The organism is Nocardia sp. JCM 34519.1 (assembly GCF_020361265.1).
In the GTDB taxonomy this organism is placed as follows: Bacteria; Actinomycetota; Actinomycetes; order Mycobacteriales; family Mycobacteriaceae; genus Nocardia; species Nocardia arthritidis_A.
The window spans coordinates 1-112,648 of sequence record NZ_JAIRBR010000018.1; the positions used below are offsets into that span (position 1 = coordinate 1).

Genomic DNA, 112,648 nt, shown 5'->3' on the forward strand with positions numbered 1-112,648 from the left:
CGAATCCCGATCTCGCCCTACACAAACCTCAGCAAACTAACAGACCAACTGGTCTCATCCGAGTCTGGCAGAGAGGGCCGGTGGCCGGACTGTATCCGTCTCTGTATCTGAACTTGAGTGAGTGCTATCGCAAGTTGGGCGATCTCACTCGTGCTCGTGAGTATCTGCAACGTGCGCGGGAAACAATCGACGCGCTCGGCGATGACGAATACGGGCGGCTGATCAGAGACGGCTTGAAGCAGGTGGCCGAACGACTGGGCTGACGAGATACTCGGTGCGACAAGTGACCCGTCCAATCGGTGAAAGTCCTTGGGGCCGAGGTGGATTGCTATCGAGCCAGTTCGAGTAGGTCAGAACGGATCGGGCGCTTCGTGATCTGCTGTAGGAGTGGCGAATAGATCAGTGAGGTAATGAGTTCCACGGTGATCATGGCTATGTAGAACCAGTGCGGCCATCCGACGTAGGCCACGGTCAGCAGGCGGATCAGGCCGCCGATGAAGAACAGCAGCATGAGCAGATGGATGAGGCCCGCGTTGCGGTTCAGGTCTCGTGCCGCCCATACGCAGGCCGCGCCGTAGGCGGCGAACAGCACCATGCTGAAACGGAGGTCGCCGTCGAGTGTGGCGTTCGGTGTGTTCGCCCCGATGATCGTCTTCGGCCCGACGAATATGTGCGCCAGCGCGATCAAGACACAGGCGACGCCGAAAATGATGAGATACCAACGCAATACGGTTTGCACAACCGCCCCCTTCGCCGGAGCATAGTGTACGCGTGTCAACTAGCTGGGTCGCAGCGTAATCGCATTAGTAGACACGCGTCAACTATCGTGATCCTTGATGTCGATCGCGGCCAACACCGTTACTCGCTCCGATACCTCGAGCCAGTCCGCCCCGTAAGGAAGACCCACCACACCCGCGATGTCATCGAATACCACCGTCACGCGATCAACTGTGTCACCCCGGACCGACGCCTAGCGGGTGAGGCCGATACATTCGTCAGAGCCCTGACTCGTCGACATCCTCGACCGGAAACAGGATGGGGCTGAGTAGGTATCGCCCGCGGCCGGGGGTGGGTTCGTTGGTCATGCGCGGCACGATCACCCGCCGCAGCTCCAGGATGAACTGTTCCAACTCCGCGCGGTCCAGCCATAGCGCATGTTGCCGATAGCCGACGAGATCCTTTGCGGGATCGGCATTCTCGCGATCGAGATAGGAGCCGAACTCCGAGATCAGCACGGCCATCGCCGTGACGAATGTCCGCCGGTGGTCCTCGATCGTTGCCGCCGCCACCTCCTCGGGTCCGATCGCCGCCCGATCCGCGCGCAGCCGATAGTGCCGTTCGACGGCGCCGCGCACCCGCCGCTCCTGCGTCACCTCCAGGATTCCGGCCGTGGCCAGCGCCTCGACATGCCGGTACACCATCGCCTTCGAGACCCCGGACAGTCGGGTCGACAGCTCGGCCGTGGTGAGGCTGCGACCGCCGCGCAGTGCGTGCACGATTCGCATCCGGGCCGGGTGTGCCACCAGTTCCACAGCATCCACTTCTCAATGTTCTCATATCCTGCTACCGTTCTCACTAAACGAGAAAGGTTGAGTCATGACAACACAGATCGACCCGGCGTCCGCGGCGATGACGGTGGTGACGATGCTGCGCGAGGGGCGCTTCGACGAACTGGAGAAGCGGTTCGCGCCCGCGCTGGCGGCGGCGGTGTCCGCCGACACGGTCCGGACCGGATGGACCTCGGAGACCGCGAAGACCGGCGAGGTCCGTGCCATCGGCGAGGTGATCACCACCCGGCTCGATGACCGGCTCACCCGAGCGGTCGTGCCGGTGCACTGCGCGAACGGTGGGTTGCAGGTGCGGCTCGCGGTCGACGCGACGGGCGCGCTGCACGGCCTGCGACTCGGGCCGCCATCCGAATCCGATTGGACGCCACCGCATTACGCGACACCGCGCCGGTTCACCGAACACGAGATCACCCTGGAGTGCGGACCGCTCACCGTCCCGGGCACGCTGACGCTGCCGCGGGACGGCCGCGGCCTGCCGGGTGTGGTGCTCATTTCGTCCGGGGTCAACGATCGCGATGTGACCTTCGGGCCGAACAAGCCGTTCAAGGATCTCGCGTGGGGCCTGGCCAGCCGAGGTATCGCGACGCTTCGGTTCGACAAGGTGATTCACGTGCACACCCGCATGCTGCACGAGCCCGGATTCACGATGGTCGAGGAGTATCTGCCGAATGTGCTTGCGGCCGTGCGGTTGCTGCAACGGCACCCGAAAATCGATCCCGCCCGGATCTTCGTCGCGGGCCACAGCGGCGGCGGTAAGGCCGGGGTCCGGGCCGCCGCCGCCGAATCCGCGATCGCGGGCGTGGTGATGCTGGCCGCGGATACGGTCCCGCTGCCGCGCGCCGCGGTGCGCGTCTTCGACCACATCGCGGATCTGGACCCGGGCGCGCAGACGGCTCTGGCGCCCGAAACGATTGCCCGGACCGAGAATCCGGCCCTGTCACCCGAAACCCCCAGCGCGGAACTGCTTTTCGGTTGGCCTGCCACCTACTGGCTGGATCTGCGCGAATTCGACCAGGTGGCCACCGCCGCGGCGCTGAATCGGCCGATCCTGGTGTTGCAGGGCGGTCGCGACTACCAGGTCACCGAGGCCGACGACCTGGCCGGATGGCGGGCGGGGCTGGAGGGAAAGCCCGGCGTCACCATCCGGGTCTTCCCGGCCGACGACCACATGTTCTTCCCGGGCAGCGGACCCTCGGGCCCCGCGGACCTGCAAGCGCCGCAACATGTCGACCCGGCGGTGGTGACCGCCATCGCGGAGTGGATCGCACCCCGTGGTCCGATGTCCCGGCTGCTGGGCCGCCTCAGTAGGTGACCGCGATGACGAAATTACGTTGCGCGAAGGCGCATTTGGACTGGATCGTCGCCGTATCCCGAAATGCGGTGCCGGACACCGAAATCCGTGAGCATCTCGCACCTCGGCTGCTGGATTCCGGCGGCGCGAAGGGCTTTGCCGCGACCCTGGCCGCACTCGGTCCGCTCGCCGTCGACGAGATCCGCATCGACGAACCCGAGCGCATCCAAGCCGTGATACGAGGCTCCGCCGAACTGCTGCTGACATTGCATGTGAACCCGGCTGGACTCGTCGACGATATGGACCTGGCGGTCCCGCCGCCGCCGCCCGCTTCCTGGGACGAATGCGATGCGCGGCTATCGGTCCTCGGTCCGCGAATCTCGTTCGCGGCCATGGAAATCGGACCCGGGGGAGAGTGCCGACCGGTACATGGTCTCGCGCCGCAGACGCGGCGCCCTACCGGATCGGCCTTCAAACTGTACGTCCTCGGCGCGCTCGGCCGGGCGGTCGCCGAAGGCAGCGCGCGCTGGGACGAACCGCTGGCGATCCGCGACGACCGCAAGAGCCTGCCCTCGGGCACCATGCAGAACCTCCCACAGGGTCACACCGCACCCCTGTCCGAATATGCGGAGCTGATGATCAGCCTCAGCGACAACACCGCCACCGACCATCTGATCCACCGGCTCGGCCGCGACGCGGTGCAGCGTCAGCTGGGGTTGTTCGGCCACGGCGCACCCGAGGTGAATATCCCCTTCCTCACCACTCGGGCGTTCTTCCGGCTCAAGGCAGCCGAGCCCGTTCTCGCGCAACGGTATTCGGACCTATCGATACGCGAACGCACGGAGATGTTGGAATCCATTGAACGGCAACCACTTCCGGACCTACCGGATATTTGGCCCGCACCGCGCGACATCGATCGGATCGAATGGTTCGCCTCGCCGATCGAAATCTGCCGAGCCCTCGCCGGTCTGCTGCGGCTCGGCCAGCCCGAGATCGGACACGCACTGTCGCGCACCGATGCCGGGCTCGCCCTGGACCGCTCGCGATTCCCCACCGTCTGGTACAAGGGCGGCAGCGAACCGGGCGTCGTCACCCTGCACTACCTGGCCCGCACCGCCGCCGGCCGCACCATGGCCGCCAGCCTCTTGGTGTCCGACCCACGGCAGCCACTGCCGACCGCGGCCACGGTGGTGGCGGCCCAGTCCGCCCTGCGCGGTGCGTTCGCACTCATGGCCGCACCCGCGCCAGCACGCCCGTGATCCGGGGCGCGACCGTATCGGCCAGCAGCTCGTCCAGAACGACCCGGACTGCGGGGTGTCGGGTGCCGCTGCGCCGGGTCACCGCGAAAATCCGGCGGGTCACGGGCACGGCCAACGGGTGGAGCGCCACGCCGGGAGGAATGTGGCGCACCGCCATCCGGGCAGCAGGGATACGCCGATTCCGGCGGCGACCATGGCGAGCATAGCCGGGAAGTCTCCGGATTCGGCGACGATTCGCGGGACGAATCCCGCGTTGCCACAAGCTATTTGGGATATCGGATAAATCCCGCATTGCCGCAAGCTCTTTGGAGCATCTCGAAGCAGGTCGTGCTGCGTGGGGCACTGATCCAGGCGCGGTCGGTGAGGTCGGCTGGTCCTGCGGCCTCCTCGCCCGGAAACAGGATGGGGCTCAGCGGATATCGGCTGCAGCCGGGGGTGATAACGGCGTCTGATGGGTCTCGGTCACGTTACTGTCCGCACCGAGGCCCATCGAGGGCCCGCGGCGAAGGAGGCAGGGCTGTGGCGATTCAGCGGATGGACAACGTTCTCATTGTTGTGGAAGACATCGACAGGGTGATCGAGTTCTTCGTCGAACTCGGTATGGAGCTGGAGGGTAAGGGGCCGGTCGAGGGGCGTTGGGTGGAACGCATCATCGGAATCGACGATGTCCGGCAGGACGTCGCGATGCTGCGGACACCGGACGGCCACGGCAAGGTCGAGTTGGCGAGTTTCCATGCCCCGAAGGCGATACGCGCCGAGCCCGAGAACGCGCCGGCGAATACACTGGGGATCCGTCGGATCATGTTCGCCGTCGACGATATCGACGACACCATTGCCCGGTTGCGCACCCACGGCGCCGAACTCGTCGGCACGGTGGAACAGTACGAGCAGATGTTCCGGCTCTGCTACATCCGCGGCCCCGAGGGCATCATCGTCGGGTTGTCCGAGGAAATCGGCTGAAAGATAGTGTGCCGAGCACACATCGCCATTACCGGTCCGGTACCCGGTACGAAAACGCCGTCGCCGCACCGGATTACGGTGCGGCGACGGCGGATGACGCTGCTCAGTGCACGAACGTCGCCGCTTTGTCGGCGAGGTCGAGCAATGGTTGCGGGAAGATGCCGAGGACCAGGGTGGCCGCGGCTGTCAGCGCTACCAAGGTGGTGGTCAGGAAGGGGGACACCACGATCGGGGCGTCGGACGGCGGGTCGGTGAAGAACATCAGCACGATGACGCGGATGTAGAAGAACGCGGCGACGGCGCTGGCGATCACGCCGATGATCACCAGATATGCGGCCCCACCGGAGGACGCCGCCGCGAACACCGCGAATTTGCTGACGAACCCGCTGGTCAGTGGCAGACCCGCGAAGGAGAGCAGGAACAGCGCGAAAACCGTTGCCAGCCAGGGGGAACGGCGGCCGAGCCCGGCCCACTGGGACAGCGACGTCGCCTCGTCGCCGGTGCCGTCGCGCACCAGGCTCACCACGCCGAACGCGCCGAGGGTGCCGAGACCGTAGGCGAGCAGGTAGAACAGGATCGCTCCGACACCCTTGGTGTTGGCCGCGACCAATCCGGTGAACAGGAATCCGGCGTGTGCGATGGAGGAGTAGGCGAGCATCCGCTTCACATCGGTCTGGGTGATCGCCATGACCGCACCGACCACCATGGTGGCGATGGCGACCGCGGCGAGCACCGGCCGCCAGTCGCCGCGCAGTCCGGGCGTCGCCACCTGGATGACCCGCAGCATCGCACCGACCGCGGCAATCTTGGTGGCCGCGGCCATGAATCCGGTGACCGCCGTCGGCGCACCCTGATATACGTCGGGCACCCAGGACTGGAATGGCACGGCGCCGATCTTGAACAGCAGTCCCACGGCCAGCATGCCGAGGCCGAGCAGCGCCAAAGTGGTGTTCTCCGGATGCCTTTCGATGGCCTCGGCGATTCCGCCGAGACGCACCGTCGCCGCCTGCCCGTAGAGCAGCGCTACCCCGTAGAGGAAGAACGCCGACGAAAACGCCCCGAGCAGAAAGTATTTCAGCGCCGCCTCCTGGGAGAGCAGCCGCTTGCGCCGCGCCAGCCCGCACAGCAGATACAGCGGCAGCGACAGCACCTCGAGCGCGACGAACATGGTGAGCAGATCGTTCGACGCCGGGAACAGCAGCAGGCCGCCGACCGCGAGCAGCAGCAGCGGAAACACCTCGGTGGTCGCGATACCCGCACGGACAGCGGCCATTTCGTCGGCGCTGCCCGGCACCGACGCCGCCTGCGGGGTGAACGCGTCCACCCCGCGACCCCGCGCCGCCGCCAAACTCCAGGTGCCGGGACCTGATTTGACCGGCAGCACCGGTTCGGCGCCGCGTTCGGCGAAGAAGAGCACGCCGAGCACGGCCACCACCAGGATGATGCCCTGCAGGAACAGCGTGACCCCGTCGACGGCCACCGATCCGGCCATCGCGGTCGCCGATGTCCCCGACAGCAGGATCACCGCGACCAGCGCCGCCACCAAACCCACGATGCTCAACGTCACTTGGATCCCGTACCGCAGCCGCCGCGGCGCGAACGCCTCGACCAGCACCGCGACAACGCCCGCACCGAAAACGATCAGCATCGGTGAGAGCAGCCGGTATTCGACGTCGGGCGCGGGCACGGCCGCGGCGAGAAGCACTGTGCTACCGCTCATTTGCTGGTACCTCCTGCGTCGGCCGTGGCCGGGGTGTTCGGCGCCGGGTCGTGCACTCCGATGGTGGTGAGGGTGTTGGCGACGGCCGGGTTGATGAAGTCCAGCACCGGTTTCGGGTAGACGCCGAGGAACAGCAGCGCGGCGATGAGCGGCACCACCACGGCCAGTTCCCGTGGCACCAGGTCGTAGAGGCGCTCATTACCCTTTTTGACCGGTCCGGTCATCATCCGCTGGTACATCCACAGCACGTACAGCGCGGCGAGCACCAGCGCGCCGGTCGCGATGACCGCCGCCGCCTGGTACCGGGTGAATGCGCCGAGCAGCACCAGGAATTCGCTGATGAACGGCGCGAGCCCGGGCAGCGAGAGGGTGGCCAGGCCCGCGATCATGAAGGTTCCGGCCAGCACCGGGGCCACCTTCTGCACGCCGCCGAATTCGGCGATGAGCCGGGTTCCCCTGCGCGACACCAGGAATCCGGCCACCAGAAACAGCGCCGCGGTGGAGATGCCGTGGTTGACCATGTACAGCGTCGCACCGGCCTGGCCCTGGCTGGTCATGGCGAAGATGCCGAGGATGATGAAGCCGAAGTGGGAGATCGAGGTGTACGCGATGAGCCGCATCACGTCGGTCTGCCCGATGGCCAGCAGCGCGCCGTAGATGATGCCGATCACCGAGAGCGTGATCACCAGCGGCGCATAGGTTTTCGAGGCGTCCGGGAACAGCTGCAGGCAGTAGCGCAGCATGCCGAAGGTGCCGACCTTGTCGACCACCGCCATCATCAGCACCGCGCTGGACGGGGTCGCCGCGACCGCCGCGTCGGGCAGCCAGGTATGCAGCGGCCACAGCGGCGCCTTCACCGCGAACGCGAACATGAAGCCGAGGAACAGCGCGTTCAGCACGCCGGGTGTCGCACCGAGATGCCCGGAGTTGGCCGCCGCCACCACATCCCGGAAATCGAAGGTGCCGCTGCCGTCGCGCGCGGTGACCACGTACAGCCCGATCACCGCGGCCAGCATGATCAACCCGCCGAACAGGTTGTACAGCAGGAATTTCACCGCAGCGCGCGAACGTTGTTGCCGCAGTGCCTGATCCACTGTCCGCGGCCCGAAACCGCCGATGAGGAAGTACATCGGGACCAGCATGGCCTCGAAGAACACGTAGAACAGCAGGATGTCCAGCGAGACGAAGGAGATCAGCACCATCGCCTCGACCATCAGGGTCAGGGCGACATAGGTGTGCGCGACGCGGGTGCCGCTGCCGACGGCGCGCTCGTCGTGCCAGCCCGCCAGCATCAGCAGCGGGACGAGCGCGGTGGTGAGCAGCACCAGCACCAGCGCGATACCGTCCAGCCCGAGCGTGTACCCCGCACCGAAAGCCGGTATCCAGGAGTGGGATTCGACGAATTGGTACTGTGCGCCGCCGGGCTCGAAGCGCACCGCGAGCACCACCGCGAACACCAGCATGGCGAGCGCGATGGTGAAGCCGAGGCCGCGGGCGAAGGTGCGCTGCTTGGCCGGTACCGCGAGCACCAGGGCCGCGCCGATGGCCGGCGCCAGCCACAGCGTGGTCAACCAGGGATAGTTCGTCACCAGATCCTCACCGCCAGCAGGGCAGCGGCCAGCAGGGCCGCGCCGGTGAACATGGACAGGGCATAGGTACGCACGAAGCCGGACTGCACCCGCCGGACCCGCGCGGACAGGCCGCCGATGAATGCGGCTGTGCCGTTGACGATTCCGTCGATGCCGCGGTTGTCGAGGAATACCAGCGACCGGGTGAGGTGCTGCCCGGGCCGCATGAACGCGGCCTCGTTGAGTGCGTCGCCGTAGAGGTCCTGGCGGGCCGCGACGGTGAGCGCGGAGACGGCTTCCGGTGCGGTTTGCGGGATTTCGCGCTGCGCGTACTGGAAGTAGGCGGCCGCGATACCGACCGCGACCACCATCAGCGCCAGCGCGGTGACAACGCCCGCGGGCACGCCGCCCTCACCGTGATGCGCGCCGACGACCGGCTCCAGCCAGTTCTGCAGCGACGACCCCCACACGAAAACTCCGCCCGCCGCAACGGATCCGACGGCCAGCAGGATCATCGGACCGGTCATCACCGCGGGCGCCTCGTGCGGATGGGTGCCTTCCTTCCAGCGGCGTTCGCCGAAGAACGTCAGCAGCATCACCCGGGTCATATAGAACGCGGTGAGCCCCGCGCCGGTGAGCGCGGCGACGCCGAGCAAGATCCCGTTGAATCCGCCCTCGTCGAAGGCGGCCTCGATGATCTTGTCCTTGGAGAAGAAGCCGGCGAACGGCGGCACCCCGATGATCGCCAGATAGCCGAGCCCGAAGGTGATGTAGGTGATGGGCAGCAGTTTCCGCAGGCCACCGTAGCGGCGCATATCGGTTTCGTCGTCCATCGCGTGCATCACCGAACCCGCGCCGAGGAACAGCCCGGCCTTGAAGAAGCCGTGGGTGAGCAGATGCATGATGGCCACCGCGTATCCTGCCGGGCCGAGTCCGGCGGCCAGCACCATATAGCCGATCTGGCTCATGGTGGATGCGGCGAGCGCCTTCTTGATGTCGTCCTTGGCGCAGCCGACGATCGCGCCGAACAGCAGCGTCACCGCGCCCACCAGCAGCACCCCGAGCCGCGCCCCGGGCGCGAGGTCGAAGATCGGCCCGGAGCGCGCGATCAGGTAGACGCCCGCGGTGACCATGGTGGCGGCGTGGATGAGCGCCGACACCGGGGTCGGGCCCTCCATCGCGTCACCGAGCCAGGATTGCAGCGGCACCTGCGCCGATTTACCGCATGCGGCCAGCAGGAGCAGCAAACCGATTGCGGTGAGCGCACTTTCGCTGGCCCGCGGCGCGGCCCCGAATACGCCGTGGAAGTCGATCGAGCCGAAGGTGGCGAACATGACGAACATGGCGATGGCCAGCCCCATATCGCCGACCCGGTTGACCACGAACGCCTTCTTGGCCGCGGTGGCCGCGCTCGGCTTGTGGAACCAGAACCCGATCAGCAGGTAGGACGCCAAACCGACGCCCTCCCAACCCAGATAGAGCACCAGGTAGTTGTTCGCCAGCACCAGCAGCAGCATGGCCGCCAGGAACAGGTTGAGGTAGGCGAAGAACCGCCGCCGCGCCGGATCGTGGCTCATGTAGCCGATCGAATAGATGTGGATCAGCGAACCGACGCCGGTGATCAGCAGCGCGAAACACATTGACAGCTGGTCCAATTGGAGGCTGAAGTCCACGTGCAGCCCGGCCACCGGCACCCAGCTGAACAGATTCTTGCTGATCGCGCGGGCGCTGCCCGTGCGGTCGAGCATGTCGAGGAACGCGACGGCGGCGATCGCGAACGAGCCGAGCGCGGCGACGGTGCCGAGGAAATGGCCCCACTTATCGCCGAAACGCCCGACCAGCAGCAGGATTACGGCGCCGGCCAGCGGCACGGCGGGCAGCAGCCACAGCGATGCGGTAACCACGTCAGAACTTCAGCAGGTTGGCGTCGTCGACCGAGGTCGAGCGGCGGGCGCGGAAGATGGTCATGATGATGGCCAGTCCGACGACGACCTCGGCCGCCGCGACCACCATGGTGAAGAACGCGTACACCTGCCCGTCGAGGTTGGCGTGCAGGCGGGCGAAGGTGACGAACGCCAGGTTCACCGCGTTGAGCATCAGCTCGATGCACATGAATACGACGATGGCGTTGCGGCGCAACAGGACTCCGGCCGCGCCTATGGTGAACAGCAGGGCGGACAGGAACAGATAGTTCTGGGGATTCACCGGGTGCCTTCCTCGTCGCTGTCAGGGCTGTGTTCAATTCCTGATTGTTCGATGCCCCGTTGTTCGGATCCCACCGAGATCACCGCGGCCTCGGTGAGCGCCCTGGTGCGGCGGTGCCGCAGGATGGTGCTGACGGACAGTTCCTCGAACGATCCGTCCGGCAGCCTGGCCGGAACGTCGACGGCGTTATGCCTGGCGTACACGCCGGGGGTGGGCAGCGGGGTGGCGCGGTGTGTGCCGTCGCGGAACCGCCGCCGCGACATCTCCCGCTGATCCAGCCGCCTGCCGAAGTTCTCCCGGTGCGCGAGCACCATCGCGCCGATGGTGGCGGTGATGAGCAGCGCGCCGGTGAGCTCGAATGCCCACACGTAGCGCACGAAGATCAGCTCGGCGAGTCCGGCGATGACGTCCCGGTACGGGAAACCAGTTGCCGGATAGGTGATTCCGGAGTGCCGGATGCCGTTGGCGATACCGCTGATGAGCAGCAGCCCGAAGCCGAGCCCGACCGCGCCCGCGGCGATTCGCTGGCCGCGCAGCGTCTCGCGCAGCGATTCGGCCGAATCGACGCCGACGAGCATCAGCACGAACAGGAACAGCATCATCACCGCGCCGGTGTAGACCACGATCTGCACGACGCCGAGGAACAGCGCGTCCTGCGCCATGTAGAACAGGGCGAGGGTGATCATGGACGCCGCCAGGCACAGCGCCGAATGCACGGCCTTGCTGGTGAAGATCATGCCGAGCGCGCCGAGTACGGCCACGGGGGCCAGTATCCAGAATTGGACGGTCTCCCCGGTGGACGTGCTGGTGAGCGGTTCGGCGGCCAGTAGAGCGTTCATCGTGCGCCTCCCTGTGCGGCGGCGATCGCGGGTTGTTCGGCCGCGCCGTCGCCATTGCCGTTGCCGCGCAACACCTTCTGATCGGAGGTGACCTGCCCGAGGTAGTAGTCGGCCTCGGTGCTGCCCGGCGCCATCGCGTGCGGTGGCGCTTGCACGCCCGGCTCGAGCGGTGCGAGCAGCCGGTCCTTCTCGTAGATCAGGTCGGCGCGGTTGTCGTCGGTGAGTTCGTAGTCGTTGGTCATGGTGAGCGCGCGGGTGGGGCAGGCCTCGATGCACAGGCCGCAGCCGATGCAGCGCAGATAGTTGATCTGGTAGACCCGCCCGTAGCGCTCGCCGGGTGAGAACCGTTCGGCCTCGGTGTTATCCGCGCCCTCGACATAGATGGCGTCGGCGGGGCAGGCCCACGCGCACAGCTCGCAGCCGATGCATTTCTCCAGCCCGTCCGGGTGCCGGTTGAGTTGGTGACGGCCGTGGTAGCGGGGCGCGGTCGGCACCTTCTGTTCCGGATAGAACTCGGTATTGGGCCGCCGGAACATGGTGGCCGCGGTGACCGCGAACCCGGCGAGCGGTTCCAACAGGCCCGGCTGCGATACGTCGTGTGTCGGCCGCTCGGGCAGCGGCGGCGTCGGAAAACCAAGGAACACAGCCGAATCCGCGACCGGCTCGGCGGCCGGCGGCGGCGCGCCCTTCCTGCGCCCCGCCCGGATGAACATGCCGACCATTCCGCCGGTGATCAGCAACCCGCCGATGACCAGCGCGGGCGTCTCGATATGGTGGTAGCCCTCGGCGTCGATCACCCGGGCGGCGGCCACCAGCATCACCCACAGCAGCGAGGTCGGGATGAGCAGCTTCCAGCCCAGGCTCATGAACTGGTCGTAGCGCATCCGGGGCAGCGTGCCGCGCAGCCAGATGAAGACGAACAGGAACGTCCATACCTTGGCGGTGAACCACAGCACCGGCCACCAGCCGGAATTCGCGCCCGCCCACAGGCTGATCGGGAACGGCGCGTGCCAACCGCCGAGGAACAGCGTGGTGGCGAGCGCGGAAACCGTTGCCATATTCACGTATTCGGCGAGCATGAACATGGCGAACTTCAGCGAGGAGTACTCGGTGTGGAAGCCGCCGACCAGCTCGCCCTCGGCCTCGGGCAGATCGAACGGCGCCCGGTTGGTCTCACCGACCATGGAGACGCAGTAGATCAGGAACGAGGGCAGCAGCAGGAAGACGAACCAGACGCCGTACTGCGCCGAGACGATTCCGGAGGTGGCCATGGTGCCCGCGTGCAGGAACACCGCCGCGAAGCACAGCGCCATCGCGATCTCGTACGAGATCACCTGCGCCGTCGAACGCAGGCCGCCGAGCAGCGGATAGGTGGATCCGGATGCCCAACCTGCCAGCACGATGCCGTATACGCCGATGGAGGTGATGGCCAGGATGTACAGCACCGCCACCGGCAGATCGGTGAGCTGCAGCGCGGTGCGATGCCCGAGCACCGACACCTCGGGCCCGAACGGGATGACGGCGAATGCCATGAATGCCGGGATCACCGAAATGATCGGCGCCAGAATGTAGATCGGCTTGTCGACGATGGCCGGGACGATGTCCTCCTTGAGCGCCATCTTCACGCCGTCGGCGATGCTCTGCAGCGATCCGAACGGGCCGACCCGGTTCGGGCCGATGCGCATCTGCATGCGCGCCACGATTTTTCGCTCGGCGACCACCGCGATCATCGGGGTGAGCAGCAGGAAAACGAAGATCACCAACGATTTCGCGATGACGAGCCAGAGTGGATCGTGACCGAATACATCACTCATGGCGGTGCTCCTTCATCCTCTCGTCGGCGCGGTGCAGGTGCACGATCGCGCCGGGCTGGGCGGCGAGGGTTTCGTACACCGGGCTGCCCGGCGAGTTCAGCGGCAACCAGACCACCCGGTCGGGCAGGTCGGTGATCAGCAGCGGCAGCGTGATCATGCCGCGATCGGTGGCGACGGTGACCGGATCGCCGTGGGCCGCACCGATTTCCGCGGCGGTGTTGCGGGACAGCCGGACCACCGACGGCCTGCCGATACCGGCCAGGTTGGGTTCGCCGTCCTGCATGCGGCCCAGGTCGAGCAGCATGCGCCAGCCGGCCAGCACCGCGGTGCCCGGTCCCGGTGCCGCGGCGGGGGCGGCGGGCTGGGTCGGCGCGGCGAGCGGCGGTCCGTCCCAGGCGCCGAGCTCGTCGAGTTCGGCGCGGGCCGCGGCGGTATCGGGCAGGCGCAGTTGGACTTTCATCTCGTCGGCGATGGCCTGCAGCACCCGCTGATCCGACAGCGGCGCGGCGGTGCGGCGCACCGTGCTGTCGGCGAGCGCGGCATCGAACGGGCGCGGCCTGCCCTCCCAGGTGCGGAAGGTGCCCGCCTTCTCCATCGCGGTGGCCACGGGGAACACCACGTCGGCGCGGTCGGTGACGGCGCTGTGCCGCTGTTCCAGGCTGACCACGAAGCGGGCCGCGTCGACGGCGGCGAGCGCGGCCGCCGGATCGGGCAGGTCGGCGGGGTCGACGCCGCCGATCACCAGCGCGCCCAGATTCCCGGCGGCGGCGAGGATGGCGGCGGTGTCGCGGCCCGCGCTCACCGGCAGGTCCGGCACATTCCAGACCGCTCGAACCTGTTGGCGCGCACGGGGATCGGCGACGGGGCGACCACCGGGCAGCAGCGTGGGCAGCGCACCGGCCTCGACCGCGCCACGCTCACCGGCCCGCCGCGGCACCCAGGCCAGCGCGGCGCCGGTCTCCTCGGCCAGCCGCACGACGGCCGACAGCGCACCGGGGATACCCGCCATTCGCTCGCCGACCAGCACCACCGCACCGGGTTCGCGCAGCATCCTGGCCGTGGGCGACTGGCCGCCGCGCAGCGCGTCGAGCAGCTGCGGCTCCTCGCCCGGTGCGCAGCGCAGCAGCGTGCCGGACATGCGTTCCAGGCCGCGAGATGCGAAGGGCGCCAACGAATACACCGGCAGTCCGCGTTTGCGGACCGCCTTGCGCAGCCGCAGGTAGATGATCGGGGATTCCTCTTCGGGCTCGAAGCCGACCAGCAGCACGCCGGGCGCGGCCTCCATGCTCTCGTAGGTGACCGTCATCGGCTGCCCGGCGACGCGGGCGGCCAGGAATTCGGCCTCCTCGGCCGAGTGAACCCGGCTGCGGAAGTCGATATCGTTGGTGCCCAAGGCGATTCGCGCGAACTTGGCGTACGCGTAGGCGTCCTCCTCGGTGGCGCGCCCGCCGACGAGCACACCGGCGTTGCCGAATGCCGCCGCCAGCCCCTCCGCGGCCCGGGCGAGCGCCTCCGACCAGGAGGCGGGGGCCAGGGTGCCGTCCCAGCCGCGGACCAGCGGCGTGGTGAGCCGGTCGCGTTCGGTGGCGTAGGCGAAGGCCCAGCGGCCCTTGTCGCAGTTCCACTCCTCGTTCACCTGCGGATCGTCACCGGCCAAGCGGCGCAACACTTTTCCGCGTCGATGATCGGTGCGCTGCGCGCATCCGGAGGCGCAGTGCTCGCAGACATTGGGGCTGGATACCAGGTCGAACGGGCGGGCCCGGAACCGGTAGCTGGTGCCGGTGAGCGCGCCGACCGGGCAGATCTGCACGGTGTTGCCGGAGAAGTAGGAGTCCAGCGGTTCGGCCTGCGCGGTGCCGACCTGTTGCAGCGCACCGCGTTCCAGCAGTTCGATGAACGGGTCGCCGGCCACCTGCTGGGAGAACCGGGTGCAGCGCGCGCACAGCACGCAGCGTTCGCGGTCCAGCAGTACGGCCGTGGAAAGCGGAATCGGCTTGGGGTAGGTGCGTTTTTCGCCGTCGAAGCGGGATTCGGCGCGCCCGTTGGACATGGCCTGGTTCTGCAGCGGGCATTCGCCGCCCTTGTCGCAGACCGGACAGTCCAGTGGGTGGTTGATGAGCAGCAGCTCCATCACACCCTCCTGCGCCTTGTCGGCCACGGGGGAGGTGAGTTGGGTGCGCACCACCATGCCGTCGGTGACGGTCATGGTGCAGGAGGCCACCGGCTTGCGCTGGCCCTCCACCTCGACGAGGCATTGGCGGCAGGCGCCGACCGGGTCGAGCAGCGGATGGTCGCAGAAGCGCGGCACCTGGATGCCGATGAGTTCGGCGGCGCGGATGATCAGGGTGCCCGCTGGCACGCTGATGGTGGTGTCGTCGATGGTGACGCTCACCAGATCCGCGGGCACCACCCCGCTGCTGTTGGCATTAACCGTGGCTGGCCCACCCGTCGCCCGGCCGCCACCCCTCACCGAATCGCTGCGCGATGCTGTCATTAGATGGCCTCCTCTGCCCAGGCGGTCGATCGCGCGGGATCGAATGGGCACCCGTCGAGTCGCAGGTGATCCAGGTATTCCTCGCGGAAGTACTTCAGCGAGGAGATGATCGGGCTGGCCGCGCCGTCGCCGAGTGCGCAGAACGACTTGCCGTTGAGGGTGTCGCTGATGTCGAGCAGTTTGTCCAGGTCGGCTTCGCTGCTGTGGCCCGCCTCCAGCCGCTCCAGCAGCTGCACCAGCCAGTAGGTGCCCTCGCGGCACGGCGTGCATTTGCCGCAGGATTCGTGCGCGTAGAACTCGGTCCAGCGCAGGACGGCGCGCACCACGCAGGTGGTGTCGTCGAAGATCTGTAATGCCTTGGTGCCCAACATGGATCCGGCGCCCGCGACACCCTCGTAGTCGAGCGGGACATCGAGGTGTTCGTCGGTGAACAGCGGGGTGGACGAGCCGCCCGGCGTCCAGAATTTCACCCGGTGCCCGTGGCGCACCCCGCCCGCGTAATCCAGCAGTTCGCGCAGTGTGATCCCGAGCGGCGCCTCGTACTGGCCCGGCCGATTCACATGCCCGGACAGCGAATACAGCGTGAAGCCGGGCGATTTCTCGCTGCCCATGGACCGGAACCAGGCGGTGCCGTGCAGGATGATCGGCGGCACGCTGGCAATGGATTCGACATTGTTCACCACGGTCGGGCAGGCGTACAGGCCCGCGACGGCCGGGAAGGGCGGGCGCAGCCGCGGCTGCCCCCGCCGTCCCTCCAGCGAATCCAGCAGCGCGGTCTCCTCACCGCAGATGTAGGCGCCCGCGCCGGCGTGCACGGTGAGCTCCAGGTGGTAGCCGGAGCCGAGGATGTTGTGCCCCAACAATCCCGCGGCATAGGCCTCGGCGACCGCGGCCTGCAATCGCCGCAGCACCGGAACCACCTCGCCGCGCACGTAGATGAACGCGTGCGCCGCGCGGATCGCGTACGCCGCGATGATCACGCCCTCGACGAGGGTGTGCGGTGCGGCCAGCATGAGCGGAATGTCCTTGCAGGTACCGGGTTCCGACTCGTCGGCGTTGACCACCAGGTAGTGCGGTTTGGTGATGCCGTCGGGGCCGGGGCCCTGCGGGATGAAGCTCCACTTCATTCCGGTGGGGAAGCCCGCGCCGCCGCGGCCGCGCAGGCCCGAATCCTTGATGGTCTGGATGACCTGGTCGGGTTCCATCCGCAGCGCTTTGCGCAGCGCCTCGTAGCCGTCGTGGCGGCGGTAGGCGTCGATGGTCCAGGAGCGCGGTTCATCCCAGTGCTTGGTCAGAACCGGGGTCAGTGGTGTCATGCGTCCTCCGGTGCGGGGGCGGACATGTTGTGCTCCTTGGCGATTCGCAGACCGACCACCGTCGCCTCGCCGGGTTCGCCCTCCAGCACGCCGGGCCGCTGGTCCGGGAATCCGGCCAGGATGCGGGCGGTCTCTCGGAAGGTGCACAGCGGTGCGCCGCGGGTGGGGGTGACCTGTTCGCCCGCGCGCAGCGAATCCACAAGGGCGCGAGCCGATTCCGGCGTCTGGTTATCGAAGAATTCCCAGTTGACCATCACCACCGGCGCGTAGTCGCATGCGGCATTGCATTCGATGTGCTCGAGGGTGACCTTGCCGTCGGATGTGGTCTCGCCGTGCCGCACGCCCAGATGCTCGCCCAGCGCGGCCATGATGGCGTCGCCGCCCATCACCGCGCACAGCGTGTTGGTGCATACGCCGACGTGGTAGTCGCCGGTGGGTTCGCGCCGGTACATGGAGTAGAAGGTGGCGACCGCGGTGACCTCTGCGCCGGTCAAATCCAGTTGTTCGGCACAGAATTCGATACCCGAACCGGTGACGTAACCCTCCTCGGCCTGCACCAGGTGCAGCAGCGGCAGCAGCGCCGACCGCGGATGCGGGTAGCGGGCGATGATCTCCTTGGCATCCACCTCGAGCCGTTCCCGCACGAACGGCGGATACGGTTCCGGGCGTGCAGTGAGCTTCAGCAAAATCTCGGTCATCGGTCAACTCCGCCCATCACCGGGTCGATGCTGGCGACCGATGCGATGACGTCGGCCACCATGCCGCCCTCGCACATCGCCGCCACCGCTTGCAGATTCGTGAACGAGGGGTCGCGATAGTGCACCCGATACGGGCGGGTGCCGCCATCGCTGACCATGTGCACACCGAGTTCGCCGCGCGGCGATTCCACCGCGACGTACACCTGGCCGGCCGGCACGCGAATACCTTCGGTGACCAGCTTGAAGTGGTGGATCAACCCCTCCATCGACTTGCCCATGATGCGGCCGATGTGCTTGGGGGAGTTGCCCAATCCGTCCGGGCCCAGTTGCAGGTCGGCGGGCCAGGCGATCTTCCGGTCGTCCACCATGATCGGGCCGGGCCGCAGCTTGTCCAGGCATTGCTCGACGATTTTGAGCGACTCCTTCATCTCCTCCACCCGGATGACGTAGCGGCCGTAGCAGTCGCAGCCCGTGGTGGTGGGGATGTCGAATTCGTAGTTCTCGTAACCGCAGTAGGGCTGCGACTTGCGCAGGTCGTGCGGTAATCCGGTGGCGCGCAACACCGGACCGGTGATGCCGAGCGCCATGCAGCCGGTCAGGTCCAGGTAGCCGATGTCCTGGGTACGTCCCTTCCAGATCGGGTTCTGGGTGAGCAGCAGTTCCAGCTCGCGCAGCCGTTTCGGCATGAGCGCCAACAACTCTCGCACCTTCTGCACCCCGTTGTCGGGCAGATCCTGTGCGAGGCCGCCGGGCCGGATGAAGGCGTGGTTCATCCGCAGGCCGGTGATGGTCTCGAAGACGTCGAGGATCAGTTCGCGCTCGCGGAATCCGAACAGCATCGGGGTGAGCGCGCCCAGCTCCATACCGCCGGTGGCCAGGCACACCAGATGTGAGGAGATCCGGTTGAGCTCCATCAGCAGCACCCGAATCACGGTGGCGCGCTCGGGAATCGCGTCGGTGATGTCGAGCAGCCGCTCGACGCCGAGGCAGTAGGCGGTTTCGTTGAAGAACGGGGACAGGTAGTCCATCCGGGTGACGAAGGTGACGCCCTGGGTCCAGTTGCGGAATTCCAGGTTCTTCTCGATGCCGGTGTGCAGGTAGCCGATGCCGCAGCGGGCCTCGGTGACGGTCTCGCCCTCGATCTCCAGGATCAGCCGCAGCACGCCGTGTGTCGACGGATGCTGCGGGCCCATGTTCACGACGATGCGTTCCTCGCCCGCGCCCGCGAGGGATTGGGCGACCTGCTCCCAGTCCTGTCCGGCGACGGTGACGACCGCGGGATCCGGCCCGGTGTCGTCGGCGATCTCGGGCCTAATGTCGGTGTCGTTCATTAGTTGTACGCCCTCCGCTCGTCGGGCGGCGGGATGCGCGCGCCCTTGTACTCCACCGGGATCCCGCCGAGCGGGTAGTCCTTGCGCTGGGGATGTCCGCGCCAGTCGTCCGGCATGGTGATGCGGGTCAACGACGGGTGGCCGTCGAAGACGATGCCGAAGAAGTCGTAGGTTTCCCGCTCGTGCCAATCGGTGGTCGGATAGACCTCGTACAGCGAGGGGATATGCGGATCGGCGTCCGGCGCGGCGGCCTCGACGCGGATGCGCCGATTGTGCGTGATCGACATGAGCGGATACACCGCGTGCAGTTCACGGCCCGCGTCGTCCGGGTAGTGCACGCCGCTGACGCCGAGGCACAGCTCGAAACGCAGTGCGGGATCGTCACGTAACGCGCGCGCCACCGCCACCAAACGTTCGCGGCGCACGTGCAGGGTGAGTTCGCCGCGGAAGACGACGACCTTCTCCAGTGCGTCCTCGAATCGGATTCCGTTCGCGGACAACGCGTTCCGTAGTGCGGCCACCACCTCGTCGAAGTAGCCGCCATACGGCGCGGGCGAACTGCCCGGCAAACTGACCGGTTTCACCAACCGGCCGTAGCCGGAGGTGTCACCGGTCCCACTGACGCCGAACATGCCACGGCGCACGCCGATCACCTCGGCCCCCTGCGCCGCAGTGTCCTCGGGCACCGTCGCCTCCGGGCCAGCAGTCTCCGCGCCGATCGAATCGGCGTAGGTCTCTTCGGTTTCGGTGTTGTTGTTGCTGTCGAAGGTCATCGCAGCAGACCCTCCATCCGGATGGTCGGCGTCGCCGCGAGCGCCGCCTGCTCGGCGGCACGGATGGCTTCCTGGCGGTTCACGCCGAGCGGCATCTCCTGAATCTTTGCGTGCAGTGCCAGAATCGCGTTGAGCAGCATCTCCGGCCGCGGCGGGCAGCCGGGCAGGTAGATGTCCACCGGCACGATGTGGTCGACGCCCTGCACGATGGCGTAGTTGTTGAACATGCCGCCGGAGGATGCGCAGACCCCCATGGCGAGCACCCATTTCGGCTCGGTCATCTGGTCGTAGACCTGACGCAGCACCGGGCCCATCTTCTGGCTGACCCGCCCGGCCACGATCATCAGATCGGCCTGGCGCGGGGAGGCGCGGAACGCCTCCATGCCGAAGCGGGCGATATCGAAACGTCCTGCGCCCGTTGCCATCATCTCGATGGCGCAGCAGGCCAGGCCGAAGGTGGCCGGCCACAGCGAACCCTTGCGCAGGTATCCGGCGAAATCCTCCACGGTGCTCAGCAGAAAGCCGCTGGGCAGTTTTTCCTCGAGACCCATATCCGACCGACACTCACTTCCACTGTGTTGCTACGGAATTCGGCGCTGATCCGGCTCAGTCCCAGCTGAGCCCGCCGCGCTTCCATTCGTAGGCGTAGGCCACCGAGACGTTGACGATGAACAGCGCCATCGCGGCCAGACCGAAGAGACCGAGCGCATCGAAGTGGACAGCCCACGGATAGAGGAACACGATCTCGATGTCGAAGATGATGAACAGCATCGCGGTGAGGTAGTACTTCACCGGAAAGCGTTGTCCGGTAACGTTTCCCGGCCCGCCGGCAACCGCGTGCGGCGTCGCTTCGATACCGCATTCGTACGGCTCGAGCTTGGCCCGGTTGTACCGCTTCGGGCCGACGAGGGCCGCGGCGACGATGGAGAATACGGCGAACGCGGCCGCGACCGCGCCCAGGACAAGAGTCGGCACCTCGATGTTCACGACTGCACTTCCCCTCCTTGTAAGGACGGCTGTGGGCAGCTGCGGGCGTAGGGCCACCTATGACTGTTGATTGGTCATGCAGCAGCCCGCACTCCTGTGAGCTAGGGCACAGACTACAACCGCACCCCCTGGGTGCATCCCTTTTCCGACCGGCGTTTGATCGAAGTTGCTACTTCGATTTATGACCGAAACGGGGGTAATCGAGGAGGGGACTCACGCCGCCGAACGGTTGCGCAGCAGCGCGACGACGGCGTCGGTCAGTTCGATCGGATCGATCGGATGCGAGACCGCGGCCTCGGCGCGCGACCAATTCGCCAGCCAGGCGTCGTCGGGGCGGCCGGTGAGCACGAGAATCGGTGGGCAGTGCCGGATTTCGTCCTTGAGCTGTTTGGCCAGACCCAGCCCGCCCGCGGGCACCGACTCACCGTCCAGGATGGCCAGATCGATGCCGCCCGCATCCATCCGCTCGATGACCACCGGCGCGGTGGCGACCTCGAGATACTCGATGGCGGGCAGTTCGGGATGCGGTTGTCGGCCGAGGGCCAGGGTCACCTGACTCCTGGTGTCGGCATCGTTGCTGTAGACCAGCACCCGCAGCGGGGTGGAACGCATCGCATCGGCCACGGTGGGCATGGTACGACGCCGACGCCCACGCCCGTGGCAGGTTGGCGCAGATTCGCGGTTGTCGGCGCGCCACGACGCGACGCGCGGAAGTGCTTGCGCCGGAAAGCCGATCGCAAGTTGTCTGTAAGAATATGCCGGTAAAGTCCGGAAAATGCGGGGAGACATCACGCAGGCCCTCATCGATACCGATGTGTGGACCGATGAAATGCTTGACCGATCGGGAATTCCGATCATCGATGTGCCGCTGGTGTTGATCGGCAGCGGAATCGGATCATTCGTCACCTACGACACGCTTCGAATCTACGGCGTGCCCGCGCAATCGATGGCGGTACTCGGACCGCAGAACGTGCCGTGGCAATCCTATGAGTACCTGGTGAAGTGCTCGCAGATCCCGCGGATGGAGCGGCTGCGCAGCGATTCACAGTCCCAGCCGGACAATATCTGGGGTTTCCCCTCCTACGCGCTGCGGGAGGCGTTCGCGGAGAAGTCGATCAAACCGCTGTGGAACGTTTTCACCGAGCCCATCTTCAGTAACTATTACACCCCGCGCTCGGGCCAGGCATTCCGCGGTATGGAACGGGAATTCACCAGAATCGGGTATGCGCAGTCCCTGCACAAGGGGCAGGTCCGCATGGTGCGCAAACGTGCGGGCGGCGGCTATTTCACGATACTGACTCCGCCGGACGGCACCACGCCCACCAAGCGAATCGCCTTCCGTAGCATGTATGTTCACGTGGCCGTCGGCTATCCGGGCCTGAAGCTGCTGCCCGATCTGCAGGAGTACCGGGAGAAGTACCGCGACCCGTCACGCGTCGTGAACGCCTACGAACCGCACGAACACGTCTATCAGGCCTTACAGCGCAAACCGGGCACGGTGATGATCCGCGGCAGCGGGATCGTGGCCAGCCGGGTGCTGCAGCGGCTCATCGACGATCGGGACAAACATCAGCTGAACACGCAGATCCTGCACCTGTTCCGCAACTATGTGGCAAAAGCGCACGGCCCCAACGTCTGGAGTCGCAGGCCCGGTAAAGACGGCTGGGCCTTCCAGGGTTTCAATTATCCGAAATCGGTGTGGGGCGGACAGCTCAAGGCGAAAATGCGCGGGCTGCAAGGGGAGGAACGGGCCATCGCGTACAAGGAGATGGGCGGCACGAACACCCCGATCCGGAACAATTGGCGGGCGCAGTTGAAGCGCGGACGCAAACAGGGGTGGTATCAGGTGATGGCGGGCACCGCACGCGATCTGCGCCCGGCGCCCGGCGGAGTCACCGCCACGATCGTGCCGGATCCCACCGCGCCACTGCCGTTTCCGCCGCCGACCCAACCGTTCGACAACACCGTCGACTACATCATCGACTGCACCGGGTTGGAGGCCGACATCCGCGAACACCGGCTGCTGGCCGACCTGCTCGATCACGCGGGCGCGGGCCGCAACCCGGTCGGCAGGCTCGACGTGGACACCACCTTCGAGCTGATCGGCACGCGCAGCGGCGCCGGGCGCATCTACGCCTCCGGCAGCGCGACGCTCGGCGGGCCGTTCCCGGGCGTCGACACCTTCCTCGGGTTGCAGATCGCGGCCCAGGAAATCGCGGACGACCTTGCGGCGCTCGGCTTCTGCAAGCGGATGGGTCCGCTGCGGTCGACCCGGCAATGGTGGTTGTGGGCTACGAACAAGAAGATCTGAACAATGCTGCCGACACTGAACGGGCGGATCCAGACCCGCATTCTGGCGCTGGGCGTCATCGGGCTGATCGTCCTGCTGATCATCACACCATTTCTGCCGACGGGTTCGCTGAGCCTGCTACAGGCCTACCGGATAACGGTTTCGGTACTGTTGGCGACGGTCCTGGTCGGGGTGCTGTGGGAGTTGCTCTACCATTTCCTGCAGCAGTTCCGTTGGGAGAAGGACTGGCCGACGCTGTTCGGGTTCATCACGATCGTCAACGAGGGGGCGCTGATATGGGTCCTCGTGCGCTACACCACGATCGTGCTGCCGGAGAATCTGCATCCCAACCTCACGGCGTTTCTCATTCAGTTCATCGTCACCTGGCTCGCCTTCTGGCTCGTGGTCAACGGGCCCATGCGGTTGATGTTCCACCGGTGGCGATTCCAGGGCGGCAGGTTCCTGTGATGGATCGACAGATCGAAGTTTTGCCCGGCACCCATCTCGTCGCGGGTGTCGCGGGCGCGGTCGTACTGGTGGCGCATCGCGACGGCGCGCCACCGACGGCGAATTCGCCCGCGTGGCAATCGCTTACGGCGCTCACCCAGCTGGTGCGGCAGGCGGCGGCCAAGGAGCAGCGGCGCACCGGCCGCGCCTTCGCCCGGTTGGCCACCAACTGGCTGATGAGCCTGGATTACGAGGAAGAGGTGGAATTCGGGGTGCTGTCCCCGGCCGACTCCGGGCTGGCGGTGTTCCTGCACGGCGGGATCACCGCGGTGCTGGCCGGGCCGGACCGGGTGGAGGTGCTGCGCGGGCGCGACGCCGGATTCACCGTCGACCGGGTGGTGATCCCGGCGCCGGGGATCGGGGCCGGGTTGTTCGTCGACGAGGCCGGGCAGAGTACGGAAGCGTTGCCGCCCAGGGGGATTCACGCGTTGGAGGCCGGTACCGCACCGGGCGCGGGAGCCGTGGTGTGGACGGGGGCCGTTCCGGATGTTCCTGGGGTACCGGCCGGGCCGGTGCTGGTGAAACAGGTGGATCATCCGGTCGTGCCGCCGGAACCGGTGCTGCCGGAGGCGGATTCACGGGCCGGTCGGTCGCGAGTGGACGAGTCCGCCGGGCAACAGTCGGCGGTGCCGGATTGGCTCGTCCGGCGAACGGAACCGATTGGGCGACAGTCGGATTCCGCGGCCGGTCGGCAGGATTCGGGGTCGTCCGCGGATCGGTCCATGTCGCGTCCGGAAGCGGTTGTGCCGCAGGCGGATCCTGCTGTGGCACAGTCGGAACCAGCGCTGCCGCAGCGGTCTGTCATCGGGTCGGAATCGGATTCGCCCGAGGCAGGGCAGCAGCAGGCGATGTCGCCGCAGGCCGATCGATCCGCCGCGCGACCGTCGCGAGCGGATCGGCCCGCCGAGCAGCCGGACGCCACACAGCTGGATCGGTCCGTCGTGCCGCCGGAACATGGTGTACCGCAGCAGGATCGGCCGTCATCCGGGTCCGGGCCGGGCGGACGCGCGGTGCCCAAGCCCGTATTGGGCAAGGCGGCAACCGAACCCGACGATCTGCCGGTTCCGGGTATCCGGGAAGCCGCCGAGCAGCCGACCATGGTGCACACCGAGCCCGACGAGCACACCCCGGTCGCCCCGGACGGCGAGACGGTGCTCGCCCACCCGACGGCCGCGCCCGAGGCGGCGGTGCACACCGGATCCGGCACGGTGGTCAAGGGTTTCAAATGCGCGCGCCACCACCTCAACGATCCGCGGGTGTCGTTCTGCGCCGTCTGCGGCATCCGGATGGACCAGCTGACCTGTGTGCTCACCGACGGTGTCCGCCCGCCGCTCGGCCTGCTGCTGCTCGACGACGGCAATCAGTTCGTACTCGACAACGACATCGTGATCGGCCGTGAGCCGGAACATTCGGAGGCGGTATCGCAGCGGGGCGCCCGGCCGGTGCGGCTGGAGGATCGGTCCGGCGGCATGTCGCGGGCGCATGCGGAGATCCGGTTGATCGACTGGGACGTCACGGTGGTCGACGGCGGATCCACCAACGGCACCCACATCCGGCAGCCGGGCGCGCAGGAATGGACCCGCGCCATCCCGGGGCATCCGGTGAAGTTGCAGCCCGGCGCGCAGGTCCTGCTGGGCGGCCGGGTGGCGACATTCGATTCGCAGCACGGGCAGCTCTGAGCGAAATAGCTTCGGCGGCAAGCAATTCCGGGCGACACACCGGCTACGGTCCGGCGGTTCGCCCGGTTCGTGGCGGATGATTCGGGTTGGCGAAGCGCGCACCTCGCCAGGCGCGGTCTCCTACCATGAAGGGCAGGCACGGAACTCGTGGACGAGGGTGTTGACATGGCCGATCAGCCGAACACGATAGACCAGAGCAAGCCGAGCATCGCGCGAGTTTACGACTACCTACTCGGCGGCAAGGATAATTATCTCGTCGATCAGCAGGTCGGCGACCATTTCAAGAACGAACTGCCCGGTTCGGTGGCGATCGCGCAGACGAACCGTCAGGCCCTGATCCGCGCGGTGCGCGATATGTCGGCCGCCGGGATGCGGCAATTCCTCGATTTCGGCAGCGGGTTGCCCACTGTCGACAATGTGCATCAGGTCGCCGAACGGCATGCGCCGGGCAGCCGGGTGGTCTATGTCGATATCGATCCGATCGTGCTCGCGCATGCTCGGGCGCTGCTGGCCACGAACAACAGCACCACCGTGATCCAGGCGGATCTGCGCGATCCGAAGCGGATTCAGGACGATCCGGAGGTCGCGCGGCTGATCGACTTCAGCCAACCGGTCGGGATCGTGTTCAGTGCCATCCTGCATCACCTCAACGACGAGGAGAATCCCGCCGAGGTCGTGCGCTACTGGACCGATCAGCTGGTGCCGGGCAGTCTGGTCTACATCTCGCACTTCCGGTCCGGGCACAATGCGGAAACCGAGGCGGCCGAGCGGAAACTGCACGACACCTTCGGGCGCGGCCGGTGGCGCGACGACAACGAGATCCGGGAGCTGTTCGGCGATCTGGAAATTCTCGAGCCGGGCATCACCTACTGCGTCGCCTGGCGGCCCGATGTGCGCGATGCCGCGACCGGTGAGACGGCGCGGCGGCCGACGGTGTGGGAACAGCTGATCGTTTCGGGGTTGGCGCGGAAGAACTGACCGGCGCCCGCGCGCAGCCGTCATGGGCATGGTGAGCGCGGGCCGGATGGAAACGTTCCTCGCCGTCGCCCGTCACGCCAGCATCCGGCGGGCGGCGGCGCAGTTGCACGTCACCGAGGCCGCGGTGTCGGCGGCGGTGGCGCATATCGAAAAACAGTTGGGCGCCAAGCTCATTGCCAAATCCGGTCGGGGGATCACGCTCACCGAGGCGGGCCGGGTCTACGCCGACTACTGCCGCAGCATCCTCGGTTTGATGGAGGAGGCCCAGGCCGCGGTGCGGCAGGCCGAGACCGGACGGCTGCGGATCGGGGTGGTCGCGACGGCCGGGGAGTATGTGCTGCTGCGCCCGCTGGTCTCGTTCCGCAGTCGCTATCCGGATATCGAGCTGAGCCTGTCGATTCATCCGCGCGATGTGCTGTTCCTCGAATTGCGGCATCACGAAACGGATCTCGTCATCGCGGGGCGGCCGCCGCGCGACGCGGGCCTGGTGACCAGGGCGCGCCGGGCCAGTCAACTCGTCGTGGTGGGCCCGCCACACGAGCGAGACGCGTTGCGCGCCACCTGGTTACTGCGCGGGCGCGGCTCGGGGACCAGGGAAGCCACGCTGAGCCTGTTCGAACGGCTGCAGATCAACCCGCCGACGCTGACCCTCGGCACCCACGGCGCGGTGCTGGCGGCAGCGCGAGAAGGGTTGGGTGTCACGCTGATTCACAGCGATGCCATCTCACAGGACCTGACATCCGGGGTGCTGCGGGTGCTCACGGTGCCGGGTACGCCGCTGGACCGGCCGTGGCATGCCACCACCACCCGCAGCCCGGCCCCGACGGCCCGGCTGTTCCTGTCGCACATCACCGATCCGGCGGCGGTCGGGAAAGACGCGTTCCGGGCCTGTGATCGGTGACACAACGTCGCGGCGTCACGGTCGCGGCATTCCCGGTGTCCATGAGGTATCGGCTTCGAACGAATCGGGAGGTGGTCGCGGTGACGCACGTGGTGGTGATCGGCGCCGGGTACGCGGGCGTGATGGCAGCGAATCGGATTGCGGCCAAAGGTAATTCGGATATTCACGTGACGGTCGTCAATGCGCGGCCGGAGTTCGTGGAACGGATCAGGCTGCACGAGCACGCGACCGGCGGTGCGGTGGCGTGGCGGCCGTTGAGCGAGTTGCTGCATCCCTCGGTGCGGCTGCGGGTCGCGACGGCGGAGACGATCGGTGCGCGGTCGGTGCGGCTCGACGACGGTGCGGTGATCGATTTCGATTATCTGCTCTACGCGGTGGGCAGTATGGCGGCGCTGGGGCCCGTCGGATGCGAACATGCCTGGAGCATCGCCGATTTCGACACCGCCGAGGCACTGCGCGCCAAACTGCGGCGGCTGCCCGCCGGCGCTCGGGTCGTCGTGGTCGGGGGTGGCCTCACCGGAATCGAGAGCTCCGCGGAGATCGCCTACCGGTATCCGGCGCTGACAGTCGAATTGGTCTCGGATACGGTCGCGGGATGGCTGCCGGAGGCGAGCAGGGCGACCATCGCGCGCAGGCTGGCGGATCTCGGTGTGGTGTTGCGTACTGGGTTGCGGGTCAACGGTATTCGCGCGAACGAAATCGTAACCGACGCGGGGCCGCTGTTCAGCGACTGCACGGTGTGGGCGGGTTCGTTCGCGGTGCCGGACCTGGCGCGACGCAGCGGACTACCGGTGGCCGCCGACGGACGGCTGCGCACCGATGAGACGCTGGTGTGCGTGGACCATCCGCGGATTGTCGGCATCGGTGACGCCGTTGCGCCGCCCCACGATGTCGGCGATCATTTGCGAATGAGTTGCCAGGCAGCGATACCGTTGGGAGCACACGGCGCGGACACCGTGCTCGCGCTGATCCGGGGCGCGCAACCCGCGCCGATCTCGATCGGCATGGGCGGGCAGGGGATCAGCCTCGGGCGGCGCGACGGGTTCATCCAGGTCTCGCGCGTCGACGACACCCCGGTCCGGATCGCGTTTTCCGGGCGGGCCGCGGCCGTGCTCAAGGAACGCGTCTGCCGCTACACGCTGTTCGAGCTCCGGCATCCGCGGTTGCACTGGTGGCTGCGCGGTCCGGCCGTAGCGGCCGACCCGGTCGGTGCGCCGGTATGAGCGAAGCGGATGTATTCGATCAGCTGCGGCCGCTGCTGTTCACCATCGCGTACGAGATCCTCGGCAGCGCCGCCGACGCGGAGGATGTGTTGCAGGACAGCTATCTTCGCTGGCGCGACACCGATCACGCCGAGGTCGAGCACCCGCGAGGTTATCTGGTCCAGATCGTCACCCGCCAGGCGCTGAACCAACTGCGGACGGTGCGGCGCAGGCGCGAGGACTACCTCGGCAGCTGGCTGCCCGAACCGATCCGCACCGAACACGACGCCAGCCACGATGTGCTGCTGGCCGAATCGGTGTCGATGGCGATGCTGCTGGTGCTGGAGACGCTCACACCCACCGAGCGGGCGGTGTTCGTTCTGTCCGAGGTGTTCGGGCACAGCCTCGTCGAAATCGCGGGCATGATCGGCAAATCCGATACCGCGGTGCGCCAGATCGCGCACCGCGCCCGCTCACACGTGCAGGCCCGCCGCAAACGCTTCGAACCCGACACCGACACCAGCGAGGCGGTGATCGGCCGCTTCCTGCTCGCCGCCCGCACCGGTGACGTCCAAGCCCTGATGGACGTCCTCGCCCCCGACGTCGTCCAGATCTCCGACGGCGGCGGTCGCGTCACCGCCGCCCGCCACCCCATCGTCGGCGCCGAACCGGTCGCCCGATTCCTCATCCGCCTCGCCCGAAACACCATGGCGGACATGGACATCGAATTCGGCACCTTCAACGCACTACCCGCGGTTCTGCTGCGCTCCGAAGGTCGTTTGGATTCCGTTCTGATGATCGAGGTGTCGGGGGAGCGCATCACAGGCCTCTACGCGGTCCGCAACCCTGACAAGCTGCGCACCGTGAACGTGGTGCGCACGCTGGAGCGAGGCGGGGACGACTGATCCCCTCGGCAACCGTCCATGGGCAGTCCGGTGGAGGGTACTCGAACCCGTACTGCCCCTTGCCTTTACGACGCGCCCCGGGAGACCGGCAACCTCGACATGATTGCGCCGTTCCCGTACCCGGCGTGGCCCGATGCGACACATCTGACGGTGATCAATGCGGTCGCGGCCCGTCTGGCGAACATCCAGATCGCGGCAGGGCGCGCTCTGGGCGTCGGCGGTGGACTCGTCATCTGGTGATCCAGTTTCCCGGGATTCGATCCGGCGTAACCGGTGGTCAACAGCGCCGCGGTGCCGGTGATCGCTAGAGCATTACTATAGCGAATCTCATTAGAGTGACACTCTAGTGAAGTAGCATTCGAGGCATGACAGGCAAAAACACCGGTGTGCGGGCGGCCAAGACAATGGCCAACCGAGCCAAGATGCTGGCGGCGGCACGGGAACTGTTCACCACCCGCGGCTATACGGCGACGACGATGAAGGCGATCGCCGAGCGGGCGGGGATGGCGGAGCAGACGCTCTACTTCACCTTCGCCACCAAACGCACGATCCTGTCCGAACTACTCGACATCGAGATCGCCGGCGACACCGAACCGGTCGCCACCATGGACCGTCCCTGGTTCGCGGCGGCGGTGGCGGCTGCGCCCACCGAGCAGATCCGGCTTCAAGTCGCCGCGGCGGCAACGATTTACGCCCGTGTCAGCCCGCTGCTCGAGGTGATCAGGTCGGCCGCGGCGACCGATCCCGAACTCGCCGAGCCCTGGGAAACCAATATCGCCCAGCGTCACCTGGTCCAGCTCCGCCTGGCCGAGGCCCTCGCCGCCAAGACACCGCTGTGCCGGGGTATCACTGCTGCCCGCGCTGCCGATATCGCGCTCGCCACGCTGGCCCCGGAAACCTACCGATTACTCGTCCACGAGCGCGGCTGGACCGATGCCGAGTGGACGTCCTGGGCCGCCGAGGCTCTCATCCTGCAATTGCTCCCATCAGGACGATCGAACGGAGACTCCGTGGAAACGTCCGCGCCGGAGGGGGCGCGGTGAGCGTGCTGGTACTGGGCGGGTACGGAGCCGTCGGCGCTCACCTGGTCCGGCTGCTGCGCGCGCGGAGAATCCCGGTGCTCGCGGCCGGACGCGACGCGGCACGCGCGGACCGGGTGATCGATGTAACCGCGATGGACAGTTTCACAACCGCGTTGGCCGGGGTATCGATCGTGGTGAATTGCACGGGCGCCGAAGACATCCGGCTCGCCCAGGAGTGCACCCGCCGCGGGGTCGTATTCGTCGAGATCTCAGCGACCTCCGACTATGTGCAGGCATTGGAGCACGTCGAGGGGCCGGTGGTACTCGGCGTCGGGTTGGCGCCCGGCCTGACAACCCTGCTCGCCGTCGACGCGCTCTCGGGCGACCTCGGCCCGGTCGATATCATGATCGGGCTCGGTTCCGGCGAACGCCACGGTCCCGCCGCGACGGCTTGGACCTATCGGCTGCTGGGACGGCACTTCGCCGACCACGACGGCACCAGCGTCCGCAACTTCACCAAACCCGCGCGCTTCACGGTCCCCGGACCGGCCGGCTACAAACCGTTTCCCGCGCTGCGCGCCGACTTCACCGACTCACCCGCGAATACGCGGTCCCCGTCCGCACTTATCTGAGACTGGATTCCCGGCTTGCCACCGCCGGGCTGGCGGCACTCACCTGGGCGCCGGCACTGCGGGCGCTGGCTCCACGGCGAATGCCCGGCAGCGACAGATGGGTGGTCCTCGCCCGACCCGCCGACGGACCGATTCGGTGGGCTACCGGCCGTGGACAATCCCTGGCCACAGCCGCGGTCGCCGCCACGACCGTCCAGGAGGTAACACACCACCGAATCACCGCACCGATATGGATCCACGAACTACTCGAGATCGACACACTGCGACACGATCTATCGGCAGTAGGTATCAGGCTCTGACATCCGACTCGACCAACAACCGGCGGCTCGCCGGTCGGCGTGGTTGTGCGGCAGGTCACACCGGCGCGGTGTCACGGTGTTCGTCTGGGCGGTGTCTGTGGGGTGTCGGGAACTTTGGAGGCGACATGGAGACCTTTACTGTCGAGCGCGTTATCGCGGCACCGGTTGAGCGGGTATTCGATTGGTGCTCGGTGACGTCGAACTATGAGCGCAGCGGGTGGGTGGTGCGTGATGTGCTCACCCGGCCCGGTGAGGGCGCGCCGTACGGGCTGGGCGCGATCCGGCAGCACACCTGGCTGATCGGCCGGTTCGTGGAGCGCATCACCCGGTACGACGCGCCGAAGGCGTTCGATTACGTTGTGGACCACAGCTTTCCGCCCGCCCGCCACGAGGGCGGCACCATGACGTTCGAGGCGGTGCCGGGTGGCACCAGGGTGGTGTGGAGCACCACCGTCGAGGTGCCGTTCGGCGGCGCGTTCGTGACGCGCAGAATCGCCGGGCCCGTCATCACTTACGTGTTCGGACGGATCCTGCGCGCCTGCGAAAGGGAGCTCGTCGCAGCGAGCTGAGCCGTGATCCGGCCGTTGTCGCGTACGGGAAAACGCAGGCGGCACAGGTGAATACGGCGCTGGTCCACAGTGCCGCGGTGGCTCGGCCGGTGTGATCGACGACGAGTCCGGCGAGTGCGGGGCCGAGGACCGCGCCGATATTGAGGGCGGTGGTCGCCAGCGCACCGGCGATATGTGGTGCGCTCGGCGCCGCGGTGCGCACGATCGTCGCGATGAGGGTCGAGCCGACACCGAATGCGACCGCGCCGGTCACCACGGCCAGCGCGGATACTCCGGCGAGCGTGTGGGCGGTGATCGCCGCGAGTACCCAAACCCCCACGAGCACAACGGTTCCTGTGTCGATGATCGTCCGGCCGTGGCGGTCGCCGTAACGCCCGGCGAGCGTCACACCGGCGAATGAGCCGAGCCCGAACAGGGCCAGCGCCAACGGAATCCACCGCTCGTCCGCGCCGGTCGCCGCGGTGATGGCGCCGAGGTAGGTGAACCCGGCGAACGTCGCGGCATTGACGAGCACCCCGAGCGCGACCGGGGTGCGGATTTCGCTGCGGCCCAACACTATCCACTCGCGGCGAATGGGCGATTCCGGCGGCTGAGCGTGATCGGATCCGGTCAGCGCCCACACCGGGATCAGGACCAGCGCGCTGAGGCCCGCGACGGCCCAGAACGCCGAACGCCAACCCCATATCTGTCCGAGCAGCGTGCCCGCGGGCACACCCGCGATACAGGCCACCGTCACCCCGGACACCACCACCGAGGTGGCGCGCCCGAGCCGGGCCGGGCCGATCAATCGGGGCAGCGCCGCCAGCGCGACGGCGAGGAATCCGGCATTGGACACCGCGGCGAGTACGCGTGTCGCCAGCAGTACGGTGAAATCCGTTGTGACAGCGCCGATCACGTGCGCCACACAGAACAGCGCCAGGAAGGCGGCGGTCGCGACGCGGACCGGCAATCGGCCCGCCGCCATCGCCATGATCGGCGCACCCACCACCATGCCCGCCGCGAACAGCGAGGTCAGCAGGCCTGCGGCGCCGACGGAAACGCCGATATCGGAGGCGATCGGTGCCAGCAGACCCGACACCATGAACTCGGATGTACCCTGCGCGAAGACCGCGACAGCGAAGACGAAAACCACAATGGGCAAGACAACTCCCGGAATACCTGGCGCCACAGTCACATTCGCGGCGCCGAGATGGTTGCGGAGTCGGGCGAACCCGACGGCAGAAACCAACAGCGTCCGGCGTTGTGAACGGCACGAACAGGAGCAATGGTTGGCTCACGACGACGCCTCGCGGGCGCTCGGCTCCGTCGCGGGTAAGGCAGCTGCGCCTATGGCTCGCTCACAACGCCGCCCGGCACAGCGGCCGAGCGGCTAACGTCTGGACGACTCCGGGGAGCTCATGGCCGCCACCATAACAAGCCCGTTCGATGCGGCCAAATGATTTGTGGCGTGGTCGAAATTGGCTGGCGACAGCCGGGACGGGGCGAGACGATGGCGGCATGTCCGACGACCGACCACATCGCACGCGCTGGGAGCAGTTGCCCGACGCGGTGCGCAACGCGGTCCAGCAACAGTTGCGCGACACGGTCATCGCGGTGGTCACACCGCAGGGTGGATTCACCCACGGCATGGCGGCGCTGCTCGAACTAGCTAGCGGCCGAACGGTTTTCGCCAAGGCCATCGAATGCGCCGATCCGTTGGCGGCGATGTATCGCGCCGAAAGCGCAACGGTCGCCGGGCTTCCGGTGCGGACGCCGACACCGCGGCCGCTCGGCACGCTGGAGGCGGACGGCTGGCTGGTGCTGTTGTTCGAGGCGGTCGCCGGTCGCCATCCACGGCTGGACGACCCGGCCGAACTGTCAACGGTCCTACGCACGGTCGAGGAACTGGCCGAAGTACTCACCCCGAACCCGCTGCCGGACGCGCCGACCATCGAGCACGCGTACGGTGTGGCATTCACGGGGTGGCGAGGATTCGCCGAACACGGCCCGCCCACCGACCTCGACGAATGGTCGCTGCGCAACCTGGACCGCCTCGCCGACCTAGAGGCCGGATGGTGCCCACCAGCAACTGGAAATACGTTGCTGCACACCGACCTTCGCCCCGACAACATGCTGATCCGATCCGACGGCCGAGTCCTGGTGGTCGACTGGGCCTGGCCGTGTCACGGCGCGGCCTGGGTGGATCTGGTGCTGCTGGGCCCATCCATGTTGGCGGCCGGGGTCGACCCGGAACCGATCTTCGCCGCCCATCCGCTCACGGCGGACGTCGACCCGGCCGCCATCCTCGCGATGATGTGCGCGATGTACGGCTTCTGGGCCCGCAACAGCAGACAACCCGCGCCACCCAAATCGCCGGGCCTGCGCGCCTATCAGGCTTGGCATGCCGATCTCACCCGGGACTGGCTGAAGCGACGGCTCTGATGCGAGATTCGTACACATGGACGACGATCTCCCGGCGGGCGGCCGCCGAATCGACCTGGCCGAGTGCGAGCGCCGATGGAAAGCGTGGACACCGGCTCAGGTAGCAGCGAAGCTCGCAGGCGTCTCCGTACCCTGGTGCGTCACCGCCGGATGGGCGCTGGACCTGTTCGCCGGTGAACAGACCCGCGACCACGGCGATATCGAAATCACTGTTCCCCGAGCCGCATTCGGCGAGGTGGTCGCCGCATTGCCGGAGTACGAATGGGATGTCGTCGGCGCGGGCACGGTATGGCCCTACGCCGACGCCGCCGACCACCCCGAACTCCACCAGACCTGGCTGCGAGACCCCGCCACCGGCGAATACCACCTGGACGTCTTCCGCGAACCACACGACGGCGACCGCTGGATCTGCCGCCGGGACAACACAATTACCCTGCCTTACGCGGAATTGATCGAGACCGGACCGGCGGGCATCCCGTACGTGATCCCGGAGGTGGCGCTGCTGTTCAAGGCCAGAGCCCGCCGCCCGAAGGACGACGGTGATTTCGCACGAATCCTGCCGCTGCTCAACGACTATCGCGCCGCGCGACTGTCGGAATGGCTCACCCGCCTGTACCCCGGCCACGCTTGGCTTCCCGCGCTGGCTCGCCGGACCCCGTGACCGCGTATCCGACGCGCACGCGCGAACCTGTGCCAGACTGGCGATCATGGCAGACCGGACAGTACCGACGAATGTGTCCGACACCGCCCGCTGGGTGGCCGCGTATCGGGCGCGGGAGACCGCCCGACCGGATGCGGTGTTCCGTGATCCGCTGGCCGACCGGCTGGCCGGGCCGCAGGGGTATGCGATCGCCGATGCGGCGCCGTCGCTGATGCGCAACGGGTGGCCGGTGGTGACGCGCACCAAGCTGATCGACGACCTGATCGCGAAATCCATTGCGGCGGGCTGTGATCGGGTGCTGAACCTGGCCGCCGGACTCGATACCCGCCCCTATCGGCTGGAGCTGCCGCCGGAGTTGTTGTGGATCGAGGCGGACCTGCCGGAGATGGTGGCCGAGAAGGATGCCGCGCTGGCCGGTGAAACCCCGCGCTGCGTGCTGCGGCGCCACGGCGTCGACCTGGCCGATGACGGCGCGCGCAAGGCGTTCCTGGACGAGGCGCTCGGCCCGCACGACCGGACCGGCGCGGCGGGCAACGCGCTGGTGCTCACCGAGGGGCTGCTGGTCTACCTCGACAACGCCACCGTGACGCGGCTCGCACAGGATCTCGCGCGCCCGGAAATCGCCTGGTGGATAGCCGATCTGGCGACGAGGATCACGAGGGGCCGGGCGGGCTCGGTGTTCGAGAACGCGCCGCTGCGCTTCGAACCGTCGAACGGCGCCGGATTCTTCGAGGAATTAGGTTGGCAGATAACGGATCTCGAACAGCTCATGGTGTCCGCGCGCAAACTGCGGCGGCTGCCGTTGGTGCTGCGCCCGTTCAGCTATCTGCCGCAACCGGATCCGCGTCGCCCGGGCCGCACCCCGTGGTCGGCCGTGCTGCGTTTCCGGCACCGCTAGTCCATCTCCGCCGCGTTGCGCGCGTTCACGGCGGCGATTTCCTGTAGCGCCGCCAGGTGGGCGGTGAGCCGCGCCCGGCCGGAGCGAGTGAGCGACAACCAGGTTCGGGGCCTGCGACCGATATACCCCTTGCGGATCTTGACGTGCCCCTCCGCCTCCAGCGCGGTCGCCAGTTTGCTGAGCGTCGGTTCGGAGATCCCGCAACTCTCACGGACAGCGCGGAATTCGGCCTCCGTGCAGCCGGAGAGGAAGGCGACCACCGCCAATCTGGTCGGATGGTGAAATCCCGGTTCCAGCCCGCTCATCGGTGCATCCGGGCCAACCGGAACCATCCGGATGCGCCACCGAGGACACCGGCGACGATGAAGGCCCAGCCGACGCCCGCGGTCAATCCGACCGCGACGGCAACCGCGACAACCGCCATATCGGGCGCATTGTCGATCCAGCGTTGAGCTTTCGGCCGCAGGGACGGCCGGCGCACGACGCCGCCGTGCCGGGCCATCACCACGGTGAGCGCGATCATCGCGACCCACGCGGTGGCCCACACGCCGTTGAGCAGTCCGAACCATGCCGTGTCCCGGCCGAGTAGGACCGAAGTCCCGAATGCCTCCGCGCCGATGGCCCACAGCGCCGCGAACAGCGGGGGATACCAACCGGGGGTGCGGTTTCGGGCGGCGGCCTGCTGTGCGCCCGCGGCGATTCCGAGTGCTTGGTGTGCGTCCATGTTGTTGATCCCTCCCGATGAAGCGGTCGATGCTGTGCCGTCGATCTTGGCATCTACTTTCCAAGTATGCAAGTAGATGCCAGCTGGCGTGGAGCGGCGGCACGTTGCGGCGGTCGGCGGTCGGTACCCATCGGCTGGTGAGACGAAACTCGAATTATTCGTTGGGTATTCGCAGAAACATTCAAATTGTTTGTCGCTGAGGCGGCCGTCATCCTGGAATCCACCAAGCGCCGAGGCGCCGGAAACCGGGAGGAACGATGGCCGCAGAAACCGAACGGGACCGCTGGGATCCGGGCGTCCAATCCTATGCGTCGATGGGATACTACGCGCCGGATTATCGGCCGTCCGATACCGATGTGCTGGCCGTTTTCCGGGTGACGCCGCAGCGCGGAGTGGATCCGGTCGAGGCGGCCGCCGCGGTGGCGGGTGAATCCTCCACGGCCACCTGGACAGTGGTGTGGACCGACCGGTTGACCGCGCATTCGCGGTATCAGGCGAAGTGCTACCGGCTCGACGAGGTACCGGGCCGGCCGGGCGAGTATTTCGCCTATATCGCCTATGATCTCGATCTTTTCGAGGAGGGTTCGATCACCAACCTGACCTCGTCGATCATCGGCAACGTATTCGGTTTCAAACCGCTGCTGGCGCTGCGCTTGGAGGATATGCGCATTCCGGTGGCGTATGTGAAGACGTTTCAGGGCCCGCCGCACGGAACGGTGATGGAGCGGGAATACCTGAACAAATACGGCCGCCCGCTGCTCGGTGCGACGGTGAAACCGAAACTCGGTCTGTCGGCCCGCAATTACGGCCGGGTGATCTATGAGGCGTGCAAGGGCGGCCTGGATTTCACCAAGGACGACGAGAACATCAATTCACAGCCGTTCATGCGCTGGCGCGATCGCTATCTGTTCGCGATGGAGGGTGTGAACCGGGCGATGTGCGAGACCGGTGAGATCAAGGGCCACTACCTGAATGTCACCGCGGCCAGCATGGAGGAAATGTACGAGCGCGCCGAATTTGCCAGGGAGCTCGGCAGCGTGGTGATCATGATGGATCTGACGGTCGGTTTCACCGCGATGCAGTCGATGTCGCGCTGGGCCCGGCGCAACGGGCTGCTGCTGCATCTGCACCGGGCCGGGCATTCCACCTACACCCGGCAGAAGACACACGGGGTGAGTTTCCGGGTGCTGGCCAAGTGGTGCCGGTTGATCGGGGTGGATCATCTGCACGCGGGCACCGTCGTCGGCAAGCTGGAGGGCGATCCGGCGACCACCCGCGGCTTCTATGACACGTTGCGGGAGAACCACATTCGCACCGAACCGGCGAACGGGATCTTCTTCGACCAGCATTGGGCGAGCCTGCCCGGGGTGATGCCGGTGGCGTCGGGCGGGATCCACGCCGGCCAAATGCACCAGCTGCTGGACCTTTTCGGCGACGATGTGGTGTTGCAGTTCGGCGGCGGCACCATCGGGCATCCGCTGGGCATCGCGGCGGGCGCGGAGGCGAACCGGGTGGCGCTGGAGGCGGTTGTCAAGGCACGCAACGAAGGTCGTGATCTGTTGCGGGAGGGTCCCGAGGTGCTGCGCAAGGCCGCCGAGTGGTGCCGCCCGCTCGATGTCGCGCTGGCGACCTGGGGCGATGTCACCTTCGAATACACATCCACCGACGCCCCCGATGCGGTGCCGACGGCCACTCGCTGAAATCCCTTGGAGCACAGTCATGTATCTGCGTCACGGCACCTTCTCGTATCTGCCCGAGCTGACCGACGCCGAGATCGCCGCTCAGGTGCGTTACGCACTGCTGAACGGGTGGCCGGTGTCGATCGAATACAGTGACGACCCGCATCCGCGCAACGCGTACTGGGAGATGTGGGGCCTGCCGCTGTTCGATCTCGACGAGCCCGACGGCGTGCTCGCCGAAATCGATTCCTGCCGAGCCACATTCCCCAACCACTACGTCCGTGTGCTGGCCTACGACGCCCGCTACACCCGTCAGACGACCGCGCTGAGTTTCCTGGTGCAGCGTCCCGCCGAGGAGCCGGGCTTCCTGCTCACCCGCGTCGAGGGCGCGGACCGGCGCCAGCGCTACGGTGTGCACTCCTATGCCACCGATGTGCCGCAGGGGCGCCGGTATGTCGGTTGACGGGGGATCGGCCGGTTTCCGGATGCACCGGCCGGGCGGCGACGGCCCCCGGTCGGTGCTCGCCGAAACGGCGCCGGAACCCGAGCCGCCGCTGGATGATGATGCGCTGCTGGATCTTTCGGCCGATATCGCCGGTGACCACGTGGCCGCGACGCTGGACCGGCTCGACGCCGAACTGGTCGGCCTGGCGAATGTGAAGCGCCGGGTGCGGGAGATCGCGGCGCTGCTGTTGATCGATCGGGCCCGGCAGCGGTTCGGGCTGAGCGCCTCGCGCCCGACGATGCACATGTCGTTCACCGGCGGACCCGGCACCGGCAAGACGACGGTGGCGCTGCGCATGGCCGAACTGCTGCACGCACTGGGCTACATTCGTAAACCCAAGGTGCACACCGTGACCCGCGACGATCTGGTCGGCCAGTTCATCGGCCACACCGCGCCGAAGACGAAGGAGGCGCTGGCCAAGGCGGCGGGCGGGGTGCTGTTCATCGACGAGGCCTACTACCTGTTCCGTCCGGAGAACGAGCGGGACTACGGGCAGGAGGTCATCGAAATACTGTTGCAGGAAATGGAATCCGAGCGGACCAGCCTGGTGGTCATCTTCGCCGGATACCCGGACCGGATGGAGCGGTTCTTCTCCGCGAATCCGGGATTGTCCTCGCGGGTGGCGCACCATTTGGAGTTCACCGACTACAGCCACGCCGAGCTGATGGCCATCGCGGATCTGATGGTGGCGCGGGAGAATTTCCGGTTCGACGCGGCGGGCCGGGCTGCCTTCGCCGAATACCTGACGCTGCGGATGACGCGGCCGCGGTTCTCGAATGCCCGCAGCGTGCGAAACGCCTTGGATCGCTGCCGCTTACGGCAGGCCAAGCGGCTGGTCGAGGCGCGCCGCCCGCTGTCGAAGCCGGATCTGATGACGCTGACCGACCGAGATGTGCTGGGCAGCAGTGTATTCGCCGCGACGGACAGCGAACGGGCATCCCCGTGAGGAGTTGAGCGCAGCCATGCCGGAAGGTTTGAAGACCCTCACCCGATACACCATCGAGGAGGAGCACCGGCATCCCGGATCCTCCGGTGAGTTCTCCGCCCTGGTGAATGTGGTCGCCACGGCCACGAAGATCATCGCGAACCAGGTGACCCGGGGTGCGATCGTGGGATCGCTCGGCGCGCACGAGGCCGATAACCTGCCCGCCACCGTGCATCGCAGGATGGACGCGATCGCCAACGACATCATGGTGGGCGAAACCCAGTGGACGGGCCATCTTTCGGCACTGCTGTCCGAGGAACTGCCGCAGGTGCATCCGGTGCCCGACACTCATCGCCGGGGCAAATACCTGCTGGCCTTCGATCCGTTGGACGGCTCGTCGAATATCGACGTCAACCTGCCGGTGGGCACCATCTTCAGCGTGCTCCGGGCGCCGGGCGAAACGGGTTGCGCGGCAACGGAACAGGACTTCCTGCAACCCGGCGAGCGGCAGGTGTGCGCCGGATTCACCCTCTACGGCCCGGCGACCATGCTGGTGCTCACCACCGGCAGCGGCGTCGACGGGTTCACCCTGGACCGGGAGATCGGGGCGTTCGTGCTCACCCATCCGCGGATGCGAATCCCCGACGACACTTCGGGTTTCGCGATCAATGCCGCCAACGAACGGTTCTGGGAGCGGCCGGTGCGCCGCTACGTCCACGAATGCCTCGACGGCACGGAGGGGCCGCGCGGACGCGACTTCAATATGCGCTGGGTGGCCTCCCTGGTGGCCGACACCTTCCACATCCTCACTCGCGGTGGGGTTTACCTGTATCCGCACGACACTCGCTCGCCGGGACGGGTTTCGCTGCTCTACGGCGCGAATCCGATCGCGTTCATCGTCGAGCAGGCGGGCGGTGCGGCGACGACGGGTCACGAGCGGGTGCTCGAGGTGCGACCGGATCGGGCGCATCAGCGGGTTCCGCTGATCTTCGGTTCGCGCAACGAGGTCGAGCGCATCGAGCGCTACCACCGCGAACCGGAGGAGGGGCCCAGCTTCGACAGTTCGCTGTTCGGCACCCGGTCCCTGTTCCGCCCGTTGAAGTGAGGCGCCCATGTCGGTCAAACATCCCGTTGTCGCGATCACCGGATCGTCCGGCGCCGGAACGACCAGTGTCACCAGGACATTTCAGGAGATCTTCCGGCGTGAGGGGATCAATGCGGTGATCGTGGAAGGGGATTCGTTCCACCGCTACGACCGCGGCGAGATGAAGCTGGCGATGGCCGAGGCCGAACAGCATCGCAACCACCGGTTCTCGCATTTCGGCGAGGAGGCGAATCTGCTGAAGGAGTTGGAGGCGCTGTTCCGCGACTACGGTGCGAGCGGGGTCGGCATGGTGCGCCGGTATCTGCACGACGATGCGGAGGCGAAACCCTATGGGCAGCAACCGGGTACGTTCACCCCGTGGGAGGAGTTGGCGCCCGGCAGCGATCTGCTGTTCTACGAGGGACTGCACGGGGCCGCGGTGACCGAGACGGTGGATGTGGCGCGGTATGCCGATCTGCTGGTCGGGGTGGTGCCGATCATCAACCTCGAATGGATTCAGAAGGTGATCCGGGACAAGACCGAGCGCGGGTATTCCAGTGAGGCGGTGATCGATACGATCCTGCGGCGGATGCCCGACTACGTCACCTATATCTGCCCGCAGTTCTCCCGCACCTATGTCAATTTCCAGCGGGTGCCGACCGTGGACACCTCGAATCCCTTTATCGCGCGGACGATTCCGACCGCCGACGAGAGCTTCGTGGTGATCCGGTTCGCCGATCCGAAGGTGATCGACTTCCCGTATCTGCTGTCGATGCTGCACGATTCGTTCATGTCGCGGCCGAATTCCATTGTGGTGCCGGGCGGGAAGATGGAACTGGCGATGCAGTTGATCTTCACGCCGCTGATCCTGCGGTTGATGGACAAGCGGCCCAAGCGAAGCCGGTGACCTTGCCAGTGCGGGGAAGCCGGAGTGGCCATCCGTGCCGTTAAGGTCGGGACGCCAGACGGCCGACGGCCGTGCTCGACAACCGAAGGTATTGGATGAACTTCATCGATCTGTCACTGAGTTGGATGTTCGGCCTGATCGGCCAGATCGCCGCGCCGGGAGCGACCGGATCGTTCGATCCCGGCGCGCCGGGATCGGTCGACCTGTGTCGGATCGGAAAGTCCTGCCTGCCGTAACAAGCGCCCGGATCACAACTTTCGCCAGCTCCAATTCGTCCGCATCGTCAACGGACTTTCCGGAGTGACCGGGCGGGGCAGTGTGTTGAGACCGTTGGGCGGGCCGGATTGCGGTTCGACGCAGACGGCGGCCTCCTGTTCGTCGAAGACCACGACCCACTCGGCCGGGCTGGTGACCGTCAATTCCAGTACGCCGGGCCAGCTGAGGGTGATCTCGACGCCGCCCGGCATGCCGAAGCAGTCGTCCCACGGTCCCGGCCGTGGGGCGATGCGGCGGCCGGTCGGCAGGTGATCGGCGCCGCGTTCCTCCTGCCAGGCCGGGGTGAATTCGATGCGCGCCGGTGCGCCGGCGCCGAGATCGCGGTTGAACCACGGATGCCAACCGGCCTGTGCCGGAAAGGATTCCGCGGCCGATTCCACCCGCATGGTGAGCGTGAGCGAGTCGGCGGACAGTTCGACGGTCTGGGTGACGCGCCCGCCATACGGCCAGGGGTCGGTGAGTTCGTAGGCGAAAGCGGCCGATCGGTCGTCGCGGCGCAGCACGGTCCAGGCGGTGTCGCGGCCGGTGCCGTGGATCGCGTGCGGCGGGTTGTTGATCGGCAGTTGTACGACGGTGCCGTGATTGTCGAAGCGGCCCAGTGCCGTTCGGCCGCACCACGGCACCATCGGGAAGGCGCCGTAGCGCGGGCCCTGGCGCAACAGTTCGATATCGCCGACGCGCAGGCTGCTCAGACGGCAGCCGTTGGCGGGGTCGACGGTGAGGTCGGCGTCTGCGGCGTGCAGCACTACGCGCTCGTCGATCATGGACCGACGATACGGCGGGATGGGCTCGCCTGTGCGGGCGGCCCGGCGTACAGTGAGTTAAGTTAATCGTGATTCACATCGTGATTGCCAGAACCCGCAAGGAGCGCCCATGACTTCCGCCGTCATCGTCGACGTCGTCCGCACCCCGTCCGGGAAGGGTAAACCCGGTGGGGGACTGTCGGATGTTCATCCGGCGACGCTGCTCGCCGGGGTGCTCGGGAACCTGGTGGAGCGCAACGACCTGGATCCGGCGCTGATCGACGATGTGATCGCCGGTTGCGTCACGCAGAGCGGTGAGCAGGCATTCAATATCGGCCGCACCGCGGCGCTGGCCGCGGGTTTTCCGGAGTCGGTGCCCGCCACCACGGTGGATCGGCAGTGCGGATCCAGCCAGCAGGCCGCGCATTTCGCCGCACAGGGCGTGCTCGCGGGCGCATACGACATCGTCATCGCCTGCGGCGTGGAATCGATGAGCCGGGCGCCGATGTTCTCGAACGCGCAGGGTAAGGACGCCAACCGCGCACCACTGGCCCACCGCTACCCCGACGGGCTGATCCAGCAGGGTATCGCCGCCGAAATCATCACGCAGCGTTGGAAATTGGACCGCGAGGCGCTCGACGCGTTCGCCGCGCGCTCGCATCGGCTCGCCGCGGAAACCGCCGCCGCGGGCGGCTTCGGGCGCGAACTCGTGCCCGCGGGCAGCCTGACCGCGGACGAAACCATTCGCCCGAGCACCACGGCCGACGGATTGGCCGCGCTGCGACCGGCATTCGTCGACGAGGCGATGAAACAGCGCTTCCCCGAGATCAATTGGTCGATCACCCCCGGCAACTCCTCACCGCTGACCGATGGCGCCTCGGCCGCGCTGATCATGAGCGAGACCGCGGCGAACCGGCTGGGCCTGCGCCCACGCGCCCGCTTCCACTCCTTCGCCGTCACCGGCGACGACCCGACGCTGATGCTCACCGCGGTCATCCCCGCCACCCGCAAGGTGCTCGCCAAAGCGGGCCTGTCCATCGACGATATCGACGCCTACGAAGTGAACGAGGCATTCGCACCCGTCCCGCTCGTCTGGCAACACGAACTCGCCGCCGACCCGGCCCGCCTCAATCCCCGCGGCGGCGCGATCGCCCTGGGGCACCCCTTGGGCGCCTCCGGCACCCGCCTGCTCACCACCCTCGTCAACCACCTCGACCAAACCGGCGGCCGCTACGGTCTGCAAACCATGTGCGAGGCAGGCGGACTCGCCAACGCCACCATCATCGAGCGGCTGTGATCCGTGAGGTCACGGGCAGGATGATGGATGGTGACCATGGTGGTGGTTCACCTTCTTGGCTCCCGTCGAGGTCCGCACCGACCGAACCCGATGGATAAAGTCCGGCGAGCGCGTTGTCCGAAATGCGGTGAGTCGCGGCATTTCGCGGACCTGGGTGGTTATGCCCTCGATTCAATCGGGCAGTAGCGGCACCGAAAGTCCTTCGCCACGGCCGAGCAGTGCCGCGCGAGTGACCGCGCCGGAACCGAAGCGTTCCCGCAGGCTGTCCAGGGTGGCGTCGAGGGTGTTGGTGGCGCGCGGGGTGAACGGGAGGGTGAGTTGGACGTGATCGGCGTCGTCGAGGTTGGTCAGCGCGAGGCCGATGAGGGTTATTCCGCGTTCCTGGATGAGCGGCATGGCCGCGGCGAGCAGCAGCCGGGCGGCATGCAGCAGGGCGGCGGTGTCGTCGGTGGCGGCGGGCAGGGTGCGTGAGCGGGTGGCGCGGGCGAAATCGTCGAAACGCAAGCGCAGCACCACCGTTCGGCACACGCGGTCGGCGGCGCGCAGGCGGCGGCCGAGCCGGTCGACGAGCCCGTGCAGGTAGGCCTCGATCTCGTCGGGCGGGCGGTAGCGGGTGCCGAGCGCGCGTTGGGCGCCGATGGAGCGGCGGCGCCGCCCGGTCTCCACCCGGCGCGGATCTCTGGCCCAGGACAGTGCGTGCAGATGCCGTGCCGCGGCCGGACCGAGGATGCCGCGCAGCGGCCCCTCGCCGAGTTCGGCGAGCTGACCCACTCGGGTGATGCCGTGTTCGTGCAGCGTGCGAGCGGTGACATCGCCTACGCCCCAAAGTCTTTCGACCGGCAGCGGATGCAGGAAGTCGAGTTCGCGGTCGGGTTCGACCAGGCGCAGCCCGTCGGGTTTGGCGACCGCGCTGGCCACCTTGGCGAGGAATTTGTTGCGGGCGATGCCGACCGAGATCGGCAGCCCCACCTCGCGGCGGATCCGGGCGCGCAGCCGATGCGCGATGTCCTCGGGCTCGCCCGCGATGCGACGCAGCCCGCGCACATCGAGGAAGGCCTCGTCGATCGAGATGCCCTCCACCAAAGGCGTTGTGTCCCGGAATATTTCGAATACCGCCCGGCTCGCCTCCGCATAGGCCGACATGCGCGGGCGCACCACGATCGCCTGTGGGCACAGCCGCCGCGCCTGCCCGCCGTTCATCGGCGTCCGCACCCCGAACGCCTTCGCCTCATAACTGGCCGCCAACACCACCCCGCCGCCGACGATCACCGGCTTCCCACGCAACCGCGGATCGTCCCGCTGCTCCACCGACGCATAAAACGAATCCAGATCCGCATGCAGGATCGAGGCATCCGAGCGCGCCACAATCCGCCCCCGCACCCCCGCACCACCTCCGGACACGAACATATGTTCGCATAGATCCGGATGATCCGCTCGCGGGACGGTGCCCCGCTGTGCAGCCGGTGGTCGTCACCGAAAGTGGTGCGGGCCGAGTACGCCGAGGTTGGCAAGCGACTCTACGTCAGCCGGTCAGACTGGACCGAGGATGTCCACTCGGACATCGAAGATGAAAGGTACGCAGTCTGGGCCACCCTCCAGCAACTCGGTACTGACGGTGGCGATGCCGTCCTTGACGTCCTCGATTACGCACCCGATGCTGGTCGGGCGGGGGTAGGCCGATGTGCGTCCCAGGTCACCACCGAAGTAGACGCTCTTGCCGACCAATTGGTGAGGTCGGCCGTATGCGTCGGCGAATTCGACCAGAACGATGCCCGGTTGTGGGTCGTCGGTAAGCCAAGCGAAAGCAGTGGCGGGCAATTCGCAACGATCGCCCTTGCCCAAACTCGGTTCCACGACGCCACCATACCGGTTCCAGCAACTACCGACAGTGCTCAGCGAGTCCGGCCGCCGATAGCCGATGACCACCGCGCCGTTGGGGCTCAAGCGTTTTCGCGTTCGGCTCGCTGACGCATCAGTTCTTCGACCGCGGTGGGGAGGGTGGTGTCGAAGTCGATGAGTTTGGCCCAGGTGGGGGATGAGCAGGATCTTCGGGGGATGCACCTCGGTGTCGATCGTCAACGCCACCATCGGATTACGGCGCAGCGAAGGCAGTTTCGGCGCGTTCTTCGAGGTGCACACCACGATCTGGGAACCGTTCCAGACGAAGGCGACCGGAACGTTGCGTGGCGTGCCGTCCTTGGCGACATAGGCCATTCGCAACAGGTCACGGTTCAGCAGTTCCTGGCTGATCGGCAGATTCAGGATCGTGCTGATCGCATTCGGTCCCATGATGGCTCCTTCGTATCGTCGAGGCCCGTTCGGCCGCTCGTACTCCTGGGACGGAGCCGCCCGAACGTTCTCGACATCGCCGACGTGGAATTTTTTCGGGGGCCGATCAGCTGATGCGCCGGGCGAGATACCGAGAGAAGTAGCCGCGATACTTGGCCTGCAGGTCGGGCCGCTGCCAGTCGCGGCCGTCGATCACCCGGCGGCATGTCGAATGCCCGCAGGAGCAGTCCATCGAACCGTCGTAGTCGTCGAACAGCGCGTAGTCCGTGGTCAGCTCCTCCCCCTGAACGATATCCCGCATGGCGACCAGCAGAATGTTTCCCGCGAACCCGACGTTGGGTTCGCAGGAGTGGTTGATGAAGAGCATCACGCGTTCGTATTCGTCATCGGTCTTCGCGACGAGGTGCAGATCGTCGTCGATCTGAATCTCCGAATTCTGCAGGCGTTCCGGCAGTCGGCGCAGATCGTCGGTGGTGACGATGTGACCGCCCTTGACCGCGACGGTCTCACTCGCAGCGATCGGTGCGACGGCAACGAGGCCCCGGCCGGAGATGGTGCTGTCCGCACCCTTGACCGCTTTCGGGCTGATCCAGGATTCCACCATGGCTGCATCCATTCTCAGGCGCCGCGAATCGTGCTGAAGGGGTCGGGCTCGGCGGGTGGTTCGGCGAACAGTTGACGCAGCCTGGCGTTGATCATGCGCAGCCGGGTGACCTCACCGGCTCGGACCGCGGTGTTGCCCTGTTCGATCAGATCGTCCGCCTGGCGCAGGTCGATCATCTGGTTGCGGTCTCTGGCAAGGCTTTCGAAGATGAGGATGGGCAGTTCGCCGGTGTGGTCGAGGATTTGGCGCCACAGCAGGCTCAGCTCCGCGGTGCGCTGGCGCAGCAGATCCGGCGCCCGGCTCTCGATCGCGTCGCGCACCGCGACCTCGAGGTTGTCGAACTGTCTGCGGTAGATCTCGTCGCGCACCTCGTCGACGGCGCGGCGGACGTATGCGAGCAGTTCCTTCGCCCGGACCACCAGGCTCGGCCACAGCAGCTCGTCCTCGGCCTCATCGATCGCGGCCCGCAGGTCACGCAAGCGCTGCTGGGCGGCGACGGCGGCGTCGGGATCGGCCGCGGCGGCCTCGACCAGTTGCTGGGTGTCGGTGGCGGTCTGCTCGTCGTCGATGCGGGCCAGCAGCAGCTCCGAGGTCGGGTTGCCGATATCGCGGTGCCGCTGCCGGACCGCGGCCAGCCGCGCCAACTCCTGCTCGGTCTCGCGGCGCAGGTCGGCGGCGTCCGGCAGGGTTTCGGTGTGCAGATCGATGACGTTCTCGAATTCCGCGTCCAGATACGGAATGTAGGCGCGGGCCACCATGATTCGGGACGCGTCGATCTCGAGCGTCACCTCGATCTCGCTGCCCTCCGGGATGCTGCGCTCCACCTGGTCGGCGGTGATGTCGAGCCGCCCGATCGTGCGATTGCGGTCGCCCCTGGCGTGTTCACCCTCCAGCACCGGAATCCGGATGAGGCCGGTGCGCCCGCCGCCACGGTGCACGGGGGCGGCGGTGCGCAGCCGCTTGCGTGCGCGAGCGGGCAGCGGGGTGCCGCGCTCGATCAGCCGGACGGTCGTGTTGTCCGCGAGGCCGACATTGAGTGAATGGATCAGCGGCGGTTGGGTTTCCACCGCGCCGACGGTGTAGGTCAGCGTATTCGGCGTGAGTTCGCGGCGGGTGCCGCTGGCGTCGGCGAGTTCGATCTCGAAGGTATTCGCGACCCCCGCTTGCGCCCACAGCGTGGTGCTGAACACGCCGGTCTCGGCGACGGCGACCTTGCCGCCGCGCCACGGTGGCCGCGATGTCGAGTTCACCAATTCCACTGTGAGCCCGGCCGGTACGGTGCCGTCGGCGGCGGCGATGCGGCCGATGATCAGCGGTTCGGTATCGGGGCCGACGGGGGAGTACTCCAGCTGGACGGTGAATCCGCCCGGTGCGGCCACCGGTGCCGCGCCGCCCGGAATCCGTTGTGTCCCAGCGAAGATCGCCGCGCCGCGGGCGACGACGGTGAGCGGGTCCTGGCTGAAATCCAGCGGGATGCCGAGGCCGTGCTCGGGGTGGGTGAGATGTTCCCGCAGATACGGTGACAGGGTCGGTCCACCCACCAGGATCAGTTTGGCGATATCGCCCGCCCCCAGCCGCGCCTCCTCTAACGCCTTGCGGCACAGGTTCACCGACCGGGTCAGGAACGGTTCGGCCAGCCGCTGCACATCTTCGCGGCGCAGTTCGTAGTAGAACTCGAAGCGCCGCCCGGTGCCGTCGTCGAGGTCGATCTCGATATCGGCGGACGTGCCGCGCGACAGCGCGATCTTCGCCTTCTCCGCGTGCAGCTTCAGCTTGTTCACCACCGGCCGCCAGCGCGCGGCGCCGCGGGCCAGATCGGTCAGCCCGAATTCCACACGCACCGCGGGGATCAGCAGCTCCTCGACGATGCGCCAGTCGATCTGCTTGCCGCCCAAATGATTATCGCCGCGGTGGTTGAGCACGGTGAACTCGCCGTCACGCAACTGGATGACCGCGGCGTCGAAGGTGCCGCCGCCGAGGTCGTACACCAGCCAGCGGGCGTTCTCGTCCGCGGACTGGAAGCCGTAGGCCAGCGCGGCGGCGGTCGGCTCCTGCAGCAGCGGGGCGAACCGCAGCCCGGCCGCCTCGGCCGCGACCCGCGTCGCCTCGCAGGAACTCATATCGAAGGCCGCGGGAACCGTGACGACGGCCGCCTCGATATCCTCACCGAGCCGCTGCGCGACATCGGCGCGCAGCGATTTCAGTACCTCGGCCGAGAGCTGGGGCGGGGTGAGTTCCCGGCCGCTGGCCGCGAAACGCACCTTCTCCTGGGCGGTTCCCATGCGCAGCTTGAATTCCGCGGCGGTGTTGTCCGGGTCGGATTCGGCGCGTTCCTTCGCGGCCCGGCCGACGCGCAGCTTGTCCCGCTTGTCGATCCAGACGGCGGACGGTGTGGTGTCGGCGTCCTCGTTGTTCTTGATCACCTCGGCGTCGACACCGCGCAGCACGGCGACGGCGCTGTTGGTGGTGCCGAGATCGATACCGAAGTCGACGGTCGTGCGGCTCATCACAGCGCCTCCGAATCGGTCTGCGCCGCACCGTTTTCCGGAACGGCGACGATGATCTGGCCGCGCTGGGACAGGTGACCGTCGATATACACGGTCGGCGTGATGGTCTCGGTGACCGTCTCGTAGGTCACCGCCTCCGAGGGCGCGAAGGCGACCACCTCCACCGACTGTCCGGCGTCGAATCGGTCACCGGTGTGCGTCTGCACGACGACACCGGCGTCGGCCAGCGCATCGCTGAGCGAGTTCACTTGCCGGGTAATGGATTTCAGCAGCTTGCCGGGATCATCGGCGTGCTGGTCGGCGCCGAGTTTGTCCCGCAGTCGCCAGACGCCGGTGGCCAGATCCACCAGCAGTGGGCGGAAATCCTTGTCTTGCATGCATTCTCCCCGTTACCGGCGGCCGTTACGGCCGCTCGCCTTTGCGCCAGCCCTCGGCCAGCAGTTGTTGGACGCGCGGATATTCGAAGGCGCGATTGGGCGCCTGGGTCGCGGTCTGCGACTTCGACATCGCCACACCGATGAGGATCGCCACGACGCCGATGACCGCGGCGCCGATCGCCCCCGGCGGGTGGCTGGCGCCGAGCGCGGCGATACCGCCGATGAACGCGGCGAGGAATCCGATGAAGCCGAGGAAGCCGCCGAATCCGCGCAGCCGCGCGCCCGGCGCGTGCTCGATGCGGCACTGCTCGCAGCGCGGCACGTCGATGTGCAGCGACTGCCAACGCGTCGTATTTCCGCGGCGGGTGACGTTGTTGTGCAGGCCGACACGGTATTTCGCCGGGTCGGCGCCGGGCTGTCGCCCGCAGAACCAGCAGTAGGTGCGGAGTCGTTCGGCCTGTTCCCGCTCGGCTCGGATGCGGGTGAGCACGGTGTCCTGTTCGCGCAGGTAGTCCAGTGCGTCCTTACCCCGTACCGTCGGCCGGATCCGATCCATCAGTTCCACGGTGGCGTCCAGGTCGCCGGTTCTGTTGAAATATCCCACCACGCAATGGATTACGGTGGTGGCGATCCGGTCGTGGGCCGCGTCGATTGCCTCGGTGTTCGGCTGGGGCGCCGAGCGCATGCGCGCCAGCGGTTCCTGGGTGTCGGCGAGCAGGTCGCGGGCCAGCTGGGCGCCCTTCGTGGGATCGGTGGCGGTCTTCTCCCGCGCGAGGGTGCACTGGTGTGCGACGTTCGCGCTGGAGGTGGTCGCCCATTCGGTGGCGAGCCGGTCCAGGATCGAGCGGGTGGTGGCAAGCGGAGTCAGCCGTTCTAGGATGCTCAAACTCGTAGGTACCGACCGTGTTTCGTTGAACTGGGCGATATCGCAGGAGATCGCCGTGCGCACCAGGTCGTCGTGGGCGCCGCTGCCGATCGGATCGGTGGCGGGCCGCAACCGATCGATGATCAGCAGCGGGAGCTTGGCGTTGTCGAGCAGGCGGCCGGCCACCGCGCCCGCCGCCCTGGGATCGTTCTGGGCGGCCCGGGACGCGTCGTCGGCGAGTGTTCGGGTGTGCGCGGCCAGTTTTCGGACCGCGAGATCACGCGCGCTGTCGACGGCGGCCGGGTCGAAGCTGCTCGGACGGCCCGCGATCTGCTCGGCGAACCGGGTGAGCACGTCGGTGTGCAGGTCGGCGGCCGGGCGGTCACCGGCGATGGCCGCGCGGACCATCAGGTCCGTGTGCAGACGCAGCAGCGCGGCGGGTAGGGCGGCGCGCAGTTCGGCCAGCGCGGCGGTGCCGACCCGGCTGTCGCCGATGGCTTCGGTCCTGGCGCGCAACCACTCCCACGAATCGGCGGCGCAGATGGCGGCGTCCCAGGCGGTCAGGGCATCGAGCCAGGTTTCGGCATGCCGCCCGAGCGGTGACTCCATCGCCTGAATGTGGCGCACGACGGCCAGGTTGTGGGCGGCGATACCGGCCCGCGGCAGCCGTTCCAGCCAGATCCTTTCCATACCGGCGAGATCACCCGGCCGCGGACCGTCCTCGCCCGGCCATATCCAGAACAGCTCCTGGATCAATCGCTGTGCGGGCTCACGCAATTGGTTCAGCGCAGTCTTGGCCTCGCCCGGCTCCGGTTGCGACGGCATCGGGAGCAGCGGCGCGATCGTCAGGGGCGCGCCGAGTCGTTCGGCGGCCTCGAATTCGGTGACCCGCTTGCGAATTCGGCGGCCGTCGGCGTCGGTGGGCAGGTCGGCGAGGCGGAAGGCGTTGCGCCGGTACGGCGAATCATCGATGGCCGCGTCCAGGGCGGCCGTCACACCGGTCGGCGAGCCCGCCGCGGCGAATCCGAGGGTGGCCAGCGACACCGGCGCCCGCACCACCTCGGGCGGGATACCGCGCGCGGGTGCGGATTCGTCCGGCGCCGCGACCACACCGATTTTCACGAGGTTCGACTTGGCCATTTCGAAACCGTTGGCGGCGCTGCGTTCGAACCAGGCGGTGGCGGCCGCCTCGTTGCGCCCGGACGGCCGCATCCACAGCCGATGTCCGAGGTAGTTCATCGCGGCGGCGCTGCCCGCGGCGGCGGCCCGCTCGTACAGCACGATGAACATCGGATCACCTTCTCGCTCAGCGAGTTCGGCGAGCGCGTAGTCGGCCCGGGAGTCGCCGTGGGCCGCGGCCTTCTCGTACCAGCGGCGCGCGCCGAGCGGATCGCGCGGCTCGATGCGCTTGTCGAGCAGGTTTCCCACCGTGAAATCGGCCTTGTCGTAGTTCGCCTCGGCCGCCTTCACGAACCAGGGCAGCGCGGAGGCGTAGTCCGGTGGATCCATGGCCTCGAACAGGCAGCCGATATTGAACATGGCGATGCCGTCGCCGTTTTCGGCGGCCTTCTCATACCAGTGGCGTGCGCCGGCGAAATCGCGTGGGGTGGTCCACTGGTCGAGGACGAACGCCAACCGGAAGTAGGCGTCGGCGTATCCGGCGGTCGCCGCCCGCTCGTACCAGTGGCGCGCGGACCGGTAGTCCGGCGGATCGAGCCGGTACTGGCAGATGATCCCGATATTGAACATCGCGACCTCGTCGCCGTGTTCGGAGGCTTTCTCGTACCAGCCGATCGCGGTGCGGTGATCCCGCTGATCCCGGCTGTCGTCGAGCAGATAGCCGAGCCGGAAGTACGCCGCCGTATGCCCGGCCGCCGCCGCCCGTTCGTACCACTCGCGGGCCCCGGAACGGTCGCGCGGCGTCGACGTCTCCAAGAAGTAGCCGAGGTCGTACATCGCTTTCGCGTCACCCGAGGCGGCCGCCTGCTCCAGATCGGCACGGTTCGACGGATCGTAGGTGGTGCTCACCGGATTTTCTCCCCCATATTTCCCGCCCGGGCCGCTCGGGCCCCTCCGGTTTGAACTCTACAATGGCACAGGCCATCCCGTGCACACACCTCGGGAAACTCCGCGAGGCTGCGCCGGGCGGGGAACCGGCCTGCGGCGGATCGGCCGCTACGGCAACACGATTCGCCGCCGATTCGGAATCACCGACGGCAGCGCGCTTTCCCGACAGCGGCCGATGCCCGTCGCAATCGCCAGGAGCTTGCCGGGCGACTAATTCACCGGCGCACGGCGGGACGTGCGGGCCCGGATGAACCCGAGCAGGTTGGGGCCGCCGCGCAGGCACCAGAGCGCGATCACCGGATCGCAGACCGCGCAGCCGAGCGAGGAATTGTGCGCGAAGGGGACGATCGGATGGCCTTTGAGGTGATGCAACACGTCGAGGGCGGTGTGCAGCAGCCACGCGATTCCGATGAACGTCCACGAATTCAGGCCGCGGAACGCGCAATAGGTGATGAGGGCGGTGCACAGGTACTCCCAGCCGCCCAGTCCGCCGCCACTGAGATAGGCGGCTCCGGCTCCGGCGATCATGATCGCGTTGAACGTACGTCGATGCGGTTCCCGGATCAGTGACATCAGCAGGGCATACACAGCGCCGATCAACAGCGGCGCAACAACATTGGCGATGACGGAATTCATGGGTGGGCGACTCCTCGTCGGGACGCATGGGTGAACCGGTCACGAAGGTATCCCCGCACCGAGGCCCGTCCCAGTGGCGTTTCTGCCACGTATCCACGGGAAAACGCCAACGCGAATCACCAGGGCCCGCCGCGGTTTTCGCTGGCTCGACCGGCATATTCACGGTCGTGGCGTAAATCCGGTGATGGGGTAGTTTCACGCCGTGCACACTGTCGCAGTTCTGGCCTTGGACGGCGTGATACCGTTCGACTTGTCCACTCCCATCGAGGTTTTCGACCGCACTCGGATACCGGACGGCCGCCGCGCCTATCGGGTCCGCATCTGCGCCGAGCGGCCGGAGGTGGATGCGGGCGTATTCGCCCTGCGGGCGCCATGGGGTCTGGACGCGGTGGCCGAGGCGGATACCGTGATCGTCCCCGGGGTCGCCGATCCGACCGCCCCGCTCTCGCCGAACGTACGCGACGCGCTGCGGGCCGCCGCCGCTGCGGGCACCAGGATCGCCTCCATCTGCACCGGGACGTTCCCCCTCGCGGCCACCGGACTCCTGGACGGGCTACGGGCGACCACCCACTGGATCGTGGCGGACCTGTTGGCGGCCACCTATCCCCGGGTCGAGGTCGATCCGGCGGTGCTGTATGTGGACAACGGCCAGATCCTCACCTCCGCGGGCGCCTGCGCCGGACTGGACCTGTGTCTGCATTTGATCCGTCGCGACTACGGCTCGGCCGTGGCGGCCGACGCCGCCCGGCTGTCGGTGATGCCGTTGGAACGCGAGGGCGGGCAGGCGCAGTTCATCGTCGCGCCGCACCCGCCCGCGCCGCGCGGCGCCACCCTGGAGCCGCTGCTGCTGTGGTTGCAGGACAACATGTCCGGTGATCTCACCATCGCCGATATCGCGGCCCAGGCGGGCACCAGCACGCGAACTCTGTTGCGGCAGTTCCGGACTCAGGTCGGCACCACGCCGCTGCGCTGGCTGCACGGCGCGCGTATCCGTCGCGCTCAGCATCTGCTGGAGACGACCGAGCACACGATCGAACGCATCGGCGCGCAAGTGGGTTTCGGCTCACCGACCGCGTTCCGCGACAACTTCAAGCGCACCGTCGGTGTCACCCCGAATGCGTACCGCCGCGCCTTCCGGTGAGGGTTCGCGAAAGACGTTGCGGGTCACTGCGGTGCTGTGGTTTCGCCCGCCTTGCGGGTGAGTTCGGTGAGGGCGGCGAGGTGGGCGTGGTAGGCGGCGCGGCCCTTGTAGGTGAGGGCGAGCCAGGTTTTCGGTTTGCGGCCGTCGTAGCCCTTGGTGACGGCGATGTATCCGGCGGACTCCAGCAGGGTCATCGCTTTGGAGAGGGTGGATTTGTTCAGGTCGCAGACGTCGCTGATGACCAGGAATTCGGCTTCGACGCAGCCGTCGAGGAATGCGACGAGCTTCAGCCGCGGCAGGGAGGCGAACAGCTCGTTCAGTTCTTCCATCGGGCCTTCCACGATGTGGGCCGCGGTCGGGCCTGGTCGAACCAGATCCATCCGCCCATGACGGCGCTGCTGAGGATTTGTAGCCACAGGTCCCACCGCGAACTCTCGAGGCCATGGGGCGGCATCAGCGCAATCGACAGTGCCAGCACCAGATAGAACTTCCACGACGGCTGCGGCAGCGGGACGATGCCGCGCGCCCGCCGGGTTCGGCGCAGCCATTGCAGAATTTTGTAATACACGAAGCCCGAGGCGATTCCGGGGATTCCGAAGATCAATGCGCGCACCGGATCATCGCTGTGATCGATCGCCATGCTCAGCAGAAATACGGCGAGCGCCGTCATGAATCCGGCCGCTATGGGTCCCCACGTCGGCAGGGCGGTGGCATCCTTCGCCTGCCGAGTGGTGGCGGCGGCGATGTCGAGCGCCTCCTGGGGTGTCTGTGCATCGTGCATGAGCTGACCGTATATCAACAAGTTTCCACTCGCCAACCAGTTTCCGCCGGTACTTCTAGGGGCGTAACAATTGCCGTACCCGGGCCGCCTCGCGGGTGAGGTGGTCGCGTTCGGGTACGGTGGTGGCCGCGCGAGATGCCTTGGCGTACAACGCGGCTGCTTGTTCGAGATCACCGTCGCGTTCGAGGAAGTAGGCGCGGGCCGCGACGTGGCGGGGCAGCTCCGGATCCAGTTCGGCCAGCGCGGCCAGTCCGGCCCGGGGTCCCTCGGCCTCACCGACCGCGACGGCGCGGTTCAGCCGCACCACCGGGCTGTCGGTGAGCAGCAGCAGTTCGTCGTACCACTCCACGATCTGCGGCCAGTCCGTCTCGGCGGCGCTCGGGGCGTCCGCGTGCAGGGCGGCGATCGCGGCCTGGGCCTGGTATTCGCCGAGCCGGTCGCGGGCCAGCGCGGTCCGCAGAATCGTCACGCCCTCGGCGATAAGATTTGCGTCCCAACGGGTTCGGTCCTGTTCGGCGAGCGGCACCAGGCGACCGCCCGGTCCGGTTCGCGACGCTCGGCGCGCATGATGCAGCAGCATCAGCGCGAGCAGCCCCGAGACCTCGGGCTCGTCGGTCGAGGCGGCGAGCTGGCGGGTGAGGCGGATGGCCTCGGCCGCCAGGTCGATATCCCCGCTGTAGCCCTCGTTGAAGACGAGGTAGAGCACGCGCAGCACGGTCGCGAGGTCGCCGGGCCGGTCGAGCGGCAGTCCCGCGATCCGCCGTTTGGCCCGGCTGATCCGTTGCGCCATGGTCGCTTCGGGTACGAGATAGGCCGTCGCTATCTGCCGGGTGGTCAGGCCGCCGACCGCGCGCAGCGTCAACGCGACGGCCGAGCCAGGGGACAGGCTGGGGTGCGCGCACAGAACGGTCCATCGGCACGTCGTTGGTCGCTGCCGGCGCGCCCCGATAGTGTTTGAGCAGCAGGTATTTCGCCATGACGGTCTACTCGGTTCGTTGCGGACCATTCTGGCCGGGTTGAGCTACGGACCGAGACTAGGTGGTGTCGCGCACCAGTGCCGACAATCGATCGGCGGTGTCGGCGTCGTCGGCGGTGCGCACGAGGATGTGCCGGGTCGGATCGTCGGCGGCGAGCAGCTTCGAATGCCGCAACGCCAGCCGCCCCACCTTCGGATGGTCCAGCAGCCGCAGCGTCGGGGTGAAGCCGCCGACGTCGTGGCCGTCCCACCAGTCGGCGAACGGCTCGATCGGGCGCAGCCGGGCCACGATCTCGGCGAAGCGGTCGTCGCCGGGATACCGATCGGCCTCGGCGCGGAATTCCGCCAGAATGCAGCGAGCGTGAATTGCCCAGTCCCGCAACATGGTTCGCATCGGCTGCCAGGCGAAATAGAGTTCGAGGGTATTCGGGTACGCGTCGCCGGTGTCGAACAGCGCGGATTCGGCGCGATTGCGCGCCAGGATATCGCCGTGCCGGTCGCGCAGGCTCGCCGGTGCCGGATCAAAGGCGGCCAGCACCGCGCGCAGGTGCGTATCCGCCGTCGGCGGCTCGGATACCTGGGTGTCATCGGGAGATCCGGCCAGCCGCAAGAGATGCCGATGCTCGAGCGGATCCAGTCGCAGGGTGCGGGCCAGCGCGTCGAGCACCTGCCGCGAGACGTTGATATCGCGGCCCTGCTCGAGCCAGGTGTACCAGGACAGGCTGACACCGGACAGCTGCGCGACTTCCTCCCGGCGCAGCCCCGGTGTTCGGCGGCGCGGCGAGCCGGGCAGCAGCAGGGATCCAGGATCGAGCCGCTCGCGGCGGGACCTGACGAAGGCCCCCAGGGTGCGGCGACGGTCGTGCTCGAGAGCCATAGCGGGTTCCAACCGTAGCAACCGCCGATGTCAATAGTCGTGACCGGTGGTGGATTTACCAGGATGACCAGTGACCTGGCTGGTCGTCCAGCACCTCGCCGACAGTGGGACGGTGACGAATACCCAAGTGCGCCAGGCGCCCACCGCACCGCCGCGGACGCTGCTCGCGGCCTGCTATTTCGCGGGCGTCGACCGATTCGCGATCGCGCCGCTGCTGGTGGCCGTCGCCGCGGCGATGCGCGTCCCGCTCGCGGATGTCGCGCTGGCCGCCAGCGGATACGCCTTCGCGTACGGGTTGTCGCAACCGATGTGGGGGATGCTGTCCGACCGCCTCGGACGGATACCGGTACTGCGGATCGCGCTGGTCGCGTCCGCGCTGAGCGGGCTGGCATCGACCTTGGCTCCGACGCTGGAGGTGCTGATTCCGCTGCGCGTGCTCACCGGCGCGTGCGTCGGCGCGATCGTGCCCGCCTCGCTCACCTACGTCGGTGACACGGTGCCCGCGCGGGTGCGGCAGCAGGCGCTGGCCGATCTCATGGCGGCCACCGGCGCGGCGACCGCCACCGCGACCCTCATCGCCGGCGTCGTCGCCCAATTCGCCGGCTGGCGTGCGGTTTTCGCGATTCCCGCGATCGCGCTGGGCCTGCTGACGCCCGGCCTGCGCCGGCTGCCGGAATCGCGACAGGAATCCGGCGGCAACCGCTACCGCGAACTGCTGCGCGGTCGATGGCTGCCGCTGGTGCTGCTGCTGGGTTTCGTGGAGGGCGCGCTGCTGCTCGGTGGCGTCACCTATCTGGCGCCCGCGCTGCAGCACGACGGGATGAGTCTGGCCGCGGCCGGTGCGCTGGCATCGACCTACGGCATCGGTGTGCTGGGCGGGACGCGGATTGTGAAACCGCTGTCGGTGCGGCTACCCGCATGGGCGTTGGCGGCCACGGGCGGAACACTGCTGGTGGGCGGTTTCGCGGTGATGGCGGTGTGGCAGCAGGCGGCAGCGCTCACCTTGGCGGCGGTAATCCTCGGTGGCGCATACTCTTTCCTGCACACCACCTTGCAGGCCTGGTCGTCGTCGATCGTGCCGCAGGCGCGCGGAACCGTTGTCGCCCTGTTCACCACGGCCCTGTTCGGCGGCAGCGCCGTCGCGACCGCGGCGGCGGCACCGTTTGCCGGTGCGGGCCGCTTCGGGACGGTGTTCGCGATGGCGGCGGTCATCGGCATCGCGCTTACGCTGGCCGCTGCGTTCGGACGAGCCCGGTGGCGGGAGTGAGGGTGGGCAAGCGTGGACGCTTGCCCACCCGACCCGGTTACGTCCGGTATCGGAAGAGGATCCGGCCGCGGGTCAGGTCATACGGGCTGAGCTCCAACAAGACCCGATCGAACGGCATGATCTTGATGTAGTTCCGCCGTACCTTTCCGCTGATGTGCGCGAGCACGATGTGCTTGTTGGCGAGCTCCACCCGGAAGGTGGCGTTGCGCAGGCATTCCAGCACGGTGCCCTCGATTTCGATGCCCTTGCTCGTCTTGGTCATCGCAGCACCAGTTCCAGGTTGCTGCCGACGCGCCGGGCGCCGATCCCATCGAAGAGTGCCGTTGCGGCGGTGTTGGATTCGTTCACCTCGGCGTATGCCGGGCCGTGACCGTCCCGGTGCAATGTGCCGAGCGCATGCGCCAGCAGCGCCCGCGCCACACCGGTGCGTTGCTCCCCGACCAGGACCGCGATCAGGCCGATGCGCGGCTGCCGGATCGCCCGCACCACGCGAATCAACCCGATATAGCGGCCCGATCGCACCGCGACCGCGTATTTCGACGGGTCGACGACGGTGTCGCCGGCGCGGCGGGGCAGCACTTCGGCGGGCATGCTGTGCCAGCCGACGGTGGCTTCGACCTCGTCGCGGATCGCCCGATCCAAGGCCCGCAGCGGGCGTTCGTCGGCGGCCGCGATCGTGATCCCCCGCGGCGGTGCGGTGGCGTCGAGTCCGGTGACCGCCGGATCGGTGGGCACGGAATACTCCCACTCGCGCCGACCCGACGCGAAGCCCGCCCGCCGCCAGCCCGCGATCAGATCGGACTCGACCTCGTCCACCACGGTGTAGAGCGGCCGTGGCAGTTCGGCCCGCACGGCCGTGGCGAGTTGGTCGAATACCGTTGCGTGCCAGGCGTCGACGCTGACGAAGCGCCGCCCGTCCGGCCTGCGGGACACATCGGCGCTGCCGACCACCCGGCCGTCCACCGCGGCATGCCACTCGGTGTCGGTGACCCGCGTGATGCTGGCGGCGGGCTCGCCTGTTTCGAATGTGAAAGGTTGTGCGTACATGGTTGTCGCCTTTCGGGATTGCCTTTGTTCAGGCGCTCCCGGCGACAACTACGACGTTCGCCCAACCGTGACGACGAGGGGGAGCACCCACTTCGATGCAGTGTTCATGGGTCTCACCTCCTGGGACGATGTCACGGTCCCGGCAGGTTACCAACAGTGCCGGTTTGTGGGCCACTTCTTTTTTCGTCAGTGCACCGACTGCTGGTAGCAGGCCACGTCGTACTGCGATTGGGATGCGTAGTGCTGGCCGCCGGTGCCGCCGTCGGCGCTGTTGATCCCCGGCTCGTTGAACGCTGAGCCCGGGCTGTTCGCCGACCGACCGGGTGTATTCGGTTCGACCTGTTGACACGACTGGTTCGGTTGCCCGGTATTTCCGGTCGGATTCGCGGTCGCGGGCGCGGCGAACAACACACCCGCGCCGATGGCGATTGCCCCGAGGGCCATAACCTTGCGCATGGCTTCCTCCTAGATGAAGCGATAGGGATAACTGTCATATCGCTACCCGGGGCCAGCTATTAGCAAGCAAATCGGTCTATCCGTTCGGGGCGCCCGAATCGTCATTGCCGCGGGTGCCGCTGACGTAGCGCACATCGCCCATGCGCATATCGTCCGTCAGGGGCGGAAGATCGTTGGCGCAGAACAGGTCCCGGACGCTGATGCCGGTCAGCGCCCAGCCGCGGGCGGTCAGGTAGGGGGCCGCTTCGTTGCGGGCACCGTAATATCGCAGCCTCGCCATATCGGTGTCGAAACCCTGTGCGCGCCAACGTTCGGAGATGCGGCGCAGGCTTTCCTTCGTCTTGTCCTCCTCGCCGGGGCGCGGGTTCGGCCTGCTTTCGGTGGCCACCCGGCTGCCTGGCGCGCTGAGTTCGGTGATGGTGTCCAGCAGGCGGTCCTGCGCCTCGGGTGGCAGGTAGCCGAGCAGCCCTTCGGCGCTCCACGCGGTCGGCCGGGCCGGGTCGAATCCTTTGGCGCGCAATGCGTTCGGCCAATCGTCGCGCAGATCGACCGCGACCACCCTGTGTTCGGCGGTGGGTGCGGCGCCGAGCTCGGCCAGCGTGCGGGTCTTGAATTCGATGACCTGCGGCTGGTCGATCTCGTACACCACGGTGCCGGTCGGCCACGACAGTCGGTACGCGCGGGAATCGAGCCCCGAGGCCAGGATCACGACCTGGGTGATGCCCGCGTTCGTGGCGTCGAGGAAGAACTCGTCGTAGAACTTCGTCCGCACCTTGGCCGCGTCGATCCAGATCTGCCCGACCAACTCGTCGGGCGGTGTTTCGCCGGTCGCCAGCCGGGTGAGGAGGTCGACGCCGACCGCCCGGACGAGCGGTTCGGCGAACGGGTCGTCGATGAGCCGACGGTCCGCGCGCGTCGCTATCGCCCGGGCCGCCGCGGCCATCGTCGCGGTCGCGCCGACACTGGATGACAGATCCCAGGCGTCGCCCTCGTATCTGCTGGACTGCGTTGAACTTTCGTCGCTGGATGACGAGGTCTCGGTCATGGTCGGCAATCTACGCGCGGCCACCGACATGGATTCCGTCTCGTTCAGAACGGGATTCTGTTGGGGTTCCGGCCCATTCGGTGCAGTAGCCGATTCTGTTGTGTCGCATCGTGTTCGGGCGTGCCCTCGGGGGCGGCGAAGAATCGGTGTGTGGTGTCGGCGGCGGTGGGGGTTTCCGGCAGTCCGGCGTAGATCTCGTCGAGGTGATGGTCTATCCAGGAGATCAGGGAGGTGTCGAGGGTGTCCGTCGTGCCGATGGCGCGCGCGAGATCCCAAGTGTGGACGGTGTTGTCGGTGGTGCGGACCGCGAGCGCCTGTTCGCCGGTCACCCGGCCCAGCGGGTAGTCGAGGATCCGCCGCAGCGCGCCGGGACGGGTGAACGCCTCGGCGCACAGCCGCACGGATCGGGTGTACGCCTCCGCCGGGTCCGAGCCCAGCGCGTCGGCGTCGCGCAGCCGCAGGAACTCCGCGCTGGTGCCTCCGTCGACGAGCCCGACGTAGTTGAGGTTCCCGCGGGTCACGTGATTGACCAGCTGGCGCACATTCCACTCCGAACACGGGGTCGGCCAGCACCACTGCTCGGGCCGGATCGCGCGCAATTTCTCCCCGAACTCGTTGCCGGACAGTAAGAATCGATCGACGATTCCCTCGAAACAGTTGGTCACGCCGGATAGCGTCTCCCACACCGGCGACCGCGGCTGGCGGGAATCGGACCTCGCACTGTGCCCGGCGGCGCGGGTTCCGGTCGCGTGGAACAGCCTGGCCGGCCCCACCATCATGCGCCCGCTGGTGGTGGAACGCGCACCGATCGCGCTCACCCGTGCAGCTATCGCCGAAGCACTACGGTCAGTAGATCTTGCGTGCGGTGCCGAATTGCAGCGTGTGCGGCAGTTGGGCTGCCGGTGGGGCGGGTTCGGCGTAGGTGGACGCGTAGCTCGTCGCGGGCGGCGATGCGGGCGACGATATTTCGAGCGTCCGATGGGCCGAATGTGGCGGAAACACAATGCAATCCGGCACGGGATGGCGGTATCGGGCGATCTTCGGCGGTGGTGTGGCCATGATGTCGCCTCGGCGTCGAGGCTGGAGTCATGAAAATCGTCATCGGCCTGCCGAACCATGTCGCCGGTGTGCCCGGCCCGGTCATCGGTGAATGGGTCCGCCGCGCCGAGCGGTGCGGGTTCGCGGGTGTCGGCACCATCGATCGTCTCGTCTATCCGAGTCTGGACTCGATCGTCGCGTTGGCGATCGCCGCCGGAACCGGCGCGGACCTCGAATTGGTGACCAATATCCTGCTGGCGCCGCTGTATCAGCCGACGGTGCTTGCCAAACAACTCGCGAGCCTGGCCGACGTCGCAGGAGACCGGCTCGTCATCGGTGTCGGCGTCGGTTCGCGGGAAAACGACTATGCCGCCGCGGGAGTCGATTTCACCGCCCGCGGTCGCATCCTCGACGAACAGATCGCGATCATGCGCCGGGCCTGGCGCGGCGAACCCGTCGCCGACGCCGCGCCGTTGTGTCCCGCGGCGGTGCGGATTCCATTGCTCGTCGGTGGCAAATCGAATGCCACGGTGCGGCGGGCGATCACCGTCGGTGACGGTTGGGTCGCCGGTGCGCTGCGCGACTATCCGGCCCAGTCCGCGTTGGCCGACCGGGTGCGGGCCGGTTGGAAGGAGGCGGGCCGAACCGGTGATCCCGTGATCCACGCCTCGGTGAACTTCGCGATCGGCGACGACGGCATCGCGCAGGCGGGACGCGAACATCTGGGCCGCTACTACGGATTCCACCCCCCATACGCCCAGCTCAACGTCGACGACATGCTCACCGACGCCGCCGACGCCCGCGAAACCGTCCGCGCCTACCGCGACCTCGGCTTCGACCGACTGATCTTCCACCCCACGGTGACATCGGTCGACCAGGTCGACCGCCTCGCCGACGCGATCCTCTGACGGTCGCGAATTCGTCTGCGGCGCAGGAACAGCGAGGCAGCTCGCCGCGCCGAACTGCGACAACGAGCTGCCACCGCGTGTGGGCCGGCTGACGATTCAGTGGCGGCTCAGGTCAGACCGCAGCAGGAGGGGATTCGACCGCCGGGTGCTCTCCCTGTTCCTCTGTGCCTTCGATTACCTTGGGCACGTCGCGCAGCAGATACAGCATGCTCAGCGCGAGTACGGCGATCACGCCTGCGCTCCAGTACATGGTCACGTGGATGCCGTCGACGAATGCCTGTCTGGCACTGTCGATGACCGGGCGACCGACCTCGGGCGGAAGTTGCGCGGCGGTGCCGAGTGCGGCGCCGAGGTTGTCGCGGATCGGCCTCTCGGCCCCGGCGGGCAGATCGCTGGGCAGCGTGAGGTCGGCGCGGTAGACGACGCTGAGCAGGGTGCCGATCACGGCTATGCCGAGTGCGCCGCCCAGTTCTTGCGCGGTCGAGGCGATCCCGGAGGCCGCGCCGGCCTGCGTTTTCGGGACGGTCGCGAGCACGGTGTCCGTGCATACGACCAGTGTCATCGGCAGTCCCGTCCCGAAGACGAACATCGGCAGGAGCAGGTATGGATAGTTGACGTGCACATCGACCTGGGCATAGAGCACGAAACCGGCGGTGAGCAGGGTTAATCCGATGGCGACCGTGGTGGCGCGACCGAGTCGGGCGACGAGTGGCGCGACCAACATGGGACCCGCCACCAGGGCCGGCAATCCGGGCAGTTGGGCCAATCCGGCCTTCAGTGGTGACCAGCCGGTGACGAGCTGCAGGTACTGGGCGAGCAGGAGCGACACCGACAGGCTGGCGAACATGGTGACCACCGTCGCAACGATGGTCGCGGAGTAGGCGCGTTGCCGGAACAGGCCGGTGTCGATGAGCGGTGTGGCGAGCCTGGTCTGCCGGTAGAGGAACAACGCCAGGCCGACGATGCCCAGTACTGCGGCCGCGGTGATATCGAGGTGGTCGATCCCCTTGTCGGATACTTCGGTGATCGCGTAGACGATGCCGAGTACACCGATGATCGACAGCAGCACGCTTGCCGGATCCAGCTTGCCCGGTGCCGGATTTCGTGACTCGGGTACCACGGCGATGCCGACCGCGACGATTACTGCGACCACCGGCACGTTGATCAGAAATACCGAGCCCCACCAGAAGTTGGACAGCAGTGCACCGCCGACCAGTGGGCCGACGATGTACCCGATGAGACCGACACTGCTGTAGATGCCGATCGCGGCGGTGCGTTCCTTCGGGTCGTCGAACACGTTGCGGATCAGTGACAGTGTGGAGGGCATGAAGGTGGCGCCCGCGATGCCGAGCAGTGCTCGCGCCGCGATCAGCCATGCCGGGTTGGGGGCGAATGCGATGGCCACCGAGGCGAGGCCGAAGCCGGTCGCTCCGATCAGCAGGAGCTTTTTGCGGCCGATCCGGTCGCCGAGGTTGCCCATCGTGATGAGGAACCCGGCCAGTAGGAAGCCGTAGATGTCGACGATCCACAGGAACTGGGTCGCTGTGGGTTCGAGGGCTTCGGTCAGTTTGGGTACGGCCAGGTGGAGCACGGTCATGTCCAGCGCGATCAGCAGCATGGCCAGGCAGGCGATGGCGACCGTGCCCCATTTCCGGCCCGGGGTGATGGTCTCGGTCATACGAGGTGCTCCGTTTCATGATCAGATCGAGTGCGTTACCCGCACCGCCGTATGAGCCGCCACGTCCCGCACATGTGACAGCCTGTTTCGAAACGCCAAGCCGCCCGCCGCTGTACACCGCGCTGGTTCGCGGCGAGCGCGACGTTCTCGGTTGCTGTCACATCCGTGCGAGACGGCGGCTCATGTGGGTGAGTTGTGACGATCGGAGGGTGTGGCGGATGGACGAGACCCAGTGGCTCGCAGAGTGCTTCGAGAAGGAACGTCCCCGATTGCGTGCCGTGGCGTATCGGATGCTGGGCTCGATGGACCAAGCCGAGGACGCGGTACAGGATGCGTGGCTGCGGTTGAGCCGGACCGGCCCTGCCGAGATCGACAACCTCGGCGGGTGGTTGACCACCGTAGTTGCGCGGGAGTGCTTGCACCAGTTGCGATCTCGTCGACAGCGCCGCGAAGTTCCGTTCGATACCCAATTGCCGGAACTGCTCGTCTGCGACGCAGGGCTCGATCCTGAACAGGAGATGATGCTCGCCGACACGGTGGGAGTGGCGCTGTTGCTGGTGCTCGAGCGGCTCGCTCCGGCCGAGCGGGTGGCGTTCGTACTGCACGACATGTTCGACCTGCCTTTCGCCGATATCGCCGACATCGTCGGGCGCACTCCGGCGGCCACGCGGCAGCTCGCCAGCCGTGCGCGGCGGCGCGTCAACGGAGCCGAGGTTCGGCGACCTGATCCGGATCTGGCCCGGCAACGGAGGGTCGTCGATGCGTTCTATGCGGCCGCCCGCGATGCCGATCTCAACGCCCTGCTTCGAGTTCTCGACCCCGACATCGTGCTGCGGACCGACTACGGCGTCGGCCGTCCCGCGAGTGTTGTCACCGGTCCGACGGCTGTGGCTGAACAAGTGCGGGTTCCGCAGGGCGGCCGGTTGCGTCATCTGGTGGTCAATGGGGCGATCGGTGCTCTCAGCATCCGCGACGAGCAGCCGTTTGCGGTGATGGTGTTCACTGTCGCAGGCGACAGGATCGTCAGGATCGACGTCATCCGTGACACCGACCGTGTCCGCCGTGTCGCAGCCGAAGTCGACGGCCGACCGAACCGATCCTGATGCCCGGCGTGTGAAAAGCACGCCGGGCCCGGCCCTTTCAGAAGAGACTCACCGACGGCCGCACCGGTTCGGGACACTTGTCCGGTGAACTGCGCCAACACGTTTGTGGCGCAGTCGCATTGGATCCACCGGTCCGCTAGGAATTCGGAGGGGGCTTGTGGCGCTGGTAGTAGCGGGCGACGCGGGTTCGGTTGCCGCAGCGGTCGGGTGAGCACCATCGTCTGCGTGGGTGGTTGGGGAGGAATAGTAGGACGCAGTCGGCGGCGGCGCAGCGCTTGAGTTCGGTGATGCGGGGGTCGGTCAACAGGTCGGCGGCGGCGTCGGCGAGGACGGCGGCGAGGCGGGCGCCGGGTGATCCGTTGCGGCGGACGATGGAGACGACGGATCGGCCGTTCCATTCCAGGTGCGGGGTGGCGGGTGCGGCGGATCGGGCCTCGTCGAGCCCGCGTAAGGCGGTGGCGGGCGGGCGGCGGGCGTGCAGTAGAGCTTCGAGTGCGGTGGTGGTGTGCTCGCGCACGGCCAGCACCAACGCCAGGTCGTCCCGGGTCGGGCGGCCGGTGGCTCCGGGTATCCGCTCGGTTTGCAACCGCAGCCAATGTGCCAGTTGCGCGGGCGTTTCCAGTAGGTCGCCGGCGGCGGATCGGGTGTTGACCAGGTCCAGGGCCAGCGGCTCACCGATCAGCGGTTCGGCATCAATCACGAGCTAATGGTAACTCGATGTGTTGACGCATTAGAACAGGATGGTCTAGTACTAATGCATCATCCTCTGAAGAAAGCATGTGAAGAAATGGTCGAGCTGCCTCGGGTCCGGTACGGTCGCGTCGACGTCGACGGCGTCGACGTGTTCTACCGGGAGTCGGTGCCGGAGCGCCCGGACGCGCCGGTGTTGTTGCTGCTGCACGGTTTTCCGTCCGCCTCACACCAGTTCCGTCGGCTCATCGACGCGCTCGGCGCCGAATACCGGCTCGTCGCACCCGATTACCCGGGCTTCGGAAATACGGTCGCGCCAACGGATTTCGAGTACAGCTTCGACCGTCTCGCCGAGGTCGTCGATGGTTTCGTGCGGCGGCTCGGACTGTCCCGCTTCGCCATGTACGTCTTCGACTTCGGCGCACCGGTCGGGTTCCGGCTCGCGGCGCGCGACCCGGAACGGATCACCGGTCTGGTGGTGCAGAACGGAAATGCCTACGAGGCCGGATTATCCGATGGCGCACGCGAATTCATCGCGCTGCGCCCCGGCCGGGATGGCGCCGAGGACACCATCCGCGGGCTGCTCACCCTCGACGGCACCCGCGGTCAGTACGAGCACGGCGTCACCGAGACCGCCCTGTTGTCACCGGACGGCTGGACGCTGGATCAGCACTATCTCGACCTGCCGGGACGCGTCGATGCGCAGCTGGCGCTGGCCTTCGACTACCACTCCAACGTCACCGCCTATCCGAGCTGGCAGTCCTGGTTGCGGCAGCACACGCCGCCCACCCTGATCGTCTGGGGCGCGAACGACCCCTTCTTCCCCGCGCCCGGCGCCCACGCCTACCTCGCCGACCTGCCCGATGCCGAACTGCACCTGTTCGACACCGGACATTTCGCGCTCGAAACACATCTCGCCGAAATCGCCCCGCTCATCGCGGATTTCCTCGACCGGCACTCGGTCCGCCACTAGGTGTCACCGTGGTCGATTCGAAATCCGTTTGCGGCGTATGCGGTCGGTATCCGCCGTAATCGACGTTCGGTAGTTCCGGACGCTAGTGAGATCGGTTGGCGGCCAACGACCCACCCGAATGCTCGGCGCGGGTTCTGTGCCACAGCCGATGTCGAACGTCCGGTCGGACCGTTCGGCGTTCGGTTGTTCTAGGTGGGGGCGGCGTGGAGGGCGGGTTTGATCGCCCACCAACGCGGACCTCGCCGCGGACTCGGACGTCGTTCTGGTCGTCGAGCCGATGGCGCATCGCTTCCCGCCCGAACAGGTTCATGCCGAACTCGCGACCACGCTGACCGATACCGTCATGCGATTCGGCCCGGACGTGGCCACGATCGACGTATTCAACACGGCCGCAACCGATCCGGACGTGCTGGCGAGCTGGCCGTCGGCGTTCCGGGCGGGCCTACGCCAGGCGGACGGCCTCGCGCAGCAGTTGATCGACGCGGGCTGGTTGTCGCGGAAGCGTTGCTGCCCACCCCCGTCAGTGACGCAGTCGGGCGGCCGCGGCCAGAATCGGGGTGCCCAGGGTGGTGGCCGCGGCGCCGAATGTGGTGTCGGTGGCCAGGATCCATCGAACGGTTCGCATGGCCTGGGTGAGGACTTCGCTGCCGCGCCGACGCATACCCGCCTCGAAGTGCGCCACCGCGTCGGTGAGGGTGGTGGTGCCGTCGTCGGCGGCGCGCAGGTGTTCGAGCAGGCTGGCGGCGTCGCGGATGGCCGCGCCCGCGCCCATTCCGGCGGTGGGTGGTGTGGCGTGCACGGCGTCGCCGAGCGCGGTGATCCGGCCCGCGCGCCAGGGCGCGAGATCGTCGGCGCGGGCGGAGGCGGCGTTGAAGCGGAACGCGGCCACGCTGTGCGGGTCGGCCTTGGCGATGACCTCGAGCGTGTGCTCGGCCCAGCCCCGTGTGCGGAACCGGCCGAGCAGTGCCGCCAGCAGCTCATCGCCGCGCAGGTCACGCAGGGAATCCGTGGCCGCGGATTCGGGGAACATAGCACCCCAGATGTAGGTGGGTCCGGTGGTGACCGACATCCGCAGTTCCGGAGCGTCGAGCGCGGCGTTGCCGACCGGGTCGAGGAAGCCGATGTAGAGCGCTGCCCCGCGCGGGCCAATCGCCGTCCCCGATCGTGGCCGCAGCCGCCGCCGCTCGCCGGGACCGAGGTCGCCGAGGAGGGTGCGGCCGGAGAACCCGATGATGCCCGCCGGGCTGTTGGTCGGGCCGCCCGCCAGGTGGCGGGCCACCACCGAGTGCGCGCCGTCCGCACCCACCACGAGATCCGCCGACACCGGCGCCCGGTCGGCGAACAGTACCCGGGGTGCGCCGCGATCGTCATATCCGACGCCGGATACGCGGCGACCGAGGCGCAGGCCGTCACCCGTGGCTTCGGCCAGCAGCAGCCGCAGGGTGATCCGGTCGACGTCGACGCTGCCGCTGCCGCGCAGATCCGGCCCGTGACCGAGCAGCCGACCACGGCGGTCCCAGAACGCGTCGCGCTCGCGCAGCCGCAGCGCCGAACCAGATGCCAGCAGCCGCCGCATGATTGCCGGTTCCACCAGTTCGTTCAGCGCGGTCTGCGCCCGCTCGTCCAGGGTGATGTGGTAGCCACCCGTCGCCGCCACATCGGTGTCCCGGTCGAATACCGCGACATCGAATCCCCGGCGCCGCAATCCCGCACCCAGTGCAAGCCCGCCGATTCCGCCACCGACCACGACCACCCGCATACCGACCGCCCTTTCCGTCATTTGCTGAACGAGGCAACCTTGGCACCGGTAGTGGACATCGAGTGGCCACTACCCGGTCATGATGGGACGATGGCGAATACCGCACACCGGGCGTTGCGACTGCTGTCGCTGCTGGGATCGGGACGGTGCTGGCCGCTGCGCGAGCTGGCCACCCGGCTCGGCGCCAGCGAACGCACCGTCCGCCGCGATATCGAAACCCTGCGCCTGCTCGACTACCCGATCACCACCGTGCACGGCCCCGACGGCGGCTATCGGCTCGGCGCCGGGCGCACCCTGCCGCCGCTGCTGTTCGACAACGACCAGGCTCTCGCGGTCGCGGTGGCCCTGCAGACCGCGCCGAGCACGGTATTCGGGCTCGGGGACGACGCGGCGCGGGCGCTGGCCACGCTGCACCAGGTGATGCCGCCCGCCCTGCGGGCATCGATGGAATCCCTGCGCCTGACCCGGTTGCGGAACTACTGGGAGTTCCCCGCGCCGCCCATCGATCCGGCCGCGCTGACCGTGGTCGGCACGGCGGTGCGCCGCCGTCACCTACTCGCCGTCGAGACGTTGCGTCCCGACGGCACCCGCCCCGAACCCGGAGATCCCGACTTCCTGCCCGCACATCGGGTCGAGCCGCATCACCTGGTCGTCTGGGCCGCGCGGTGGTATCTGGTCGGCTACGACCGCACCGACGGCGAGTGGTGGGTGCGGCGCGTCGATCGATTGCACGCCCGCCCCACCACGCAGCTTTTCGGTCCTCGCCCGCTGCCCGGCGACGACCTCGCCCAGTTCGTGATGAGCACCCACAACCGCGGTGACACACCGGCTCCCTGGCCGTGCACCGGCACCGCCCGGCTCGGCCTGCCCGCTCATATCGTGGCCCGTTGGGCGCCGGGCGGCTCCGTCGTGGAATATCTGGACGCCGAGCACTGTCGGCTGACTCTCGGCGCCTGGTCCTGGGCGGGTATCGCGGGCATTCTCGGCACGTTCGACACCGAACTCACCGACCTGCACCCGCCAGAGCTGGTCGAGGCCTGCCGCCGGCTGGCGCGCCGATGGGCCATGATCGAGGACACCTGAGCGGCAGCGTGGCCGTTGTTCCGCGCACCGGCGACTCGGGGAACCATGTGCGGCGTCGAGGCGGAACGCGCGCGGAAGCCGGAAAAACGTTGCGGTGCAAGCCATTTCGCCACGCACCCGAGAAGCGGGATTTGCTGTAAGTTTGTCAGCCGATCGCAGAGCAGCGAAAAAGGGAATGCATCGCCCCTTCCACCTTCAATCTATAGCGGACCCCGGGGCTTGCGGCAAGGCCGGGGTGGTGCCGCAGAATCGCTGGCCGAGACCATAACTCGGGGTCGTCCCGCCGGGTCGGGAAGTTGAGGTTGTGATGATTGATGTGATCGTCGTCGGTGCCGGACCGACCGGGGTGATGTTGGCCGGCGAGTTGCGGTTACAGGGCGTCGACGTGCTGGTGCTGGAGCGGGACGCGGAGCCGACGAAGGTTGTCCGCGCGCTCGGCCTGCACGCGCGCAGCATCGAGATCCTGGATCAGCGCGGTCTGCTGGATCGGTTCCTCGCGCTCGGGCAGCGGTACCCGGTGGGCAGTTCCTTCGCCGGAATCGCCAAGCCCGTGCCGGAGGGGTTGGATACCGCGCATCCATACGTGCTCGGTATCCCGCAACCGGTCACCGACCGCTTGTTGACCGAGCACGCCGTCGAACTCGGGGTGGAGATCCGCCGCGGCCGTGAACTGGTCGGGCTGAGCCAGGACGAGCGCGGCGTCACCGCCGACCTGGCCGACGGCACCCGGATGCGCTCGCGCTATCTCGTCGGCTGCGACGGCGGCCGCAGCACGGTGCGCAAACTGCTGGGCGTCGGTTTTCCGGGCGAGCCGACCAGGGTGGAGACGCTGCTGGCCGAGGTGGAGCTGGACGCGGCGCCGGAAACGGTGCGCGCGGTGATGGCCGAGGTGCGCCGGACTCAGCTGCGGTTCGGTGCGGGTCCGCTCGCCGACGGCGGCTACCGCGTGGTCGTGCCCGCCGCCGGGGTTTCCGAGAATCCAAGGGTCCCACCGACTTTGGACGAACTCAAACAACAGCTGCGGGCGACCGCGGGCACCGACTTCGGCGCGCACTCGCCGCGTTGGCTGTCCCGCTTCGGCGATGCGACCCGGCAGGCCGAACGCTACCGGGTCGGGCGGGTGCTGCTGGCCGGTGACGCGGCGCATATCCATCCGCCGGTGGGCGGGCAGGGGCTCAACCTCGGGATCCAGGACGCGTTCAACCTGGGCTGGAAGCTGGCCGCCGAGGTCGGTGGCCGGGCGCCCGCCGGGCTGCTGGACACCTATCACACCGAACGCCATCCGGTGGCCGCCGACGTGCTGGACAACACCCGCGCGCAGATCGAGCTGATGTCGCTCGAACCGGGCGCGCGGGCGGTGCGCAGGCTGCTGTCGGAGCTGATGGACATCCCGGAGGTGAGCCGCCGATTGACCGAGCAGATCACCGCGATCGGGGTGCGCTACGACCTCGGCGACGACCACGACCTGGTCGGCAGGCATATGCGCGATGTGGTGTTGAAGCGGGGCCGCCTCTACGAGCTGATGCGCGACGGCCGCGGACTGCTGCTGGACCGGACCGGCCTGCTTTCGGTGGCGGGCTGGGCCGACCGGGTCGATCACGTCGTCGACAGCACCGAGGAACTGGATGTCCCCGCGGTCCTGCTGCGCCCCGACGGTCATATCGCGTGGGTCGGTGACGATCAGCCGGAGCTGTTCGAACGGCTGTCGAGGTGGTTCGGCGCGACCTGAACGCGTTCGAGATTGGTCCAGCCGGTCCAGCCGCGTTGCCGGAGCAGTTCGATGAGTCTGCGGGCCGGGGGTGCGGCGTCGAAGGCCTGTGCGTCGAGCAGTTCGGCGAACAGCGGTTCGAGGTCGGCGTCGCCGACGTAGTCGTCGCCGTGCTCGTCGGCGAGCTGGGTGAGGTAGCCGGCCATGGTGTCGGCCAACTCGACGAGGCTCGCATCGTCGACGGTTCCGTCCAGCACCCGGCCCAGGGTGCGATAGAAGTCGACGAGTCGCGGGTCCGCGATCTGTACTCGCTTGCGCGCCAACCATTCCGGGATTCGGTGGGGTGCGTGCGCGGCCAGCGGGATCCAGCCGTCGCGTTCGATGCCGACGACGCGTTCGTCGATTCCGAGCGCCCGGAGGTGGTCGAGGAATTCGACCACCTCCGGCGGCAGCGCCAGGCCGTCTCCGGCGACGAGGCGGGCGATCCGCTCGCGGTGCCGCTGCCGCTGCCGGATCTCCATTCGCAGGCGTTTGTCGATATCGGCTGCGGCAGCGGCGAATTCGTCCGCGTCGGCCTGTAGCAGCTCCCGCACCCGGGCCAGTGGGACACCGGCCGCGGCGAGGGTCCGGATCTTGATCAGCTCGAGCACGGCGGCCGCGTCGTATCGGCGATACCCGCAGTGGTCGCGTTCCGGCTCCGGCAGTAGGCCTTTCGCGTGGTAGTGCCGCACCGCACGCACCGTCACCCCGGCGTATGCGGCGAGTTCGCCGATGGTCAGTGTCGAACCGGTCGTCACGATACGGTCCGGATGATCCGGGCGATGTCGGTGGCGTGGGTGACCAGCAGGCCGTGCCCGGCGTCGAGCCAGAACGTGCGGATATCCGGCCGCTCGCGGACGAGTCGTTCGACGCCGGCCCGCCAGTTCCCGTTGCGCCACACCGTTTCTCGGTCGTCGCCTGCACCGGCCATCGAGGTGGACATGATCATGCTGATCGGCCGGTCGATGCGGCGGTATCGGTCGAGGATGCCGGAACGGACCGTATCGATCTCCAGGTTCAGGTCCACGAACTGTTCGGCGGTGAGCAGCACCTGATGCGGTGTGCCCGCGGTCGGTTCGGCGGCGCGGCACAGCTGCTGCGCCATCGCACGGAATTCCGGCAGATCGGCTGCGGTGATGAATGGTTCGGGCACCGGATTCGCCCCGTCGATGAGGACGAGTTCCGCTGCGCTCGCGGGGTTTTCGGCGGCGTAGTGCACGATGAGGTCGGCGCCCAGCGAGTGGCCGGCGAGCAGCGGCGGCGCGGGCAGGTCGCGGTTGAGCCGCGTCAGCACCGCGCCGAGATCACCGAGGAATGCCTCGAAGGTGTATCGGTCACCGGCCGAGCTGCGGCCGTGGCCGCGCAGGTCGAAGCCGATCACCTCGAAATCGCGCCGCAGCAGTTCGATCAGTTCGGCCAGGTCGGCCTGGGTCGTGAACAGTCCGGGGCACAGCACCAGCGGCCTGCCGATGCCGCCGCGTGTCACCGGGATGGTGACGCCGTCGTGGTGAATCGTGAACTGCCGCATCGTCTTGTCGCCGGGCGTTCCGGTATCGGTTTTCGTGGTCACATCGACCATGGTGGAGGATTGCCCCTGCGTCATGGTCAAGCCGGTGGGCGCGCTCGACCTGCGCCGCATCGGAACCGGCGTGGTGGTTACCCGAAAGCGTTGGGACGCTGCGGAACTCGGGGTGTATCGGTCCCGGTGGCTCGCGCCGAGCGCGTGGAACATCGGCGAGACATCCGGGATGTGTTCTGGTGTATCGGTCCGGCGGCTGGTGCCGAGCGTGTGGAGTATCGGCGAAATTTGGGATGTGTTCTGACGGAACGTCATCGCTGAAGGTCGCCGCGACACATCGGTGAATCACATTGGCGGATGCCGAAAGGTCCGGGTGCGCGGCACACTGTTTATCGGGGATAAGAAGACGCTCGACGCGCAGCACAACAACCCGCACGAATTCCCTCTATTTAAACCTATACCGCACCCGGGGGCTTGCGGCAAGACCCGGTTCGTACCGCACAATCGCTGGCCGAAGCCGAAGCGGATATGGGAGTTGGGTATGCGGGTGCCGTCGTCGACGGATGGGGCGGGATCGTCGAGCCAACAGAAGGAGGGGTACGTGTCGGTCGACGGGTACGAGGACGAATTGCGTTCCGAGCGCGACTATGTGGCCGGGCTCTACGCGCGGCTGGACGCCGAACGCGCACGGGTGAAGGGCAGGTACACCGCGGCGCTGCGGGGCACGGGCGGTACGCCGATGGAACGGGATTTCGAGGTGCGCGCGCTGGCGAAGGAGGCCAAGCGGCTGGACGTGGCCGATAACGGTCTGTGTTTCGGCCGGTTGGACACGCTTTCGGGCGACCATCTGTATATCGGCCGCATCGGCATTTTCGACGAGGACGATGAATTCGAACCGCTGCTGCTCGATTGGCGGGCGCCCGCGGCGCGGCCGTTCTATGTGGCGACCGCCGCGAACCCGGAGAACATGCGCAGGCGGCGGCAGTTTCTCACCCGGGGGCGTCGGGTGGTCGATTTCACCGATGAGGTTCTCGGCCGTCCCGGCGGCGGCGAGCGGGGAGATGCGGCGCTGCTCGCGGCGGTGAACGCGCCGCGGGGCGCCGGGATGCGCGATATCGTCGCGACGATCCAGGCCGAGCAGGACGAGATCATCCGGCTGGAGCATCCGGGTGTGGTGGTGATCGAGGGCGGTCCCGGTACGGGTAAGACCGTGGTCGCGCTGCACCGTGTCGCCTATCTGCTCTACACGCGGCGCGAGCGGATGGAACGCGGCGGCGTACTGGTTGTCGGGCCGAATCCGGCGTTCCTGAACCATATTTCGCGGGTGCTGCCGTCGCTGGGGGAGACCAACGTGGTGTTCATGACCACCGGTGATCTGCTGCCGGGCCTGCGGGTCACCGCCGAGGACGCGCCGGCGGCCGCGCGGATCAAGGGCTCGTTGCGGATCCTGGATGTGCTGGCGGCGGCGATCGCCGATCGGCAGCGGCTACCCGCGCAACCGCTGCCGATCGAGCTGGACGACGTCACGGTGCGCATCGACGCCGAGAGCGCGGAGTGGGCCAGGGCGGAGGCCCGGGCGAGCGGTTTGCCGCACAACGAGGCGCGGGCGGTGTTCACCGAGATCGTCACCTATGTGCTCGGCGAGCGGGCGGTCGCCCGGATCGGCCGGGGCTGGCTGACCAGGGACGACCGGGAGGCGTGGGCGGCGCTGCGGGTGGACGTGCTGGCCGAACTCGCCGAGAACGCCGCGTTCGCCGCCGCGCTCGACGAACTGTGGCCGATCTTGACGCCAGAAGAACTGCTGGCCGAGCTGTATGTGTCGCCCGATCGGCTGCGGGCGGCGGGTGCGGATATGGCGCTCGCCCGCACCGACGGCGCGGCCTGGACGGTATCGGATGTGCCGCTGCTCGACGAGTTGGTCGATCTGCTCGGCCGCGACAAACCGGCCGACGACTCCGCCGAGCGGGAGCGCCGGGCGGCGGCCGAGTACGCGGCCGGCGTGCTGGATCTGATGATCGGCCGCGAGGACATGATGGACGACGAGGACCATCTGATGGCCGAGGACCTGCTGTACGCCGAGGATCTGGCGGAGCGTTTCCTCGAGCGCGACACCCGTGAACTGGCCGAGCGCGCCGCCGCGGATCGGGAGTGGACCTACCGGCATGTGGTGGTGGACGAGGCGCAGGAACTGTCCGAAATGGATTGGCGGGTGCTGATGCGGCGCTGCCCGAGCCGGTCTTTCACGGTGGTCGGCGATCTGGCCCAGCGCCGGTCGGCCGCCGGCGCGACCTCGTGGGACGAGATGCTGGCGCCGTATGTGCCGGGCCGCTGGGTGTACCGGTCGCTGTCGGTGAACTACCGAACTCCGGCGGAGATCATGGCCGTCGCCGCCGCGGTGCTCGCCGAATTCGCGCCCGCGATCCGGCCGCCGGAGTCGGTGCGCGCCTGCGGTGTGCCGCCGTGGTCGAGGCGGGTCGCCGCGGACGAAATCCCCTCTGCTATCGAGGAATTCGTCCGCGACGAGGCCGGGCGCGAGGGAACCAGCGTGGTGATCGGCCCGCCGGATGTGCCGGGCGCGGTGACGGCGGCGCAGACCAAGGGCCTCGAATACGACGCCGTGCTGGTGGTGGAACCGGAACGGATCCTCGCCGACGGGCCGCGCGGCGCCGCCGAACTGTATGTCGCCCTCACCCGCGCGACACAGCGCCTCGGCGTGCTGCACCAGGGCCCGTTGCCGCGGGCGTTGCGCGGACTCGTCGAACTCGGCGCACCGACGTAGCGGTCCGCCTGCTTCGGCAATAGCTAACTTCTGCTAGGCGATATCTGAAACATAGTCTGCTGCAACGACATTCGAGGTGCTACTTTTGTGCCCACATTCCTGATCATCGACGGGGGCTGTTGTGGGCGAAATAGTTGGACTCGACTTGGCGACCTTGTACCGTCTCACCGACGAACTGTCCGGGCATGCCACGACCATTGCCGGGATCACCGTTTCGAAGAGGGTGACCATGCCGGGTTCGCCGGTGCAGTCGGCGTGTGATCAGGCCGTCGGGGCGGTGCACAAGGCATACGGCCTGATCGGCAAGAACATCGAGGCGATGGCGACGGCCGCCAAGTACGGCCTGAAAACATACGAGTTCATGGAGAAGACGAATACCGATCAGCTGCGCCGCTACTCCAGCGGCGCGGGGGTCTGACCGTCATCGATGACGAGTATCGCTGCTGGGTAACGGTTTTCGATCGCGGGTGAGGTTAATGACAACGATCAGCCATGTGCGCGGCTGCAATCCACAGTCGATGCTCGACTTCGCACAGGATCTGACGACGAAGAACGACAAGTTCACCGGCGAGGTGGGCGGGATGGCCCGCGACGTCGACGCCGCCATGGACAGCTGGCAGGGCAAGGGCGCCGCTGCGGCGGCGGAACGCGCGCTCGCGCATGAACTTTCGGCGAACCACCTGAGCGAGACCGTGGTCTCGCTGATCGATCACACCAATGCCTTCGGCACGGAACTGTTGACGCATCGCACGTCGCTGCTGGATATCGTCGACCGCGAGGTCAAGCAGGCGGGGATGACCTACGACGACAACGGTAATGTCACCGCCCCGAAATATCCGCAGGGCGGCCCGGACAGCGCCACCTTTCGGCTGCTGCAGCAGATCGTCGACGGACGGGCCGCGGGTCTACAGTCGCGGATCAAGGCGCTGCTCACCAAGTTCGGGGACGCCGAAAGGAAAGCGGCACAGGCCATCACGAGCGATATGCGGCTGCTGCGCGGCTACGAGAAGTCGCCGGACAAGGCGCCGATCGGTCCGCGAGTGCAGTCCATCCTCGACGAAAAGACGCTGTTGCCAACGGATCCGAAGCAACTGCACGACTTCTGGCAGACGCTCACCCCGGCGGAGAAGGACGCGCTGTGGCAGCACGACAAGAACATCGGCAACCTGGACGGCCTGCCGGCCGCCGATCGCGACCACTACAACCGGATGAACCTCGACTACCAATTGTCCCGAGCGCAAGCCGGTGACCCGAAATACAAGGACAAGCTCGACGATCTGACCACCCTCTCGGCGCTGCTCGCCGACAAAGACAAACAGGACCGCTATCTGCTGCTGTTCGATACCGAGTCGGGCAAGCGGACGCATGCCGCGGTGGCGGCGGGCAATCCGGACACCGCCGACCACGTCACAACCTATGTGCCGGGCACCAAGGCCACAGTGTCCAGTATGACCGGCGATATGAACGAGCGGGTGGAGGGCATGCGCGACCAGGCCCGAAAGAATGGCGCCGCCAACCCATCCGGCATCGCGTGGTTCGGGTACGATACGCCGCCAACCTACCCGGACGCCAGCCACCTGACCTATGCCGAGAATGCGGCCGACGCGCTCGACAAGTTCCAGACCGGTCTGCGGGTTTCACACGACGGCCCACCCTCGTACAACGCCGTGGTCGGGCACAGTTACGGCACAACGGTGATCGGCTACGCCGCCTCGCACGGGCACAGCCTCGACGCCGACGCGGTCGTCTTCGTCGGGAGTCCGGGGACCGCGGTCCAACACGCGAGCGATCTCAATCTGACGGGTGTTCCGCACAACCAGGTCGCGAACCACGTCTACGCGACCTCTGCCTACAACGACCCGGTCAGCCAATACGGGGGCCACGGCGTCGGCGGCATTCTCGATGAGGTGGACCGGCGACTCCGCCTGCCGGTGCCCGGTCCCTACGGCGGTACTGTCGGCCCACCCGCTGATCAGGACTTCGGCCCCGATCCCACCCAGAAGGGTTACGGCGCACAGGTTTTCCATTCCGACATCGGATCCATCGGCTTCGGCTCGCACTCCGAGTACTGGGATACGCACAACAGATCCTTGCACGGCCTCGGCAGCATAGTCGCGGGCCATGGTGTGCCCGCGGACGATTCGGCTCCCACCGCCGACGAGGACGCCCAGCGCGAGCGCCTCATCGAATCGGTGATAGCTCCAGGGCTCGGCATCCTCGGGCTCTGACCCGGGCCGCGCGAATCGCCCCGGCCCCGAGACCGATCAGTGGCCGTCGCTCATCGGGCGGCTTTGCGTCGCGGTGACCGGGCCGAGGCCAGGGTGCGCTCGAGGAGATGGTCGAGCAGGGCTCGCGCCTCGTCGGGGGTGTGCAGGTAGGTGAGCATGCCTTGGCCGAGGCCGAAGACCGCGACGGCGAGCAGTTCGCCGTCGCGGTCGGCGTCGGGGCAGCCCGCGCGGTGCAGATGTTCGGCGAGCACCCGGGCCAGCAGGCGGGCCCCGCCGACGGTGTCTTCGGCCACCACGTCCGGGCCGGTGATGGCGGCGGTGTGGAAGTTGGCCAGGACGATCGAGTTCGCGCGGCGCGCCTCGTCGAGCGGTAGCAGTTCGTGCATGATGACGCGCAGTGCGGCCCGCGGCTCGGGTTCGTCGCCGAGTGCGGCCAGATGCCGCATGAATCTGCCTGCGGCGTCGTCGAGTACGGCACGGTGGGTGGCCAGCAGCAGTTCGCGTTTGGTGCCGAAGTAATACTGCAGCAGCCGCACGGAGACACCGGCTTCGGCGGCGACCGCTTGGAAGGTGGCCGTTTCCAGGCCGCCCGCGGCGATGACGCGCCGCGCGGCGCCGGTGATCTCCCGGCGTCGTTGTTCGTGATCGGCCAACCGCGGCACACGCACCTCCCAGACGAGACGGACAGGGGTGCGATGGTACGCCCATATCACGGCCGGATATCCCGGGTTCCACCCACTCGCCGGGACAATCTACGCTTCCACTACGTAGAACGATCGGCTGGCCGTTAAGCTGGCCGGACAGTGTTCCGGCAGGATGAGGGAGCGGTACGGTGCGAGAATTCGGCGATCTGGAGGCGGTCATCATGGATCGCATCTGGGATCGGGATGCGGAGACGACTACGGTCCGGGAGATATACGACGAGCTCGCCGCCGAACGCGGTATCGCCTACACCACGGTGATGTCGACGATGGACAACCTGCATCGCAAGGGCTGGCTGGCGCGGGAACGCGCGGGCAAGGCCTACCGGTACTGGCCGACGATGACCCGCGAGGAGCACGGCGCCCGGCTGATGCTGGAGGCGCTCGGTTCGGGCGGGCGTTCGGATCTGGTGCTGAGCCACTTCGTCGACCGGATCAGCGCCGAGGAGTCGGCGGGTCTGCGCGCGGCGCTGCGCCGGTTGACCACCCGCAAAACCCCCGAGGCGCCGTGACGCTCGCGTTCGCGCTGATCTGTTACGGCAGCGCCGTCGCGGTGTTCGGGCCGCCGGTGCTGCGCAGGCTCACCCGCCGCGGCAGCGCACCCCGGCTCGGGGTGCTGGCGTGGCTGGTGGCGATCGCGGGCGCGCTCGGCGCCTGGGTCGCGGCCACGGTGGTGCTGGTGGTGGAATTCGCGGCGTTCTGGGATCACCCGGTGGACGCGCTGCGCGCCTGTCTGGCGATGCTGTCGGCGCCCGCGCACGTGCACGGCGGCACCGCGGTGCAGGTGAGCGCGTTCGCGGTGGCCGCGGTGGTGGCCGCGGGTTCGGGCGGGGTGCTGTTGCGGGCCGGACATCTGGTGCTGCGGCTGCAGCGCAGCACCCGCGCGCACGGGCGGGCGGTGCGCATCGTCGGGCGCCGGGTGCCGGGGGTGGCGGCGCTGGTGCTGGATTCGCCGGAGCGGCAAGCGTATTGCGTGGCCGGGCGCCCGGACACCATCGTGGTGACCAGCGCGGCCCTCGACGCGTTGACCGGTCCGCAGTTGAACGCGGTGCTCGCGCACGAACGCGCGCACCTGACCGGTAAGCATCCGTATCTGATGGCGGTGCTGCGCGGGCTGGCCACCGCGCTGCCGGTCGGGCTGTTCACCGAGGGCGCGGCGCAGATCGGGCGGCTGCTGGAGATGTGCGCCGATGACAGGGCGGCCCGCGAACACGGCCCGGAATCGCTGCTGGGTGGCCTGCTGGCGTTCGCGGGCGGCGCCGCGGTGCCGGTGGGTGCGCTCGGCGCGGCGGGCACCGCGGTGCTGGCCAGGGCCGAGCGGTTGGCCGATCCGGTGAGCCGGATCCGGTTGGCCACCAACCGAACCGCGCTGCTGGCGGTGATCGCGGTGACGGTGGGTGGTCTGCTCGAGGTGGCGCTCGGAATATTCTTCTGCAGCACGATATTCGGCTGACGGACATTGGGAGGGACGAAGGTGGGGGTCACCCGCGATCAGGTGTGGGCGTGGCGGTTGCGGCGGCAGTTCGTCGGGGCGCAGGCGCAGGCGGGGGCGGTGGCCGTCGTCGAGCGGCTGTGCGGGGTGCAGGCCCAGGTGAGTTCGGCGGCCGAGCTGGCGGTCGCGGTGCGGTCGGCGACGGTGACGCCGAATGCGGTGCGCGAGGCGTTGCGGTCGGGCCGGTTGATGAAGACCTGGGCGATGCGCGGCACGTTGCACGCGGTAACGCCGCGGTTCGGCGCGGCGGCGCTTTCACTGCTCGCCTCCGCGCGCACCTGGGAGAAACCGGTGTGGCAGCGCAATTTCGGGGCGAGCCCGGCGGAGGTCGCGGCGCTGACCGATGCGGTGACGCGGGTGCTGGCCGACGGCGCGGTGCTGACCAGGGAGGAGCTAGTCGGTGCGCTGGTCGCCGACGCGGCGTTCCGCAGGCTCGGTGACGAATTGCGCTCCGGGTGGGGTGCGTTGCTGAAACCCCTGGCCTGGCAGGGCGCGCTGTGTCACGGGCCCGCGCAGGGCAGCAAGGTGACCTTCGCCAGCCCGGCGCGGCTGCTGCCGGACTGGCCGGGGCTGCCGGAGCCGGAGGCGGCGGCGCCGATCGCGATCACCGGCTATCTCGCCGCGTACGGCCCGGCGACGCCGGAGGCCTTCGATGCCTGGCTGACCCGCGGCGCGCTGCGGAAAACCACGGTGCGCCGATGGTTTTCGGCGCTGGGCGACCGGTTGACCACGGTGGATGTCGAGGGCACACCCGCCTATCTGCTCAGCGAGCACGCCGACGAGCTGGCCGCCACCGCACCGGATTACTCGGTGCATCTGCTGGGCGCCTTCGACCAGTACGTGCTGGGTCCCGGCACCGCCGACGCCGATCTGCTGCCCACCCGGCACCGCGCCGAGGTGAGCCGCGCCGCGGGCTGGATCTCCCCGCTGGTGGTGGTCGGTGGCCGCATCGCGGGCACCTGGGAGCTGTCGGACGATACGGTGCTGCTCAGCATGTTCGACGGTGCGCCGCTGCCGGGCCCCGGCCTGGACGCCGCGGTGGACCGTCTCGCGAAGGCTTGTGGCAGAACGAGTTTGGCGGTCCGCGCCGGATAACCACCCATCCTCGGGTGATGCACATCACAGCGGATCGTGTCATGTTTCGGCGGTGCGCGGTGTCTCGAGGGCATGACTGAACAAGACACCCTGCACAAGGTGGTCGTCATCGGCGGCGGTTACGCCGGAACGCTGGCGGCCAACCGGCTGCGGCTGCGCACCGACGTCGGCATCACGCTGGTGAATCCGCGCCCGGAGTTCGTCGATCGGGTCCGGCTGCACCAGTTCGTCGCCGGAACCGGCGACGCGACGGTCGATTACGGCACGCTGCTCGGCGCGGGCATCCGGTTGGTGGTCGACACCGCCACGCGCATCGACACCGCCGCCCGCGTCGTGCGGCTGGCCTCGGGTGGTGCGCTGGACTACGACCACGTCATCTACGCGGTCGGTAGCACCGCGGCGATACCGGCCGTGCCCGGCGCGGCCGAATTCGCCATCCCCATCGCGGAATTCGAGTCCGCGCGGCGGGTGCGCGCCAGGCTGGACGAGTTGCCGCCCGATGCTCCGGTCACCGTCGTCGGCGGCGGCGCCAGCGGTATCGAGACGGCCGCCGAACTGGCCGAACAGGGACGCGCGGTCACGCTGGTGTGCGGCGCACGCCTGATGCCGTCACTGAGTGCGCCCGGCCGCCGCTACGTCGCCAAGTGGCTGGGCTGTCACGGTGTCCGCGTCGTGGACAACACGGTCGCCGAGGTGCGGCCCGATGCGGTCGTCCTCGCCGACGGTGCGGTGCGCCCGAGCGCACTCACCATCTGGACCACGGGTTTCGGTGTGCCGGAGTTGGCGGCCGAGAGCGGGCTGCGCACCGACCCGCTCGGCCGCCTGCGCACCGACGAGACGCTGACCAGCATCGACGACGACCGTATCGTGGCGACCGGCGATGCCGCCGCACCGTCGGATCAGCCGCTGCGGATGTGCAGCCAGGGCGCCGGTGCACTCGGTGCACAGGCCGCCGACACCGTGCTCGCGCACATCGCCGGGACCGAACCCACCGCGCTCGACCTGGCCCTCACCGGAACATGTGTCAGCCTGGGCAGGCGCGTCGGCATCCGGCAGCTGGCCCGCAAGGACGATGTGGCGGTGAACCTCTACGTCGGCGGGCGGGCCGGCGCCCGGATCAAGGAGCTGACCTGCAAGATCGGGGTGGGGAAGATCCGCCGCGAGGCCAGGAAACCGGGTTCGCTGATCTGGTTGAAGGGCGGCCCGCGTCCCGCGCGGCGCGCCGCGGCTGTGTCGGCATGAGGTCCGACGAGCATGCCGAGCGATTCACCCTGCTGCGGCCGCTGCTGTTCACGATCGCCTACGAAATCCTCGGCTCGGCAACCGAATCCGACGATGTGCTGCAGGACAGCTATCTGCGGTGGGCGGAGGTGGATTTGGCGACGGTGCGCGACAGCAAGTCGTATCTGGCGCGGCTGGTGACCCGTCAGTCGCTCAACGCGGTACGGGCGGGTACGCGTCGCCGCGAGGAGTACATCGGCCCGTGGCTGCCCGAACCGCTGCTGCTCGACGAACGCGACGCATCGGCGGATCTGGTGCTCGCCGAATCGGTGTCGATGGCGATGCTGGTGCTGCTGGAAACCCTCACCCCCGACGAGCGTGCGGTGTTCGTGCTGCGTGAGGTGTTCGGTTTCGATTACGACGAGGTCGCCGCGGCGGTGGGCAAATCCGTGATGACGGTTCGTCAGGTGGCGCACCGCGCCCGCTCGCACGTGCGGGCGCGGCGTAGACGTTTCGAGCCGGTGGACGCGGCCGGGATCGCGCGGATCACCGAGCGGTTCATGGCGGCGGCGACCACCGGCGACGCGGCCGGACTGCTCTCGCTGCTCGCCCCCGATGTCACGTTGACCGCCGACAGCGGCGGCAAGGCGACCGCGGTGCGGCGTCCGGTGGTGGGTGCGGAAAAGGTGGCCGCGGTCCTGATGAACCTGCTCTACGAGCGGCGGCGGGCCTCGGATATGCGGATCGAGGTCGTCAACTGCAACAGCACGCCCGCGATGGTCGCCTACCGCGGCGAGCGCCTGGAAGGTGTGTTCCTCATCGAGATCGCCGACGGGAAGATCACCAACTTCTACGCCGTCCGCAACCCGGACAAACTCGCTGCGGCGACGATCCCGCGCCGGATCAGCCGATAGCCGCCGCAACGGTTTTCGGATCAGCGCGGCCCGGACCGGGCGGCGCGCAGCAGGTCCCGGTTCAGTCGTCCGATGACGTCCTGCGGGATCTCCTTCGGGCAGGCGACGGTGCATTCGCCGGTGTTGGTGCAGCCGCCGAAGCCGAGTTCGTCGTGGGTGCGCAGCATGTCGGCGACGCGGGAGTACCGCTCGGGCTGTCCCTGCGGCAGCAGCCCGAGGTGGGTGACCTTGGCGGCGGTGAACAGCATCGCCGAACCGTTGGGGCAGGCGGCGACGCAGGCACCGCAGCCGATGCATTCGGCCGCTTGGAAGGCGGCGTCGGCGTCGGGTTTGGGCACCGGCACCGCGTGGGCATCGGGCGCGGTGCCGGTGGGCGCGGTGATGTAGCCGCCGGCCTGGATGATCTTGTCGAAGGCCGAGCGGTCGACGACCAGGTCCTTCACCACCGGAAACGCCTTGGCCCGCCACGGTTCTACGGTGATGGTCTGGCCGTCGGTGAATTTCCGCATATGCAGCTGGCAGGTGGTGGTCGCCCGCTCCGGGCCGTGCGGGGTGCCGTCGATGACCAGCGAGCACATGCCGCAGATGCCCTCGCGGCAGTCGTGGTCGAAGGCGATGGGCTCGCCGCCCTCGAGCACCAGGCGCTCGTTGAGGACGTCGAGCATCTCCAGAAATGAGGCGTCGGAAGAGATTTCGACCTGGTAGTCGACCAGCCCGCCCTTGTCCCGCGGACCCTGCTGCCGCCAGACGCGCAGTGTGAGCTTCACCGTTGACTCCCTACTTGTAGGACCGGGTGGTCGGGTGGACGTATTCGAAGGTCAATGCCTCGCGGTGCAGGGTGGGCGGTTCGCCGGGGCCGTTCCATTCCCATGCGGCGACGTAGGAGAAGTTGTCGTCGTCGCGGCGCGCCTCGCCGTCCTCGGTCTGGGATTCGGCGCGGAAGTGGCCGCCCGCGGATTCGGTGCGGTGCAGGGCGTCGATGACGATGAGTTCGGCCAGTTCGAGGAAGTCGGCCACCCGGCCGGCGCGTTCCAGCGACTGGTTCAGGTCGTCGCCGGAGCCGGGCACGTTGACCCGCTCCCAGAACTCCGCGCGCAGGGCGGGGATGAGGGCGAGCGCCTTGCGCAGGCCCGCCTCGGTGCGTTCCATACCGCAGTACTCCCACATGAGGTGGCCGAGTTCGCGGTGGAAGGAGTCGACCGTGCGGTCGCCCTTGATCGAGAGCAGCCGGTCGATCATCGCGGTGACCCTGCCCTCGGCCGCCGCGACCGCCGCGGCCGGCACCTCCCCGACGGGGCCGCGGGCGAGATAGTCGCCGAGGGTGGTGGGCAGCACGAAGTAGCCGTCGGCGAGGCCCTGCATCAGCGCCGACGCGCCGAGCCGGTTGGCGCCGTGATCGGAGAAGTTGGCCTCGCCGATCACGAACAGTCCGGGGATGGTGGACTGCAGGTCGTAGTCGACCCACAGGCCGCCCATCGTGTAGTGCACGGCGGGGTAGATGCGCATGGGCATCTCGTAGGGGTTCTCGCCGGTGATCCGCTCGTACATCGTGAAGAGGTTGCCGTACTTGGCTTGCACCGCGTCCAGGCCGAGGCGTGCGATCGCGTCGGCGAAGTCGAGGTAGACGCCGAGCCCGCCGGGTCCGACGCCGCGTCCCTCGTCGCAGACGTTCTTGGCCGCGCGGGAGGCGATATCGCGCGGGACCAGGTTGCCGAAGGCGGGGTAGATGCGTTCGAGGTAGTAGTCGCGTTCATGCTCGGGGATATCGCCGGGCCTGCGGTGATCGCCCGCCTTGGCGGGCACCCACACGCGTCCGTCGTTGCGCAGCGATTCCGACATCAGCGTCAGCTTCGACTGGTGTTCGCCGGAGACCGGGATGCAGGTGGGATGGATCTGGGTGAAGCACGGGTTGGCGAAGTACGCGCCGTGCTTGTGCGCACGCCATGCCGCGGTGACGTTGGAGCCCATGGCGTTGGTCGACAGGAAGTAGACGTTGCCGTATCCGCCGGAGGCCAGCACCACCGCGTCGGCGGTGTGCGAGGTGATCTCGCCGGTGATCAGGTCGCGGACCACCACACCGCGGGCCGCGCCGTCGGCGATGATCAGGTCGAGCATTTCGTGGCGGGCGTGCAGTTCGACGGTGCCCGCGTCGACCTGCCGCATCAGCGCCTGGTAGGCGCCGAGCAGCAGCTGCTGCCCGGTCTGGCCGCGAGCGTAGAAGGTGCGCGAGACCTGGGTGCCGCCGAAGGAGCGGTTGTCCAGCAGGCCGCCGTATTCGCGGGCGAACGGCACGCCCTGGGCGACGCACTGGTCGATGATCTGGGTGGAGATCTCGGCGAGGCGGTGCACATTCGATTCGCGGGACCGGTAGTCGCCGCCCTTGACGGTGTCGTAGAAGAGGCGGTGCACGCTGTCGCCGTCGTTGCGGTAGTTCTTGGCGGCGTTGATGCCGCCCTGCGCGGCGATCGAGTGGGCCCGGCGCGGGGAGTCCTGGAAACAGAACTGGATGACGTGGTAGCCCTGCTCGCCGAGGGTCGCGCCGGCCGAGCCGCCGGCCAGCCCGGTGCCGATGACGATGACCCGCTTCTTCCGCTTGTTCACCGGGTTGACCAGTTTGGCCTCGAATTTGCGGGTGGTCCAGCGTTCGGCGATCGGTCCGGCCGGGGACTTGGTGTCGGCGATCGGTGCGCCGGTGTGGAAGAGGTTGTCGCTCATGTTATTTCACCCATCCGACGGTGACGGAGATCGGGACGGCCAGGAATCCGGCGACCAGCAGCACGGAGACGGCGGCCGCGAGCAGGTCGTAGCGGTGGCCGTTGCCCAGGCCGAGTGTCTGGAAGGCGCTGCGGATGCCGTGCCGCAGATGCAGGCCGACCAGGAGCACGGCGGCGAGATAGAACAGCGTGATGTACCAGTGCGCGGGCTGGAAGTCGGCGACGACCTTCGCGTACGGGGTGGCGCCCGCACCACCGGGGTTGACCGCGCCGACGGTCAGGTCGAGCAGGTGCCAGACGATGAACAGCGCGATGACGATGCCGCCGTAGCGCATGGTGTAGACGGCGTAGCCGTTGGCGTGCGACTTCCTTTTGGCCGCGTACTTGACCGGCCGCGCGCGAATTGCGGTGCGGGCCAATGAAATCGCCGACCACATGTGCAGCAGCACGCTGGCGCCGAGCACGATCTCGACGCCGGTGAGCAACCAGCGGTGCGGGATCGCGGGTTCGCCGATGGTGCGCAACCAGTCGGCGTAGTGGTCGAAGGTCGCCGCGCCCAGGAAGATCTTCAGGTTCCCGGCCATGTGGGCGACCAGGTAGAGCACGAGGACGGTGCCGGTCACCGCCATGACGGCCTTCTTCCCGACCGTCGAGCGGTACAGCACCGGAATTGCGATAGCCACCAGCGGAAAGTACGTCCGGGCCGTTCGGCGGGTCCAAGTCCGCGGCGGACTGGTCTCGATGGCCGTGGTCTATGACGGCAGCTGTCGCGGTAATTACTACGGCCTGTAGGGAATTCGCGGAGTGAGGGCTTTCACAGGCCCGGCGTGATGGTCGTCTCGGGAATCGAGATTCCCGGCTCGATAGCCGTACGTTATCGACTGTGCAGTTGCAGCAGTTGTCGTATTTCCTGGCCGTCGCGCGGACCAGACATTTCACGCGGGCGGCCGAGGTGCTCGGTGTCGCGCAGCCCTCGCTGTCCAAGCAGATCCGGGCGTTGGAGACCGAGCTCGGTGCGGCGCTGTTCAGCCGGGCCAGGGGCAATATCACGCTGACACCGGCAGGTGAGGCGCTGTTTCCGCTGGCGAACCGGATTCTGGCCGATGTGGATACCGCGCGGCGCGAGGTGCAGGAATTGGCGGGGTTGCGGCGCGGGCGGGTCCGGGTGGGGGCGACGCCGTCGCTGTCGTCGGGTTTGCTGGCCGATGTGCTGCGACGCTTCCGCGACACCTATCCCGGAATCGAATTGCTGGTAGAGGAGAGCGGCTCGCGGGATCTGGTGCGGGAGCTGACCCGCGGCGCGCTCGACCTGGCTTTGGTGATCCTGCCGCTGGCCGACGACACGCCGCTGGTCACCGCCCCGATCCTGCGGGAGGACCTGATGGTCGCCGCGCGGGCGGGTGCGCTGCCGAATCGCCGGTATCTTCGGATCACCGATCTGCGGGATCGTCCGCTGGTGATGTTCCGGTCGGGTTACGACCTGCGCGAGGCGACGATCAAGGCGTGCCGCAGCGCCGGGTTCGAACCGCGTTTCGCGGTGGAGGGCGGGGAGATGGACGCGGTGCTGCGGTTCGTGGAGGTGGGTCTCGGGGTCGCGGTGGTGCCGAGCATGGTGCTGGCCGGACGCCCCGCATTGCGCGGCATCCCGCTGTCGATCGACGGCGGCTCACCCGGCCTGCACCGCACGGTCGCGCTGGCCCACCGCAAGGATGTCGCGCCCACCAACGCCGCCACCGCCTTCCGCGCGACCCTCGAGGGTTTCCTCATCGAGGCGGCCGCCGACACCAGCCTGCCCGCCGGTGTCGAATCGCTGGTCGTCACCGGCGGTTGAGCGCCGAATCCGCAACCAGCAGGGCGCCTTTCGGGGATGTCCTAGATCGGCGACAGCTCATTCCTGTTCGATGGCCACCGGGTGGCCCCCGCCTTTCGCATGGCCTTTACCGTCGCCGCGAACGCGGTAATGCCTGGCGATCGGGATTTCTTCCGACCACGCGATCCGCAGGGTTTTCGTGGTCGAGCATTGGTTGTGCCAGTAGACGGTCGTGGTCCAGGGGCCGGGCTTCCACGACCATGAGAAGCAGCCGGATTGGCCCCGGTGCATGGAGTCGAGTTGGGCCGGGTCGGGCTCTGCCGGGTCGGATGGATCCGCCGAATCGGTCGGCTCGGTTGGCTGGGTCGGCTCGGTCGATTCGGTCGGCCCGGTTGGCTGCGCCAGCGCTGTCGGCGCCAGGGCGATCGTTGTCGCGAGGACGGGGGCGGTCAGCAGTATCGTCATGAGCTTGCTTGTCGACGACATGGTCGGATTCCTCGTCTGTCGGGTCCGGAGGGGAAATGGCCTGAGCAGGCCGGTAATTGAGGTGGTCAGCGAGCTGACCGGAATAACGGTATCGATCGAGCGAGCGGCCGGTATTCCCAAAGCTGAGTAGCTGGCGCGCCGTTCGGGTCGGTGGCTCGGACCCCGGCTGCGCCGATTACGCTGCGCGGGTGGCACTGACCGAAACCGAGTTGATCGATACCGTGGCGTGGGTGCGGATCGAGTCCGGGCGGATCCTGTGCGCGCGGCCGCGCGGCAAGGATGTGTTCTATATTCCCGGCGGGAAACGCGAAGGGGCGGAGACGGATCTGCAGACGCTGCTGCGGGAGATCGAGGAGGAGCTGACGGTGTCGCTGCTGCCGGACACCGTCGCACACGTCGGCACCTACGAGGCCCGCCACGGCGCGCGGACATTGGTGCGGATGAGCTGCTACACCGCCGACTATCGCGGAACCATCGCCGCCAGCAGCGAAATCGAGGAGCTGGCGTGGTTCGGGTACGCCGACCGGGCGGCGGTGCCGCCGGTGGACCAGCTGCTGTTCGACGACTTGGTCGCGGCGGGCCGACTCGACTGAGACCTGCCGCCGGAACCTCGGCCACCGCGGTGCACTGTATCCGCGAGCGATTTCGGCGACAGCGCCGGGTACGGCGGAAAAGCGCTGTACACCAACTCTTTTCGCTGTCAGATCGGGAGGGCGCCGCGGCGTAGGAGGTGGCGAAGCGAGCGCGGTACGGCGAGTACTCCCGTGCCTACGACCGTGGTGTGGGGGCCGAGGGATTGGAGGTCTATCGACAATCGCTGTGCCACCGAATGTGCTCCGAAGACCAGATCCTGATCCCGATTTGTCGCGTAATCGTCATTCCGGTCGGTTCGGGCGTAGTCGGGCTCCTCGCCTTCAGGAGGTAGGCGATCGTCGCCGGCGCGCTCGTCCAGCACGGCCGCATATGCCGCTGCCCGATCCCGGTCTTCCTGCGCCGAGCAAGGCACCAGAGTGTTGGCCTCGATCCACTCGTTCAGCTCGCCGAGTGAGTCCACGGGATCGTCTTCCTCGCACCGGTAGACCCAGACGTCGTCGGAAGACACACAGTGCATGCTGATTTCGCCGTCTCGGGCGATGCACCACTGGCTCGACACGAACTCGCCATAGCTGTATTCGCCGAAGCTTTCGTACCAGTGCGCGATTCCGAACCGCTGGCTCAATTGCTCCATCCGCCGATACATCGCGTACCGGCTCTGTATCGAGGTCGAGCCAGGCGTCGCCGCGCCGAGCGCGTCATTGCAGAAGACCAGGGTCCACCCGTCCAGTGCCGGTGTGACGAACACTTCCGGGTACCGGTGGCCGCGCGGCCCGTACATGGTTGCGTCCCACGGCCACGCGAATCCCATGCGCATCGTCGCGGGAACCGGATCGGTGAGGTCGAGCGCGTCCAGGACCGCGGCCTGATCGGTGGTCCGCAACGCATACCACGCTCCGTCCGGAATCCCATCCCGCGGTTCGGGTTCCTCGATCCGTTGCTTCATCCGGATCAACCGCCGCAGGATCAGCAGATCCTCCGCGGGGATGTGCTGCCACCCGAATTCGGCGAGCACAGTCAGTGCCGCTCGCCGCATGGACGGATTCGACCGGCGCACCGACCGCAGGAGATCGACTGTGCCCAGGCCCGAACGATACAGTGCCCGCATCGCGTCCTGTCGAACCGATTCGAACGAACTACCAAGCAGCGCAACAACAACGGGCAGGTGCCTGCATTGGTGCGTGGTCTCGGCGCCGCACTTCCACGGCAAATACGGGCATTCGATGGGCGAGGCCGGCAGCTCGGGTGGGATCTCGGGCAACCGAGTCGAGGCGGGTAGGCCGAGCGTGACCAACAGTCGCGCGGCCAGCTCATCGCTCGCCGCATCCGTCAGCGCTTCGAGCAAGCGGTCGACGTCGATCGGCCTGCGCAGTACCTCGATGCATTCCGGCCAGGCATAGGCGAAACGTTCGTCGGCCAGCAACCCCAGCGCCATCGTGACGAGCGGCCGGTTGTAGCTGCGGGTGTCCACCCAGCGCACTCGGGTTCGAACCACCGGATCCGTGTCGGTCAGCAGCGTCCGGAATTGTTCGATGTCGAGATGGTTGATCACCACACCGAAAAAGCCATCCCGGGTGCTGTCGTCGACAATCAGATCCAGGGCATCCCATGTCTGTCGCCGGATCAGCGGATCGGCATCGGTGGCCAGCATTCTCACCTCGTCCAGTGACCCCGGCATTACCGACCACCAGTCCCGCGGATATTCGGCAAGCAGAAACCGCAGACTGTCCGAGTCGAGCTTTATCACCGTCGCAACATTACGGACCGTATCCGACAACAACGATGCCCAATCGGCCCCACCGCGGGTCGAGATCTCTACTGCGCCGGTGAATTTCGGGATGAAGCAGATCAGTGGGCCGGCTCCTGGCGGCTGTTGGGCTGCTCAGCTGATCGGATAGTCGATGCTCCGGCGTCGCGGTGAATTCCAGCCGGGCAACCTCGTCGGTTACGGTCGGCGGCGTGATCACTGTGGTTCGCTTGCTGAGGTTGGCAGGGTACGCGTTACTCGCGCTGCCGTTCGCGTTCGCATTGCCGATGGCGCGGTCGGAGCGCCGGATGCTCGGCGAATTCGGTGGCGCCGACGATATTTCGGCATGGCGTGCGATCGTGCATTCGGTGCTGAGCGGCATCGTCGGCCTGTTGAGCTGGTTTCTGGCGTTCCTGGCCGTGTTGGGGTTCACCCGCGGCGCACTGTATCCGCTGATCGCCGACCACGACTACCAGAATTCCTGGGGCGGGCCGACTTTGGCGGGCGCGTGGGCGGTACACGCGCTGCTCGGTGTGGGATTGTTCCCGCTCTGGGTGCTCCTGCTGGCCGGAATCGGCTGGTACCAGGTGCGTTTGCTGCGCGCGTGCCGCGGGCGCGGCGGGTGGTGGCCGATTCCGGTGGCGGTGCTGCTGGCGGTGGGCGGCGCGTTGTTCTTCGACGCGTGGCTGCATCAGCTGAACTGAGCGCCCCCGCGCTACGTGGCGACCGGGGCGCGGCCCGCGCGTTCGATGAGGTGCTCGACCAGGCTCATGAGGACGGCTTTGGCCGATTCGCGGTTGCGGGCGTCGCACAGCAGTACGGGGGTGTCTGGGTCGAGGTCGATGGCTTCGCGGACTTCGGCGACGGTGTATCGGGGTGCGCCGTCGAAGCAGTTGACGGCCACCAGGAACGGCAGGCCGCGGCGTTCGAAGAAGTCGACGGCGGCGAAGGAGTTGCCGAGCCTGCGGGTGTCGGCGAGCACGATGGCGCCGAGCGCGCCGCGGGCCAGTTCATCCCACAGGAACCAGAACCGGTCCTGGCCGGGTGTGCCGAACAGGTAGAGCACCAGGTCGCGGTCGATGGTGATGCGGCCGAAGTCGAGCGCGACCGTGGTGGTGGCCTTCTGTTCGACGCCGGACAGGTCGTCGACGCCGGTGCTGAGTTCGGTGATCAGCTCCTCGGTGCGCAGTGGCGCGACCTCGCTGAGTGAGGACACCATGGTGGTCTTGCCGACGCCGAATCCGCCGGCGATGAGGACCTTGACCGAGGCGGCCAGGTGTGGGGGGTCAAAGTTTTCGGATGCCATCCAGTACCGCTCGCAATACGTTGAGATCGCCGGGTCCGGCCTCCGGCTGCACCGGAGCGCGGAAGGTCAGGTGTCCCTCGCCGATGAGGTCGCCGACGAGGATCTTGGTCACCACCAAGGGCAGTTTGAGGGCGGCGGCCACCTCGGCCACCGTTTGGGGTTCGCGGCACAGCCGGAGGATCTGCGCGTATTCGGGTTCGGCGCGGCGCAGGGTCGGCGCCCGGTCGGCGACGACGACCACGGTGAGCATGTCCAGGTCGTGGCCTGCTCCGATGGTGCGTCCCCTGGTGACGGCGTACGGCCGGACCAGGGGGCCGGCCGCTTCGTCGAACCAGGGCTCACCCAAGCGACGCGTCATGGTGGTTCCTACAATTCGGCGAGTCCGTGCCGGGGGCTGGTGGACAGATAGGTGCCGACCCGCTGCACGGTGAGGTTCATCTCGTAGGCCACCATGCCGAGGTTGGCGGTTTCGGCGGCCTGCAGTGCCAGGCAGGCGTTATCGCCCGCGGAGGTGACGAACAGGACCGCGCGGTCGAGTTCGATGACGGCCTGGCGCACGCCGCCGCCGTCGAAGCGGCTGCCGGCGCTGCGGGCGAGTCCGTACAGGGTGGACGACATGGCGGCGAAATGTTCCGCGTCCTCACGGTTCATGGTGGAGGAGCGGCCGAGCAGCAACCCGTCGGTGGACAGCACCACCGCCTGGCGGACACCGGCGAGCCGGTCCACCAGGTCGTCGAGTAGCCAGTTGAGATCGCCTGCGCTGGAAGTGGACACTTAGCCTTCCTGTTCGTCCGGGGCCGTGCTGCCGTTGGCCGGGAATGTCGTGTCGGACAGCGGCTTCCGGCCCTGGCGGGTTCCGTTCTCGATGGCGGACATGAGGTCTCTGGCTTGTTCGGCCGAGCGCGCACGTTCGGGTCTTTCGGTGGCGGCCGGCTGTGGGTCGGCCGGGTCCGCCAGCTGTGGAGCGAGACTAGCCTGCCGGTTGCGACGCGGCAATGCCGGTCGGCCGTCGGGTGTCGTGGTGGGCGTCCCGTTTGTTCCGGAATCGTTGCCCGGCAACGGGTTCGGCGGGTCGGCGAGCAGGGTCGCGGCGGGTGTCGCGGCGACGGCGGGTTCGGCGGTGAACGGCGCGGTTCCGAGTGCGGCCTGCGGTGCGGGTTGCGGGCGGCGGCCCGGGTCGGTGAGTTCGAGTGGCGTGAAAGCCGTTGCCTCCCCGGCCAACAGCGCCGAGGGGATGAGGACGATGGCGCGGATGCCGCCGTAGTCGGAGTCGACCAGCCGCACCTGCACGCCGTGCCTGGTGGCGAGTCTGGCGACGACGAACAGGCCGAGCCGGGAGTCGGCCGACAGTGCCGCGACACCGAAATCGGGTGGGTCGCTCAGCATTTCGTTGACGCGCGCCTGTTCGGTCCCGGGCATGCCCATGCCCTGGTCGGTGATCTCGACGACGACGCCCTTGCCGACGATATTGCCCGACACCTCGACCCGTGACTGCGGCGGGGAGAAGGCGGTGGCGTTGTCGAGGAGTTCGGCGAGCAGGTGGATGAGGTCGGCGACGACACCGCCGGCGACCTGCACCTCGGGTAGGCGGGCGGCGCGGACCCGGGCGTAGTCGAGGGTTTCGCCGATGGCGCTGCGCACCAGGTCGACGAGGGGGACGGGGTTGCGCCACTGGCGGCCCGGTCGCCCGCCGCCGAGGATGATGAGGTTTTCGGCGTTGCGGCGTTCTCGGGTGGCGAGGTGGTCGAGCCGGAACAGGGTGTCCAGCAGCGCCGGATCCTCTTGGCGCCGTTCGGCTTCGTCGAGGATCTCGAGTTGCCGGTGCACCACGATCTGGCTGCGGTGGGCGATATTGAGGAAGACCGCGCGCACGCCTTCGCGGGTGCGGGCCTCGGCGACGGCGCCCGCGACGGCGGCGGCGTGCGCGTGCTGGAATGCCTTTGCCACCTGGCCGATTTCGTCGTGGCCGTAGTCCAGGCGCGGGGATTCGGCTGTGGGGTCGATGGTTTCGCCGTCGCGCAGCCGCTGCATCATCTCGGGTAGTCGTTCGTCGGCGAGCAGCAGGGTTTGGCCGCGTAGTCGCTTGAGCCGCCGGATGATCCGGTTGGCCAGCAGGACGGAGACGAGGAAGGCGGCGAGGCTGACCGCGACGACGCCCGCACCGGCGTAGAGGGAGCTTTCGATATTGTCGGCGGCCTTGTCCTCGGCCAGTTTCTGGGTGGCCTTGTTCTGGGCGATCCAGGTGTCGATGAGTTTCTTGTTGACCTCGGTGGCGGCGTTCTGCCATTCGGTGATGCTCATCGGCAGCGGCGGCAGTGGGTCGGACTGTTTGCCGCTCTTGCCGGTCGACGCCGGGTTGGCCGCGGCATTGGCGGCGGCGTTGGCCTGCACGGTGGTGCGTTGCGCGATGGCATTTTCCATGGCGGTGAGCTGCTGGAAGGCGGGGCTGGTGGTGATGGCCTTGGTGCCGTCGTGCTGCAGTTCGTCGAGTTCGGGTGCGAGGTAGGCGATTTCGGTGTGGTAGAAGCCGGCCTGGCGCAGGAATTCCTCCAGCGGCACCAGTCCCTGACCGTTGCCGTTGACCAGCGCGAGGCCCAAAGCGTTGCTGCGGGACATGGATTCGGTGACGTAGAGGATTTCCATGCCGGTATTGATCTGGTTGGTGATCTCGGCGTCGGGCGCGGTCTGTTCGGCGATGCGGGTGCCGACCTGGATGACGTCGAGCAACCGGTTGTAGAAGTTGTAGGCGTCCAGCGCCGGGAGCAGGCCCGCGTCGACCTGGGTGCGGATCGCGGTCATGCTCTGGGCCAGGGTGCTGAAGCCCGCGACGTTGTCGCCGATCTTCTCCGAATCCAGGCTTTGCAGGCCGCCCGCGGCCTGGACGAGCCCGCGCAGCGCGGCGTCGAGGCGGACGCGGGCGGCGGCGAGCGCGGGGCCGACGGTGTCGTCGCCGGCGAGTTGGGCGAGGGTGAGCTGGCGTTCCAGCTGGACCGCCTCGAGCAGTTCGCGGGTGTTGGGGACGGCTTTCTGCATTTCGGCGGCCCACTGTTTGGCGTGGTAGCCCTCGGCCACCAGATATCCCGCCGCGCCCACGCCGACCACGAGCAGCGTCAGGCTCGGGACGAGCGCGATCGCCAGTATCCGCGTGCGGACACCGAGCCTCGCTCTGAACATTCGCCGAACGTAACAGAACGGGTTCCACATACCGACCCGTCGATTACCCGTGTCCCATTGAGCGAGACCGGATTTGACTTTTCCCGAGCGGCGGTGCCGATGAGTTTCATTGTTTCAGCAACGAACCCGCCAGGCGCTCGGCGGTTTCGGCGTCCAGCGGGGTGCGGGCGACGGTCAGGCGGTACCAGAGAACGCCGTAGACCTGGTCGATCACCAGTTCGCGGTCGGTGTCGGCGGCCAGCTCGCCACGGGCCTGCGCCCGCTCCAGGATTCGATGCAGAACGCCGCGGCGATCACGCGCGAACGCGGCGAGCAATTCCGCGGTGGCGGAATCGGATTGGGCCTCGGCGAGGACGGCGCGCAGCAGGGTTGCGGCGGGTGGCGCGGCCGCCGCGGCGAAGGTGGCGGTCAGGAAGATTTTCAGGTCTTCGGCGAGTGTGCCGGTATCCGGGGCGGGGGCGCCCTCGCGTGCCCATTCGGCCATCGCCTCCAGCAGCAGCATGCCCCTGGACGGCCACCAGCGGTAGATCGTATGCCTGCTCACGCCCGCCGCGGCGGTGATGTCGCCGATGGTCACGGTGGTGCCGCGCCGCGCGAGCAGATCGGTCGTCGCGGTCAGGATCGCTTGCCGGGCAGCGTCGTTGCGACGGCGTCCGGTGTGGGGGCGAAGCTTCGGGTTCGGCGGCACGGATGCCAGCTTAGCCATTGACGGAACTTCCAGTACCTACAACAATTGTCGGCACTGACAGTTCCGACAAGAATCGAGGTCGCGGCAGATGATCGGACGTTCGAAATCGACCACCCCCGAACGGGATTCGGCAACGGTGAAGCGCAGACGCGTCGGCTGGTATCACCGCCGCATCGCCAACCCGCTGATGCGCCATGTGGTCGGCTACCTGCCCGGTCAGGCCCTGCTGGAGACGAACGGCCGCCGCAGCGGGTTACCCCGCCGCACACCGGTCGGCGGTCGCCTGGTCGGCGGCTCGTTCTGGCTGGTCAGCAACCACGGGTATGCCAGTGACTACGTGCGCAATATCCAAGCCGATCCCCGTGTCCGCCTTCAGATCCGCGGCCGCTGGCATACGGGCACCGCCCACCCGCTGCCGGACGACGACGCCCGCGAACGCCTACGTCGGCTGCCGCGCTTCAACAGCTGGAACGTCCGCGTGCTCGGCACCGACCTGCTGACCATCCGCATCGACCTCAGCGCCGACCAGCGGTGAATATGCCGCAGGGGCAATGAGATTCGACGGCCCGGGCGGCTTTGCACGGTGGCGCGCGCCTGGGATCGATATCTAGTGTTCTCGCCATGACATCGCAGGCGCCCGATGGGGTGCTGTTCGACGGGGACGAGTTCGCGGTGACCGCGATCGACGGCACGGGCCTGTTCGACCCGGTCGCGCACGGCCTCGAGCCGAGGGCATTCAGCACAGGCTGCTACCGCGGCTACGTCTGCGAATACGCCGTCGTCGAGCAACGGTTGGTCCTGCGGGAGCTCGAACTCGGGTCGACGGATGAACCGGCCCGGCTCGCTGGCGTACAACCAGAGCGGGATCGCGACGGATGGTCCTCCGGATGGTCCTGGCATTACCGGGGGCTGGATATTCCGGTGGCTTTCACCGGGCGCCTGCTGATCGGGCGCGGCGACATCCCGAACCGCCCGTATCTGCACATGGGATTCTGGCCGGCCTGGATGTACTGGGAAGTCCACGAACTGACCTTGCGGACCGGGATGCTGCTGTCCGCGGTGGACTGCTCGGCGGCGGTGGCCGCGACAAGGGCGGACATCATCGAGACGGCCGCCAGGCCCGCGCCGGGCGAATCGACCGAGGACTGGATCAGACGCACCTTCTCCCTGACATACGACTACAGCTGGCCAGGGCGACGCGACTGACCCGACAGTCGAATGTCCTGAGGAATTCCCGAGCCGCCGGACATCGGGCAGTTCCCGCCGATCCGCCCCGCGGACGATGTGTGGGCGGCGGGCTGGGGCGTATGTTGTGTGTATCTCTCGGTTACTGACAAGTAGGAGGCAACGATGCCGGCGCCGGAACCCGCCGTTTTCGACCGTCTGAGCGCGCTCGCGGCGATCGACGATCCGAAGGCGCGCCAGAGCAGGACCATCGCCGAGACCTTCACCGGGCGGGCGCTGGGCGAGGTACCGGTGGGCACCGCGGACGATGTCGAGGCCGCGTTCGCGAAGGCCCGTGCTGCGCAGGCGCGTTGGGCCGCGCGCACGCCGCGGGAGCGGGCTCAGGTGTTCGAACGCTATCGGGCGTTGATCGTCGAGCAGCGCGAATACCTGATGGATGTGGTGCAGGCCGAAACCGGCAAGGCGCGCTGGGCGGCCCAGGAGGAGATCATGGGCCTGATGTTCGCGGCCCGCTACTTCGCCAGGGTGGCGCCCGGCCTGCTGGGGACCGAGAAGGTGACGGGCGCGTTCCCGGTGTTGAACCGGGCCACGGTGCATCATCAGCCCAAGGGGGTGGTCGGGGTGATCGCGCCGTGGAACTATCCGATGCTGCTGTCGGTGGGCGATTCGATCCCGGCGCTGCTGGCCGGTAACGCGGTGGTGGTGAAACCGGACAGCCAGACACCGTATTCGTCGCTGGCCAACGCCGAACTGCTGTACCGGGCGGGGCTGCCGCGGGATCTGTTCGCGGTGGTGCCCGGCGCGGGCACGGTGGTGGGTACCGCGATCGTCGACGCCTGCGACTATCTGATGTTCACCGGCTCCTCCGACACCGGCCGCACGCTGGCCGAACGATGCGGGCGGCGGCTGATCGGGTTCTCCGCCGAGCTGGGCGGCAAGAATCCGATGATCGTCACCCGCGGCGCCGATCTGGGCAAGGCCGCCAAGGCGGCGGTGCGCGCCTGTTTCTCCAACGCCGGGCAGCTGTGCATCTCCATCGAACGGCTGTATGTGCAGCGCGCGGTCGCCGACGAGTTCACCGAGAAGTTCGTCGCCGCGGTGAACGCCGCGAAAATCGGTGCGGCATACGACTATTCGACCGATATCGGCAGCCTGATCTCGGCGGCGCAGCTGGAGACGGTGGCCAAACATGTCGCCGACGCCACCTCCAAGGGCGCGCGGATCCTGGCGGGCGGCAAGGCGCGCCCGGAGCTGGGCCCGCTGTTCTTCGAGCCGACGGTGCTGGCCGAGGTGACCGACGAGATGGAGTGCGGCCGCGACGAAACCTTCGGCCCGCTGGTGTCGATCTACCCGTTCGACGATGTCGAGGAGGCGATCCGGCTGGCCAACGACACCGAATACGGGCTGAACGCGAGCGTGTGGGCGGCGAGCAAGGCCGACGGCGAGGCGATCGCGGCGCGCCTGCACGCCGGAACCGTCTGTGTCGACGAGGGTTACGCGCCCGCGTGGGGCAGCACCGCCGCCCCGATGGGCGGTATGGGCATCTCCGGTGTCGGCCGCCGCCACGGCCCCGACGGTCTGCTGAAGTTCACCGAACCGCAGACCGTCGTGGTCACCCGGTTCCTGAATCTCGATGCGCCCCCGGGATTTTCGCAGGACAAGTGGCAGCGTTTCCTGATGACGGTCGCCCGCAGCCTGCGTTTCCTGCCCGGTCGCTGAAAGAGCTGAAAGAGACGTCCGCCAGGTGGGTCTGCGTGCCACCTGGCGGACGCCGTCGCCGGTTCGTCTGTGTGCCTGGGCTCCCAGTACCTAGGTCATACGATCGGCGCCGGTGCGTGGCGGGGGTGCAGCCGCCAGCGCCTCGGTCTCCGCGTCGGTCAACAGCCGCGACCGGATGATGAAACGCACACCGTCCGGCGCTTCGAGCGAGAAGCCGCTGCCGCGGCCGTCGACGACATCCACCGTGAGGTGGGTGTGTTTCCACAGTTCGAATTGGTCGGCACTCATCCAGAATTCGGTGTGCCAGGGCAGATGCCCGAGCAGCACGTCGGCGGCGCCGACCCGGAATTCCTTGGCGGGGAAGCACATCGGTGAACTGCCGTCGCAGCAGCCGCCGGACTGGTGGAACAGCACGGGGCCGTGCTGCTCGATCAGCCTGCGCAGCACGGTGCGGGCGGCGTCGGTGAGGTCGACGCGATGGATGCGCTGGTGCATCAGAAGAATCCGAGTTTCGCCGGGGAATAGCTGACCAGCAGGTTCTTGGTCTGCTGATAGTGCTCCAGCATCATCTTGTGGTTCTCCCGGCCGATGCCGGACTTCTTGTATCCGCCGAACGCGGCGTGCGCCGGGTAGGCGTGATAGCAGTTGGTCCAGACCCGGCCGGCTTTGATCGCGCGGCCCATCCGGTAGGCGGTGGAGATGTCGCGGGTCCAGACGCCCGCGCCGAGCCCGTAGAGGGTGTCGTTGGCGATGCGCACCGCTTCCTCGACGGTGTCGAACCGGGTCACCGCGACCACGGGTCCGAAGATCTCCTCCTGGAAGATCCGCATGGTGTTGTCGCCCTCGAAGATGGTCGGCTGGATGTAGTACCCGCCGGGCAGGCCGTCCACCTTGCGTGCTTCCCCTCCGGTGAGTACGCGGGCGCCTTCCTGCCTGCCGATATCGATATAGGACAGGATCTTTTCGTATTGGTCGTTGCTGGCCTGCGCGCCGATCATGGTGGTGTCGTCGAGTGGGTTACCTCCTTGGATGGCCTTGGTGCGTTCGATACAGCGGGACAGGAATTCGTCGTAGATCGACGAGTGGATCAGCGCCCGCGACGGGCAGGTGCACACCTCGCCCTGGTTGAGGGCGAACATGACGAACCCTTCGACGGCCTTGTCGAGGAAGTCGTCGTCGGCGGCCATGATGTCGGGCAGGAAGATGTTGGGGCTCTTGCCGCCCAGTTCCAGACTCACCGGGATGATGTTCTCGCTGGCGTACTGCATGATGAGCCGACCGGTGGTGGTCTCGCCGGTGAAGGCGACCTTCGCCACCCGCGGGCTGGAGGCCAGCGGTTTACCCGCCTCGACACCGAATCCGTTGACCACGTTGAGGACTCCGGGCGGCAGCAGGTCGGCGATGAGCTCGACCACCAGCAGGATCGACGCCGGGGTCTGCTCGGCGGGTTTGAGGACGACGCAGTTGCCGGCGGCGAGGGCGGGTGCGAGTTTCCACGCCGCCATCAGGATCGGGAAGTTCCACGGAATGATCTGGCCGACGACGCCGAGCGGTTCGTGGAAGTGGTATGCGACGGTGTCGGCGTCGATTTCGGCGATGCTGCCCTCTTGCGCGCGGATCGCGCCGGCGAAGTAGCGGAAGTGGTCGACGGCCAGCGGCAGGTCGGCGGCGAGGGTTTCCCGGACGGGTTTGCCGTTGTCCCAGGTTTCGGCGACGGCGAGCGGTTCGAGGCTGTTCTCCAGCCGGTCGGCGATCTTGTTGAGGATGTTGGCGCGTTCGGTGACCGAGGTGGCGCCCCAGGCCGCGGCGGCGCGGTGCGCGGCCTCCAGCGCCATATCGACGTCGGCGGCGGTGGAACGCGGTACCGCGCAGAAGGTTTCGCCGTCGACGGGGGACGGGTTGTCGAAGTAGCGTCCCTCGATGGGGGCCGCCCAGTCCCCGCCGATGAAGTTGTCGTAGCGGGTGGCGTAGCTGACGATGCCGGTTTCGGACCCCGGTTTGGCGTAGATCATGGCGGTCGCTCCTCGGGCGGACATCTCCTGACGGGGGTCACTATGGACCGCCGAGGTTGGTGCGAGGTTGGTGCCGGTGTTCAGGAGCGCAGCGCGGTGTGCAGGCGGGCGGTGACGACGGCGCGGCGCACGTCGTCGGCGGGCAGCAGGCGCAGCGCGTGTTCGTGGATCTCGATATCGCCGGGTGCGCGTTCGCCGAAGGTGATGGCGTGTTCGGCGCGGTCGCTGGCCAGGACCGCGTTGCGGACGCCGACGTCGAGGTGGGCCCGCCATTCCACGACGCCGGGTGTGTCGGAGCCGGGCAGCAGCGGACCCCGGTACAGCCATACCGCGGAGGTGGTGTCGCCGGCGGAGATGGCGGCGAGCAGGTCCACCGCGTCGCAGGAGATGGGTCCGGTGAGCATGTACCGGCGCGGCGCGATTTCCCCGCCGGTGGCCCGGCGCAGGTGGGACACATCGGCTTTGAGGGTGCTCGCGGAGACGGTGCGGTCGCCGTAGACGGCGGCGTGCAACTGTTCGGGGGTGAATCCGTCGGGCGCCAGCGCGAGCAGGGTCAGGATCTCGAGTTGCCGCGGCGGCAGCGGTATGGGGCGGCCGTCGCGCAACAGCCTTGTCGCGCCGAGACATTCGAGCCGGACGCCGGGGGTCGGTGCGGGCGCGGAGGCGCGCAGGATGGTTTCCACGGCGGTGACCAGCGCCCGCACCGTCGACATCACCAGCGGATGTGAGCGTTCCCAGGTGCTGGACAGGTCGAGCACGCCGAGGGGGCGGCCGTCGGGTCCGTGGATGGGCACCGAGTAGCAGACCCAGCCGTGCAGGGCGGCGACGAGGTGTTCGGCGGCGAAGACGGTGGCGGGTTTGTCGGTGTGCAGGGCCAGCGATAAACCGTTGGTGCCCATATGGCTTTCGTCCCAGCAGCCGCCGGGCGCGAAGTTCACCGCCTCGGCGTGGCGGCGCAGCGCGCGATCGCCGCGCGACCACAGGATGGTGCCGTCGGTGTCGCTGACCACGGCCAGGTAGCCGGAATCCTCGGCGATACCGCGCAGTTGGTCACCGATCTGGGTGATCGGTTGGCGCAGCGGCGATTCGGTCCAGCGGGCGCCGATATCACCGACGCCGGGTGCGACGGTGGTGGCCGGGTCGACGGTGTGCAGCGACCGCTCCCAGGATCGGGCCACCTCGGTGCGCAGCAGGGAGGTGGTGCGCGGTGGCCGGGCGGCGAGATTCGGTGTCGCGGCCCAGCGTTCCCATTCCTTCTCCAGTTCGGCGCGCTGCCGGGTGAGGGTGCGCACGGGTGCCACCTCGCAAACCCCATCGTCGTTGTGAACTCGGTTTCGCTCTCTCATGATGGCGTATGCAGGGGGGCGCTGCGGGGGTTTTACCGGGACGGGTTCCGTTTTACTTCTTGATGAAAATCCCTGCCACGTCGGCGTTCTTGATCGGGGTGTCGGCGTTGGCCTGTACGCCGCACAGCACGCCGACCGAGGCCATCGTCAGATCGACGACGGTGCCCGCGGGTTCGTGATCGTCGTTGGTCTGCTGTTTGACGAATTTGGTGATGGTGACGCGCTGGGTGTCCTGATCCTGTTTGACGTATTCGCTGCACGGGGTGTCGCCGCCGCGGTTGAGCGCGGTCTTGACCTCGGAACACCCGGTGAGCGCCGCCGCGATCGCGGCGCAGAGCAGTACGGCGGCGCGGGTTCGCGGGCGCGGGAAGTCTCGCGTCATCCTGGTTTGTTCCTCGGGGTCGGTCGGACGGGTCGCCTCAGCCTATGTCAGTGCCCGGTGCACCGGCCGACCAGGCGCGCCGGCCGTCTACCCGGCCGCCTTTGCCGACCAACCGTAGTAGGTGCCTGAAGTACCCCACGGCACAACGGCACTGGGTGCACCGGTGCAGTCTTTGGACGCATACACCAGGACGTTCCGTGTGCCGAGGTTGTGGAAGTCGATGTCACGCGGGAAGCCAGTGGCCCAGCACGAATCCAGATGGCTCCGCGCGGGCGTGTCGCCGCCGACGATGACCTCTTCCGGCGGGTTGCCGACGATGATCACTTCCAGGTTCAGGAACCCGGACGAGTCGGTCGGGACGGCGGAGGCGGCGGGAGCCGCTACCGCAATCGCGGTGGCGGCGAAAGCGCCGATAAGGCAGTGAATTCCGTGTCTCACAGGGCGATGCTACGTGGGCTGATCCGATCACTTACCCGAAGTCTTCCCTCGGGTGGGCCGAACACCGAATCAGGCGCGGAAGGTGCGTAGCGGGACGTTCATCTCGGCGGCGGTGAGCGAACCGTGGTGTGCGGCAAGGGCGGATTGCAGGGGTTCGACGCCGGTGCGCACGACGCCGCGGCTGCCGTGCGCGACGACGACGAGATCGCCGATGCGGTCGGCGACGTGGGTGGCGACGGCCGGGCCGAACCAGCCGCGGGCGATGGCGGCGTCGCGGGTGAGCACCTCGAAGTCGGCGCCGAGGGTGGCACGCCAGGTGTCGGCGACATCGGCGGCGGCGCCGTCGCGGGTGTAGACGTGGCGGGCGCGGGCCTCGCCGCCGAGTTGGGCGACGCCGTCGCGCAGGGCGACGGTGGTGTCGAAGTCGACGCGGTCGGTGAGCGCGACCATGCCGTGGTCGGCGGTGACCACGAGAACCGCGTCGGGCGGCAGGTTTTCGGCGATATCGGCGGCGAGCCGGTCGACGTGGGTGAGTTCGTGACGCCAGGCCGGTGAATCGGGGCCGCGCATATGCCCGGTGGTGTCCAGGTCGGGGTGGTAGGCGTAGACGAGGGCCCGGTCGCCGTCGCGGATGGCGGTGGCGACCTGGGCGATCAGGTCGCCGTCGGACACCTTGGCGCGGAATACGCAGCCGCGCAACACCGCTCTGGTCAGCCCGGAGTCGGCCTGCCCGCGCGGCGCGACCTGGGTGACGGCGACACCGTCGGCGGCGGCGCGTTCGAAAACCGTTGGGGTGGGCTGGAACTGCTCGGGCACCAGGCGGGCGCGCTGATCGGTGCCGTCGCCGTGCAGCCGCCAGGCCAGCGGTGCGAGCGGTTTGTCGTGGCCGGGCACCCGGAACAGGTAGCCGACGATGCCGTGCGCGCCGGGCGGGACGCCGACGCCGAACGAGGCCAGGCTGGTCGCGGTGGTGCTGGGGAAGCCCGCGGTCATGGTGGCGGGGGCGAGGCCGGACAGGAACGGCGCCGCGGCCGGATGCGCGGCCAGCGCGTCGGCGCCGAGTCCGTCCACCAGCAGCACGCAGATCCGGCGCGCGGTCAGGCCGAGGCCGAGCCGGTCGGTTTCACCGGGCACGCCGAGGCAGGCCAGCAGGGACGGCAGCAGATCCGCGAGTGACCCGGTGCCGTAGCGGGGCGCGACGAACACGTGCGCAAGATATCAGTCCGGGCGTCGGCGGGTGGGATGTGTTCAGGCCTGGCCGGTTTCGAATCGGCTGATCTTGCCGTCGCGCACGGTGAACCGCCAGGCGGTGCGCATGGAACCCCAGCGCGAGTTGGTGTAGTCGGCGACGAGTTCGGTGCCGCCGGGGCCGACGGATTCGACGTTCATCCGGCCGTTGGCGCCGAAGATCTCCGAATCGGTCCATTGGGCGAGGTTGCGTTCGACGCCGTCGTCGGACATGGTGGCGTCGTCGGTGAGCGTGGCGAAGAAGCGGTCCGGATCGTTCTGGTTGAGCGCCTCGACGAACTCCTGCACCGCGGGATCTAGCTGTGTGGCCATCGGTTAACCCTCTCGTATCTGGTGAAACGACATCGGGCGACATACAGCGAACACTCGGCGACCACTCTATTGCACAGTTGGTCACTCGGCCTGTTTTGGCGTCACGGCGCGGCTTTCGGTAGAACCACGAGGAATTGGGTTCAGGCCTTGTCCGGACGGTGACGTCACTGTGACATGGCGGGATGGCGTGTCTCAGGGTAGAACGGCGGCATGACTGTGCGGTCGTTCCGGTTCGGGGTGAATATGACGGTGCCCGAGTCACGGGCCCGGTGGATCGAAAAGTGCCGTAGGGCCGAGGAATTGGGTTACGACGTGATCGGCGTGGCCGATCATTTGGGGATGGCGCCGCCGTTTCCGGCGATGATCCTGGCGGCGGAGGCCACCGAGCGGGTCCGGTTGACCACGTTCGTGCTGAATGTGCCCTTCTACAACCCGGTGCTGCTGGCCCGGGATGCGGCGGGTGCGGACCTGTTCACCGACGGCCGGATCGAATTGGGTTTGGGTGCCGGATATGTGAAGGCCGAATTCGACGCGGCGGGTATCGCGTTCGAATCGGGGCGGCGACGGGTCGAACAACTCGCCGAGACGGTGGTGACGCTGCGGAAGTCGTTCACGGGTGCGGGATTCCAGCCGCATCCGGTGCAGCCGGACGGCCCACCACTGCTGATCGCGGGCTGGGGTGAGCGGCTGCTGCGGCTGGCCGCCGAGCACGCCGACATCATCGGATTCACCGGCGCGGCCAGCGCCGCGGACGGCCACGGCCTGCGCATCGCGGGCCCGTCGGAGTTCGACGCACGCGTGGCATATCTGCGCGGGCTGCTCGGCGGACGCGATGTCGAGCTGAATGTGCTTGTGCAGCGGGTGATGTCGCGGGACGAGCAGCAGGAGTTGCTGCGCCAGCACGCCGCGCTGCTGCTCGCGGAACTGGTCGAGCATCCGGGTGAGTCACCGATCTTCCTCACCGGCTCCCCGGCCGAGATCGCGGAACGGGTGCGTGAACATCGGGAACGGTTCGGGTTCAGCTACATCACGGTCCTCGAGGACAGCATGGAACGATTCGCGCCGGTGATCGAGCTACTGCGATGACGTCACAGTGACGTCGGCCGGGGTATAGAAGACACGTGACGGTGGCGCGTGATTTCCGGTTTGGCGTGACGATGATGGTCGCCGAATCGCGGTCGCGGTGGCGTGAGAAGTGCCGCCGGGCCGAGGAATTGGGGTTCGACGTGATCGGAGTGTCCGATCATCTCGGCACCCGGCGGCCCGCGCCGTTCCCGGCATTGCTGGCGGCGGCGGAGGCGACCGAGCGGGTGCGGCTGACCACCTTCGTGCTCAATGCCGCCTTCTACACTCCGGCGCTGCTGGCCCGCGACGCGGTGACGCTGGATCTGTGCACCGACGGCCGGGTGGAGCTGGGTTTGGGTGCGGGCTATGTGAAAGCCGAATTCGACGCCGCGGGTATCCCGTTCCGGACCGGCGGGCAGCGAGTGGCGCATCTGGCCGAGGTGGTGACCGGGCTGCGGTCGGCGTTCACCGGCACGCCGCCGCGGATTCTGCTCGCGGGCTGGGGCGACCGGCTGCTGCGGTTGGCCGCCGAACAGGCCGATATCGTCGCGCTGCCGGGCGCGTCGGCCGTGCACGACGGCGGCCGGTTGCGGTTGGCCGGGCCCGGGGAACTGGATGCGCGCATCGCCTATGTGCGCGGGCTGCTGGGTGCACGCGCGGCGACGGTGGAGTTCAACAGCATGATCCAGCGGGTCGCGGGCCCGGGCGAACGGTCGGGACTGCTGGACCGGTATGCCCGGATCTTCGACCCCGAATTGGTGGCGGCGCCGGAGGAGATGCCGACGCTGCTGCTCGGCACGCCGCGCGAGATGGCGGCGCGGGTGCGCGAGCGCGCCGACCGCTACGGGTTCACCTATTTCACGGTGCTCGAGGATGCGATGGAGACGTTCGCGCCGGTGCTCGAGCTGCTGCGTTGAACGCGGCGTTGCACAGGCGCGAGGGCGATAGACAACCGACAGTTATGTGATTTGCGTCACACTTACGCCCGCATTTTGCGGGTACGGGATGGCATGGTTGTCGGCATGCCATTCACCGATGCCACCGTCCCCGACGTGATCCGCGTGCTGGGGGCCAGCGAGCACAACCTGCGTGACGTGTCGCTCGATATCCCGAAGAACAAGATCACCGTGTTCACCGGGGTGTCCGGCTCCGGGAAGTCCTCGATCGTGTTCGACACCGTCGCCGTGGAGGCGCAGCGGCAGCTGTACGCGACGTTTCCGGCGTTCATCCTGAATTTCCTGCCCCGCTACGAGCGACCGCACGCGGAGGCGATCGACAATCTGACCGCGCCGGTGATCATCGATCAGCAGCCGGTGGGCGGCGGCCCGCGCTCGACGGTGGGCACGATGACCGATATCTATTCGATGGTGCGGGCCATGTTCGCCCGGTTCGGCAGCCCGTCGGCGGGGTTCGTCTACCACTATTCGTTCAATGTGCCCCAGGGCATGTGCCCGGAATGCGACGGACTGGGTGTGACGGTGCGGGTGGATCCGGACCGGCTGGTGGATCGCACCCGTTCGCTCAACGAGGGCGCGATCCTGCTGCCGGGCCACGGTCCAGGCGGCAACGAGTGGAAGTTGTACGGCGAGTCGGGGCGTTTCGATCCGGACAAGAAGCTGGCCGATTACACCGCCGAGGAATTCCACGATCTGCTCTACGGCAGCGGCGGCACGGTGGAGTTGACCTTCGCCAAGGGCACCTGGAAGGCGAATTATGAAGGGGTGGCGGCGAAATTCACCCGCACCCGGCTGCAACGCGACACCTCGGCGTTGAGCGAGAAGACGCGCGAGCAGATGCAGCGGTTCCTCACCGAGGGTGTCTGCCCGTCCTGTGCGGGCGCCCGGTTGAACGCCGCGGCGCTGGCCACCCGGATCGACGGCCGCAATATCGCCGACTGGTCGCGGATGCAGATCACCGATTTGATGACGGTGGTGGCGGGAATCACCGATCCGGCGGCACGCGGGCTGGCCGACGCGATCGTGGCCGCGCTGGGCCGGGTCGCCGATATCGGGCTGGGCTATCTGAGCCTGGACCGGCCGACGTCCACCCTGTCCGGCGGTGAGGGGCAGCGGTTGAAGATGGTGAAGCATCTGTCCAGCACGCTGATCGGGTTGACCTACATCTTCGACGAACCCAGCGTCGGATTGCATCCGCGCGATGTCGGCCGGTTGAATACGCTGCTGCGGGCGTTGCGGGACAAGGGAAATACGGTGCTGGTGGTGGAGCACGATCCCGATGTCATCCGGATCGCCGACCATATCGTCGATGTCGGGCCGCGCGCGGGCGTGCACGGCGGGCGGATCGTCTTCCAGGGCGGGTTCGCGCAGCTGCGGGCCGCCGACACCCCGACCGGGGCGGGGCTGCGACGGCCGTTCGCGGTGAAGACGCGGTTCCGGGAACCGCGGGGCGAGTTGCTGATCGAGCATGCGGACGTGCACAACCTGAAGGATGTGACGGTCGGCATCCCGGTGGGTGTGCTCACCGCGGTGACGGGGGTCGCCGGGTCGGGGAAGAGCAGTTTGATCCGGGATGTGTTCGTGCGCCGGTATCCGGAGGCGATCTTCGTCGACCAGTCCGCGATCGGTGCGTCGTCGCGGTCGACGCCGGCCACCTATCTGGGGTTGCTGGATCCGATCCGGAAGCTGTTCGCCAAGACCACGGGGCAGTCGGCCGCGTTGTTCAGCTTCAATTCGGCGGGCGCGTGCAAACAGTGTGAGGGGCGCGGGGTGATCGTCACCGAGATCGCCTATATGGATCCGGTGACCACGCACTGCGACGCCTGTGACGGCCGCCGGTTCTCCGATGACGTGCTCGCGCATACGGTGCGCGGCGCTTCGATCGCCGATGTGCTGGCGATGTCGGCGGAGCAGGCGCTGGAGTTCTTCGCGGAGAAGGCGATTCATGCGAAGTTGCGCACGATGAACGAGGTGGGTCTGGAGTATCTGAGCCTGGGCCAGGCGATGAGCACGCTGTCGGGTGGTGAGCGGCAGCGCATCAAGTTGGCGACCCAACTGGGGAATGTCGGCAGTGTGTATGTGTTGGACGAGCCGACCACCGGCCTGCACATGTCGGATGTGGATACGCTGCTCGGTCTGTTGGACGGTTTGGTGGATCGCGGCAATACGGTGGTGGTGATCGAACACAACCTGGATGTGGTGGGTCACGCCGACTGGGTGATCGATCTGGGGCCCGACGGCGGCAAGGACGGCGGGGAGGTGGTGTTCACCGGGACTCCTGCCGAGTTGCTGACCCACCCGACCTCGCTGACCGGTGAGTATCTGCGGAAATACAAGGCCGCGTAGGGTTTTCGCGGAGGTCAGACGGTGCGGCCCAGCCAGCGGTCGATCTGGTCGAGCCCCGCGGGCAGCGCCGAGCAGGTGAAGTGTTCGCAGGGGAATTCGTTGAGCACCACCGACGCGCCGCCGGCCACCCATTCCCGGGCGAGGGTTTCCGCGCCCTCGACCGGGATCCACTGGTCGAACCGGCCGTGCCACAGGTAGATCGGCATGGTCGGGATGAGCCCGCCCGCGCGGGTTTCCCGCAGGATCTGTTTGGCGATCGGTGTTTCGTACGGGTCGACCTTGGTGAACAGCGATAGCGACAGCGGCACCGGCTCGGGGATCAGGCCGAGCGGGGCCGCGCTGGCGCAGAAGTTCTTGATCAGCCGCACTCCGGCGGCGCCGAGGTCGTTGACCAGGTCCAGGGCGCCGGGGGTGACGCGCGCGACCCCCACCACCGCCATCAGATACAGCACGGAGGCGGGGGTCCGGCCGTCCATGGTGGCGCGGGTGAGGCCGAGGTCGGCGGGGGTGCCGCCGGCGGCGGCGCCGCGCAGCACCAGGTCCGGCGCGTATTGCGGTTGTAGTTGCGCGGCCCAGACGGTGGCGGTGGCGCCGCCGCTGTAGCCGATCATCGCGGCGGGGCTGCCGTCGAGTCCGGCGGGCGGGAAGTGCAGTGCGGCGCGCAATCCGTCGAGTACCTCGCGGCCCATGGTCGGTCCGTGCGCGTAGGCCATTTCGGGTCCCTGGTAGTCGGTGATCACCACCGCGTAACCGCGCCACAGCAGTTGGCGGGTGATGTCGGGGATCTCGAGTACGAGGCCGTGCACGAATTCGTAGGACGGGTTGCATTTCAGGCCGAGGCTGTCGATGGCGTAGTTGTCGGCGACCACCCGCCCGTTCCACTCGAGGGGTTTGAGGATGGTGGTGACCGAGGCCTCGGGGGCGCCGTCGGCGGCGGTGGTCCGGAACCAGGCCTGCCAGGCCTGGAAGGTGGCGGTCAGTTTCAGCGGCGCGGTGACGGTGATGGCGCGGCTGGCCAGGATGGTGCTGTTGGGGAGGTCGTCGAGTACGCCGTCGGTGTGCGGCGCGGCGGTGGCGCGGGTGGGGAACTTCAGGTCGAGGAAGGCGTCCCCGGTCGGGTCCGGGTACAGATCACTGGCCTGGACGGGGTCGGCCCCGGCCGGGGTGGCGGCGAGCACCAGCAACAGCAGTGCAGCGATGGCCGACCACGCGCGCCACGGCCGACGGGGCAGGAGGGTCACGCTCCGACGTTAACCGAAGGGTTGCCACGGTTCCGGGATTTGCCCGGGCGAGCCGGATACCGATCGGATCGCGGCCCGCCGCCCAGACCTGTTGGAAATGAATACATTTCGCTTCGGTGGCCCGGTTACTTGTGGCCCTTCTCGGCGGCCGACTCGTGGTAGAGGTCGGCGAAGGTTCGGGAATCCTTGATCAGGTCGTCGCAGAATCCCGCGACGTCGGGGCCGATGAGCTCCATGACTCCTCTACCGGACCGGACTCCTTCCTCGAAGAAGTCGAGGATGCCCTGGAGCAGCTTTCCCTCGATCATATCGACCGGGCCGACCTTGAAATAGTATTTTTGAATCTCGTTGTAGACGATCTGGTAATCCTCCGGGAGTTTCTTGACCCGCGCCGTGTGCGCCCGCCACTCCCGTTTTCCTTCGATGATCTCGCGGATACCCACGTTATGCCCCTAACCGGCCCAGTTTCTTTGCGACATTCTTGTTCAGCTGCTTGCGCCACTTGTCGCGATAATCCGTATAACCCTTGGTTCCCTTCGCGCCGGCGATCGCCGCGCAGAAGCCCTTGATATCGTCGCCCAGCGACTCGTGGACGCTCTGGCCCTCCGCGGCCACCTCCTCGAGGAACCCCAGCGTGCTGTCGAGGATCGGCATCAAACCGCGGCCGGTGAAATCCCCGTACGGGTAGAGGTTGGCCTTGATTTCCGCCCATGCCGCCTGATATTCGGCGGGCAGGGCCGCGGCCCGTGCCTCGAACGCTTCGCATTCCCTGCTGAGATCACTACCGGTGATCTTCTCCCAGAAATTCATTTCCCGCTTTCCCTGAGCTCATTGATCCGCGACGAAATGTATTCCCATTTCGCCCAGAATTTCGCGAGTTCGCTGCGCCCCGCGTCGTTGAGTGTGTAGAACTTGCGCGGCGGGCCGACCTCGGACCGCCGTTTCGAAACCTCGACCAGCTTGTTCTTCTCCAACCGGAGCAGGATCGTGTAGACCGTCCCCTCGACCACATCCGCGAACCCGAGTTCGTTCAGCCGCCGCGTAATCGCGTAACCGTACGTCTCCTCGCTGCCGATGATCTCGAGAACGCACCCCTCCAACGTCCCTTTCAGCATTTCCGTCAAGTTGTCCGTGACACCCTCCTTCGATCCATCTACTCGGTGCTACCGAGTACTACTAGACTGTAACACAGAGTAGATGGCGGAGCACACCCGCCGAAAATCCCCTCGGATTCGCATACCGCACCGCTATGCCGAATGGCCGAAAGAGCAACTGTCGCAACAGAGGTTGCCCCGCAACGGGTTTACGTGGTAGAGCGCGCCGTTGGCGATGCCGGTGGCGGCGGCCTGCAGTTTTGTCCACTGCCGTGAGTGATTTCGGCCCGTGCCGCACACCGGGCGCGACACTCCGTTATCCTTTCGCGAACCAGCAAAGGCGCGGGCGATCCGGGAGCTTCCGAGGGGAGCCGGTGTCCGCCGCACGGCCTGCGGCTCACGCGGATACCCGACCCGAACAGAACGGCGATCGGCGATGTCACGTGTGGTCAGCAAGGAGCAATATTTCGACACCGCGCTGGAGGTGCTGGCCGAATTGGGCTTCAAGGGCCTCAATATCGGGTTGCTGTGCCGCAGGCTGGGGGTGACCAGCGGCTCGTTCTACCACCATTTCGGCAGTTGGCAGGGTTTCGTCGACGCGCTGCTCGAGCACTGGGAGCACCGGCAGGTCCGCATCCTGCGCAATATGAACTTCAACCAGGGCAATCCCGACGACGATATCCGCGCCATGTCGGATCTGGCGGCCGGCCTGCACCATGCCGCCGAGGCCGCCATCCGCGCCTGGGCCGCCAACGACGAATCGGTGAACGTCGCGGTCAAACGGGTCGACGAATCCCGCAGGCGCACCGTGCACAAGGCGATCATGGGCGTGGTGCGCGACGAGGACACCACCGCCGCGGTCACCGCGCTCGGTATGGCGATGCTCATCGGCTACCAGCAGATCGCCGCCGGCGGGCAGGATCTGTCGCTGGACCGGCTGCTCGCCCAATACGCGCGACTGATCTACTCCTACCGCCGTCAGCCGAGCAGTTCGT

The 112,648-nt window shown here is 67.7% G+C and carries 117 protein-coding genes and 1 pseudogene (2 of these 118 running past the window's edge); 51 read left to right on the top strand and 67 right to left on the bottom strand.

Annotation, left to right across the window (positions count from 1 at the left end):
• A partial coding sequence (locus tag LGY53_RS32475; RefSeq protein WP_225730518.1) for a tetratricopeptide repeat protein occupies positions 1-263 on the top strand: 263 nt, incomplete at its 5' end.
• 65 nt (positions 264-328) lie between these two features.
• Here LGY53_RS32475 and LGY53_RS32480 read toward each other — a convergent pair.
• From LGY53_RS32480 to LGY53_RS32485, 3 genes are all read right to left on the bottom strand, one after another.
• On the bottom strand, positions 329-739 hold the full coding sequence (locus tag LGY53_RS32480; protein ID WP_225730519.1) for a DUF4345 domain-containing protein: 411 nt from the start codon (positions 737-739) through the stop codon (positions 329-331).
• A gap of 78 nt (positions 740-817) precedes the next feature.
• Positions 818-940: a hypothetical protein gene (locus tag LGY53_RS43790; protein ID WP_255664365.1), complete on the bottom strand. Its 123-nt coding sequence runs from the start codon at positions 938-940 to the stop codon at positions 818-820.
• 55 nt (positions 941-995) lie between these two features.
• A complete protein-coding gene (locus tag LGY53_RS32485) occupies positions 996-1,541 on the bottom strand; it encodes a helix-turn-helix domain-containing protein (RefSeq protein WP_225730520.1) in 546 nt (181 codons plus the stop codon).
• A gap of 55 nt (positions 1,542-1,596) precedes the next feature.
• Between LGY53_RS32485 and LGY53_RS32490 the strand changes: the two genes are divergently transcribed.
• Both LGY53_RS32490 and LGY53_RS32495 read left to right on the top strand, forming a co-directional pair.
• The gene (locus LGY53_RS32490; RefSeq protein WP_225730521.1) at positions 1,597-2,880 is read left to right on the top strand and encodes a DUF3887 domain-containing protein; all 1,284 of its coding nucleotides are present in this window, start codon (positions 1,597-1,599) and stop codon (positions 2,878-2,880) included.
• Positions 2,881-2,885: 5 nt separating this feature from the next.
• Positions 2,886-4,118, top strand: coding sequence for a serine hydrolase (locus LGY53_RS32495; protein WP_225730522.1), 1,233 nt, complete (start codon positions 2,886-2,888; stop codon positions 4,116-4,118).
• A 99-nt stretch (positions 4,119-4,217) separates the two neighbouring features.
• Here the strand turns inward: LGY53_RS32495 and LGY53_RS32500 are convergent, their stop codons facing one another.
• Positions 4,218-4,418, bottom strand: a complete 201-nt coding sequence (locus tag LGY53_RS32500; protein ID WP_225730523.1) for a LysR substrate-binding domain-containing protein — start codon at positions 4,416-4,418, stop codon at positions 4,218-4,220.
• A 219-nt stretch (positions 4,419-4,637) separates the two neighbouring features.
• Between LGY53_RS32500 and LGY53_RS32505 the strand changes: the two genes are divergently transcribed.
• Positions 4,638-5,078 carry a VOC family protein gene (locus LGY53_RS32505; RefSeq protein ID WP_225730524.1) on the top strand — a complete coding sequence of 147 codons (441 nt, stop codon included), beginning with the start codon at positions 4,638-4,640 and terminating at the stop codon, positions 5,076-5,078.
• A 103-nt stretch (positions 5,079-5,181) separates the two neighbouring features.
• On the opposite strand, the gene nuoN is transcribed toward LGY53_RS32505, so the two are convergent.
• The 14 genes from nuoN to LGY53_RS32575 all read right to left on the bottom strand — a co-directional run bounded on the left by nuoN (position 5,182) and on the right by LGY53_RS32575 (position 21,435).
• The gene (gene nuoN, locus LGY53_RS32510) at positions 5,182-6,798 is read right to left on the bottom strand and encodes an NADH-quinone oxidoreductase subunit NuoN (protein WP_225730525.1); all 1,617 of its coding nucleotides are present in this window, start codon (positions 6,796-6,798) and stop codon (positions 5,182-5,184) included.
• Positions 6,795-8,387, bottom strand: a complete 1,593-nt coding sequence (locus tag LGY53_RS32515) for an NADH-quinone oxidoreductase subunit M (RefSeq protein ID WP_225730526.1) — start codon at positions 8,385-8,387, stop codon at positions 6,795-6,797. Before LGY53_RS32515 ends, nuoN begins: the two co-directional genes overlap by 4 nt.
• Positions 8,384-10,270: an NADH-quinone oxidoreductase subunit L gene (gene nuoL, locus LGY53_RS32520; protein WP_225730527.1), complete on the bottom strand. Its 1,887-nt coding sequence runs from the start codon at positions 10,268-10,270 to the stop codon at positions 8,384-8,386. The genes LGY53_RS32515 and nuoL overlap by 4 nt, the downstream gene beginning before the upstream one ends.
• A gap of 1 nt (position 10,271) precedes the next feature.
• Complete coding sequence (gene nuoK / locus LGY53_RS32525; RefSeq protein WP_167474912.1) at positions 10,272-10,571, bottom strand: NADH-quinone oxidoreductase subunit NuoK; 300 nt, start codon at positions 10,569-10,571, stop codon at positions 10,272-10,274.
• Positions 10,568-11,410 carry an NADH-quinone oxidoreductase subunit J gene (locus LGY53_RS32530; RefSeq protein ID WP_225730528.1) on the bottom strand — a complete coding sequence of 281 codons (843 nt, stop codon included), beginning with the start codon at positions 11,408-11,410 and terminating at the stop codon, positions 10,568-10,570. The genes nuoK and LGY53_RS32530 overlap by 4 nt, the downstream gene beginning before the upstream one ends.
• Positions 11,407-13,224 carry an NADH-quinone oxidoreductase subunit NuoH gene (nuoH, locus tag LGY53_RS32535; RefSeq protein ID WP_225730529.1) on the bottom strand — a complete coding sequence of 606 codons (1,818 nt, stop codon included), beginning with the start codon at positions 13,222-13,224 and terminating at the stop codon, positions 11,407-11,409. Before nuoH ends, LGY53_RS32530 begins: the two co-directional genes overlap by 4 nt.
• Complete coding sequence (locus LGY53_RS32540; protein WP_225730530.1) at positions 13,217-15,718, bottom strand: NADH-quinone oxidoreductase subunit G; 2,502 nt, start codon at positions 15,716-15,718, stop codon at positions 13,217-13,219. Before LGY53_RS32540 ends, nuoH begins: the two co-directional genes overlap by 8 nt.
• A complete protein-coding gene (gene nuoF / locus LGY53_RS32545; protein WP_225730531.1) occupies positions 15,718-17,034 on the bottom strand; it encodes an NADH-quinone oxidoreductase subunit NuoF in 1,317 nt (438 codons plus the stop codon). The genes LGY53_RS32540 and nuoF overlap by 1 nt, the downstream gene beginning before the upstream one ends.
• The gene (gene nuoE, locus LGY53_RS32550; RefSeq protein ID WP_225730532.1) at positions 17,031-17,732 is read right to left on the bottom strand and encodes an NADH-quinone oxidoreductase subunit NuoE; all 702 of its coding nucleotides are present in this window, start codon (positions 17,730-17,732) and stop codon (positions 17,031-17,033) included. The genes nuoF and nuoE overlap by 4 nt, the downstream gene beginning before the upstream one ends.
• Positions 17,729-19,063, bottom strand: a complete 1,335-nt coding sequence (nuoD, locus tag LGY53_RS32555) for an NADH dehydrogenase (quinone) subunit D (RefSeq protein WP_255664366.1) — start codon at positions 19,061-19,063, stop codon at positions 17,729-17,731. The genes nuoE and nuoD overlap by 4 nt, the downstream gene beginning before the upstream one ends.
• Positions 19,063-19,836, bottom strand: coding sequence for an NADH-quinone oxidoreductase subunit C (locus LGY53_RS32560; RefSeq protein WP_225730533.1), 774 nt, complete (start codon positions 19,834-19,836; stop codon positions 19,063-19,065). The genes nuoD and LGY53_RS32560 overlap by 1 nt, the downstream gene beginning before the upstream one ends.
• A complete protein-coding gene (locus LGY53_RS32565; RefSeq protein WP_167474919.1) occupies positions 19,833-20,387 on the bottom strand; it encodes an NADH-quinone oxidoreductase subunit B family protein in 555 nt (184 codons plus the stop codon). Before LGY53_RS32565 ends, LGY53_RS32560 begins: the two co-directional genes overlap by 4 nt.
• Before the next feature lie 55 nt (positions 20,388-20,442).
• Complete coding sequence (locus LGY53_RS32570) at positions 20,443-20,823, bottom strand: NADH-quinone oxidoreductase subunit A (RefSeq protein ID WP_167474920.1); 381 nt, start codon at positions 20,821-20,823, stop codon at positions 20,443-20,445.
• 213 nt (positions 20,824-21,036) lie between these two features.
• Positions 21,037-21,435 carry a hypothetical protein gene (locus tag LGY53_RS32575; RefSeq protein WP_374111265.1) on the bottom strand — a complete coding sequence of 133 codons (399 nt, stop codon included), beginning with the start codon at positions 21,433-21,435 and terminating at the stop codon, positions 21,037-21,039.
• 163 nt (positions 21,436-21,598) lie between these two features.
• Between LGY53_RS32575 and LGY53_RS32580 the strand changes: the two genes are divergently transcribed.
• From LGY53_RS32580 to LGY53_RS32630, 11 genes are all read left to right on the top strand, one after another.
• On the top strand, positions 21,599-23,134 hold the full coding sequence (locus LGY53_RS32580) for a hypothetical protein (protein WP_225730534.1): 1,536 nt from the start codon (positions 21,599-21,601) through the stop codon (positions 23,132-23,134).
• Positions 23,135-23,137: 3 nt separating this feature from the next.
• Complete coding sequence (locus tag LGY53_RS32585; RefSeq protein ID WP_225730535.1) at positions 23,138-23,581, top strand: hypothetical protein; 444 nt, start codon at positions 23,138-23,140, stop codon at positions 23,579-23,581.
• Entirely contained in the window at positions 23,581-25,299 is a 1,719-nt protein-coding gene (locus tag LGY53_RS32590) for an FHA domain-containing protein (RefSeq protein ID WP_225730536.1), read from the top strand. The genes LGY53_RS32585 and LGY53_RS32590 overlap by 1 nt, the downstream gene beginning before the upstream one ends.
• A 165-nt stretch (positions 25,300-25,464) precedes the next feature.
• Entirely contained in the window at positions 25,465-26,277 is an 813-nt protein-coding gene (locus LGY53_RS32595; protein WP_225730537.1) for an SAM-dependent methyltransferase, read from the top strand.
• A 22-nt stretch (positions 26,278-26,299) separates the two neighbouring features.
• The gene (locus LGY53_RS32600; protein ID WP_225730538.1) at positions 26,300-27,178 is read left to right on the top strand and encodes a LysR family transcriptional regulator; all 879 of its coding nucleotides are present in this window, start codon (positions 26,300-26,302) and stop codon (positions 27,176-27,178) included.
• Between the two features lie 80 nt (positions 27,179-27,258).
• Positions 27,259-28,401, top strand: a complete 1,143-nt coding sequence (locus LGY53_RS32605; RefSeq protein ID WP_225730539.1) for an FAD-dependent oxidoreductase — start codon at positions 27,259-27,261, stop codon at positions 28,399-28,401.
• Positions 28,398-29,285: an RNA polymerase sigma-70 factor gene (locus LGY53_RS32610; protein ID WP_225730540.1), complete on the top strand. Its 888-nt coding sequence runs from the start codon at positions 28,398-28,400 to the stop codon at positions 29,283-29,285. The genes LGY53_RS32605 and LGY53_RS32610 overlap by 4 nt, the downstream gene beginning before the upstream one ends.
• Before the next feature lie 99 nt (positions 29,286-29,384).
• Positions 29,385-29,525, top strand: a complete 141-nt coding sequence (locus tag LGY53_RS32615) for a hypothetical protein (protein ID WP_225730541.1) — start codon at positions 29,385-29,387, stop codon at positions 29,523-29,525.
• Between the two features lie 125 nt (positions 29,526-29,650).
• Positions 29,651-30,328 (top strand): TetR/AcrR family transcriptional regulator, encoded by a 678-nt coding sequence (locus tag LGY53_RS32620; protein WP_225730542.1) that lies wholly within the window; start codon positions 29,651-29,653, stop codon positions 30,326-30,328.
• Positions 30,325-30,939, top strand: coding sequence for an NAD-dependent epimerase/dehydratase family protein (locus LGY53_RS32625; protein ID WP_225730543.1), 615 nt, complete (start codon positions 30,325-30,327; stop codon positions 30,937-30,939). Before LGY53_RS32620 ends, LGY53_RS32625 begins: the two co-directional genes overlap by 4 nt.
• A gap of 424 nt (positions 30,940-31,363) precedes the next feature.
• The gene (locus LGY53_RS32630; RefSeq protein WP_225730544.1) at positions 31,364-31,807 is read left to right on the top strand and encodes an SRPBCC family protein; all 444 of its coding nucleotides are present in this window, start codon (positions 31,364-31,366) and stop codon (positions 31,805-31,807) included.
• Here the strand turns inward: LGY53_RS32630 and LGY53_RS32635 are convergent.
• The gene (locus tag LGY53_RS32635) at positions 31,746-32,939 is read right to left on the bottom strand and encodes a Cmx/CmrA family chloramphenicol efflux MFS transporter (RefSeq protein WP_225730676.1); all 1,194 of its coding nucleotides are present in this window, start codon (positions 32,937-32,939) and stop codon (positions 31,746-31,748) included. The genes LGY53_RS32630 and LGY53_RS32635 overlap by 62 nt on opposite strands.
• Positions 32,940-33,304: 365 nt before the next feature.
• Between LGY53_RS32635 and LGY53_RS32640 the strand changes: the two genes are divergently transcribed.
• From LGY53_RS32640 to LGY53_RS32650, 3 genes are read left to right on the top strand one after another with little or no spacing between them, the layout of a single operon-like run.
• Entirely contained in the window at positions 33,305-34,228 is a 924-nt protein-coding gene (locus tag LGY53_RS32640; protein ID WP_225730545.1) for a phosphotransferase, read from the top strand.
• 16 nt (positions 34,229-34,244) lie between these two features.
• Positions 34,245-34,889, top strand: a complete 645-nt coding sequence (locus LGY53_RS32645; RefSeq protein ID WP_225730546.1) for a nucleotidyltransferase domain-containing protein — start codon at positions 34,245-34,247, stop codon at positions 34,887-34,889.
• Positions 34,890-34,935: 46 nt separating this feature from the next.
• Positions 34,936-35,787: an SAM-dependent methyltransferase gene (locus LGY53_RS32650; protein WP_225730547.1), complete on the top strand. Its 852-nt coding sequence runs from the start codon at positions 34,936-34,938 to the stop codon at positions 35,785-35,787.
• On the opposite strand, the gene LGY53_RS32655 is transcribed toward LGY53_RS32650, so the two are convergent.
• Both LGY53_RS32655 and LGY53_RS32660 read right to left on the bottom strand, forming a co-directional pair.
• Positions 35,784-36,092: a transcriptional regulator gene (locus LGY53_RS32655; RefSeq protein WP_225730548.1), complete on the bottom strand. Its 309-nt coding sequence runs from the start codon at positions 36,090-36,092 to the stop codon at positions 35,784-35,786. The genes LGY53_RS32650 and LGY53_RS32655 overlap by 4 nt on opposite strands.
• Positions 36,089-36,511, bottom strand: a complete 423-nt coding sequence (locus LGY53_RS32660) for a hypothetical protein (protein ID WP_225730549.1) — start codon at positions 36,509-36,511, stop codon at positions 36,089-36,091. Before LGY53_RS32660 ends, LGY53_RS32655 begins: the two co-directional genes overlap by 4 nt.
• 257 nt (positions 36,512-36,768) lie before the next feature.
• Here LGY53_RS32660 and LGY53_RS32665 point away from each other — a divergent pair, with 257 nt between their 5' ends.
• The 6 genes from LGY53_RS32665 to LGY53_RS32690 all read left to right on the top strand — a co-directional run bounded on the left by LGY53_RS32665 (position 36,769) and on the right by LGY53_RS32690 (position 41,847).
• Entirely contained in the window at positions 36,769-38,211 is a 1,443-nt protein-coding gene (locus LGY53_RS32665) for a form I ribulose bisphosphate carboxylase large subunit (RefSeq protein ID WP_225730550.1), read from the top strand.
• Between the two features lie 19 nt (positions 38,212-38,230).
• Positions 38,231-38,653, top strand: a complete 423-nt coding sequence (locus tag LGY53_RS32670) for a ribulose bisphosphate carboxylase small subunit (RefSeq protein WP_225730551.1) — start codon at positions 38,231-38,233, stop codon at positions 38,651-38,653.
• Positions 38,643-39,641: an AAA family ATPase gene (locus LGY53_RS32675; RefSeq protein WP_225730552.1), complete on the top strand. Its 999-nt coding sequence runs from the start codon at positions 38,643-38,645 to the stop codon at positions 39,639-39,641. The genes LGY53_RS32670 and LGY53_RS32675 overlap by 11 nt, the downstream gene beginning before the upstream one ends.
• A 16-nt stretch (positions 39,642-39,657) precedes the next feature.
• The gene (locus tag LGY53_RS32680) at positions 39,658-40,725 is read left to right on the top strand and encodes a class 1 fructose-bisphosphatase (RefSeq protein WP_225730553.1); all 1,068 of its coding nucleotides are present in this window, start codon (positions 39,658-39,660) and stop codon (positions 40,723-40,725) included.
• Positions 40,726-40,732: 7 nt separating this feature from the next.
• The gene (locus LGY53_RS32685; RefSeq protein WP_225730554.1) at positions 40,733-41,611 is read left to right on the top strand and encodes a phosphoribulokinase; all 879 of its coding nucleotides are present in this window, start codon (positions 40,733-40,735) and stop codon (positions 41,609-41,611) included.
• 95 nt (positions 41,612-41,706) lie between these two features.
• Positions 41,707-41,847: a hypothetical protein gene (locus LGY53_RS32690; RefSeq protein ID WP_225730555.1), complete on the top strand. Its 141-nt coding sequence runs from the start codon at positions 41,707-41,709 to the stop codon at positions 41,845-41,847.
• 12 nt (positions 41,848-41,859) lie between these two features.
• Here the strand turns inward: LGY53_RS32690 and LGY53_RS32695 are convergent, their stop codons facing one another.
• The gene (locus LGY53_RS32695) at positions 41,860-42,651 is read right to left on the bottom strand and encodes an aldose 1-epimerase (protein WP_225730556.1); all 792 of its coding nucleotides are present in this window, start codon (positions 42,649-42,651) and stop codon (positions 41,860-41,862) included.
• A 109-nt stretch (positions 42,652-42,760) separates the two neighbouring features.
• On the opposite strand from LGY53_RS32695, the gene LGY53_RS32700 reads away from it, so the two are divergent.
• Positions 42,761-43,927 carry a thiolase family protein gene (locus LGY53_RS32700; RefSeq protein WP_225730557.1) on the top strand — a complete coding sequence of 389 codons (1,167 nt, stop codon included), beginning with the start codon at positions 42,761-42,763 and terminating at the stop codon, positions 43,925-43,927.
• A 171-nt stretch (positions 43,928-44,098) separates the two neighbouring features.
• Here the strand turns inward: LGY53_RS32700 and dinB are convergent, their stop codons facing one another.
• From dinB to LGY53_RS32735, 7 genes are all read right to left on the bottom strand, one after another.
• Entirely contained in the window at positions 44,099-45,334 is a 1,236-nt protein-coding gene (dinB, locus tag LGY53_RS32705; RefSeq protein WP_374111262.1) for a DNA polymerase IV, read from the bottom strand.
• A gap of 123 nt (positions 45,335-45,457) precedes the next feature.
• Positions 45,458-46,216, bottom strand: coding sequence for a pyridoxamine 5'-phosphate oxidase family protein (locus LGY53_RS32710; protein ID WP_225730559.1), 759 nt, complete (start codon positions 46,214-46,216; stop codon positions 45,458-45,460).
• Positions 46,217-46,322: 106 nt separating this feature from the next.
• Positions 46,323-46,820 (bottom strand): SET domain-containing protein, encoded by a 498-nt coding sequence (locus tag LGY53_RS32715; RefSeq protein WP_225730560.1) that lies wholly within the window; start codon positions 46,818-46,820, stop codon positions 46,323-46,325.
• A 14-nt stretch (positions 46,821-46,834) separates the two neighbouring features.
• Positions 46,835-49,327, bottom strand: a complete 2,493-nt coding sequence (locus LGY53_RS32720) for an Hsp70 family protein (protein WP_225730561.1) — start codon at positions 49,325-49,327, stop codon at positions 46,835-46,837.
• Entirely contained in the window at positions 49,327-49,704 is a 378-nt protein-coding gene (locus tag LGY53_RS32725; protein ID WP_225730562.1) for a hypothetical protein, read from the bottom strand. Before LGY53_RS32725 ends, LGY53_RS32720 begins: the two co-directional genes overlap by 1 nt.
• Positions 49,705-49,729: 25 nt before the next feature.
• A complete protein-coding gene (locus LGY53_RS32730) occupies positions 49,730-52,597 on the bottom strand; it encodes a tetratricopeptide repeat protein (protein ID WP_225730563.1) in 2,868 nt (955 codons plus the stop codon).
• A 249-nt stretch (positions 52,598-52,846) separates the two neighbouring features.
• Positions 52,847-53,272 (bottom strand): DUF6010 family protein, encoded by a 426-nt coding sequence (locus tag LGY53_RS32735; protein WP_225730564.1) that lies wholly within the window; start codon positions 53,270-53,272, stop codon positions 52,847-52,849.
• Between the two features lie 202 nt (positions 53,273-53,474).
• Between LGY53_RS32735 and LGY53_RS32740 the strand changes: the two genes are divergently transcribed.
• On the top strand, positions 53,475-54,413 hold the full coding sequence (locus LGY53_RS32740; RefSeq protein ID WP_225730565.1) for a GlxA family transcriptional regulator: 939 nt from the start codon (positions 53,475-53,477) through the stop codon (positions 54,411-54,413).
• Positions 54,414-54,436: 23 nt separating this feature from the next.
• Here the strand turns inward: LGY53_RS32740 and LGY53_RS32745 are convergent, their stop codons facing one another.
• From LGY53_RS32745 to LGY53_RS32760, 4 genes and pseudogenes are all read right to left on the bottom strand, one after another.
• The gene (locus LGY53_RS32745; protein ID WP_225730566.1) at positions 54,437-54,742 is read right to left on the bottom strand and encodes a transcriptional regulator; all 306 of its coding nucleotides are present in this window, start codon (positions 54,740-54,742) and stop codon (positions 54,437-54,439) included.
• Entirely contained in the window at positions 54,730-55,194 is a 465-nt protein-coding gene (locus tag LGY53_RS32750) for a hypothetical protein (RefSeq protein ID WP_225730567.1), read from the bottom strand. Before LGY53_RS32750 ends, LGY53_RS32745 begins: the two co-directional genes overlap by 13 nt.
• Positions 55,195-55,249: 55 nt before the next feature.
• Positions 55,250-56,098 (bottom strand): annotated as a pseudogene (locus tag LGY53_RS32755) (RNA polymerase sigma factor); the annotation flags it as partial.
• A 130-nt stretch (positions 56,099-56,228) separates the two neighbouring features.
• The gene (locus LGY53_RS32760) at positions 56,229-57,047 is read right to left on the bottom strand and encodes a helix-turn-helix transcriptional regulator (protein ID WP_225730568.1); all 819 of its coding nucleotides are present in this window, start codon (positions 57,045-57,047) and stop codon (positions 56,229-56,231) included.
• Positions 57,048-57,117: 70 nt separating this feature from the next.
• Here LGY53_RS32760 and LGY53_RS32765 point away from each other — a divergent pair, with 70 nt between their 5' ends.
• Positions 57,118-58,314: an MFS transporter gene (locus LGY53_RS32765; protein WP_225730569.1), complete on the top strand. Its 1,197-nt coding sequence runs from the start codon at positions 57,118-57,120 to the stop codon at positions 58,312-58,314.
• Between the two features lie 37 nt (positions 58,315-58,351).
• Here LGY53_RS32765 and infA read toward each other — a convergent pair whose 3' ends face one another.
• The 6 genes from infA to LGY53_RS32795 all read right to left on the bottom strand — a co-directional run bounded on the left by infA (position 58,352) and on the right by LGY53_RS32795 (position 61,921).
• Positions 58,352-58,576 (bottom strand): translation initiation factor IF-1, encoded by a 225-nt coding sequence (gene infA / locus LGY53_RS32770; protein WP_167474963.1) that lies wholly within the window; start codon positions 58,574-58,576, stop codon positions 58,352-58,354.
• A complete protein-coding gene (locus LGY53_RS32775) occupies positions 58,573-59,361 on the bottom strand; it encodes an N-acetyltransferase (RefSeq protein WP_225730570.1) in 789 nt (262 codons plus the stop codon). The genes infA and LGY53_RS32775 overlap by 4 nt, the downstream gene beginning before the upstream one ends.
• Positions 59,362-59,547: 186 nt before the next feature.
• Positions 59,548-59,817, bottom strand: coding sequence for a hypothetical protein (locus LGY53_RS32780; protein WP_225730571.1), 270 nt, complete (start codon positions 59,815-59,817; stop codon positions 59,548-59,550).
• A gap of 76 nt (positions 59,818-59,893) precedes the next feature.
• Positions 59,894-60,862 carry an SAM-dependent methyltransferase gene (locus LGY53_RS32785; RefSeq protein WP_225730572.1) on the bottom strand — a complete coding sequence of 323 codons (969 nt, stop codon included), beginning with the start codon at positions 60,860-60,862 and terminating at the stop codon, positions 59,894-59,896.
• Positions 60,863-60,906: 44 nt separating this feature from the next.
• Positions 60,907-61,680, bottom strand: coding sequence for a TIGR03086 family metal-binding protein (locus LGY53_RS32790; RefSeq protein WP_225730573.1), 774 nt, complete (start codon positions 61,678-61,680; stop codon positions 60,907-60,909).
• Between the two features lie 28 nt (positions 61,681-61,708).
• On the bottom strand, positions 61,709-61,921 hold the full coding sequence (locus LGY53_RS32795; RefSeq protein WP_225730574.1) for a hypothetical protein: 213 nt from the start codon (positions 61,919-61,921) through the stop codon (positions 61,709-61,711).
• A gap of 29 nt (positions 61,922-61,950) precedes the next feature.
• Here LGY53_RS32795 and LGY53_RS32800 point away from each other — a divergent pair, with 29 nt between their 5' ends.
• Complete coding sequence (locus tag LGY53_RS32800) at positions 61,951-62,808, top strand: LLM class flavin-dependent oxidoreductase (RefSeq protein WP_225730575.1); 858 nt, start codon at positions 61,951-61,953, stop codon at positions 62,806-62,808.
• 112 nt (positions 62,809-62,920) lie between these two features.
• On the opposite strand, the gene LGY53_RS32805 is transcribed toward LGY53_RS32800, so the two are convergent.
• Entirely contained in the window at positions 62,921-64,486 is a 1,566-nt protein-coding gene (locus LGY53_RS32805) for an MFS transporter (RefSeq protein ID WP_225730576.1), read from the bottom strand.
• Between the two features lie 218 nt (positions 64,487-64,704).
• On the opposite strand from LGY53_RS32805, the gene LGY53_RS32810 reads away from it, so the two are divergent.
• Entirely contained in the window at positions 64,705-65,589 is an 885-nt protein-coding gene (locus tag LGY53_RS32810) for a sigma-70 family RNA polymerase sigma factor (protein ID WP_225730577.1), read from the top strand.
• 136 nt (positions 65,590-65,725) lie between these two features.
• Here LGY53_RS32810 and LGY53_RS32815 read toward each other — a convergent pair whose 3' ends face one another.
• Complete coding sequence (locus LGY53_RS32815; RefSeq protein WP_225730578.1) at positions 65,726-66,289, bottom strand: ABATE domain-containing protein; 564 nt, start codon at positions 66,287-66,289, stop codon at positions 65,726-65,728.
• Positions 66,290-66,376: 87 nt separating this feature from the next.
• Here LGY53_RS32815 and LGY53_RS32820 point away from each other — a divergent pair, with 87 nt between their 5' ends.
• Positions 66,377-67,252 carry an alpha/beta fold hydrolase gene (locus LGY53_RS32820; protein WP_225730579.1) on the top strand — a complete coding sequence of 292 codons (876 nt, stop codon included), beginning with the start codon at positions 66,377-66,379 and terminating at the stop codon, positions 67,250-67,252.
• 520 nt (positions 67,253-67,772) lie between these two features.
• Here LGY53_RS32820 and LGY53_RS32825 read toward each other — a convergent pair.
• Positions 67,773-69,032, bottom strand: coding sequence for an NAD(P)/FAD-dependent oxidoreductase (locus LGY53_RS32825; protein WP_225730580.1), 1,260 nt, complete (start codon positions 69,030-69,032; stop codon positions 67,773-67,775).
• A 69-nt stretch (positions 69,033-69,101) separates the two neighbouring features.
• On the opposite strand from LGY53_RS32825, the gene LGY53_RS32830 reads away from it, so the two are divergent.
• Together LGY53_RS32830 and rox are read left to right on the top strand one after the other, a co-directional pair.
• A complete protein-coding gene (locus LGY53_RS32830) occupies positions 69,102-70,094 on the top strand; it encodes a YafY family protein (protein WP_225730581.1) in 993 nt (330 codons plus the stop codon).
• 307 nt (positions 70,095-70,401) lie between these two features.
• The gene (rox, locus tag LGY53_RS32835) at positions 70,402-71,823 is read left to right on the top strand and encodes a rifampin monooxygenase (RefSeq protein ID WP_225730677.1); all 1,422 of its coding nucleotides are present in this window, start codon (positions 70,402-70,404) and stop codon (positions 71,821-71,823) included.
• On the opposite strand, the gene LGY53_RS32840 is transcribed toward rox, so the two are convergent.
• Together LGY53_RS32840 and LGY53_RS32845 are read right to left on the bottom strand one after the other, a co-directional pair.
• Entirely contained in the window at positions 71,775-72,599 is an 825-nt protein-coding gene (locus tag LGY53_RS32840) for a MerR family transcriptional regulator (protein WP_225730582.1), read from the bottom strand. The genes rox and LGY53_RS32840 overlap by 49 nt on opposite strands.
• Positions 72,596-73,411, bottom strand: a complete 816-nt coding sequence (locus tag LGY53_RS32845) for an alpha/beta fold hydrolase (RefSeq protein ID WP_225730583.1) — start codon at positions 73,409-73,411, stop codon at positions 72,596-72,598. Before LGY53_RS32845 ends, LGY53_RS32840 begins: the two co-directional genes overlap by 4 nt.
• 31 nt (positions 73,412-73,442) lie before the next feature.
• Between LGY53_RS32845 and LGY53_RS32850 the strand changes: the two genes are divergently transcribed.
• From LGY53_RS32850 to LGY53_RS32865, 4 genes are all read left to right on the top strand, one after another.
• Positions 73,443-73,664 carry a hypothetical protein gene (locus tag LGY53_RS32850; RefSeq protein ID WP_225730584.1) on the top strand — a complete coding sequence of 74 codons (222 nt, stop codon included), beginning with the start codon at positions 73,443-73,445 and terminating at the stop codon, positions 73,662-73,664.
• Between the two features lie 297 nt (positions 73,665-73,961).
• A complete protein-coding gene (gene helR / locus LGY53_RS32855; RefSeq protein WP_225730585.1) occupies positions 73,962-76,139 on the top strand; it encodes an RNA polymerase recycling motor ATPase HelR in 2,178 nt (725 codons plus the stop codon).
• A gap of 145 nt (positions 76,140-76,284) precedes the next feature.
• Positions 76,285-76,557 carry a hypothetical protein gene (locus LGY53_RS32860; protein WP_225730586.1) on the top strand — a complete coding sequence of 91 codons (273 nt, stop codon included), beginning with the start codon at positions 76,285-76,287 and terminating at the stop codon, positions 76,555-76,557.
• A gap of 58 nt (positions 76,558-76,615) precedes the next feature.
• Positions 76,616-78,367 (top strand): alpha/beta hydrolase, encoded by a 1,752-nt coding sequence (locus LGY53_RS32865; RefSeq protein ID WP_225730587.1) that lies wholly within the window; start codon positions 76,616-76,618, stop codon positions 78,365-78,367.
• Positions 78,368-78,417: 50 nt separating this feature from the next.
• Here the strand turns inward: LGY53_RS32865 and LGY53_RS32870 are convergent, their stop codons facing one another.
• Positions 78,418-79,035: a TetR/AcrR family transcriptional regulator gene (locus LGY53_RS32870; RefSeq protein WP_225730588.1), complete on the bottom strand. Its 618-nt coding sequence runs from the start codon at positions 79,033-79,035 to the stop codon at positions 78,418-78,420.
• A gap of 164 nt (positions 79,036-79,199) precedes the next feature.
• Between LGY53_RS32870 and LGY53_RS32875 the strand changes: the two genes are divergently transcribed.
• The 5 genes from LGY53_RS32875 to sigJ all read left to right on the top strand — a co-directional run bounded on the left by LGY53_RS32875 (position 79,200) and on the right by sigJ (position 83,790).
• On the top strand, positions 79,200-79,580 hold the full coding sequence (locus LGY53_RS32875; RefSeq protein ID WP_225730589.1) for a BlaI/MecI/CopY family transcriptional regulator: 381 nt from the start codon (positions 79,200-79,202) through the stop codon (positions 79,578-79,580).
• Positions 79,577-80,521, top strand: a complete 945-nt coding sequence (locus LGY53_RS32880; RefSeq protein ID WP_225730590.1) for a M56 family metallopeptidase — start codon at positions 79,577-79,579, stop codon at positions 80,519-80,521. The genes LGY53_RS32875 and LGY53_RS32880 overlap by 4 nt, the downstream gene beginning before the upstream one ends.
• A gap of 21 nt (positions 80,522-80,542) precedes the next feature.
• Positions 80,543-81,655 (top strand): winged helix DNA-binding domain-containing protein, encoded by a 1,113-nt coding sequence (locus tag LGY53_RS32885; protein ID WP_225730591.1) that lies wholly within the window; start codon positions 80,543-80,545, stop codon positions 81,653-81,655.
• Positions 81,656-81,727: 72 nt separating this feature from the next.
• A complete protein-coding gene (locus tag LGY53_RS32890; RefSeq protein ID WP_225730592.1) occupies positions 81,728-82,897 on the top strand; it encodes an NAD(P)/FAD-dependent oxidoreductase in 1,170 nt (389 codons plus the stop codon).
• The gene (sigJ, locus tag LGY53_RS32895) at positions 82,894-83,790 is read left to right on the top strand and encodes an RNA polymerase sigma factor SigJ (RefSeq protein WP_225730593.1); all 897 of its coding nucleotides are present in this window, start codon (positions 82,894-82,896) and stop codon (positions 83,788-83,790) included. Before LGY53_RS32890 ends, sigJ begins: the two co-directional genes overlap by 4 nt.
• A 20-nt stretch (positions 83,791-83,810) precedes the next feature.
• On the opposite strand, the gene LGY53_RS32900 is transcribed toward sigJ, so the two are convergent.
• Genes LGY53_RS32900 through LGY53_RS32910 form a run of 3 tightly spaced genes read right to left on the bottom strand, consistent with a single transcriptional unit; the run spans position 83,811 to position 87,187 of the window.
• Complete coding sequence (locus LGY53_RS32900) at positions 83,811-84,557, bottom strand: succinate dehydrogenase/fumarate reductase iron-sulfur subunit (RefSeq protein WP_225730594.1); 747 nt, start codon at positions 84,555-84,557, stop codon at positions 83,811-83,813.
• A 10-nt stretch (positions 84,558-84,567) separates the two neighbouring features.
• Positions 84,568-86,505, bottom strand: coding sequence for a fumarate reductase/succinate dehydrogenase flavoprotein subunit (locus LGY53_RS32905; RefSeq protein ID WP_225730595.1), 1,938 nt, complete (start codon positions 86,503-86,505; stop codon positions 84,568-84,570).
• Position 86,506: 1 nt separating this feature from the next.
• Entirely contained in the window at positions 86,507-87,187 is a 681-nt protein-coding gene (locus LGY53_RS32910) for a succinate dehydrogenase cytochrome b subunit (protein ID WP_225730596.1), read from the bottom strand.
• A 200-nt stretch (positions 87,188-87,387) separates the two neighbouring features.
• Here LGY53_RS32910 and LGY53_RS32915 point away from each other — a divergent pair, with 200 nt between their 5' ends.
• Positions 87,388-88,335, top strand: coding sequence for a LysR family transcriptional regulator (locus LGY53_RS32915; protein WP_225730597.1), 948 nt, complete (start codon positions 87,388-87,390; stop codon positions 88,333-88,335).
• Positions 88,336-88,392: 57 nt separating this feature from the next.
• Here the strand turns inward: LGY53_RS32915 and LGY53_RS32920 are convergent, their stop codons facing one another.
• Entirely contained in the window at positions 88,393-88,920 is a 528-nt protein-coding gene (locus LGY53_RS32920) for a hypothetical protein (RefSeq protein ID WP_225730598.1), read from the bottom strand.
• A 68-nt stretch (positions 88,921-88,988) separates the two neighbouring features.
• On the opposite strand from LGY53_RS32920, the gene LGY53_RS32925 reads away from it, so the two are divergent.
• Positions 88,989-89,393: an NUDIX domain-containing protein gene (locus tag LGY53_RS32925; protein ID WP_225730599.1), complete on the top strand. Its 405-nt coding sequence runs from the start codon at positions 88,989-88,991 to the stop codon at positions 89,391-89,393.
• Between the two features lie 107 nt (positions 89,394-89,500).
• Here LGY53_RS32925 and LGY53_RS32930 read toward each other — a convergent pair whose 3' ends face one another.
• Complete coding sequence (locus LGY53_RS32930; RefSeq protein ID WP_225730600.1) at positions 89,501-91,141, bottom strand: hypothetical protein; 1,641 nt, start codon at positions 91,139-91,141, stop codon at positions 89,501-89,503.
• Positions 91,142-91,353: 212 nt separating this feature from the next.
• On the opposite strand from LGY53_RS32930, the gene LGY53_RS32935 reads away from it, so the two are divergent.
• Positions 91,354-91,845, top strand: coding sequence for a hypothetical protein (locus LGY53_RS32935; protein WP_225730601.1), 492 nt, complete (start codon positions 91,354-91,356; stop codon positions 91,843-91,845).
• An 11-nt stretch (positions 91,846-91,856) separates the two neighbouring features.
• Here the strand turns inward: LGY53_RS32935 and LGY53_RS32940 are convergent, their stop codons facing one another.
• The 5 genes from LGY53_RS32940 to LGY53_RS32960 form a co-directional block, all read right to left on the bottom strand.
• Complete coding sequence (locus LGY53_RS32940) at positions 91,857-92,447, bottom strand: ATP/GTP-binding protein (RefSeq protein WP_225730602.1); 591 nt, start codon at positions 92,445-92,447, stop codon at positions 91,857-91,859.
• Positions 92,428-92,805, bottom strand: a complete 378-nt coding sequence (locus LGY53_RS32945) for a DUF742 domain-containing protein (protein ID WP_225730603.1) — start codon at positions 92,803-92,805, stop codon at positions 92,428-92,430. The genes LGY53_RS32940 and LGY53_RS32945 overlap by 20 nt, the downstream gene beginning before the upstream one ends.
• 8 nt (positions 92,806-92,813) lie before the next feature.
• Positions 92,814-93,221, bottom strand: coding sequence for a roadblock/LC7 domain-containing protein (locus LGY53_RS32950; RefSeq protein ID WP_225730604.1), 408 nt, complete (start codon positions 93,219-93,221; stop codon positions 92,814-92,816).
• Positions 93,222-95,621, bottom strand: coding sequence for a nitrate- and nitrite sensing domain-containing protein (locus tag LGY53_RS32955; protein WP_225730605.1), 2,400 nt, complete (start codon positions 95,619-95,621; stop codon positions 93,222-93,224).
• Between the two features lie 106 nt (positions 95,622-95,727).
• Positions 95,728-96,327, bottom strand: a complete 600-nt coding sequence (locus LGY53_RS32960) for a TetR/AcrR family transcriptional regulator (protein ID WP_225730606.1) — start codon at positions 96,325-96,327, stop codon at positions 95,728-95,730.
• A 70-nt stretch (positions 96,328-96,397) separates the two neighbouring features.
• On the opposite strand from LGY53_RS32960, the gene LGY53_RS32965 reads away from it, so the two are divergent.
• The 3 genes from LGY53_RS32965 to LGY53_RS32975 all read left to right on the top strand — a co-directional run bounded on the left by LGY53_RS32965 (position 96,398) and on the right by LGY53_RS32975 (position 99,213).
• Positions 96,398-96,844 (top strand): nitroreductase/quinone reductase family protein, encoded by a 447-nt coding sequence (locus tag LGY53_RS32965; RefSeq protein WP_374111264.1) that lies wholly within the window; start codon positions 96,398-96,400, stop codon positions 96,842-96,844.
• Positions 96,845-96,930: 86 nt separating this feature from the next.
• Positions 96,931-97,515, top strand: coding sequence for a hypothetical protein (locus tag LGY53_RS32970; protein ID WP_225730607.1), 585 nt, complete (start codon positions 96,931-96,933; stop codon positions 97,513-97,515).
• A 144-nt stretch (positions 97,516-97,659) separates the two neighbouring features.
• The gene (locus tag LGY53_RS32975; RefSeq protein ID WP_225730608.1) at positions 97,660-99,213 is read left to right on the top strand and encodes a succinic semialdehyde dehydrogenase; all 1,554 of its coding nucleotides are present in this window, start codon (positions 97,660-97,662) and stop codon (positions 99,211-99,213) included.
• A gap of 90 nt (positions 99,214-99,303) precedes the next feature.
• Here LGY53_RS32975 and LGY53_RS32980 read toward each other — a convergent pair whose 3' ends face one another.
• From LGY53_RS32980 to LGY53_RS33010, 7 genes are all read right to left on the bottom strand, one after another.
• Complete coding sequence (locus tag LGY53_RS32980) at positions 99,304-99,708, bottom strand: DUF779 domain-containing protein (RefSeq protein WP_225730609.1); 405 nt, start codon at positions 99,706-99,708, stop codon at positions 99,304-99,306.
• Positions 99,708-101,225 carry an aldehyde dehydrogenase family protein gene (locus LGY53_RS32985; RefSeq protein WP_225730610.1) on the bottom strand — a complete coding sequence of 506 codons (1,518 nt, stop codon included), beginning with the start codon at positions 101,223-101,225 and terminating at the stop codon, positions 99,708-99,710. The genes LGY53_RS32980 and LGY53_RS32985 overlap by 1 nt, the downstream gene beginning before the upstream one ends.
• Positions 101,226-101,305: 80 nt before the next feature.
• Positions 101,306-102,526 (bottom strand): transcriptional regulator, encoded by a 1,221-nt coding sequence (locus LGY53_RS32990; protein WP_225730611.1) that lies wholly within the window; start codon positions 102,524-102,526, stop codon positions 101,306-101,308.
• Between the two features lie 97 nt (positions 102,527-102,623).
• Positions 102,624-102,953: a hypothetical protein gene (locus LGY53_RS32995; RefSeq protein WP_225730612.1), complete on the bottom strand. Its 330-nt coding sequence runs from the start codon at positions 102,951-102,953 to the stop codon at positions 102,624-102,626.
• Positions 102,954-103,040: 87 nt separating this feature from the next.
• A complete protein-coding gene (locus tag LGY53_RS33000; RefSeq protein WP_225730613.1) occupies positions 103,041-103,391 on the bottom strand; it encodes a hypothetical protein in 351 nt (116 codons plus the stop codon).
• A gap of 69 nt (positions 103,392-103,460) precedes the next feature.
• A complete protein-coding gene (locus tag LGY53_RS33005; protein WP_225730614.1) occupies positions 103,461-104,597 on the bottom strand; it encodes an alkaline phosphatase family protein in 1,137 nt (378 codons plus the stop codon).
• Between the two features lie 42 nt (positions 104,598-104,639).
• Positions 104,640-104,951, bottom strand: a complete 312-nt coding sequence (locus tag LGY53_RS33010) for a nuclear transport factor 2 family protein (protein ID WP_167474978.1) — start codon at positions 104,949-104,951, stop codon at positions 104,640-104,642.
• A 210-nt stretch (positions 104,952-105,161) separates the two neighbouring features.
• Here LGY53_RS33010 and LGY53_RS33015 point away from each other — a divergent pair, with 210 nt between their 5' ends.
• From LGY53_RS33015 to LGY53_RS33025, 3 genes are all read left to right on the top strand, one after another.
• Positions 105,162-106,037, top strand: a complete 876-nt coding sequence (locus LGY53_RS33015) for a TIGR03621 family F420-dependent LLM class oxidoreductase (RefSeq protein ID WP_225730615.1) — start codon at positions 105,162-105,164, stop codon at positions 106,035-106,037.
• A 35-nt stretch (positions 106,038-106,072) separates the two neighbouring features.
• Entirely contained in the window at positions 106,073-106,933 is an 861-nt protein-coding gene (locus tag LGY53_RS33020) for a TIGR03621 family F420-dependent LLM class oxidoreductase (RefSeq protein ID WP_225730616.1), read from the top strand.
• Between the two features lie 105 nt (positions 106,934-107,038).
• The gene (locus tag LGY53_RS33025) at positions 107,039-109,318 is read left to right on the top strand and encodes an excinuclease ABC subunit UvrA (protein ID WP_225730617.1); all 2,280 of its coding nucleotides are present in this window, start codon (positions 107,039-107,041) and stop codon (positions 109,316-109,318) included.
• Positions 109,319-109,332: 14 nt separating this feature from the next.
• On the opposite strand, the gene LGY53_RS33030 is transcribed toward LGY53_RS33025, so the two are convergent.
• From LGY53_RS33030 to LGY53_RS33045, 4 genes are all read right to left on the bottom strand, one after another.
• On the bottom strand, positions 109,333-110,559 hold the full coding sequence (locus tag LGY53_RS33030) for a lipase family protein (protein WP_225730618.1): 1,227 nt from the start codon (positions 110,557-110,559) through the stop codon (positions 109,333-109,335).
• Between the two features lie 125 nt (positions 110,560-110,684).
• Positions 110,685-111,002 (bottom strand): DUF1048 domain-containing protein, encoded by a 318-nt coding sequence (locus LGY53_RS33035; protein ID WP_225730619.1) that lies wholly within the window; start codon positions 111,000-111,002, stop codon positions 110,685-110,687.
• A gap of 1 nt (position 111,003) precedes the next feature.
• Complete coding sequence (locus tag LGY53_RS33040; protein WP_225730620.1) at positions 111,004-111,369, bottom strand: DUF1048 domain-containing protein; 366 nt, start codon at positions 111,367-111,369, stop codon at positions 111,004-111,006.
• A complete protein-coding gene (locus LGY53_RS33045) occupies positions 111,366-111,674 on the bottom strand; it encodes a PadR family transcriptional regulator (protein WP_225730621.1) in 309 nt (102 codons plus the stop codon). Before LGY53_RS33045 ends, LGY53_RS33040 begins: the two co-directional genes overlap by 4 nt.
• 415 nt (positions 111,675-112,089) lie before the next feature.
• Here LGY53_RS33045 and LGY53_RS33050 point away from each other — a divergent pair, with 415 nt between their 5' ends.
• Positions 112,090-112,648, top strand: partial view of a TetR/AcrR family transcriptional regulator gene (locus LGY53_RS33050; RefSeq protein ID WP_225730622.1) — the 5' portion only. The gene runs 8 nt beyond the window's last position; only the first 559 of its 567 coding nucleotides appear in the window; the start codon lies at positions 112,090-112,092; its stop codon lies beyond the right edge, outside the window.
• Positions 112,632-112,648, bottom strand: the end of a protein-coding gene (locus LGY53_RS33055) for a Na+/H+ antiporter (RefSeq protein ID WP_225730623.1). It continues 1,846 nt past the right edge of the window; 17 of the gene's 1,863 nt are visible here — the last part of the coding sequence; the start codon falls outside the window, past its right edge — the gene reads right to left on this strand; the stop codon is at positions 112,632-112,634. The genes LGY53_RS33050 and LGY53_RS33055 overlap by 25 nt on opposite strands.

Bases quoted from the DNA above. Each gene is read 5' to 3' on its own strand.
- LGY53_RS32490 (WP_225730521.1), top strand. From the start codon at position 1,597: ATGACAACACAGATCGACCCGGCGTCCGCGGCGATGACGGTGGTGACG.
- LGY53_RS32495 (WP_225730522.1), top strand. From the start codon at position 2,886: ATGACGAAATTACGTTGCGCGAAGGCGCATTTGGACTGGATCGTCGCC.
- nuoN (WP_225730525.1), bottom strand. From the start codon at position 6,798: ATGAGCGGTAGCACAGTGCTTCTCGCCGCGGCCGTGCCCGCGCCCGAC.
- LGY53_RS32530 (WP_225730528.1), bottom strand. From the start codon at position 11,410: ATGAACGCTCTACTGGCCGCCGAACCGCTCACCAGCACGTCCACCGGG.
- nuoH (WP_225730529.1), bottom strand. From the start codon at position 13,224: ATGAGTGATGTATTCGGTCACGATCCACTCTGGCTCGTCATCGCGAAA.
- LGY53_RS32540 (WP_225730530.1), bottom strand. From the start codon at position 15,718: ATGACAGCATCGCGCAGCGATTCGGTGAGGGGTGGCGGCCGGGCGACG.
- nuoF (WP_225730531.1), bottom strand. From the start codon at position 17,034: ATGACACCACTGACCCCGGTTCTGACCAAGCACTGGGATGAACCGCGC.
- nuoE (WP_225730532.1), bottom strand. From the start codon at position 17,732: ATGACCGAGATTTTGCTGAAGCTCACTGCACGCCCGGAACCGTATCCG.
- nuoD (WP_255664366.1), bottom strand. From the start codon at position 19,063: ATGAACGACACCGACATTAGGCCCGAGATCGCCGACGACACCGGGCCG.
- LGY53_RS32560 (WP_225730533.1), bottom strand. From the start codon at position 19,836: ATGACCTTCGACAGCAACAACAACACCGAAACCGAAGAGACCTACGCC.
- LGY53_RS32565 (WP_167474919.1), bottom strand. From the start codon at position 20,387: ATGGGTCTCGAGGAAAAACTGCCCAGCGGCTTTCTGCTGAGCACCGTG.
- LGY53_RS32575 (WP_374111265.1), bottom strand. From the start codon at position 21,435: ATGCGTTCCACCCCGCTGCGGGTGCTGGTCTACAGCAACGATGCCGAC.
- LGY53_RS32580 (WP_225730534.1), top strand. From the start codon at position 21,599: ATGCGGGGAGACATCACGCAGGCCCTCATCGATACCGATGTGTGGACC.
- LGY53_RS32585 (WP_225730535.1), top strand. From the start codon at position 23,138: ATGCTGCCGACACTGAACGGGCGGATCCAGACCCGCATTCTGGCGCTG.
- LGY53_RS32590 (WP_225730536.1), top strand. From the start codon at position 23,581: ATGGATCGACAGATCGAAGTTTTGCCCGGCACCCATCTCGTCGCGGGT.
- LGY53_RS32595 (WP_225730537.1), top strand. From the start codon at position 25,465: ATGGCCGATCAGCCGAACACGATAGACCAGAGCAAGCCGAGCATCGCG.
- LGY53_RS32600 (WP_225730538.1), top strand. From the start codon at position 26,300: ATGGGCATGGTGAGCGCGGGCCGGATGGAAACGTTCCTCGCCGTCGCC.
- LGY53_RS32610 (WP_225730540.1), top strand. From the start codon at position 28,398: ATGAGCGAAGCGGATGTATTCGATCAGCTGCGGCCGCTGCTGTTCACC.
- LGY53_RS32615 (WP_225730541.1), top strand. From the start codon at position 29,385: ATGATTGCGCCGTTCCCGTACCCGGCGTGGCCCGATGCGACACATCTG.
- LGY53_RS32620 (WP_225730542.1), top strand. From the start codon at position 29,651: ATGACAGGCAAAAACACCGGTGTGCGGGCGGCCAAGACAATGGCCAAC.
- LGY53_RS32630 (WP_225730544.1), top strand. From the start codon at position 31,364: ATGGAGACCTTTACTGTCGAGCGCGTTATCGCGGCACCGGTTGAGCGG.
- LGY53_RS32640 (WP_225730545.1), top strand. From the start codon at position 33,305: ATGTCCGACGACCGACCACATCGCACGCGCTGGGAGCAGTTGCCCGAC.
- LGY53_RS32645 (WP_225730546.1), top strand. From the start codon at position 34,245: ATGGACGACGATCTCCCGGCGGGCGGCCGCCGAATCGACCTGGCCGAG.
- LGY53_RS32650 (WP_225730547.1), top strand. From the start codon at position 34,936: ATGGCAGACCGGACAGTACCGACGAATGTGTCCGACACCGCCCGCTGG.
- LGY53_RS32655 (WP_225730548.1), bottom strand. From the start codon at position 36,092: ATGAGCGGGCTGGAACCGGGATTTCACCATCCGACCAGATTGGCGGTG.
- LGY53_RS32660 (WP_225730549.1), bottom strand. From the start codon at position 36,511: ATGGACGCACACCAAGCACTCGGAATCGCCGCGGGCGCACAGCAGGCC.
- LGY53_RS32665 (WP_225730550.1), top strand. From the start codon at position 36,769: ATGGCCGCAGAAACCGAACGGGACCGCTGGGATCCGGGCGTCCAATCC.
- LGY53_RS32670 (WP_225730551.1), top strand. From the start codon at position 38,231: ATGTATCTGCGTCACGGCACCTTCTCGTATCTGCCCGAGCTGACCGAC.
- LGY53_RS32675 (WP_225730552.1), top strand. From the start codon at position 38,643: ATGTCGGTTGACGGGGGATCGGCCGGTTTCCGGATGCACCGGCCGGGC.
- LGY53_RS32680 (WP_225730553.1), top strand. From the start codon at position 39,658: ATGCCGGAAGGTTTGAAGACCCTCACCCGATACACCATCGAGGAGGAG.
- LGY53_RS32685 (WP_225730554.1), top strand. From the start codon at position 40,733: ATGTCGGTCAAACATCCCGTTGTCGCGATCACCGGATCGTCCGGCGCC.
- LGY53_RS32690 (WP_225730555.1), top strand. From the start codon at position 41,707: ATGAACTTCATCGATCTGTCACTGAGTTGGATGTTCGGCCTGATCGGC.
- LGY53_RS32695 (WP_225730556.1), bottom strand. From the start codon at position 42,651: ATGATCGACGAGCGCGTAGTGCTGCACGCCGCAGACGCCGACCTCACC.
- LGY53_RS32700 (WP_225730557.1), top strand. From the start codon at position 42,761: ATGACTTCCGCCGTCATCGTCGACGTCGTCCGCACCCCGTCCGGGAAG.
- dinB (WP_374111262.1), bottom strand. From the start codon at position 45,334: ATGTTCGTGTCCGGAGGTGGTGCGGGGGTGCGGGGGCGGATTGTGGCG.
- LGY53_RS32710 (WP_225730559.1), bottom strand. From the start codon at position 46,216: ATGGGACCGAATGCGATCAGCACGATCCTGAATCTGCCGATCAGCCAG.
- LGY53_RS32715 (WP_225730560.1), bottom strand. From the start codon at position 46,820: ATGGTGGAATCCTGGATCAGCCCGAAAGCGGTCAAGGGTGCGGACAGC.
- LGY53_RS32720 (WP_225730561.1), bottom strand. From the start codon at position 49,327: ATGAGCCGCACGACCGTCGACTTCGGTATCGATCTCGGCACCACCAAC.
- LGY53_RS32725 (WP_225730562.1), bottom strand. From the start codon at position 49,704: ATGCAAGACAAGGATTTCCGCCCACTGCTGGTGGATCTGGCCACCGGC.
- LGY53_RS32735 (WP_225730564.1), bottom strand. From the start codon at position 53,272: ATGAATTCCGTCATCGCCAATGTTGTTGCGCCGCTGTTGATCGGCGCT.
- LGY53_RS32745 (WP_225730566.1), bottom strand. From the start codon at position 54,742: ATGGAAGAACTGAACGAGCTGTTCGCCTCCCTGCCGCGGCTGAAGCTC.
- LGY53_RS32750 (WP_225730567.1), bottom strand. From the start codon at position 55,194: ATGCACGATGCACAGACACCCCAGGAGGCGCTCGACATCGCCGCCGCC.
- LGY53_RS32760 (WP_225730568.1), bottom strand. From the start codon at position 57,047: ATGGCTCTCGAGCACGACCGTCGCCGCACCCTGGGGGCCTTCGTCAGG.
- infA (WP_167474963.1), bottom strand. From the start codon at position 58,576: ATGACCAAGACGAGCAAGGGCATCGAAATCGAGGGCACCGTGCTGGAA.
- LGY53_RS32775 (WP_225730570.1), bottom strand. From the start codon at position 59,361: ATGTACGCACAACCTTTCACATTCGAAACAGGCGAGCCCGCCGCCAGC.
- LGY53_RS32780 (WP_225730571.1), bottom strand. From the start codon at position 59,817: ATGCGCAAGGTTATGGCCCTCGGGGCAATCGCCATCGGCGCGGGTGTG.
- LGY53_RS32785 (WP_225730572.1), bottom strand. From the start codon at position 60,862: ATGACCGAGACCTCGTCATCCAGCGACGAAAGTTCAACGCAGTCCAGC.
- LGY53_RS32795 (WP_225730574.1), bottom strand. From the start codon at position 61,921: ATGGCCACACCACCGCCGAAGATCGCCCGATACCGCCATCCCGTGCCG.
- LGY53_RS32800 (WP_225730575.1), top strand. From the start codon at position 61,951: ATGAAAATCGTCATCGGCCTGCCGAACCATGTCGCCGGTGTGCCCGGC.
- LGY53_RS32805 (WP_225730576.1), bottom strand. From the start codon at position 64,486: ATGACCGAGACCATCACCCCGGGCCGGAAATGGGGCACGGTCGCCATC.
- LGY53_RS32810 (WP_225730577.1), top strand. From the start codon at position 64,705: ATGGACGAGACCCAGTGGCTCGCAGAGTGCTTCGAGAAGGAACGTCCC.
- LGY53_RS32820 (WP_225730579.1), top strand. From the start codon at position 66,377: ATGGTCGAGCTGCCTCGGGTCCGGTACGGTCGCGTCGACGTCGACGGC.
- LGY53_RS32825 (WP_225730580.1), bottom strand. From the start codon at position 69,032: ATGACGGAAAGGGCGGTCGGTATGCGGGTGGTCGTGGTCGGTGGCGGA.
- LGY53_RS32830 (WP_225730581.1), top strand. From the start codon at position 69,102: ATGGCGAATACCGCACACCGGGCGTTGCGACTGCTGTCGCTGCTGGGA.
- rox (WP_225730677.1), top strand. From the start codon at position 70,402: ATGATTGATGTGATCGTCGTCGGTGCCGGACCGACCGGGGTGATGTTG.
- LGY53_RS32850 (WP_225730584.1), top strand. From the start codon at position 73,443: ATGGTCAAGCCGGTGGGCGCGCTCGACCTGCGCCGCATCGGAACCGGC.
- LGY53_RS32865 (WP_225730587.1), top strand. From the start codon at position 76,616: ATGACAACGATCAGCCATGTGCGCGGCTGCAATCCACAGTCGATGCTC.
- LGY53_RS32890 (WP_225730592.1), top strand. From the start codon at position 81,728: ATGACTGAACAAGACACCCTGCACAAGGTGGTCGTCATCGGCGGCGGT.
- sigJ (WP_225730593.1), top strand. From the start codon at position 82,894: ATGAGGTCCGACGAGCATGCCGAGCGATTCACCCTGCTGCGGCCGCTG.
- LGY53_RS32905 (WP_225730595.1), bottom strand. From the start codon at position 86,505: ATGAGCGACAACCTCTTCCACACCGGCGCACCGATCGCCGACACCAAG.
- LGY53_RS32940 (WP_225730602.1), bottom strand. From the start codon at position 92,447: ATGGCATCCGAAAACTTTGACCCCCCACACCTGGCCGCCTCGGTCAAG.
- LGY53_RS32945 (WP_225730603.1), bottom strand. From the start codon at position 92,805: ATGACGCGTCGCTTGGGTGAGCCCTGGTTCGACGAAGCGGCCGGCCCC.
- LGY53_RS32955 (WP_225730605.1), bottom strand. From the start codon at position 95,621: ATGTTCAGAGCGAGGCTCGGTGTCCGCACGCGGATACTGGCGATCGCG.
- LGY53_RS32960 (WP_225730606.1), bottom strand. From the start codon at position 96,327: ATGGCTAAGCTGGCATCCGTGCCGCCGAACCCGAAGCTTCGCCCCCAC.
- LGY53_RS32965 (WP_374111264.1), top strand. From the start codon at position 96,398: ATGATCGGACGTTCGAAATCGACCACCCCCGAACGGGATTCGGCAACG.
- LGY53_RS32970 (WP_225730607.1), top strand. From the start codon at position 96,931: ATGACATCGCAGGCGCCCGATGGGGTGCTGTTCGACGGGGACGAGTTC.
- LGY53_RS32975 (WP_225730608.1), top strand. From the start codon at position 97,660: ATGCCGGCGCCGGAACCCGCCGTTTTCGACCGTCTGAGCGCGCTCGCG.
- LGY53_RS32980 (WP_225730609.1), bottom strand. From the start codon at position 99,708: ATGCACCAGCGCATCCATCGCGTCGACCTCACCGACGCCGCCCGCACC.
- LGY53_RS32985 (WP_225730610.1), bottom strand. From the start codon at position 101,225: ATGATCTACGCCAAACCGGGGTCCGAAACCGGCATCGTCAGCTACGCC.
- LGY53_RS32995 (WP_225730612.1), bottom strand. From the start codon at position 102,953: ATGACGCGAGACTTCCCGCGCCCGCGAACCCGCGCCGCCGTACTGCTC.
- LGY53_RS33010 (WP_167474978.1), bottom strand. From the start codon at position 104,951: ATGGCCACACAGCTAGATCCCGCGGTGCAGGAGTTCGTCGAGGCGCTC.
- LGY53_RS33015 (WP_225730615.1), top strand. From the start codon at position 105,162: ATGACTGTGCGGTCGTTCCGGTTCGGGGTGAATATGACGGTGCCCGAG.
- LGY53_RS33025 (WP_225730617.1), top strand. From the start codon at position 107,039: ATGCCATTCACCGATGCCACCGTCCCCGACGTGATCCGCGTGCTGGGG.
- LGY53_RS33040 (WP_225730620.1), bottom strand. From the start codon at position 111,369: ATGAATTTCTGGGAGAAGATCACCGGTAGTGATCTCAGCAGGGAATGC.
- LGY53_RS33045 (WP_225730621.1), bottom strand. From the start codon at position 111,674: ATGCTGAAAGGGACGTTGGAGGGGTGCGTTCTCGAGATCATCGGCAGC.